The following is a 111,004-nucleotide window of genomic DNA, read 5'->3' as shown; positions in this document are numbered from 1 at the left end:
GGACGTGAGGGCGTCGTAGAACGCCAGGCGTTCGATCTCCTGGGCTGCGCGCTTGCGGTCGGTGATGTCGCGGGCCACGCCGAGCAGGCCCGTGGTGTTGCCGGCCAGGTCGCGGATGGGCGTGAGGATGGTCTCGAACCGGCCCTCGTAGCCGTCGTCGGCAAACACCAGCGTGTCCTCGATGACCAGCGGCTGCCAGGCCTGCAGGGCCTGCCGGTCGTGGCGACTGAAGTGCGCGGCGGCGGCAGGCAGCAGCAGGTCGGCGTCGGTGCGGCCCAGAATCTCGCGCTCGCTGCGCCCCATGAAGCGCTCGAACACCGGGTTGCAGGCCTGGTACACGCCCTGGGTGTTTTTCAGGAACACCATGTCCGGCATGGCCTTGAGCAGGCTGCTGAGCAGGGCTTTTTGCTGCAAGGCCTCGGCCTGTGCGTTCTTGAGTGCGGTCAGGTCATAGGCAAACAGCACGATGGAGCCGATGGAGCCATCGGCGGTGCGCTCGGGCACCAGGGTGGTGTGGCGAAAGCGCACCTCGCCATCGGGCCGGTCGATGCGGTTTTCAAACACCACCGTTTCGCCGCGGATGGCGCGCTCGAAATACGGTGCCATACGTTCCATGAGCGCCGGGGCGATGACCTCGGGCACGCGCTTTCCGATGATCTGATCGACTTCGGTATCCACCCACTGGGCCTGGGTCTGGTTGACGTAGAGGATCTCCAGGCCCAGCCCCAGCCGCGCCACGGCACCAGGCAGGTGGCGCAGCACGCCGGCCAGCTGGGTTTCGTAGGCACGGGCGGCGGCCTCGGCGCGAATCTGGCCGGTGATGTCGGTCAGCAGGCCGTCCCAGATCACCCTGTCCTCACCCAGCCTGCGCGGCGTGGCTGACAATCGGATCCAGCGCAACTCGCCGTCGGTGCGGTGGATGCGAAACTGCGTTTCCACCGTCTCCAGCGTGTGGTAGGAATGGTCCACCGACGCCTTGTAGGCAGGGAAGTCTTCCGGGTCGATCAGTCGGTAGAAGGCGCCAAAATCGGCCAGCAACTGCGCTGCCGTGAGCCCCGTCAAGCGCTCGATGCCCTCGCCCATGTAGGCAAAGTGGCGTCGCGCATCAGGCTCGCGCACGCTCTGGAACAGCACGCTGCCGGGCAGGTTGCGCCCCAGGGAATGCAAGCGGGCTTCGGCCTCGTGCAGACGTGCCTGCAGTTCGGCAATGGATTCGGGGTCGGTATGGGGGCCGGACATGGAGGTGCAGGGTACTCAAAGGCAAAACTGGGGCCGACCTTGGCTGACTATCTGCCAGGGCACCACTGTAACGCGCCACAACGGTGCGACCATCGGCGGGAACCCTATCTTGCATACAACCTGCGCCAAGTCCAGCGACCAGCGCCGCCTACAATCGCGCCATGCGCGCCGTTCACACCCTGATGCTGCTGGCCTTGGCCAGCGCCCCCGCCCTTGCTCAAAATACCAGTCAAAATGCCAATCAAGGCAATACAGACGGACGCGAGCAGCTATCAAAACAAGAGCAACCCGCCAACCGCCTGAACCAGCGCACCGAGCGCATCCGCGTGGAAGACGGTGGCAGCCGCATCGACGAGCTGCGCGTGGGCGGGCAGACACAGAGCATCACCGTGCAGCCCAAGGTGGGCACCTTGCCCGAATACGAGGTGCAGTCCTCCGACGGCGTGCGCAACCGTCCGCGCAACGGCGCCGAGTCCACCACCGGCGCACGCGTGTGGAACGTGATGAAGTTCTGACCCCCCGCGCCCCAGGCCGTGCGCGCAGGGCGCGCATCCAGGCCCCGCCCGCATTCCCGCCAGTTTCCTGATTTTTCTCCCCACCGATGGCCGTATTCACCCAAGTCTCCGAAGCCGAGGCAGGCAAACTCCTGAAAGCGCTCCAACTGGGCTCGCTGCACGCCCTGCGCGGCATCGAGGGCGGCATCGAGAACACCAACTACTTCGTCACCTGTGACGCGGGCGAGTTCGTGCTCACGCTGTTCGAGCGCCTGACCGCCGAGCAACTGCCGTTTTACCTGCACCTGATGAAGCACCTGGCGCACAAGGGCATCCCCGTGCCCGACCCGCGCGCCAACGCGGCAGGCGACATCCTGCACACCGTGTGCGGCAAGCCCGCCGCCGTGGTCAACCGCCTGGCGGGCCGCAGCCAACTCGCCCCCCAGGCTGTGCACTGCGCCGCCGTGGGCGACATGCTGGCACGCATGCACCTGGCCGGGCGCGACTACGAACGCCAGCAGCCCAACCTGCGTGGCCTGCCCTGGTGGAACGAAACCGTACCCGTGGTACTGCCGCACATCGACGCGGAAGCAGCGGCACTGCTGCGCGCCGAGCTGGCCTACCAGAACCATGTGGCCGCCGGCAGCAGCTACGCCGCGCTGCCACGCGGCCCGGTGCACGCCGACCTGTTCCGCGACAACGTGATGTTCGAGGGCGAACAGCTCACGGGCTTCTTCGACTTCTACTTTGCCGGTGTGGACACTTGGCTGTTCGACCTGGCGGTGTGCCTGAACGACTGGTGCATCGACCTGCCGACGGGCCACCACGACGCGCCGCGTGCCCGCGCCCTGCTGGACGCCTACCAGGCCGTGCGCCCCCTGACAGCCGCCGAGCGCGAGCTGCTGCCCGCCATGGCGCGCGCTGGGGCGCTGCGTTTCTGGATCTCGCGCCTGTGGGACTTCTACCTGCCGCGCGAAGCCGCCATGCTCACACCGCACGACCCCACGCACTTTGAACGCGTACTGCGCGAACGGGTACAGCACCCCGTCACACTGACCCCAGCCTGAACGCTTTACCATCCCCGCATGAAATTGCGCATTGTTCCCGCCCGCACCGGCCTGGACTGGGTCAAGGGCGGCATCTTCGTCTTCAGGCGCCAGCCGCTGGCCATGGCGGCGCTGTTCTTCATGTCGATGGCGGCCATGTCCCTGCTGTCGCTGTTTCCGCTCATCGGCCCGGCGCTCGCGCTGGCGCTGCTGCCCTCGGTCACGCTGGCCATGATGGTGGCCTCGGCCGAAGCCATGCAGGGGCGCTTTCCCACGCCCGACGTGCTGCTGGTGGCCTTTCGCACCGGCAAGGAGCGGTTGCGCCACATGCTGCAACTGGGCGCGCTGTACGCCGTGGGGTTTTTGCTGGTGATCGGTCTGTCGGCCCTTGTCGATGGGGGCCAGTTCGCCCTGGTGTACCTGGGCCGCGCCGAGCTGACCGAGGACATCGTGCAAAGCAGCAGCTTCCAGGCGGCCATGTGGCTGTCCATGGTGCTGTACCTGCCCCTGTCGCTGCTGTTCTGGCATGCGCCAGGGCTGGTGCACTGGCACGGGGTGCCACCCGTCAAGAGCCTGTTCTTCAGCCTGGTGGCCTGCGTGCGCAATATGGGCGCTTTCGTGGTCTATGGGCTGGGTTGGCTGGGGGTGTTTGCCCTCGGCGGCCTGGTCACCAGCCTGCTGGCGGGTTTGCTGGGTGGCTCGCTGGGCGCGATCAGTGGCATCATGGTGGGGCTGGCGATGGTCATGGCCACCATGTTGTTTGGCTCCATCGTCTTCACGTTCCGAGACTGCTTCGAGCCCCCTGGGCGCAGCGCAGAAAGGCCTGACGATGAAGAACGCCCCGCACCCCCTCGCCCGCCCGGCGGGCCTGCCGAGCACGACTGACCCCGCAGCGCCCCGCCACGGACGCGCGCCGCTCCTACCCTACCTGCCCACCAACCTGCGCCGCCGCCTGCTGCAGGCCGCGCTGGCCGGGCCCGCGCTGCCCTGGTGGCATGGCGCCTGGGCGCAGGCCAGCGCCAGCCGCGTGGTGGAACTCCGCGGCGATGTGCGGCGCAACGGGCAAGCACTCACCGCCCAGGGCAGCGTGGCGGCGGGCGACCGCATCGACACTGGCCCAGGCGCCAGCGCCGTGTTCACCGTGGGCGACAGTGCCTACCTGGTGCGTGAGAACACCCGCCTGGAATTGCAGGGCGAGACCCCGCTGACCGTGCGCGTGCTGCGCCTGCTCAGCGGTGCCGTGGCCAGCGTGTGGAGCAAGGGCGCAGACCGGCAGCTCGTCACGCCCACGCTGACCGCTGGCATCCGCGGCACAGGCGTGTATGCCGAGGTGTGGGCGCAGCAGGACTTTCGCAGCTACTTCTGCAACTGCTACGGCAGCGTGGACCTGAATGCCGGTGGCGAGCAATTGCGCAGTGAGTCGGAGTACCACCAGTCCTTCTGGGCCGAAGCGCATCCGAAGGAGGGACGGCGGCTCCTCCCTGCCGAAGCCATCAACCACACCGACGAGGAAATGGAAATGCTGGCGGCCCTGGTCCAGCAACGCACGGCCTGGCAAATCACGGGCCGCAAGGGCAGCAGGGACGGCAGCGGCAAGCAAAGCCCCTATGGTGGCTACAGGACGCCCCAAACGCGCACCCCACCAGCACCACAACCGGCGCCCGAGCCCCACTACAGCCCCAATTGACAACGCCCTTGCAGGCCACAGCCTGCAAGGGCGCAAGAAGCGTGCAACGCACCTGCACACCGGCAGGTGCGACACGCTGTCAGCCGCGATCAGCTACCCACACGGCCGCCGTCGTTCTTGGTGATGACGATGGTGGCCGAGCGCGGACGCTTGCCCGCGCCGTAGCCTGCATTGGCGGGCCACTGGCTGGTGTACTTGGCCGGGTCGCCAATGTCGGCCATCTTGGTGCCTTCGCCGGGGTGCTGGATGTTGACGAACAGCGCCTTGCCGTCGGGCGTTTCGGCAATGCCGGTGATCTCGCAGTCCTTGGGGCCGACCAGGAAGCGCTTGAGCGTATCGGCCGTAGGCGCCTTGCCCACGTAGGTGTCCACCGCCAGGGTGCTGCCATCTGCCTTGGTGTAGTTCAGCGTCTTCTTGGCGCCGTCGCCCACCTTGCCGGGCAGGGCCGCCAGCATCATGCAGTTGGTCACATCGGTGTAGGCGCCGTCGTCGGTCTGCACCCACAGGATGCCCGTGGCGCGGCTGAAGGCCAGGCCGTCGGGGCTGGAGAAGTCCTGGTCGCCCGTCAGGCTGGAAAGGTTGACCTTGGAGCCATCGGCATCGGCCTGGGCGCCAAAGGCGTACACGTCCCAGGTGAAGCTGGTGGCGGCGGAGCCGGCGGCGCCTTCCTTCATGCGCACGATGTGGCCGTTGGGATTGCCCTTTTGCGCGCTGGTGCCCTTCATGTCGGTGTAGGCACGCGGGTTGGCGGCGTCGGGGGCCAACTGGCTGCTGCCGCTCGGGTCCACGCTGCGGTTGCTGTTGTTGGTCAGCGTGTAGTAGATCTCGCCATTGGCGGGGTTGACCGAGCACCACTCGGGGCGGTCCATCTTGGTGGCACCCACGGCGTCGGCGGCCAGGCGGGCATTCACGCACACGTCGGCCTGGTCGGCGAAGGCATAGCCTGCATAGCCCTTGATCTGGGCGTTGTTGATGTTCAGTTCCACCCACTCGCCCGTGCCGTCGGCCTTGAAGCGGGCCACGTAGAGCTTGCCGGAGTCCAGGTACTTGTCGCCCACGGCCAGGGCGTCGGCGGCAGTGGCGTCGGCAGCGCTCCAGGCGGCAGCGCTGACCCACTTGTAGATGTACTCGTTGCGCGCATCGTCACCCATGTACACGGCCAGCGGCTGGCCTGCCACGGCGTTGCCAAAGGCGGCGCTCTCGTGCGCAAAGCGGCCCAGGCCGGTGCGCTTCTTGGCCTTGCGGGCCTTGTTGTAGGGGTCGATCTCGACGATGAAGCCCTGGGCGTTCATCTCGTTGCGGTAGTCGTCGCTGCCGTCGGCGGAGGCGCCGGTCTTGCTGTTGTTCCAGCGCAGGTACTTGTCGTCGGCGCCGCCCGTCTCCCAGCCATGGCGCGATGCGGCCCCCTGCGGGCGACCGTAACGCTTGAGCGCGGTGACGCTCTTGTCGTTGCCGCGCGCGGCATCGTCGGTGGCGCTGCGGAAGAAGTAGCCGTTCCAGTTCTCCTCGCCCGTCAGCAGCGTGCCCCAGGGCGTCTTGCCGGTGCCGCAGTTGTTGAGCGTGCCGCGCGTGCGCGTGCCGTCGGTGGAATACTTGGTGACCATCAGCGCATTGCCGCGTGCGGGGCCAGACAGGTCGATGTCCGTCAGTGTGGTGATGCGGAAGTTGAAGGCCGAGTCCTGCACATAGGCCCATTTGCCTGCGGTCTTGCGCATTTCCACCACCGACACGCCGTGGATGGCCAGCTCCTTGTCCACCTCCGACGCGGGGCGCGGCAGCGTGCTGGTGCCGCCGTTGGCGTGCAGGAAGAAGGACGAGAGCTTCTCGTCGGTCGTCGCCTCGTGGTTCATGCCCAGCAGGCCACGGTCCACGGAGCTGTCGTTGCGCTTGCCGTCGGCGCCCAGGCCGAACCACTCCATGCCGTCGTGGTGGTCTCCGGCGCGCTTGTCGTAGTCGGTGTCGGTACCGTCGTTCTTGTACCCGGCCACACCAGCCTGCAGCGGATCACCCAGCGCATACACCACGCTGGCGGTGTAGCCCGCAGGAATCACCAGCTTGTCGGCCAGGCTCTTGCCCACGGCCGTGAAGCCCAACAGCTTCTCTGCGGGGACCACGGGGTCGTCGCTGCCTCCGCAGGCGCTCAGGCTGAAGGCGCCCAGCACGGCCGTGCCCGCCGTGGCCACGCCACCGCGCAGCAAGCCACGTCGCGACAGGCGTGCGCCCAGCACCGAGTCAAACGTGGGGTTGGCAGAGGTGTTGGAGTTCTCTTCGTCAAAGTCGTAGGCTTGCGTGGGTTCGCCGCGGTGGGTCATGGATCGTCCTCAGAGGGGTTGGTTGACAAACCCGCAGAGCGTAGGTAACGACCATGACGGCGCCATGAAGCAAGCGTGACGTATCCATGACAGCGCGCAGCGCCAGGCGATCAGGCCGTGGCGCCAGCGGCTAATCCACCACCGTGAGCTTGGCCACCGACAGCGCCAGCCACTTGGTGCCGTGGCGTGCAAAGGCGACCTGGGCACGGGCGTCGTCGCCCTGGCCTTCGATGGCCAGCACCTTGCCTTCGCCAAACTTGGTGTGAAACACGGCCAGGCCCACGCGCAGGCCGTGCGCCGGGGGCGCTTTCTGTACCGGTACGGGGGGGCTGGCAAAGGTTTCGGTTTTGAAGCCAAATTGGCCTCTAGCGCCCGTGGAATAAGCGTTATCAGCTCCTGTTTTAGGAGCAAAAGAACCAAAGCCCTGTTGCTTGGGCGTGATCCACTTGAGGCATTCCTCGGGCAGTTCGTCGAAGAAGCGGCTGCGCACGTTGTAGCGCGTCTGGCCATGCAGCAGCCGGGTTTGCGAGTGGCTGAGGTACAGGCGTTTGCGGGCGCGGGTGATGGCCACGTACATCAGGCGGCGCTCTTCTTCGAGGCCGTCGCGGTCTGAGGCGGCGTTGTCGTGCGGGAACAGGCCTTCTTCCAGCCCACCGATGAACACCGCGTCAAACTCCAGGCCCTTGCTGGCGTGCACGGTCATGAGCTGCACGGCGTCCTGCCCGGCCTGGGCCTGGTTGTCGCCCGCCTCCAGCGCGGCGTGCGTGAGGAAGGCCACCAGGGGCGAAAGGGTTTCGCCGGTGTCGGCGTCGATGATGCCGCCGGAGCCGGTGGGCTTGAGCGGCTCGTCCAGCACCGGCGCATTCGGGTCCAGCCCCTGGCTGGCCGGGCTTTGTGTGAGCGGCTGGCCGTGCTCGTCCAGCGGCAGGGCCACGGCATCGCGGCCAAAGCCTTCCTGCGTGACGAAGCTCTCGGCAGCGTTGACGAGTTCCTCCAGGTTCTCGATGCGGTCCTGGCCTTCGCGGTCGGTACGGAAGTGCGCGATCAGGCCACTGGATTCGAGCATCTGCTCGATGATGCTGCGCAGCGACAGGCCCTGGGTCTGTTCACGCAGCACGTCGATCAGCGCGACAAAGGCCTTGAAGTTGGTGCCCGCCTTGCCGGGCACGGCGCTCACGGCGTCGTGCAGCGAGCAGCCCGAGGCACGGGCCGCGTCCTGCAGCACCTCGATGCTGCGCGCGCCAATGCCGCGCGGCGGAAAGTTGACCACGCGCAGAAAGCTGGTGTCGTCGTTGGGGTTCTCCAGCAGGCGCAGGTAGGCCAGCGCGTGCTTGATTTCGGCGCGCTCAAAGAAGCGCAGGCCGCCGTACACGCGGTAGGGCACGGCGGCGTTGAAGAGGGCCGATTCGATGACCCGGCTTTGCGCGTTGCTGCGGTAGAGCACGGCAATCTCCTTGCGCTCCAGGCCGTCGCTCTTCACCAGTTGCCGGATCTCATCGACCATCCACTGCGCCTCGGCCAGGTCGGTGCTGGCCTCGTACACGCGCACGGGCTCGCCCGCGCCCTGCGTGGTGCGCAGGCTCTTGCCCAGGCGGCGGCAGTTGTGGCTGATGAGCTGGTTGGCCGAGTCGAGGATGTTGCTGTAGCTGCGGTAGTTCTGCTCCAGCTTGATCTGGTGCTGCACATCGAACTCGCGCACAAAGTCGGCCATGTTGCCCACGCGCGCACCGCGAAAGGCGTAAATGCTCTGGTCGTCATCGCCCACGGCCATGACGCTGGCGTGCGTGTGCAGCTGGCCATCGACCACGTCGCCCGCCATCTGCTTGAGCCACAGGTACTGCAGGCGGTTGGTGTCCTGGAACTCATCGACCAGGATGTGGCGAAAGCGCCGCTGGTAGTGCGCGCGCAGGGGGTCGTTGCCCTGCAGCAGCTCGTAGCTGCGCAGCATCAGCTCGCCGAAATCGACCACGCCTTCGCGCTGGCATTGGGCCTCGTACAGCTCGTACAGCTCGACCTTCTTGCGGCTGTCGCTGTCGTGCGCGGGCACGTCGCGCGGGCGCAGGCCTTCTTCCTTGCAGTTGGCGATGAAGTACTGCAGTTGCTTGGGTGGAAAACGCTCCTCATCCACGTTGAACTGCTTGCACAGGCGCTTGATGGCCGAGAGCTGGTCCTGCGTGTCCAGGATCTGGAAGGCCTGCGGAAGGCCCGCCGCCTGGTGGTGCGCGCGCAGCAGGCGGTTGCACAGGCCGTGGAAGGTGCCGATCCACATGCCGCGCACGTTGACCGGCAGCATGGCTGTGAGGCGGGCCACCATTTCCTTGGCCGCCTTGTTGGTGAAGGTGACAGCCAGCAGGCCACCGGGCGTGGCCTGGCCGGTCGAGAGCAGCCAGGCAATGCGCGTGGTGAGCACGCGCGTCTTTCCCGAGCCGGCCCCCGCCAGGATGAGCGCATGGCCCGCGGGCAAGGTGACGGCGGCCAGCTGTTCGGGGTTCAGGTGGGCCAGCAGGGGCTGGCTGGCAGCGGTGCCGCCAGGGTCTGCGCCAGCAGCGGTGTGCGCCGTGCGCGAAAACAGGTCTTGTGGGAACATCCGGCCATTGTAGAAAGGGCCTCTTCCATGCCTGCCTGGCTCTCCCATGCCCTGCCCGTGGGGTGGGCGCTATGCGCGCTGCCCCTGGCCGCGCAAACGCTGTGTTCCAGCACCGGGGCAACGCCCCCGCTGGCCTTGTTCGAGCGCTTCACCCGCGCCGATTGCCTGGCCTGCTGGCAGGACGCCACAACACCCGCGCCAGGGGCCAGCGCCCTGGTGCTGGACTGGATTGTTCCCGGCGCCCTGGGTGACGAAGCCCCCATGGCCGCCGCCGCAGTACCCGAGGCGCTGGACCGGTTGCAAATCCTGCAGCGGCCGCTGCCCCCGGAGCGCGACATACACACGGCGCCCATCGAGCCCTGGGCCGGGCTGCGGCTGCGTGTGGGCCGGGGCCCCGAAGTGAATGGCTATGTGGGTGCGACCCTGTCGCTGGAGTCCCGCTCCGCAGTGCAAGGCCCCTGGAGCTACCACCTGCTGCTGGTGCAGGCCGTGGCACAGGGCACCGAGGGATCCCCCATGCCACGCCATGTGGTGCGCAACGCCGTCCAGGGGCGCTGGACTGCGGACAACGCCCTGCCCACCTCCAGGCGCCCGCACTGGATCGAAGTGCGCCCCATGCGCCTGCCCGAAGGCGCCGACCCCGCCCTGTTCTACACCGTGGGCTGGGTGCAGGACCGCAGCGGCCGGATGGTGGTTGCCGCACGGTCGGTATGCCATTGAGTGCATCCGAACGCCGGGGCGGGTAGAATCAGTCACCGGGCCCAAGTTTCTTGTCGCCCGGTTTTTTGTGCCCGCGCACAGCGGGGTTCGGTGCAGGCTGCCACGCCTGTACCCGCACGACCGGTCTGCAAGCCAAGCGCCCCACGCCGCCCAAAATCCTTTGGCGGCGACCTTTTCAAAGGAGCTTGGAACCTCATGGAAATCTTCGACTACGACAACATCCTGCTGCTGCCGCGCAAGTGCCGCGTGGAGAGCCGCTCGGAATGCGACGCCAGTGTGCAATTCGGCCCGCGCCGCTTTCGGCTGCCGGTGGTGCCCGCCAACATGAAGACGGTGGTGGACGAGCGCATCTGCGCCTGGATGGCCGCCAACGACTACTTCTACGTGATGCACCGGTTCGATCTGGACAACGTGCAGTTTGTGCGCGACATGCACGCCCAGGGCTGCTATGCGTCGATCTCGCTGGGCGTGAAGGCACCCGACTACGCCACCGTGGACCGCCTCAAGGCCGAAGGTCTGGTGCCCGAATACATCACCATCGACATCGCCCACGGCCACGCCGACAGCGTCAAGGCCATGATCGGCTACCTCAAGCAGCACCTGCCGGCGTCGTTTGTGATTGCAGGCAACGTGGCCACGCCCGAGGCCGTGATCGACCTGGAGAACTGGGGCGCCGACGCCACCAAGGTGGGCGTGGGCCCGGGCAAGGTGTGCATCACCAAGCTCAAGACGGGCTTTGGCACCGGCGGCTGGCAACTCAGCGCGCTCAAGTGGTGCGCGCGCGTGGCCACCAAGCCCATCGTGGCCGACGGCGGCATCCGCAGCCATGGCGATATTGCCAAGAGCATCCGCTTTGGCGCCACCATGGTGATGATCGGCTCGCTGTTTGCAGGGCACGAGGAATCGCCCGGCAAGACCGTGGAAGTGGATGGCGAGCTGTTCAAGGAGTACTACGGCTCGGCCAGCGACTTCAACAAGGGCGAGTACAAGCATGTGGAAGGCAAGCGCATTCTGGAGCCGATCAAGGGCAAGCTCGCCAGCACGCTGATCGAGATGGAGCAGGACGTGCAAAGCTCCATCAGCTATGCCGGCGGCACCAAGCTCATGGACATCCGCAAGGTGAACTACGTGATCCTGGGCGGTGACAACGCGGGTGAACACCTGCTGATGTAAGCCCCGCTTTACACGGCATCAGACCCGTCAGCCTGTTGACAGGCAACTGACACCAGGTGACAGCGCCAGCTCAGCACTCCGCTGTATCCTCGAATCACCTCAAGGAGAAGCAATGAAAGTCGCTGTGTTGGGTATTGGGCTCATGGGCTACCGCATGACACAACGCCTGCTGGAAGCGGGGCACGAAGTCCATGTCTGGAACCGCACGCATGAGCGCGCCCTGCCGCTGGCAGACCTGGGGGCCACGGTCCACGCCAGCGCACCGCAGGCCGCCGCAGCCGCCGAATGCGTGATCACCATGCTGGAAAACGGCCCCGTGGTCGGCGAGGTGCTGTTCGACCTGGGCACGGCGCAGGCCATGGCAGCGGGCACGCTGGTGATCGACATGTCCTCCATCCGCCCCTCCGAGGCCCGCGACCATGCGGCCCGCCTGGGGGAGCGCGGTGTGGCGCATCTGGATGCGCCCGTTTCCGGCGGCACCGTGGGTGCAGAACAAGGTACGCTGGCCATCATGGCCGGAGGCCGCCTGCAAGACTACCAGCGCGCGCTGCCGCTGTTTTCCGCCCTGGGCCGCCCCACGCATGTGGGCCCACACGGTGCCGGGCAAATGGCCAAGCTGGCCAACCAGATGATCGTGGGCATCACCATCGGTGCCGTGGCCGAGGCCTTGCTGTTTGCCGCCAAGGGCGGCGCCGACATGGCCAAGGTGCGCGAAGCCATCCAGGGCGGATTTGCCGACAGCCGCATCCTGCAATTGCACGGCCAGCGCATGGTGGAGCGCGACTTCACCCCTCACGGACGTCTGAGCGTACAACTCAAGGACATGCGCAACGCCCTGGCCACCGCCCAGGAAATTGGCTTTGATGCGCCCATCACACAGTTGTTTGAAGCCCTCTACGCCGCAGGAGACGAGCACGGCCTGGGGGGGCTTGACCACAGCGGCCTGTTCGTGGAATTGGCCAGTCGCAACGCAATGCAATAAACAAAGCGTACTTTCTTTCACACCACCAAAAAATAGTGCATAATTGCGTTCTTCGTTGATTACGGCGAAACGCAGTGGGTTCTTAGCTCAGTTGGTAGAGCAGCGGACTCTTAATCCGTAGGTCGAGTGTTCGAGTCACTCAGGACCCACCACTCATTCAAGGGCTTGGCTTGCGCCAAGCCCTTTTGCATTGGGCCTTTGAACGACAATGCAACATTCGAAGTCCCCCGCTGGTCAGCACAACTCGATCCCATGAACCCCCAAGCCGATCAACTCTGGCGCGCCCCACGTTGGGCCCTGGCGATACTGCTGGCCGTGCTGGGCATGCTGGGGCCGTTTTCCATTGACACCTACCTGCCCGCCTTCACGGGCATTGCGCAGGCGTTGCAGGCCAGCCCGGTGCAGATGCAACAGACGCTCTCGGCGTATCTGTTCGGGTTTGCCTTCATGAATCTGTTCCACGGAGCACTGTCCGACAGCTTTGGGCGCAGGCCCGTGATTCTGTGGGGCATTGCCATGTTCACCGTGGCTTCCGCAGGCTGCGCGATGTCGCAGAGCATCGGACAGTTGGTGTTCTTCCGGGCACTGCAGGGTTTTTCCACAGGAGCGGGGATTGTCGTGTCGCGCGCGGTGATCCGGGACATGTTTCCGCCCTCACAGGCGCAGAAGGTCATGAGCCAGGTGACCATCTACTTTGGCGTGGCGCCAGCCGTGGCACCCATTGTGGGGGGGTGGCTTTACGTGCATGCGGGCTGGCACAGCATCTTCTGGTTCCTGACCGGTGTGGGCGTGCTGTTGTGGGTGGCCAATGCACGGCTGCTGCCCGAAACACTGCATGCAGACCACCGCCAGTCCTTCCATATCCGGCATTTGATGCAAGGGTATTGGCAGCTTGGCTCCAGCCCACGCTTTCTGTTGCTGGCGCTGGCCAGCGGGGTGCCGTTCAATGGCATGTTCCTGTACGTGCTGGCAGCACCAGCATTTCTGGGTACACACCTGGCACTTGCGCCCACGCAGTTCTTCTGGTTCTTTGTGCTCACCATCTCGGGCATCATGGCCGGGGCCTGGCTCAGCGGGCGCCTGGCCGGACGGATTGCACCCCAGCGGCAGATTCGCATGGGCTTTGTGGTGATGCTGGTGGTGTCGGTGCTGAACCTGCTGGCCAACCTGCTTCTGGTACCCCATGTGTCGTGGGCACTGATTCCGATTGCCGTGTTCGCCTTTGGCTGGGCACTGATGGTGCCCGTGGTCACGTTGCTGGTGCTGGACCTGCACCCCGAGCGGCGCGGGATGGCTTCTTCGCTTCAGGCCTGCATCGGTTCCGCTGCCAATGGGTTGGTGGCCGGGGTGGTCGTGCCGCTGGTGATGCACTCAACCCGGCTGCTGGCAGCGACTTCCCTGGCCATGATGGCCGTGGGCCTGGTGGCCTGGGTGCTGCTGCGCAGACGTTGGCCCGACACGGGCCAGCACATCACCGCGCATTGAGGCCGCGGCTCAGTTGATGGGTACCGGGCGGCGCCGGTTCAGCGCGTGCTCCTGGTAGAAGCGTTTCTTCTCCTGGTACATGCCCTGATCGGCGCGCTGCAAGGCTTCGTCGAGTTGATCGCCCGCATGGCAGGTGGCACGGCCCATGGCTAGGCTGAGAGGCTGGCCAGGATAGAACTGGTTGTTCATTTCCACCATTTGTTCGATGCGCTCCTGCGCCGCCACGGCGCCGCGCTCATCCACACCGCCCAGCAACACGATGAATTCATCCCCTCCCACACGAGCGGCGCAGTGGGCGGAGTCCACCGCCTTGGCCAGCACCTCGCCCGCGCGCCGCAGCATGGCATCGCCCACTGCATGGCCTTGCTCATCATTGATGATCTTGAGGCCGTTGAGGTCAATGGCAATGACGCTCAGCGGCCAGGGCCCCTTGCGCCGGAAACGGTTGAGCTCTTCCACATAGAACGCCCGGTTGCGCAACTGCGTGAGCACGTCGTGCTTGCCCAGGTATTCCAGGTAGGCCTCGGCCTGTTTGCGCGCCGTGATGTCCACCAAGGACAACAGCACCAAGCCCCAGTCGCCCTCGTGCCCCGCCATCACGGCAAACTGCATGTGGATGTACACCGTATCGCCCGACAGGGCGTAATTGATCACCTCGCGCTGCTGCACCAGCTTGCCGTCCCACAGGTCCTGCAACTGCTCGGCAAAGGAGTCGTGCATCTCACCACGGAACACGCGTGAGATCTGATTGAGCAATTCGGCCTTGCTCTGGGCACCGAACATCTGCAGCGTCTGCTGGTTCACGTCGATGACACGGATCTCCTTCATGCAGCGGGTAACGAATTCCGGATGCACCTTGATGAAGGTCTTGAAGTCGCGGATGCCCTGATGGCGCACCTCATCCATGAGGCGCTTGATGACACTGAAGTCCTCCACCCACAGCGACACAGGGGAATGCTCGAACAAACCGCGCGCATAGCGCTCGCTGCGCTGCAACTGGCCGGCCGCCTGGACCTGGGGCGTGACGTCTTCCAGCGACACCAGTACGCGGCTCCAGGTGTCTTCATGCCCCGGCAATATGCGGCCGCGAATGCGCACATCCAGCCTGCGGCGGTCCAGAGCGTAGTTCACGGTTTGGTTGGAAAACTCCAGCACCCCCGACCACAGCAATTCCAGCTCGTGTACAACCTGTTCATGCATGTCATCGCGGAACACCTGAGCCAGGTTGCTCAGAAGCTCTTCCTGGCTGTGCGCGGCAAACAGCTCCAGCGTGCGCTGATTGACGCGCAGCACCCGCAGGCTGGCGGTGCATTGGCGCAGCCGGTCCGGGTCTGCCGCGAGATGCTCCCTCAAATCCGTCACGCCTTGCGCGCGCCAGACATCGAACAACTGGCGCAGCGCGCTGTAGTCCTCCAGCCAGAGCGACACCGGCGCCAGCGCAAACATGTGTTCGAAATCGGCGCTCGACGAAACAGATGGAACCACGGTCATTGCCCTCCTGGGAGCTATTGTGCTGTGAGTCCAGGATAAGGGCGGTGCCCAGATGCAAAAAGACCCCGCGAGGAGGTCTTTTTGTACGGGGGAACCCTAAAGATCAGGGGCGTGCCGAGCGCTTGCGCGGTTCGTAGGGCGCAAAGGGTTTGCCTGCACCACCGGCCTTGGCATGGGCCGGGCGCTGCGGCGCAAACCCATCGGCGCGGCGGGGAGCCGGGCCACTGCGTTGCTGCAGATCACCAAAGCCGGGCTTGCGGCCATAGCCTTCGCCGTCACGGCGGGGCGCAGGGCCACCACGGCCATGGCGTGCGTCACGCTCATCACGGCCGCCAAAGCCACCTTGGGGGGCTGCACGTCGGTCGCCATAAGCATTGCCACGGCTGGGCGCGTTGCCAAAGCGGCGCTCGCCGCGACCACCACGGCCGGCAAAATCACCACCCTGGGGGGGGCGCTGCACAGGCTCCAGGCCCGGCACCACAGCGGTCTTGAGGCGCTGCCGGCTGTAGCCTTCGATGTCGAAGATCTTGCGACGGTCACGGAACTCGGCAAAGGTCACGGCCAGACCGTCACGGCCTGCACGGCCGGTGCGACCGATGCGGTGGGTGTAGTCCTCGGCCTTCATGGGCAGGCCGAAATTGAACACGTGGGTAATGGTGGGCACATCAATGCCGCGTGCGGCCACGTCGGTAGCCACCAGAATTTGCACCTGCCCGTTGCGCAGCGCCATCAGGCGGCGGTTGCGCAGGCCTTGGCTCAAGGCACCATGCAGTGCCACCGCCGAAAAGCCCGCTTGCTGCAGGTCGGCAGCCAGTTCGTCGCATTCGATCTGCGTGCTGGCAAACACGATGGCCTGGTTGATGGTCGTGTCGCGCAGCCAATGGTCGAGCAAACGGCGCTTGTGCTGAGGATTGTCGGCCCAGTAGAGCACCTGCTGGATGTTGGCGTGCTTTTCCTGGGGCGTGTCGATCTGCACCTTCTGCACGTTGCTGCCGCCGTCGTGCATCACGCGCATGGCGAGTTGCTGGATGCGCGGCGCAAAGGTGGCGCTGAACATCATGGTCTGCTTGCGTGCACTGGTCAGGTGGTTGATCTCGGCCAGATCGTCCGAGAAGCCCAGGTCCAGCATACGGTCGGCCTCGTCCACCACAAGGAACTGCACCTTGTCGAGCTGGATCTGCTGCGAGCGCTGCAGATCGAGCAGGCGCCCCGGCGTGGCCACCACGAGGTCGGCATTCTGCAGCTTGGCGATCTGCAACTGGTAAGGCATGCCGCCCACCACGTTGGCAATACGCAGGCCCTTGCAATGCTTGACCAGGTCAATAGCATCGTGCGCCACCTGCTGGGCGAGTTCACGCGTGGGGCACAGCACCAGTGCACCGGGAACGGCGGGCTGGAAGTTGCGCGGGTGTGTGGGGTTCTTGCGGCGGGCGCGCTTTGGGGGCGCTTCGCCGCGCGCAGCTGCCTCGGCGGCCAGGCGGTCGAATTCAGCACGCGCCTGGGCGTCGGCCTGGGCCTTCTGGTCGAGCAAGGTGTGCAGCACGGGCAGCAGGAACGCAGCCGTCTTGCCGCTGCCGGTCTGGCTGGAAACCATCAGGTCAATGTAGCGCCCGCCCTGGGCCTGTGCGCCCATGGCCAGCGGAACAGCCTTGCGCTGCACGGCGGTGGGCTGGGTATAGCCCAGGTCGGCCACGGCCTGCACCAGTTCGGGGGCCAGGCCCAGTTCAATGAAGCCGTTGGGTTCGGCGCTCACGCCCTGTGCCAGATCGGCGGTATCGGGGGTGGCAATGTCGGAAACAATGGAATCGGCAGGCGCAAAGTCGCCCAGCCCTTGGAGGGAGTCGGTCATGGTTTTCTCACACGAAAACGCCGCAGGCGCTTTCCTGCGGTGGCTTCGTTTGATGGTTACAAAACATCATCCATCAAACGAAACCTGGGGCCGCAGCGGTCGGCCCAGGCGGGCATTGTTTGCAAGGCGCCAGGCTATGGTTTGCGCTGGCGTGCAGGGCCCGGTGTGTGAAGGGAGATGCACAATTTGCCGCACTCAATGTGTGGCAAGCCTGCGATTATTGCACGAACTGGGGTTTTCCCGCAAGTAGTGGGTTATTCGTGTCCAGGCACCGCCAGAAAATGCTTGCGGTAGTGCACCAGTTCCTCAATGGATTCATGCACATCGGCCAACGCCGTGTGCTTCTGCGCCTTCTTGAAGCTGCTGTAGACATCGGGTTTCCAGCGCCTGGCCAGCTCCTTGAGGGTGCTGACATCCACGTTGCGGTAGTGAAAGAAGGCTTCCAGCTTGGGCATGTAGCGCGCCAGAAAACGGCGATCCTGCCCAATGCTGTTGCCACACAGCGGCACCTTGGCCTTGGGCACGTACTGCGCGAGGAAGGCAATGAGCTGTCTCTCGGCCTCTGCCTCGGTCAGCGTGGAGGCCTTGACCTTGTCGATCAGGCCGCTTCTGCCGTGCGTGCCTTTGTTCCAGGCGTCCATCTTGCCCAGCAGCTCGTCGGACTGGTGGATGACCAGCACCGGCCCTTCGATGCGCACATCCAGATGCGGACTGGTGACGACGACGGCGATCTCCAGGATGCGTTCGACTTCGGGGTTCAGGCCGGTCATTTCGCAGTCGAGCCAGACGAGGTTCTGGTCCGATTTGGCCAGCACGGGAGCAGCAGGGGCAAGGGTTTCAGACATGGGCGCGATTGTCGCCGATGGCCTACACTCGCGCCTCATGCCTGCAGACGCCCCCGTTTCTCTCTCTCCTTCGCTGGCCCTGACGCTGGCCTTTGTCGCGGCGCTGGTGGCCGGGCTGCTGCTCAAGCTGTGGCTGCAGTCGCGCCAGATCCGCCACGTCATGCGCCACCGCCATGCGGTGCCCGAAATCTTTGCCCAGCACGTGCCGCTGGCCGCACACCAGAAGGCCGCCGATTACACCGTGGCCAAGGCCCGCCTGGGCCTGGTGGAAATGGCGCTGGGCTCCGCCGTGCTGCTGGGCTGGACGTTGCTGGGCGGCCTGGACACCCTGCACCAGGCGCTGCTCGCCTGGCTGGGCGGCGGCATGGTGCAGCAACTGGCGCTGCTGGCGGCATTTGCCCTCATCAACGGCGTGATCGACCTGCCCCTGACGCTTTACCAGACCTTTGTGCTGGAGCAGCGCTATGGCTTCAACCAGATGACCTTGCGCCTGTGGTTGGCCGACCTGGCCAAGTCGCTGCTGCTGGGTGCGCTGATCGGGCTGCCGATCGCTGCGGCGGTGCTGTGGCTCATGGGCAGCGCGGGCGGCCTGTGGTGGCTGTGGGCCTGGGGCCTGTGGATGGGGTTCAACCTGCTGCTGATGGTGGTGTACCCCGTCTTCATTGCCCCGCTGTTCAACAAGTTTGAGCCACTGGCGGACGCGTCGCTCACGGCCCGCGTCACCGCACTGATGCAGCGCTGCGGCTTCCAGGCCAAGGGCCTGTTCGTGATGGATGGCAGCCGCCGCAGCGCCCATGCCAACGCTTACTTCACCGGGTTGGGCAGCGCCAAACGCGTGGTGTTTTTCGACACCCTGCTCAAGCAGCTCTCGCCCGCCGAGGTGGAAGCCGTACTGGCGCACGAGCTGGGGCACTTCCACCACCGCCACATCGTGCAACGCATGGTGATGATGTTTGTCCTGAGCCTGGCAGGCTTTGCGCTGCTGGGCTGGCTGTCGGCACAGCCCTGGTTCTACGCAGGCCTGGGTGTGCGCCCCAGCCTGGGGCTGCTGGTGCCCGGCGCTCCCAGCGCACCGCACGACGCGCTGGCGCTGCTGCTGTTCATGTTGGTGGTACCGGTGTTCACGGTGTTCCTCTCGCCCTTGTTTGCACAGCTCTCGCGCCGCCACGAGTTCCAGGCCGACGCCTACGCCATGGCGCAGGCCAGCGGCGCGGATCTGGCCTCGGCCCTGCTCAAGCTGTACGAGGACAATGCCTCCACGCTCACGCCCGACCCGCTGTTCGTGAAATTCCACTACTCGCACCCCCCCGCCAGCGAGCGGCTGGCGCGCATGCCCTCCCCCACTACCGCATGACATCCATGTTGAAGCAAAAAGACTGGTCCACGCAGGCGCGACGCGCGCTGACAGCTCCTGAATTGGTAGCAAAACTCGCTCAGATGGATGGCTGGCAACTGCATGGCGACGGTGCCGATGTGGCCATCACCAAAACCTTCCGGTTCGACGACTACCACGAGACCATGGCCTTTGTGAACGCAGTGGCCTTCATCGCCCACACGCAGGACCACCACCCCGACCTGTCCGTGCACTACAACCGTTGCGTGGTGCGCTTCAACACCCACGACGTGGGCGGCATCTCCGACACCGACATCGACTGCGCCCAGCGCGTGGATGCGCTGCTGACTGCCTGAAGGCCGCAGCGCCATGGCCACGCACAACGCACAACAAGAAGGCCTGGTGGTCGCCACCCATGGCCGCCACTGCGTGGTGGAAACCGGCGATGGTCAGCAACGCATCTGCCACCCGCGCGGCAAAAAAAGCCAGGCCGTGGTGGGCGACCGCGTGCGCTGGCAGGGAGCGGCACCGGGCCAGGGCGAGGAAGGCACCATCGAGAAGGTGCTGGAGCGGCGCAATCTGTTCTACCGCCAGGACGAGATCCGCACCAAGTCGTTTGCGGCCAACATCGACCAGGTGCTGATCCTGATCGCCGCCGAGCCGGTGTTTTCCGAAAGCCAGCTCGCACGCGCCCTCATTGCCGCCGAGGCCGCCCACATCCAGCCGCTGATTGCACTGAACAAGCGCGACCTCACCGAACCCTTCGCCCGCGCCTGGGAACGCCTGGCCCCCTACCGCCGCATGGGCGGCGCCCACCCCTATGAGGTGCTGGCACTGGGCCTGGCCCAGGCCGATGCCGCAGACCGCGCTACGCTGCAGCGCTGCCTGCAGGGCAAGGCCACTCTGGTGCTGGGGCCCTCGGGTTCGGGCAAGAGCACGCTGATCAACCTGCTGGTGCCCGGCGCGCAGGTGCAGACCGGGGAGATCTCCCAAGCACTCAATTCCGGCAAGCACACCACCACGGCCACGCGCTGGTACTGGGTGGACCGCACCAACGGCACGGCACTGATCGACTCGCCGGGTTTCCAGGAATTCGGCCTGCACCACATTGCGCCCACGCAACTGGCGGCCTGCATGCCCGACATTGCCGCCCACGCCAGCGACTGCCGCTTCTACAACTGCACGCATCTGCACGAGCCGGGCTGCGGGGTGATTTTTGCGGTCGAAAATGCCGAAAACGCCGACGGAATAAGCGCGAACCGCTACAAAATCTATAGCGACCTGTTTGCCGAACTATCACAGACGCGGTACTGACCCCAGCGCTGCCGCTTTCACCCCAGCAGGTTCGCCATGGTCAACAGGGCGAGCAGCAGCATCCACACCACCACCGAGCGCCACACCAGGCCCACCACGCTGCGCAGGTGGCCCACCTCGGCCTCTCGACCGGGGGTGCTTTCGCTTTCGCCGATGGCCGCATCCACCTGGAAGCCTTGGGTGGACAAGGGCTGCATGCGCGCCTTGAGCGCCTCGCCACCCAGGCGCACGTTGATGGCACCCGAGGTGGCCGCAAGGATCACACCGTCGTTGTCGTTGGGAAAGCGCTGCGCATGGAAGCGCCAGCCTTCGATGGCCTCCTCGAAGCTGCCCACCACGGCAAAGCACAGCGCCGTCAGGCGGGCAGGCACCCAGTCGATGGCGGTCCAGGCCTGGGCGGTGGCCTGGCGCAGTGCCGGGCTGGCGCGCTGCAGGGTTTCGTCCCCCCGGTCGGCCCAGTAGCGCGAGACGAACTCGGCCATGCGGTAGAGCACCGCACCCGTGGGGCCCAGGCCCAGCGCGGCCAGCACGGATGTCCAGGCCAGCACGCCAAACATGTGACGGTGCGCGGCCAGCACGGAATATTCGATGACATGGCGCACCACCTCGCTGCGCGGCAGGTCCCCCACATCCACCTGCTGCCAGTCGGCCAGACGCTCGCGGGCGCGGGCTTCGTCCCCCATTTCCAGCGCATCGCGGATGCCCGTGAAATGGTGGCTGAACTGGCGAAAGCCCAGGGTGATGTAAAGCACGGCAACGCTCCACAGTACCGCCACAGGCCAGCCCACCCACCACATCAGCGCCCAGTGCACAGTCAGCACGAAGAGGGGCGGCACCAGCACCGCCAGCCCCCAGGCCACCCAGCCGTGGTGCGGGCCGCCTGCGTCAAAGTTGCGGCTGACCGACAGTGCCCAGGCACGCAGGCCACCGTGGATCGGGTTGCTGCGTGCCAGCGGGCGCGCCTGCTCGATCAGCAAGGCAAACAGGATGGCGAAGAAACTCATGGCCCCGGATCATACCGGCCCCCTGCGACGGTCGGTCTTTGGTGCCAACGGGGTTCGATTTCTGCGCTGCTTCCTTTGACGCCACGCATCGGTCACGTCCCATAAACCATCACGCGCCAGGCCAGCGGCCACCGCGCAAGGGCCGCCCCGCCGCGCTGGTGGCGTCCCCCTGCCCGCAGCGCGCAGCGATGCGAGAGCGGGGGGAAGCCGCGCAGCGGCTCAGGGGGGTGCCCCCTTATCCACCTGCGCTCATGAACCGGTAAAAGTTGCGCAGCATGCCCGCCGTCGCGCCCCAAATGAAACGCTGGGTGCCTTCGTCGTCGTAGGGCATGGAAAACCATTCACGCCGCACGCCTTCCCAGACCACGGCGTGGCGCTGGTGGTGGGCGGGGTTGAGCAGAAAGGCCAGCGGCACCTCGAACACGGCCGCCACTTCGTAGGGGTTGGGCTGCAGCGTGAAGCCGGGCTGCACCAGCGCCACCACCGGCGTGATGATGAAGGCAGAACCCGTGCGGTAGATGGGCAGAGCGCCCAGCACCTCGACATAGCGGCGCTCCAGGCCCACTTCCTCGTGCGCCTCGCGCAATGCGGTGTCGGCCGGGCTGACGTCTTCCGGGTCGGCCTTGCCGCCGGGAAAGGCAATCTGCCCCGAATGCGTGGACAAGTGGGCCGTGCGTTCGGTGAGCAGCACCGTGGGCTGGTCGCGCTGCACGATGGGCACCAGCACGGCGGCATGGGCAGGTGCACGGTCGGAAAAGCGGCGCTCGGACGTCAGCTCAGGCTCCCAGACCGGAGGGGCGCCAAAGCGTGCACGCAGGGCCTGGGGCGTTTGCTGATGCACAGGCACGGGAGGCAGGTGGGCATCGATGCCCTCCACCGGAACGCTGCGCGGATCGAAGTCGGGCAAGCGCGCAGTGTCTGGTTGGCTGCGGGGGGAAGGCGTCGTGCTCATGCTCAGAGGATGTCACAAAACAAAAAGCCGCTGCGGGCAATTGCCAGCAGCGGCCTGTCAAACCAGCGTGAGGAGACCTTACGCGTTGGCTCCGTCCGTGGTCTTGACACGGGAAGGCAGCTTTTCCTTGATACGTGCAGACTTGCCGCTGCGGTCGCGCAGGTAGTACAGCTTGGCACGGCGCACATCGCCGCGACGCTTGACTTCGATCTTGGCGATCAGCGGGCTGTAGGTCTGGAAGGTACGTTCCACGCCTTCGCCGCTGGAGATCTTGCGCACGGTGAAAGCGCTGTTGATGCCGCGGTTGCGCTTGGCGATGACCACGCCTTCGTAGGCCTGCACGCGCTTGCGGTTGCCTTCAACGACGTTCACGCTGACGATGACGGTGTCGCCGGGGCTGAAGTCAGGAATGGTTTTACCGAGGCGGGCGATTTCTTCCGCTTCGAGGATCTGGATCAGGTTCATGCTTGCATCCTAACGATCTTGCCCGCGCCAGAATTGGCTTTGTCAGGACGGACCTGTGTGCCTTGCACCCTTGCAAGGCGGCCGGGTAGAGGATCGAAAAGCCTTTGATTATAACCGTTCGGCAAGATCATCCAAAACCCGCTGGTCCTGGGCGCTCAGGCGCCCTGCCGCTCGCGCTGCAGCGATCAGGTCGGGGCGGTGCTGGGCCGTCAACCGCAGGCGCTGCGCGCGGCGCCACAGTTCGATGTGGGCATGGTGGCCCGAGAGCAGTGCGCCAGGCACGCTGCGGCCTTCCCATACCTCGGGCCGGGTGTAGTGCGGGCAGTCGAGCAGGCCGTCGAGCTGCGGATTGAAGCTGTCGAGCTGGTGGCTGCCCTCGTCGCCCAGCACGCCGGGCTGCAGGCGCGCCACGGCGTCCAGCAGCGCCAGCGCAGCGATCTCGCCGCCCGAGAGCACGAAGTCGCCCAGGCTGATTTGCACATCCACCTCGGCATCGATGAAGCGCTGGTCTATGCCCTCGTAACGCCCGCACAGCAAAATGGCGCCGCTGCCGACGGACCACTGCGCCACCGCGCCATGGTCCAGGCGCTGGCCAATGGGCGAAAACAGCACCAGCGGCGCCCGTGTCGCGACCGCCTCGACACGATCGGCACGGATGGCGGCAAGGCAGCGTGCCAGCGGCTCGGCCATCATCACCATGCCGGGGCCACCGCCAAAGGGGCGGTCGTCCACGCGGCGGTAGTTGCCTTCGGCATGGTCGCGCGGGTTCCACAGGCGCACATCGACCTGGCCCGAAGCGAACGCACGGCGCGTCACGCCGCTGGCCATGAAAGGAGCGAACAGCTCGGGAAACAGGGTGATGATGTCAAAGCGCATGGGACCTTCAGTAGTCCGGCTGCCAGTCCACGGTGATGCGTCGGCCAGCCAGATCCACCTGATCCACAAAGGCAGCAACGAAGGGAATCATGCGCTCGATGGGCTTGTCGCCCTGTTCCTGCTGGAGCACCAGCACAGTCTGCGGGCCGGTGGAGAGCAGGTCGCGCACCTCGCCCAGGGAGACACCTTCACGGTTGATGACTTCCAGACCGATCAGATCGACCCAGTAGTACTCGCCGTCCTGCGCTGCCGGGAAATCCGTGCGCGAAAGAAAGATGCGCGCGCCGCGCAGCAGCTCGGCCGCGTTGCGGTCCGCCACGTTCTGGGCGTGGGCCACCACGCTGTCGGAATGCTCACGCACCTGGCGGATGTCCAGCATGGCCGTGCCGCTGAAGGTGCGCGCGCCCTTTTCCGAAGGCTGAAGGTACCAGCGCCGGGCCGCGAACAAGGCCTGTGGCTGTGCGCTGTGGGGCAGCACCTTGAACCAACCCTTGACGCCCCAGGCGTCCCCGATGCGCCCGACCTCGATGGCATCGGACGGGAGTTCTGTGGCGGCGAGAGGAAAGGCAGTGATCATGGCAAGGCAATGAAAAAAGGCGGGTTCCGTCAGTGGGGCACCGACGCAACCCGCCCTATCGGGACCGTGTGGACTCAGGCCAGTTTCTTGGCAGCCACCTTGATCAGGCGCTCCACGGCGGGAGACGGCTGGGCGCCCACGCCTTGCCAGTAGGCCAGGCGGTCCTGGGCCACGCGCAGGCCTTCTTCGGATTCCTTGGCCAGGGGGTTGTAGAAGCCCAGGCGCTCGATGAAGCGGCCATCACGGCGCTCGCGCTTGTCGGCCACGACGATGTGATAGAACGGACGGGCCTTGGCGCCGCCGCGGGAGAGTCGAATAACGACCATGATTTATCCTTCGGGTGGTGGGCCAGGCGCACAATGCCAGGCCACATGTATTCACAGCGTTTGAGACACGCGACATGGCCACCCGGCCAGCGACACGCTGCAAAGCCGCTGATTATATCTTCTTTACCCTTCATGCTACAGATCCGCCCGAGTCAGGACGGCGATATTGCCGCCATCACCACCATCTACGCCCACCATGTGCTGCACGGCACAGGCACATTCGAGATCGATCCCCCCACCGAAGCCGACATGGCCCAGCGCCGCGCCGATGTGCTGGCACGCGGTCTGCCCTGGCTGGTGGCCGAACGCGATGGCCAGGTGCTGGGCTTTGCCTATGCCAACTGGTTCAAACCCCGCCCGGCCTACCGCTTCACGGCCGAAGACTCCATCTACGTGGCCGATACCGCACGCGGCAGCGGCGTGGGCCGGGCACTGCTGCAGGCGCTGGTGGAGCAGGCACAGGCCGATGGTCTGCGCAAGCTCATCGCCGTGATTGGAGATTCGGCCAACGCAGGCTCCATCGGGCTGCACCGTGCCTTGGGCTTTACCGAGGTCGGCGTACTGCGTGCCATGGGCTGGAAGCATGGCGCCTGGCGCGACATCGTGCTGATGGAAAAACCCCTGGGCGCCGCAGACAGCATCGCACCCGAATAATGGGCCCATGAAAAGCAAAACCACGGCCGCATGGTTGGCCTTCGTTGGGGGGCCGCTGGGCCTGCACCGCTTCTATCTCCATGGATTCTGGGATCTGCCCGGCTGGCTGCTGCCGGTGCCTACGGCCCTGGGTCTGTACGGCATCGAGCGGGTGCAGCAGCATGGGCAGGACGACCACCTGAGCTGGCTGCTCATCCCCCTGCTGGGCTTTACCTTTGCGGGCTGCGCCCTGCGCGCCATTCTGTATGCGCTCACTCCACCCGAGCGCTGGAACGCCCGGTTCAACCCAGGGGCGGAATCAGACACCCCCGCAGGGCACACGCACTGGGGCACCATTGGTGCGATTGTGGCCTCCCTGATGGTGGGGACCGGGGTGCTGATGGCCAGCCTGGCGTTCAGCTTTCAGCGCTATTTCGAATACCAGATCGAGGAAGCGCGCAAAATATCCCAGCCGAGCCAAGCTCCCATAGAAAAATAGCACGCAGCGCTTGTATATCAAGCGCTGCGTGCTACTATTTTTATAGCAATCTCAGTAGAGCTGCAAACTCACCCAGTAAGCCACCGCGGCCACAAAGGCGCTGGCCGGAATCGTCAGAATCCAGGCCCAGACGATGTTGCCCGCCACACCCCAGCGCACGGCGCTGGCGCGCTGCGTGGAGCCCACACCCACGATCGCACCGGTGATGGTGTGCGTGGTGGACACCGGGATGCCCAGCATGGTGGCCAGAAACAGCGTCATGGCGCCCCCCGTTTCGGCGCAGAAGCCGCCCACGGGCTTGAGCTTGGTGATCTTCTGACCCATGGTCTTGACGATGCGCCAGCCACCAAACATGGTGCCCAGACCGATGGCGGCGTAGCACACCACAATGGTCCAGGTGGGCGGAGACGAATCGGTGGCAGAGGTATAGCCCGTGGCGATCAGCAGCAGCCAGATGATGCCGATGGTCTTTTGTGCATCATTGCCGCCATGGCCCAGGCTGTAGGCACCCGCCGAGAGCAGCTGCAGGCGGCGGAACCACTTGTCCACGCTGCTGGGGCGGGTGCGGCGGAACAGCCAGGCCACGGCCACCATCATCAGCGAGCCCAGCGTAAAGCCCAGCAGCGGCGAGACAAAGATGAAGGCCACAGTCTTGAGAATACCCTTGGCGATGAGTGCGCTGGCACCCGCCTTGGCAATGACTGCGCCCACGATGCCACCGATCAGCGCGTGCGAGGAACTGCTGGGAATGCCGTAATACCAGGTGATCACGTTCCAGGTGATGGCACCCACCAGCGCACCAAAGACCACATGCGTATCGACCACCCCAGGCTCGACGATGCCCTTGCCAATGGTCGCCGCCACACTGAGGTGAAAGACAAAGATGGCGATGAAGTTGAAAAACGCGGCGAACACCACGGCCTGACCGGGGCGCAACACGCCGGTCGAAACGACGGTGGCGATGGAGTTGGCCGCGTCGTGAAACCCGTTCATGAAGTCGAACACGACGGCCAGCGCCACCAGCAGCACCACGACCCACAGGGCAGTTTGTACGGTATCCATGGAAATGAACCGCTCGCGCCGGGGAATCAGGAATTTTCGAGGACGATGCCCTCGATCACGTTGGCCACATCCTCGCACTTGTCGGTGATGGTCTCGAGCAACTCGTAGATGGCCTTGAGCTTGATGAGTTCGCGCACGTCCTCTTCCTCCCGGAACAGCTTGCTCATGGCGCTGCGCAACACGCGGTCGGCATCACTCTCCAGCCGATCGATTTCTTCACAGGTCTTGAGGGCGGCCTCGGCAGTGGCCGGATCGGCCAGCTTGCTGAGCAGCTTGACGGCATCACGCAGGCGCTCGCAGCACTTGACGCTCAGCTCCGTCAGACGCGTGATTTCCTCCGTCATGTTGCGCACGTCGTAAAGGCTCATGGTCTCGGCCGAGTCCTGGATCAGGTCGGCCACATCGTCCATGGTGTTGATCAGCGAATGGATCTGCTCGCGGTCGATGGGCGTGATGAAGGTCTTGTGGATGGCACGGCTGACCTCCTGCGTCACACGGTCCGCAGAGCGCTCGGCGTTGTCCACGTCCTGGGCGTACTTGTCACGCAGGTGCGGTTCGTTGTAGTTGGAAACGAGCTGCGAAAACGCACGCGCCGCTTCGACGATGCGGTCAGCGTGCTGGTTGAACAATTCGAAGAAATTGCCTTCGCGTGGCAAGAGCTTGCCAAAAAGCATGGGAACTCCCGGTGGAACAGGTAATTTTTGAAGAAAATGTAACCAGATGGTGACAATTTCGTGAATCGGTCGAGTTTAACCGCTGTGGTGCACCACGCGGGTGCAGACCCTCCAGGCTATGACTTGCCTCAAGCACCCCGAAAAATGAAGTACACCGCCCCCACCATGCACAAGCCCGCCCAGAGGTAGTCCCATTTGAGGGGCTGGTTGAGGTAGAACACCGCAAAGGGGACAAACACCGTCAGGGTGATGACTTCCTGCAGGATCTTGAGCTGCCCGACGTTGAACTGGGTGTACCCGATGCGATTGGCCGGAACCTGCAACAGGTACTCGAACAGCGCAATACCCCAGCTCACCAGGGCCGCCACGTACCAGGGTGCCGTGGCCAGGTTCTTGAGATGCCCGTACCAGGCAAAGGTCATGAACACATTGCTGGCCACCAGCAGCAGAACGGTCTGCAGCGAAATGGGCAGGGACTGGAGCAGTGTCATCATGGCACAAATACCAATGAAAAAGGCCTGAATGGCAATACCATCAAGCGCTAGCAGCTATGAATAGTATAGCAATCAGGCCCTGTGCAGCGCAGCCCAGGCCCCTGCGGGTACTGGGTGCGTGCAAGCAAATCACTCGCCCAGGTAGGCGGCGCGCACCTTGGGGTCGCTCAGCAGCTCCTGGCCAGGACCGGTCATGGTGATCAGGCCGGACTCCATCACGTAGCCGCGGTCGGCGATGGCCAGCGCGCGGCTGGCGTTCTGCTCGACCAGCACGATGGTCACGCCCAGGGCGTACACGTCGCGCACCACCTCGAAGATCTTGTCCACCATGATGGGCGACAGGCCCATGGAGGGCTCGTCCAGCAGCAGCACCTTGGGCTGGCTCATCAGCGCGCGACCCATGGCCAGCATCTGCTGTTCGCCACCCGACATGGTGCCGGCCAGCTGGTCCTTGCGCTCGCGCAGGCGCGGGAAGATGGTGAACATCTTCTCGATGTCGGCCAGGATGCCGGCCTTGTCGCTGCGCGTGTAGGCGCCCATCTGCAGGTTCTCGGTGATGGTCATGCGCGCGAACACGCCGCGGCCTTCCGGCACCATCACGAGCCCCTTCTTGACCAGATCCCAGGCGCCCTTGCCCCGGATGCTCTCGCCCAGGTACTCGATGTCGCCGTCGTTCATCGGCAGCGTGCCGGTGATGGCCTTCATGGTGGTGGTCTTGCCGGCGCCGTTGGAGCCGATCAGCGACACCAGCTCGCCTTCGCGCACTTCAAAGTCCACGCCCTTGACGGCCTGGATACCGCCGTAGGCCACCTTCAGGCCCTTGACCTTCAGCAATACGTTCGTCTTTTCGGCCATGCTCAGTGTCCTCCGGTGCCCAGATAGGCCTCAATCACTTTTTCGTTCTTCTGCACATCGGCGGGCGTGCCTTCGGCGATCTGCTTGCCGTAGTCGAGCACCGTCACGCGGTCGCACAGGCCCATCACCAGCTTCACGTCATGTTCGATCAGCAGGATGGTGCGGTTGTCCTTGCGAATCTGGTCGATCAGCTCGCGCAGCTGCACTTTCTCGGTGGCATTCATGCCGGCAGCCGGCTCGTCCAGCGCGATGAGCTGCGGGTCGGTGGCCAAGGCGCGGGCGATTTCCAGGCGGCGCTGGTCGCCGTAGCTCAGCGTGCGCGCCTTGAAGTCGGCAAACTTGCCAATGCCCACGTAGTCCAGCAGCTCCTGCGCCCGACGGCGGATGGCGGCCTCTTCGTCCTTGAAACCCTTGGTGCGCAGGATGGCACCCAGCAGGCCCGAGCCCGTGCGAATGTGGCGCCCCACCATCACGTTCTCCAGCGCCGTCATATCGGCAAACAGGCGGATGTTCTGGAAGGTGCGGGCAATGCCCGCCTTGGCCACTTCGTGCACGGCCGTCGGCTCGTAGGGCTTGCCTGCCAGCTCAAAGGTGCCGCTGTCGGGCGTGTACAAGCCGGTGATCACGTTGAAGAATGTGGTCTTGCCCGCGCCGTTGGGACCGATCAGGCCATAGACCTGACCACGCTGGATGGTGATGCCCACGTCGGACAGGGCCTGCAAGCCGCCGAAGCGCTTGGAAATGCCGGCGACCTTCAGCACCACGTTGTTGTTTTGTTCTGCCATGTTCAAACTCTCTGCGCTGGGTTCAGGTCTTCTGCGTCAGGCTCTTGCCGTGCTCGGGTGCGGGCCACAGGCCACGCGGACGCAGCAGCATCACGATGATCATGGCCAGCGCGATGAGGAGCTGGCGCAGGATGGCGGCGTCCAGGCGGCCATCGGTCATGGCCTGCAGCGGACCAGCCACGTAGCGCAGCACTTCGGGCAGGGCCGACAGCAGCACGGCGCCCAGGATCACGCCCGGCAGGTGGCCGATACCGCCCAACACCACCATGGCGACGATCATCACGGATTCCATCAGACTGAAGGATTCGGGCGAGACGAAGCCCTGAAAGGCACCGAACATGGCACCCGACACACCACCGAACGAAGCGCCCATGGCAAAGGCCAGCAGCTTCATGTTGCGGGTGTTGATGCCCATGGCCTTGGCGGCGATTTCGTCCTCGCGGATGGCCATCCAGGCGCGGCCGATGCGCGAATCCTGCAGGCGGTAGCAGATCACGATGGAGATCAGCACCAGCGCCAGGAACAGGTAGTAATACAGCGTGACGGAGTTGATGTCGAACCCGAACAGCTCCAGGCGCTTGCCCAGGTCCAGGCCGAAAATCTGCACCGAGTCGATCTGGCCAATGCCCTTGGGGCCGTTGGTCAGGTTCACGGGGTGGTCCAGGTTGTTCAGGAAGATGCGGATGATCTCGCCGAAGCCCAGCGTCACGATGGCCAGGTAGTCACCACGCAGCTTGAGCGTGGGCGCCCCCAGCAAGGCCCCAAAGAACGCCGCCAACACCGCCGCCAGTGGTATCACCAGCCACAGTGAGGTATGAAGACCGTTGGGGAACATGGCCGCAAACGCGGCGAAATTGTCCGCCAGGTGGGGCGAAGCCATCAGGCCAAACAGGTAGGCGCCCACGGCGTAGAACGCCACATAGCCCAGGTCCAGCAGGCCGGCGTAGCCCACCACGATGTTCAGGCCCAGGGCCAGCAGCACATACAGCAGTGCGATGTCGGCGATGCGCACCCAGGCGTTGCCGAAGGATTGCAGGAGGAGCGGCAGCACCAGCAGTGCAATGCCACCCAGGATCCAGTTGACTTTGGTGTTCTTCATGGTGTGGTGCTCCTCAGGCGCGATCCGCCACACGCTCACCCAGCAGGCCCGAGGGGCGCAGCGTCAGGATGATGATGAGCACGATGAACGCGAAGATGTCGGTGTAGTGGCTGCCCAGCAGGCCGCCCGTCAGGGTGCCGATGTAGCCCGAGCCGATGGCTTCGATCAGGCCCAGAAGGATGCCGCCGACCACGGCACCGGCGAGGTTGCCGATACCACCGAACACGGCTGCCGTGAAGGCCTTCAGGCCTGGCAGGAAGCCCATGGTGTGCTGCGCCGTACCGTAGTTGGACGCATACATGATGCCGGCGATGGCGGCCAGAACGGCACCAATGATGAAGGTGGCCGAGATCACCATGTCGGGCTTGACGCCCATGAGCGCCGCCACACGGGGGTTTTCTGCCGTGGCGCGCATGGCGCGGCCCAGGTTGGTGTGATTGACCAAATACATCAGCGAGGCCAGGGCCACCGCCGTCACGCCCAGGATCAGCACCTGGGTGGGCGTGATGTAAGCGCCGCCGATCTCGAACGGGGTCGAGGACAGCAGCGTGGGATAAGGTTTGTAGTTGGGCTTCCAGATGATCATGGCCAGCGTCTGCAGCAGGATGGACATGCCGATGGCCGTGATCAGGGGAGCCAGGCGCGGACTGCTGCGCAAGGGCTTGTAGGCGACCTTCTCGATCGTGAAGTTCAGGGTTGCTGCCACCACACACGCGATGAGCGTGGCCAAGAGCAGGATGACCCAGCCAGGCGCTCCGGGCATGGCCCCTTGCATCAGGCCGATGCAGCTCCAGCTGGTCAGTGCACCGATCATGAGCACCTCGCCGTGGGCGAAGTTGATCAGTTGAATGATGCCGTACACCATGGTGTAGCCCAAGGCTATCAAGGCGTACATGCTGCCGAGAACCAGACCGTTGATGATCTGCTGCAGCAAAATTTCCATAACAGAAGTCCTTCGTTTGTGACGGGATCCCGGATTGGTGGCACCAGGATTGGTACAGCCTTTTGGGCCCGCCTGCCATCTAGCAAAAAACCCGCCGGAGATTCAGCCATGCGGGTTTGGTGGACGCGATTGTAGCGACTTGCATCAGAGCGGCCCTCCCCCCTCCCGGAGGGGTTTTCCCTTGGGTTGACGCCGTATCAGTCAGCTTCTGTCTGCATAAGAAATCGCGATATAACGCCGTTTTCAGGCTGCGCCCTTATTTCATGCCCGTCTCATTCTTGGGCAAATGCGTGACGTCAACGGCCGCTTGGGCATTTCGCTGACGCAACTCTTCGAGCTTGTCTGCAATGCGGATCTCCAGTCCGCGCTGCACCGGCTGATAGAAGCCAGGCGCAGCCATCCCCTCGGGCAGGTAGGTTTCGCCAGCGGCAAAGCCGCCTTCCTCGTCGTGCGCGTAGCGGTAGCCCTTGCCGTAGTCCAGCTGCTTCATGAGCTGGGTGGGCGCGTTGCGCAGGTGCATGGGCACGGGGCGCGTGCCGTCCTGCTTCACGAAGGCGCGGGCCGCGTTGTAGGCCTTGTAAACGGCGTTGGACTTGGGCGCCACGGCCAGATAGACCACGCATTCGGCCAGCGCCAGCTCGCCCTCGGGGCTGCCCAGGCGCTCGTACACCTCGGCGGCGTCCAGCGCCAGGCGCAGCGCGCGCGGGTCGGCCAGGCCGATGTCCTCGCTCGCCATGCGCACCAGGCGGCGCGCCATGTAGCGCGGGTCGGCGCCACCGTCGAGCATGCGCACCAGCCAGTACAGCGCGGCGTCGGGGTCGGAGCCGCGCACCGACTTGTGCAACGCGCTGATGGTGTCGTAGAACTGCTCGCCACCCTTGTCGTAGCGGCGCATTCGCTCACCCAGCACCTTGAGCACCCAGGCATCGGTGATCTCCACCAGCTGCTCCTGCGCCGCCGCCATCTCCAGCGTCTCCAGAGTGTTGAGCAGACGCCGCGCATCGCCATCGGCGTAGGCCACAAGGCGCTCGATCGCTTCACTTTCGATAGCACGCAGCGCTTGCTGTGACTGGGCCAGAGCCACAATTTGCTTCAAATCATCAGCCGACAAGGGCTGCAGCACATACACCGCCGCGCGTGACAGCAGGGCCGAGTTGACCTCGAACGAGGGGTTCTCGGTGGTCGCGCCGATGAAGGTGAACAGGCCGCTTTCGACATGCGGCAGGAAGGCGTCCTGCTGGCTCTTGTTGAAGCGGTGCACCTCATCGACGAAGACGAGGGTGCGCTGCTGCATCAGGCCGTCGCGCGCGTTTTCGGCCTGCTGCACGGCGTCGCGGATGTCCTTCACGCCGCCGAGCACCGCGCTGATGCTGATGAACTGCGCGTCGAACGCATCGGCCATGAGGCGCGCGATGGTGGTCTTGCCCACGCCCGGCGGGCCCCACAGGATGCAGCTGTGCGGCCGGCCCGACTCGAACGCCAAGCGCAGCGGCATGCCCGGCCCCAGCACATGCTGCTGGCCGATGACTTCGGAAAGCTGGCGCGGGCGCAGGCGCTCGGCCAGGGGCTGGTGGGGGGCAACGGACGGTTTCACGGTAACCACGATGGTAGCGGGCAAATGCCAGCCGACCGGGTCTGCCATGGCTCAGAATGCTCGCCACGGAGGTTCTCCCCATGGCAATCCGCATCGTTCAACTCGGCAGCCCACGCGCCCTCGACGAAGGCACCCGTATCGGCACCGTACGCCGCCCACCGCGCGGCGTGCCCAAGGAGCAGTTCGCCAAGCAGAACTGGTACGACGTCTGGTACCCCAACCTCGCGCCCAGCCCCGAGACCGTGAAACAGGCCCAGGCCGCCGCCACGCCCCAGGAATGGGCGGCCTTCGTGCGCAAGTACCGCGCCGAGATGGCCACGCCCGAGAACCGCCACACCCTGGCGCTGCTGGCCCGCATGTCGCAGGACGCAAACTTCTCCGTCGGCTGCTACTGCGAGGACGAGTCGCACTGCCACCGCTCGGTGCTGCGCGAACTGCTGGCCGAGGCCGGTGCCCAGATCACACCGTGATGCCGGGCGAGCTGCTCGGCACCCTGCTCACCCGCGTGCGGGCGTGCCAGCTCTGCGCCGCGCACCTGCCTTGTGGGCCGCGCCCGGTACTGCAGGCCCATGCCGAGGCGCGCATCCTGATCGCCGGCCAGGCGCCGGGCCGCAAGGTGCATGCCTCGGGCATTCCGTTCGACGATGCCAGCGGCGAGCGCCTGCGCGCCTGGCTGGGCATCGGGCGCGACACCTTCTACGACCCGCGCCAGGTGGCCATCCTGCCCATGGGCTTTTGCTACCCCGGCACGGGCCGCTCGGGCGACCTGCCGCCGCGACCCGAATGCGCCCCGGCCTGGCGCCAGCCCCTGCTGGACCATTTGCCACACCTGCGTCTGACGCTGGTGCTGGGCCAGCATGCGATGGCCTGGCATCTGCCGCAGCACCGTGGCCCGCTCACCGATGCCGTGCGCCAGTGGCGCGACTACGGCCCCACCCTGCTGGTGCTGCCACACCCCAGCCCGCGCAACAACGGCTGGCTGCGCCATAACGCCTGGTTCGAGGCCGAGCTGCTGCCCGAGCTGCGCGCGCGCGTGGCCCAGGCCCTGGCTTGAAATTGGCACCAGCACGTTTTGCGCGGCGCAGCTATGCTGTGCCGCTTCCCCTTCTGGATGCACCGCCATGTCCCTTGCCGCCAACGCCGTCGTCGCCCTGATCGGGCTGCTCCACGTTTACATCCTGGTGCTGGAGATGTTCCTCTGGGACAAGCCCGCCGGGCGGCGCGCCTTTGGCATGACGCAGGAAATGGCCACGGCCACCAAGACGCTTGCCGCCAACCAGGGGCTGTACAACGGCTTCCTGGCGGCTGGCCTGTTCTGGGGCCTGTGGCTGGGCGATGCAGGCCAGTCGGTGAAGGTGTTCTTCTTGCTCTGCGTATTGGCAGCAGGCCTGTACGGTGCGGCCACAGCCAGCCGCAAGATCCTGTTCATCCAAGCGGTGCCAGCGGCCATCGGACTAGGGCTGCTGGCGGCGGCTTGAGTTCTGCCTATTGCTTGAGCACGTCTGCCCCTGCCGGGGGCTTGAACTGGAAAGTGGCCGCCGGTAGCTGCGGGTTGGCCTGCAGCTTGGCAAAACGCAGGGTGGAGCGCTGGCCAAAGCTGTCGAGAATTTCCAGCACCGCCAACTGCCCATCACGAAAACCCACACGCACGTTCTGCAGCTGCCCTTCCTTGGCCTTGGGAACGGCCTGCACCCACTCCAAACCATCCTGAGCGGGCGCGGATTCGAGCGTGAAGTCCGCGCGCAGCGCCTGCAGGTCGGGCGCCGAGGCCAGCAGCGCCGCGGGCGTGCTGCCCAGGGCCTGGGCCTGCGGGCGCTGGGTGACCTGGTTCAGGTCCACGTCGTAAAACCAGAGCGTCTGGCCATCGGCCACGATGGTTTGCTCGAACGGCTTTTGATAGACAAAGCGAAAACGGCCCGGACGCTGGAACTCGAAACTGCCGCTGGAGGTCTTCTGGCGCGCAGCCTGCCCGTCCTTGGGCGGCGTGGTGACCACCTGCGTGAAATCGGCCCGCGCCGATTGCGTGGCCTTCATAAAATTTTCAAGGTCTTTCAGGCCATCAGCGCTTGCCCACTGGGCGCAAGTAGCTATCAAAACAGTAGCAAAAATACGTTTCATCCGGGCTCCGGGGGGTGAGCTACTCGTTGCGAGCGGGAACCAGCACTTCGCGCTGGCCGCTGGCGGTGAGGGCGCTGACCAAGCCCGCCTTCTCCATGTCTTCCAGCAGCCGCGCGGAGCGGTTGTAGCCGATGCGCAGCTTGCGCTGCACGTAGGAGATGCTGGCCTTGCGGTCCTTGAGCACCACCTCCACGGCCTGGTCGTACATGGGGTCTTTCTCGCCGTTCTCGCCCCCACCGTCCAGGGACAGATCACCCTCGCCGTCGATGGTTCCGCCTTCGAGCACGCCTTCGATGTAGTCGGGCTCGCCCTGTTCCTTGAGGTAGTGCACCACGCGGTGCACTTCATCGTCGCTCACGAAGGCGCCGTGCACCCGGATCGGCAGACCGGTGCCGCTGGCCATGTAGAGCATGTCGCCCATGCCCAGCAGCGCCTCGGCACCCATCTGGTCGAGGATGGTGCGGCTGTCGATCTTGGAGCCTACCGAGAACGCAATGCGCGTAGGGATGTTGGCCTTGATGAGGCCGGTAATCACGTCCACGCTGGGGCGCTGCGTGGCCAGGATGAGGTGTATTCCCGCCGCGCGCGCCTTCTGGGCCAGGCGGGCAATCAGCTCTTCGATCTTCTTGCCCACCACCATCATCAGGTCGGCCAGCTCGTCGATGACGACCACGATGTGCGGCAGGCGCTGCAACGGCTCGGGCTGCTCGGGCGTGAGACTGAAGGGGTTGGGGATGGATTCCTCGCGCGCCGCGGCCTCGTCGATCTTGGTGTTGTAGCCCGCCAGGTTGCGCACGCCCAGCTTGCTCATGAGCTTGTAGCGGCGCTCCATCTCGCCCACGCACCAGTTCAGGCCGTGCGCGGCCTGCTTCATGTCGGTGACCACGGGCGCGAGCAGGTGCGGAATGCCTTCGTACACCGACATTTCCAGCATCTTGGGGTCGATCATCAGCAGGCGCACATCCTTGGCCTCGGCCTTGTAGAGCAGCGACAGGATCATGGCGTTGATACCGACCGACTTGCCCGAGCCCGTGGTACCGGCCACCAGCACGTGCGGCATCTTGGCGAGGTCGGCCACCACGGGGTTGCCGACGATGTCCTTGCCCAGGCCCATGGTCAGCAGGCTCTTGGCCTCGTTGTACACCTGCGAGCCCAGGATTTCGCTGAGCTTGATGGTCTGGCGCTTGGCATTGGGCAGCTCCAGCGCCATGGTGGTCTTGCCCGGAATCGTCTCGACCACGCGGATGGACACCAGGCTCAAACTGCGCGCCAGGTCCTTGGCCAGGTTCACCACCTGCGAGCCCTTGACGCCCGTGGCAGGCTCGATCTCGTAGCGCGTGATCACCGGGCCGGGCATGGCGGCCACCACGGTCACTTCCACGCCAAAGTCCTTGAGCTTTTTCTCGATGAGGCGGCTGGTCATGCCCAGGGTTTCAGCAGAAACCACCTCCTTGTGCTGCGCGGCGCCGTCGAGCAGGTCCACCTGCGGCAGGCGGCTGTCGGGCATTTCGGAGAACAGGGGTTTCTGGCGTTCCTTGGCCACACGGGTGCTCTGGGGCACCTCGACCAACACCGGCTCGATGATCTGCACCGGCTGCGGGTGCTGCACCTCGATCTCCTGGCGCTCCTCAAACACCACTTCCTCGCGCTCGCGCGCAGCGCGCTTGCCCTCGGCCACATCACGCGCCAGCTCGCGCCGTGCGCGACCGGACTGCACCAAGGCCTCGATGCGCGCACCGAGCGCCTCGGCCAAGTGCCCCCACGAGAAGCCAAACACCAGCGCCACCGCAACCACCACCAGCGCAATACCCACCAGCCCCGAACCGGTAAAGCCCAGCCACTGCATGGAGACGGGCCCCAACCAGTATCCCAATAGCCCCCCGGCATGGCCCGGAAGTGCCGACTCAAAACGGTACAGGCGCGACCACTCCAGCGCCGTGCTGGCGCACAGCAGCAGCAGCAGCCCACCCCAGAAAAGCATGCGCCCCCACCAGGCGGGACGCTCTGGGGCCGGGCTGCGCGGCGCCTCGCCCGCGCGCATCCAGCGCGCCAGGGCTGCCAGCCAGGCATACACGGCCGCCACCACACCCCACCACACAGAGAAACCCAGCGCAAAGTAGCTGCCATCGGCCAGCCAGGCGCCCAACCGCCCCGCCCAGTTGTGCACTGCCCCGGCGCCCACCCCGGAGGTGGACCAGGCCGCATCCTGCGGCGAATAGCTCAGCAAGGCCAGCAGCCACAGCACCAGCGCCAGCAGGCCCAGCGCCAGACCCGCCTCCTGCCCCAGGCGGGGCACGGTGCGGGGGGGAGACTTGTCAGAGGAAGACGCGTTCAGGGTATTGAGCGAATAGGTCATAGGCGTGCGGGCGCAAGCTTACCGCATGCACCAGGGCCTCAAAACCGCTGCCGGTGCCGCTTCAACCCAGGGTTTGCAAGGGCGTGCACAGCAGCGTGGCGCCAGTGGGCAGGGTTTCGATGAAACCACGGTTTTCCAGGTCTTTCATGACGCGGCTGACCATTTCGCGCGAGGCGCCAATGGTTTTGGCCAGGTCCTGTCGGGAAATCTTGTTTTCAATGATTTGCTGGCCTTGGGCATTGGTATGGGCCTGCTCAATGAGCGCATGGGCTACGCGACCGTACACATCCAGCAGCGCCAGCGACTCGATCTTGCGGTCGGCCTGGCGCAGGCGCTTGACCAGGCCGCGCATCAGCACCACGCCCATGGACGCGTTCTCCAGCAGGCAACGGGTGAACTCCGCGCGCCCCAGCACCAGCACGTCGGTCTGCACCTCGGCGCGCACGGTGGCCGAATGGGGCTCGTTGTCGATCAGGCTCATTTCCCCCAGATAGTCGCCCTGCCCCAGGGTGGCCAGAATCACCTCGCGCCCCCGGCTGTCGGACGCCATGACGCGGGCGCGCCCGGTCAGCAGCAGAAACAGGGCATCAGACTTCTGGCCCTGCGCCACCAGCACCTCGCCACGCTTGTAGCGGCGCTTGACCACCGCTGAGCTCAGGGCCTCGGCCTGCGCCACCGTCAGCCGGGCAAACAAGGGTACCCTGCGCATAAGATCCAGGTTGGTCAACATTGCCATTGCAGCATCTCCTCAGATCGTGGGGCCGCTCATGGCAGCCACTGATTGTTTTCGTCAATGAACGTGACAGGCAGCGGGGCAGAGGGCAGGAGTCCGCACTTGGTTGATACTTATGCCCTTGACCTTCTTGTTGTGGCCCCGCACTTGCGCGCCACGAACGCACCAACCCGAGCTTTTACCATGTCCAACGCCTTGCACGCCAAAGTCCTGATTCTCGGCTCCGGCCCCGCCGGTTACACCGCCGCCATTTACGCCGCGCGCGCCAACCTGAACCCCGTGCTCATCACCGGCATGGCGCAGGGCGGACAGCTCACCACCACCACCGAGGTGGACAACTGGCCCGCCGACGTGCACGGCGTGCAGGGCCCGGCGCTGATGGAGCGCTTCCTGCAGCACGCCGAGCGCTTCAAGACACAGATCGTCTTCGACCACATCAACAAGGTCGATTTCAGCCAGCGTCCGTTCACGCTCACGGGCGACAGCGGCGTCTATACCTGTGACTCGCTCATCATCGCCACGGGCGCCTCGGCCAAATACCTGGGCCTGCCCTCGGAAGAAGCCTTCATGGGCAAGGGCGTGTCGGCCTGCGCCACCTGCGACGGTTTCTTTTACCGCAACCAGGAAGTCTGCGTGATCGGCGGCGGCAACACCGCCGTGGAGGAGGCGCTGTACCTCTCCAACATCGCCAACAAGGTCACGCTGGTGCACCGGCGCGACAAGTTCAAGGCCGAACCCATCCTGGTGGACCATCTGATGGAAAAGGTGGCCGCTGGCAAGATCGTGCTCAAGACCTTCTACACCCTGGACGAAGTGCTGGGCGACCAGACCGGCGTGACTGGCATCCGCATCAAGCACACGCAGAACGGCGCCACCGAGGACATTGCACTGCAAGGCTGCTTCATCGCCATCGGCCACGCGCCCAACACCGAGATCTTCCAGGGCCACCTGGAGCTGGAGAACGGCTACATCATCACCCAGGGCGGTCTCAAGGGGTTCGCCACCCAGACCTCGGTGCCCGGCATCTTTGCCGCCGGCGACGTGCAGGACCACGTGTACCGGCAGGCCATCACCAGCGCCGGTACGGGTTGCATGGCCGCACTCGACGCACAGCGCTTCCTCGAACAGCTGGGCTGAGCAGCCACGCCCAGCCAGCCAACGCGAGGGGCTGGCCATGGGTGATGCAAATGCGCTACAATGGCAGGCTTTGCTGCATCCATGGCTCGTGAGAGCTGCGGCAAATCGGGATACCGCCACCCTTTTCATGGCGAGGTGAGGCTGAAGCGAGACAGGCACCACAAGGGGCCTGTCGCCAGTAACAGCCGTTTATGTATCGGAGTGTCCACAATGGCACGCGTATGTGACGTCACGGGCAAGAAGCCCATGGTCGGGAACAATGTTTCCCACGCCAACAACAAAACCAAGCGCCGGTTCCTGCCGAACCTGCAATACCGTCGTTTCTGGGTCGAGAGCGAAAACCGTTGGGTGCGCCTGCGCGTTTCCAGCGCTGCCCTGCGCCTGATCGACAAGAACGGCATCGACTCCGTGCTCGCAGACCTGCGTGCACGTGGCCAGGCTTAAGGAGAAGCACCATGGCAAGCAAAGGCGGACGCGACAAGATCAAGCTGGTGTCCACGGCCGACACCGGTCACTTCTACACCACCACCAAGAACAAGAAGACCATGCCCGACAAGATGTCGATCATGAAATTCGACCCCAAGGCGCGCAAGCACGTGGAATACAAGGAAGCCAAGCTGAAGTAATTTGGCAAGGTTCCTGAACAAAAAAACCGCCCGGCTATGCCGGGCGGTTTTTTTTATGTCACACCGCAACGCCCCAAGGCGCTGCAGGGTCGTCAATTGATGTCGCGGCAGACGGTATAGGTCTGGTCTTCGCTGTAGGCCGCTGCAGCGCCACCAGGAACCACGTTGTTCGCCCCCTGGGTTGCGCGGAAAGAGCCATTGTCAGGACGACCATCGTCCAGTTGCACATCCAAGGCAGCAGCCGCTTTGCCAGGCACATTGCCCAAGCAAGCCATCACCCGCGCTGCAGAGCGGCCCTGCACAGCCACATTGGTTACACCCAGGCGTCCACCCCAAGCGTTTACAGGCATTGCGTTCGCTCCAGTATCACCTGGGTTTCCGGTGATAAAGCCAGAAGCGCGCAAATGTTGGAAAAATGCTGTCCCTTCTCCACCGCCCGTGAAGGTCTGCGCGGCGGTTATGGCCAGAATGCCGTTATTGTTTCCGGCAACAATGCCAGGCGTCGACCATTGCCCGCCACGCCCGGTTAAATTGGCGATAGGACCATCATCCCCTGGCAACTTGCGATATCGATCCAGATAGCTGTTGTACGCCGCCACAACGCCATTCATGTCATTGGCCGCGTTCTTCACGCGCCCGTTCTCGATCAGTTCCTGACCTTTGAGCACACCGCCCAACAGCAGGCCGATGATGACCAGAACAATGGCGATTTCCACCAGCGTGAAGCCGGACTGTGCCTGACGACCCGCGCGGCGCATGGGAAGTGATTGCATCGATGAATCTCCTGTAGAACAAACGGCAGGCAACCCCTATGGCCACCCATGTAACTTATTGTGCAGAGGCATCGGGATCCGCAACAGTCAAATTTCTTGACGCTTGGGCGACAGCGCACTTCGACGAGGCCAGCGGAACACGCAACACAAACACCACGCCCTGAGCTTCCTCGCAGGCCTGCAGGTCGCCCCCCGCGTCGCGCAGCGAGCGCCGCGCCTGGTACAGCCCCATGCCCGAGCCCGTGGGTGACTTGAGCGGCTCGAACGCTCTGCGCGGCCACGGTGTGGCCAGGCGCGGTGTGTGCAGGCGCGCTTGCAGCGCGCCCTCGTGCACCGTGCATTCGCAACGCAACGGTACACCCCCAAGGCGCGCACCACTGTCGCGTGCGAGGTTGGAAAAGATATTGTCCAGCGCACGCTCCAGGGCCAGGGCCTGGGCAGACTCCAGCACCAGTGGCGGCAGCCCACTGCCCTCGTCTGGGCCCATGTCGATGGCGATGGCCAGGCCCGCCAGTTCCGCAGCGTTGTGCAGCAAGTCCAGTGCCTGGACGGGCGGTTCGTCCTCGGCGGGAACCTGCGTTGGTGCCTCGGTCGCAGCCAGCAGCTTGTGGGCACGCGCCTGCAGCAGGGGCGCCTGGCGCTGCAGGCGCTGCGCCAAACGCGGGATCTGCTCAGGCGTGGCGGCACCAAACTCCTCGGCCAGCAGGCCCACCCATTGAGCGAGGTTGCGCATGTCGTGCTGCCAATACAACTGCACCTGCGCGCGCTGCGCCAGGGCCACGGCCACCGCCTGGGTGCGCTCGCGCATGCGCGAGAGCCAGGTTTGCGCAAACACGTCCAGCACGGCCAGCGCCAGCACACGCGCTTCGTCGGTGCGGGCCACGTCGGCCCAGCGCAGTTCGATCTGGCAGTCCGGCCCGGCGCTGAGCGTCTGGCGCGGCCAGTGCGCGGCCAAAGGCTGCCCCCATTGGCCGCGCACCGCGTCGCCAAACCACAGCCCCTCCCAGGCGATGCCCGCAATGCCCGAGCGCTCCAGAATGGGCCAGGCACGCTCGGGCCAGCGCAGCGGGTGCATGTCGGCGGGCAGGGCCAGCAGCTCGGCCAGGCAGCGGCGCATGCGCTGCCCGCGGTGCCACACAGCCCAGGCCGCCAGCAGCAGTACCAGCCCCAGGGCCACCAGCATCCAAGGCAGCGAGTTCATGCACCAGTTCCCGGATCGGTGTCTGGCGATGCCTGTCGCTGGATGCCAAATTTCTTCATGTGGTAGTAAAGCTGCTCCCGCTCCAGCCCCAGGGCACGGGCGGCGGCAGCCACGTTGAAGCCGTTGCTGCCCAGCACATGGCGGATGAGCTGCTCGGCCACCTGGTCGCTGGCCTCACGCACGCCCTCGGACAACTGGGCAGACACCGAGAGGTGCAGCCGCCCCTGGGCCCACAGTTCCTGCTGGCGCAGCGAGAACCATGCCGCACGCTCCAGCGCCTGGCGCAACACCGCCGCCGTCACGGGCTTGGTCAGAAAGTCGAAAGCCCCCGCGTGCACCGCCTGCTGGCCCACGGTCTTTTCATGCTGGCCGGTGAGCACGATGGCATGCAGCACCGGCCACCGCGCCACCAGTTGCGACAGCAGCAACAGGCCTTCGTCCGGACGGCTGGGAAGTGGCGGCAAGCCCATGTCCAGCAAAGCCACGCAGGCCTGGCCCTTAGGCACCCCGTGCTCCAACAACTGGAGCGCCTGGCTGCGATCATGCGCCACCAGCACCCGCCAGCCATCGTCCTGCAAGGACTGCGCCACCCAATCCGAGAGCACCGGATCGTCCTCGACCCAGAGCACAGGGCAGCGGCCCGGCACCTGCGCGGGTGGCAGTACGGGGGAAGCCTGCGGCTCAGTCATGGTCCCCCAGCAACGCTGCCACGGTAGGACCAATGGCCACCGTGAAGCCCACGAACAACAGCACAAAGCCACCAACCACACGCAGCAGCAGCCATTCGCTGGCGGTATCGGCCGACACGGCCAGGCTGGCATAGCCCGCCAGCAGCAGCAGAATGCCTACCACCTGCTGCCAGCGGCGACGCTGCTTGCGCGTGCGCAAGGCCCGGTGCAGACTGGCACGGGTGTAGGCTGAATCTTCAAAGTCCTGGGGCATGGGCGTTCAATGGCTGCAACCCATTACGGAGAAGGGCAGATGGCCAGCTGGCAGAAAAACACATTTGCCACGAAGAAGCGCGACGTACCCACAGGTTGCACCACCACCTCGTCGAACACCGTTCCCGGCGGTGTCAGCGCGAGGTTGGTCAGTTGAGGAACCAGCGGCATCGACGTATTGACAGTCACCGATTGAATCAGGCTGCCAAGCGTGGTCCCATTTTTCTTGAACGTGATGGAAACCGCCACAGTGGTGTTCGATATGCCCAGCAGACCCAAGGCAAAGCTCTGCGCTGTCTTGCCTGTACCCAAACGGAAGCGCAGGGATTCCGATGAATCCAGCGCCCGGTTGCTGGCGTTACCCGCGCCACACCCCGAACTGCACACTCCAAGGGCCTGGTAAGGGCCATCGGTGCTGATCTCTCCCCCCGTTGAGCTGATACGCACCGTGCCCAAATCAGTCGTCGGAAGATCAATGAACGTAAGGCCCGAGCCGTTACCTTTGGTATCGATGGCATTCGGATTTTCCAGCAGCTTTTTGATCACATCGCCGGTTACAGGCGGCGGCGGTGGCGGCGGTGGCGGCGGCACTGCCTCCGGCCAGTCTCTCGCCTCCCTGCCTGCCGCGTAGATAAGCTGGGAAATGGTCTCGAACAACAGCAAGTCGTCAAAATGCGCTGGCGCGCTCGCCGAATCGAGATCCACGACATTCTCATCGCGCTGGACAAAGGGCGGCACAGGTGCCGGAGGAACGGCCGGTGCCTGCGCATTGACAAGTTCATCCGCACTGGCAGGAACCGGAACACGCCCACCTCCAGGCAGCCACGCACCCTGGCCACTGGCGCCATGGCTGACCAACACCCATGCCATCTGCGTTTGGTTGACACCACCCACACGCACACCAAGACCCGGTCGGGTTGCAGGGTCGAGATAGGTACCCGCGCCAGGCCCGGGCAGCACATCATGGGCTGCTGTGCACTGAAAATTGGGCGCCGTCGGAGCAGCCGGTGAACTTTCCACCGTATCGCAGTCGGTCATGTCGGCCCCTCTGTCACGGGTCATGCCCGTGGGGCCGTCGTACACGCGGTAAGAAATTTTTCTTCCCCAGGCATCCAGGGCATCGTCGGCGCGCAACCCCAGACTCACCCAGGGCACCGTTCCATCGCGGTTGGTGCAAAGATCCACTGCTGTGGGCGGTACTGCCAGCCCAGCATCCAAAGCCCCGGCAGCCGGGCATGGCAAGCGCCCCTGGGTGGCCACAAAGGCATGCAGCGCTGCGCGAACGCGTTCCATGCGCACCTGGGTCTGTGTCACCCGTTCTTTGCGATCTTCTACCTGCTGCGCCATGCGAATGGCCAGCGTGGTTGCCGCCACCACCAGGAGCGTCACAATCATCGCAAGCGCAATACCGCCCAGTTGCCTGGATCGCCAGGACAGCGTGCAGAGTGGGGATGTTTGCATGGCCCTGTAGGGAATAACGTGGCGTCAGGGCGTCTTGCGGGGCCCCAGGCCCGCAGCCATGGCTACCGATATGACCGTGGGTCGCAACACGATGTCGTCGAAATATGCTGCGGGATTTTCTGCGTACTCGGCATCGATATAGAAATCACCAGGAGCTCCGGTACGCGGAGGAGACGCATTGAAGTTGAGGTTCTCCAAAGGTCCAGGACCGGGCCCATTGGCTGCATTCAGGTACACCCCTTCAGCAGTGTAGCCGCCGACCCTGTTGGCTCCATGGCTGATCAGCGCAAGAGCCGCTCCCGTCATCCCGGTTCGCGACGCCAGTTCAGGCGCCGCCCCAGGGTTGCAGGGATTGGCGTTGCACACCCGAAAACCACTGGCCTGCAAAAATGTCTGAATCTGTGGGGTCATCGTGGCCGGATCAAGACTGTGCATATCCATCCCTGCAGGGCGCGTCAATGCCGAAGCGGCCACCGTGGCGCCAGCCCAAACCCGGTAGGTGATCATGGTGTTCCAGGCGTCCATCGCATCACCCTGCGCCAACCCCAGAGTACGCCAAGGCACCACCCCATTGTCCAGGCCGGCGGCAGTGCAGGCGGCAGTCCCTGGGTGGGGTTGTTCCAAGCCTTGCTCTGGGTTGCCAGCCGCCAAAGCACCGTTCGCCGGACACGGCAAGCGACCATTGACCACCACAAACCGCACCATCGCCTGTTCCAGCGCTTCCAGCTTGGCACGGGTTTCCTTGCGGCGGTTGTTTTCCAGAAAGGTGTTGGTGGCGGGCAGAAAGACGGCGGCCAGCAGGCCCACGATGAGCAGCACCAGCGCCATCTCCACCAGCGAGAAGCCGCGCGCCCTGGCACCTTTCCGGGCCAGAGCCAAGGGGGTAGAGAGATTATTTGCTATCATTTTATAGCTTCTAGCGCTTATGAATAGGGCGCTGGAGTCCTATTTTTTACGTAAAGACCCTGGCGCCAGCACGTCGCTGAGCACGGCGCCGGTGTCGCTGACCTGCTGCCCAGGGCGCAGCACGATGTCGCTCTCGCCGCTCAGGCGCAGGCGCACTTCGCCATCACCGATGTGCACGGTGCGGCCCGCAAAGGGTTCGCCGTGCTGCAGCATCTGGCCGTTGATCCAGGCGGTGGCGTTCTTGCGGCCCAGGGCCAGGCCGTCCAATTGAAATACCGGGGGCGGTGCCTGCGGTGCCGACGCGGTGGGGGCTGTTGTCTGATCCATGCCGCTCGGTGGCGCTTTGCGCGCAGCCTCAATGCTGGCGCGCTGCTGCGGGGTGTAGAACACGCGCGGCCAGAGGCTGGCTGCTTCGGGGTCGCTGGGCTGCGGCACTGCACTGGCGGCGCTCGCCGGGCCCGCCAGCAGGCACCCCCATGCTGCCAGCAGGGCGGCAAGGCGATGGGGCGCTGGAGCAGGGGATGGCATGGCGGCGTACCTCAGGGTGGCCTACTTCGGGGCATTCTGGTCGGCACCAGAAAGCGGGTCAATGTGCAGAAAGTTGACACGGCAGCGCGCCGAAAGGCCCTCGGGCGTGGGTTGCTCGAACACGCAACCTGCCACACGCGAGACAAGGGCATGGCGCGATCGCAGTTGCTCCAGCACACGCAGCACCTCGATTTCGTGCACCCGTGCAAACTGCAGTTCCAGCACATGGCGCTGCACGCGCGCCTGGGCGGCTTCGGCCTGGGGCAGTTCCACCGCTTCGGGTGCGGCCAGGGTGAAGCTGGCCTGGCCCTGCAAATCCTGTTGCTGGAGGATGCGCAGCAGGTCCTCCACCCACACGGCGCGCGGCTCGCCACCCACCAACCCGGCAGCCACCATCCGCTGGTACTGGCGCAAGTGGTTTTGCACGTCGGCCTGCTCGGCGCGGGCTTCCTCAAGCTGACCTTGCGCAGCCTGTTGCGTGGCCTGCGCCTGTTGCCAGCCGGGAAAGAGGAAATGGCGCACGCCCCACAGGGCCAGCACGGCCACCAGAACAGCCGCCAAGACACCCGCCAAGGTCAAAACGGCGGGCCGCACCAGCGGAAAGACCACAGGCCAGAGTCGCTTCATGAGGGCTCTCCCACGGCAGCGGCATCGGCAGTGCGCAAGCCCAGGCACCAGCGCCAGGTATTAGCGGCAACATCCGCAGTGGTGTTCTGGCCCCCGGCCAATGCAGTGGCGCTTTCCAGGCGCACCGGGTCGATCTTCACCTGCCACTGCGGCCAGGCGCCGACCGACTGGCCCAGCGACTCGAGCAGCGCCTGGCGCTGGCGCGGCAGCAGGCCAGCGTCGGGGCGGATCTCGAACTGCCATTCCGTCTGCAGGGCCGCGTTGGCCGGTGCCACGGGCGTGGTCTCGGCGCCCGCTGGCTGAGCACCGGGGCAGGCCTGGGCGCGCAGGGCTTGTTCGGTGCGCACCAGCTGGGCCTGGGGGTGTGCCTGCAGCATCTGCCCCAGCATCCACAGCGGCTGCGCGGGATCCAGGCCCTGGTCCAGTTCCTGGCGCTGCACTTCCAGGGTCAGGCGCAGCAAAGGTACGTTGATCTGGCGCCGGGCGAGATCTTCGCGAAGGGTCTGTGTCTGGGCCTCCATGTCGGCTGCCTGCTGTACGCGGGCGCGGCTTTGCTCTGCGCCCCCCAGCAAAGCCTGGCCCTGCCACGCCAAGCCCGCCAGTCCGACCAGCAGCGCGACCACCGTGGCCACCCTGAGCCCCTGGCGCGCGCGCTGGGCCAGGTGGTGTCGGCGCAGGTCGGCTGCCGCCAGTTGACCCGGCGCTCGCTGGCCCGCCAACGCCAGCACCTCGGCCAGCAGGCTGGCAGCCTTGCGCGGTGCCAGAGCTGGCAGCAGCGGCAACCCCTGGTTCTGCAGGCTTGCACGCAGATCGGGTGCCGGGTCCATGGACAAGACCTGCGGCCTGGTGTCGCGCTCAATGATGCGGTTGTCTGCCAGGTATTTGAGCGTGAGCGCCACCTCGCGGGCCTGCAGATCCGGCTCGGTTTCCAGCAACAGGCGCGAGAACACGGGCACCCGGTTGTGCAGCAGCACCATGCGCATGCCATAGGGCAGGCACAGGCACAGCAACAGCCAGCCCTGGCGCGGCAGATGGGCCTGGCGCGTTGCCCAGTGGGCCATGAGGTAGCTCAGCGTCCAGACGCCCTCAACCGGGTGGCGCGCCTGTACCAGCGCATCGAGTTGCCCCATCAGCATCGGGGACGACACCCCCACCGCATGCAGCCCAAAGGGCTTGGGCAGCAGCGGCTGGGCCGAAGCGGGCTCCCAGCTTGCGTGCAGCGGCACATCGGGCAGCAGGGTCTGGTACTGCACCTGGATGAAGCTCTGCCGGTCGCCGCCCATGAGGCCCGGCACCTCGATGCGCACATGGGTTTCTTCGACCAGGTCGGCCACCACGCGCACCCCGACGGCTGCGCTGGGTGGCTCAGGCAGGGCCTGGCCCTGGGCATCGAGCCACTGCGCCTGCGCCGGGTTGACCAGCAGCAATTGGGTGCGAGAAGAAGAGCGCAGCGTCATGCCCGGATCTTGGAAATGGTGTCGTAAATGGGGCCCAGCACGGCCAGCATGATCCAGCCCAGGATCAAGCCCAGCACCACGGTGAGCACCGGCTCGATGAGCGCCTGCACGCGGCCGATGGATTCGTCGATGTCGCGCGTGAAGAAGTAGCTCACGTTGGCCAGCGCTTCATCGAGCGCACCCGTGGCTTCGCCCACGCGCAGCATGCGCACCACGAGCGAGGGAAAGAGGTTCTCCATGGCAAAGGCATCACTGATGGAGGTGCCATTGGCAATGCGCTCGCGCGCACGCGCCAGGGCGCGCTGCACGGGCAGGTTGCTGGTGATCTTTTCGCAGTAGCCCAGCGCCTCGATCACCGGGATGCCGGTGCGGTACATGAGCGCAAAGCTGTCCATCAGCCGCGCCAGGATGATTTTCTTGATGACCGGCCCCACCGCCGGAATGGCCAGCACCGCCTGGTGCAGCTTGAAGCGCAGTTGCTCATTGGCCCGCGCCACCAGCGCCACGCCCACCACCAGCGCCACCGGCGTGGGCAGGATGAGCCACCAGTAGCCCACAAAAGCCTCGGACAGCCAGATCAGCAATCGCGTCTGCAGCGGTATCTCCTGCCCCATGTTGCGGATGAAACTGACCAGCTGCGGCACCAGGTACACCATGAGGAACACCACCACACCCGAGATGGTGACGGTGACGAACGCCGGGTACATGAGCAGCTTCTTGGTCTGCGCCGCCAGCTCCGCCTGCCACTTGAGCGATCGCACCAATTCGCCCATCACCTCGGCCAGTTGGCCCGTGACCTCGCCCGAGCGCACCAGGTGCACCATCACGTCGGTGAAGATGCCAGGGTCCTGGGCCATGGCGTCGGCCAGGGTGCTGCCGTTCTGGATGCGGTCCATCAGACTGGCGGCCACCTGGCGCAGCTCCAGGCTGTCAGCGCCGTCGCGCAGGTCCTGCAGGGCACCAATCAGCGGCACCCCCGCGCGCAACAGCATCTGCATGTGGAACAGCAGGTTGATGAGTTCGCGCGCGGGCAGGCTGGCCAGGCGCAACGCACGGCGGCGCACCGTGGAAAAGCGGATCAGCGACAGGCCCGAGGCGCGCAGCTGCGCCTGCAGGTCGGCCTCGTGCAGGGCAGTGAGTTCGCCCTTGACGATTTCGCCGCCCTCGTTGATGGCGCGGTAGCGGTAGCGTGGCATGCGCGCTGTGCTCCGTCGTTACAGGCGCGTGGTCAGATCGACCACCCGGCCCACCTCTTCCACGGTGGTGATGCCTTCCAGCACGCGGCGCAGCCCGTCTTCGGCCATGGGCGCAAAACCATGCGCCATGGCGTGCGCGGTAAGTTCGCCCAAGGTAGCGTTGCGGGTGATCAGCTCGTCCAGCATGCTGTCCATGCGCAGCAGCTCCATGATGGCCAGCCGCCCCTTGTACCCCTGAAAGCCGCAGGCCTCGCAGCCGCCGTGGTGGGCACGGTACACCGTGCGCCCGACGGCGTGGGCACCGATAAGGCGGGCTTCGATGCTGCCCTCGGTGACCTGCACCTCCTCGCGGCAGTGCACGCACACACGCCGCACCAGGCGCTGGGCCACGATACCGATGATGTTACCCGCCATCACCTCGGGAGAAACGCCCAGGTCCTTGATACGCTGAAAGCTGCGCAGCGCCGAGTTGGTGTGCAGCGTGGAGAAAACCTGGTGGCCGGTCATGGCGGCGCGGAAGGCCATTTCGGCGGTGTCCTTGTCGCGCACCTCGCCCACCAGGATGATGTCCGGATCCTGGCGCATGAGCGAGCGCACGCCGTCGGAAAAGTCGATCTTGCTGCCGTCCGAGATGGAGGTCTGCCGGATGCGCGTGATGGGGTACTCGACCGGGTCCTCCAGCGTCATGATGTTGACGCTCTCGTCGTTCATGTGGCTGAGCACCGAATACAGCGTGGTCGTCTTGCCCGAGCCCGTGGGGCCGGTCACCAGAATGATGCCCTCGGGCCGCGCCAGCATCAGGTCAAGCAGGTAGTACTGGTCTTCCGTCAGTCCCAGCTTTCTGTATTCGACAATGCCGCGCTTGGCATCGAGCACGCGCAGCACGAAGTTCTCGCCGTGGATGGTGGGCTGCACTGCGGCGCGAAAGTCCACGCTGCGCCCGCCGATGGACAGCGACACCCGCCCGTCCTGCGGCGCACGGCTCTCGGCAATGTTCATGCCCGCCACCAGCTTGAGGCGCACCAGCATGGCGTTCCAGTAGCGGCCATGCAGCACGCGCACCTGGCGCAGCACGCCGTCGATGCGGTAGCGGATGCGCAGGAACTGGCCCTCGGGCTCGAAGTGGATGTCCGATGCGAGCTTGTGCACCCCATCGGACAGCAGCGCGTCCACCAGGCGCACCACCGGATGGCTGTAGCCGCCCTGCCCTTGCGAGAGCGAGGCCATGTCGAGCTGGCCGGTCTCGATCTCCTGGATGATGCCGTCGATGGACAGCTCATAGCCGTAGAACTGGTCGATGGCCGCCAGCACATCGGCCGCACTGGCCAGGCGCCACGCGATGGACACCCCCAGCCCCACGTGCGCCCTGATCTGGTCGCCCGCAATGATGTCATTGGGCTTGGGGCTGGCGAGCACGAGCTTCTGCACATCGGGCTGGTACGACACCGGAAACACCTGAAAGCGCAGCGCCATGGCCTTGGGCAGGCGCGCCAGTGCCTCGGGGTCGGCAAGCACCGTCTGCAACTGGATGGTCTGCTGGCCCAGCGTCTGGCCGAGGGCCTCGCGCATGGCCTCTTCGGTGACAAAGCCCAGGGCGATCAGGGCATCACCGAGCTGCTTACCGGTCTTGCGCTGCTCCAGCAGGGCGATCTGGATCTGGTCGGCCGACACCAGCCCCATGTGCTGGAGCCTGTCGCCCAGGCGCATGGGTGGCTGGCCTGTGGCCGGTGCGTTCGGCGCGGCAGCGGTCTGTGCATCGCTCATTGCGTCCACAGCTCCTGCAATTCGTCGATGCGCCGCTCCACGGCACGCACGGGCACGCCCGATGTCCCCGACGCCCCCTGTTGCAGCGCCTGGCGGTACATGCGCAAGGCCTCCTCGTAGCGCCGCGCCTGGTCAAGCGCCACGGCCAGGTTGTAGGCATAGGCCGCATGGCCGGGGGCGAGCGACTGCGCCAGCGTCAGCGGCCCCAGGGCCTCGGGCCAGCGCCCCTGGCGGCCCAGCAGGTTGCCCAGCGCGGCCTGCGCAGCCGCGTCGCGCGGGCGGGACTGTACCCATTCCTGCAGGCGGCTTTCTGCCGTGGCGGGGTCGGAATCGGACAGGATGGCCAGCATGCCGGTGCGTGCAGTGTCGTTGTCGGGCCAGATCTGCAGGCTGCGCTGGTAGGCGGCCCAGGCGGCCTCATGCTGGCGCTGGCGGTGCAGGGACACAGCCAGGCCCAAGGTAGCGTCAGGGTCGTCAGGGCGCTCGGCCAGCACCTGCTGGTACAGCGTCTGGGCCTTGGCCGCATCCCCCTGGCGCAGGGCGGCCCAGGCCGCCTGCAACTGCACCTGGGCCTGCGAGCGCACCAGTTGCGCCACAGCGGCGCTGGGGGCAGGGCCTGCCGGGGCTGCCGCCTCAGCGGCCACCTTGGTGGCAGCGCGGCGCCTTGGCTCGGGCGCAGGTGCCTCGGCAGCCTGCGGACCAGGCTCCGCCTGGTTGGGCGATGGGGGTACAGAGGCGGCCTGGGGCACCGGATCTGCGCGATCGACCCGTGGTGCGGTGGCCGGCTTCGCCGGTACCGAGGGCGCCGGGACTTGTGTGGCGGCGGGTGTCGCCAGCGGGGCGGCTGCAGGCACCGGCGCGGCGGCATCCACCTGAGCCACGGAAGGCACGGCTGCGTCAGCCGCGGCAGAGCCAGGCGCCTCGGGCGCTTCGGCCAGCGAGGCCGCCTCCATCGGCGCAGCCACTTCGCCCTGGGCACTGGCGGGTTCGGGGGCGGGGGATGGAGCCATGCCCGTGGGCATCAGCCCAGGGCGCTGCTGCGACATCCAGTACTGCCAGCCCAGCCAGGACAGCACCGCCAGCGCCATGCCGACGAGCAGCCCCCACACCATGCGACGCCCCCGCGCGCCCTTGGGTTGCGCTGGCGCCGCTGCGCCGACCATGGCCTGCGCCGCCTCGCGCGCCGCCATGGGCGCCTTGGCTGGGGCCGCAGCCAAGGCAGAGGCGGCACCAGTGGTCACAGTGGCAGTTGCAGCCGTACGCGCCAAGGCCTCAGGCGCAGCCTGGGGAGAAGGCACCGCAGGTGCGGGTTTGGTGGCCGCGGTAGGCTGCGCGGTGGCCTCGGTAGCCTCGGGGGAGGCGCTGGGAGCGGCGGGCTCCACCGCCTCGGCACGCTCTGGCGCCGGGGCCAGCGTCAACTCCAGCCCTGCAGGTGTAGCGGGCGCCGCTGGCTCCGTGGCGGGCGCCTGTGCGGCCACCGGCAACACAGCAGCAGGATCGACGGGTTCCAGCGCCAGGGGCTTGTTCTGGCTGCGCTGCAGGGCTTCGAGCAAGAGGCTCATGGGCGGCCTCCGGGCAGGGGCTCCGGCTCCACGGGCGCTGGCTTCATGCGCTCGGGCATGGGGCGCAGGGCTTCGCTGAGGTGCGGCTCAAAAGGCTGGTGATCTCCTGTGAGGCTGGCGCTCGATACCACCGTGGGCCGCAGGAAGATAACCAGCTCGCTCTTGCTGCTGGCCTTTTTCTTGTACTTGAACAACTCCCCCAGGCCCGGAACGCTGCCGATGCCAGGCGTCTGGTCCGTGGTGCCGGACACATCGTCGCGCATCAGGCCACCCAGCACGGCTGTATCGCCCGAGCGCACCTTGATGACAGACTCCATCTCGCGCGTCTGGATCTGCGGAATGCGGCTGCTGATTTCCGACACATTGATGCCGTCGTTGCGCGCCTGGGCCAGGTAGATGGGCACGGCCGGGTCGTCCACATAGCTGACCACCCGCGAAAGCGTGGGCCGCAGAATCAAGGTGACCTCGTCGCCCTCGCCCACCTGGGGCATGACGCTCATGACCAGCCCCACCGACACCGTGTTGGGCGTGGATGTGAGCGTGAACGTGGGCGCCGAACCGGCCGAGCCCGGCGTGTAATTGGCCGACAGCGTGAAATAGACCAGATCCTCGGTCACCTTGAGCAAGGCCGCCTGATTGTTGAGCGCGCTGATCTTGGGGCTGGAGAGCACCTTGGTGTTGCCGAAGGATTCGAGCAGGCGCAACGCCGTGAACAACTGCATGGTGCTGTTGGCGCCGATGCGGGTGTACTTGGGCGTGAAGTTGGTCATGCTGGGGATGACACCGCTGACCGGCACGCCCGAGGGCAGAACCGAACCCGCAGGGCCGACCTGCAGCAGGGGCAGGCCATTGCGCACCACGGTCCAGTTGATGCCCTGCTGGTACTCGTCAGACAGGTTGACCTCGACGATGGTGGCCTCGATCATCACCTGGCGGCCCGCGCTCTTCATGACGCGATCGATGAACTCGCGCACGCGCATGTGCTGGCGGTAGGTGGCGCGCACGGAGATGACGCCCGTTTCCGGGTTGGCGATCACGGAGGCCGACTCCCGGAACCGCGCGGGCGCCGGGGCGGGCGTCACCGGCGCCGCAGCCCCGGCAGGCGCCGAAGCTGCGGGCGCAGGCGCAGGCGCAGGTGCCGCTGCCGGTGCTGCAGCCTCTCCCCCCTCAGGAATGATCTTGTCGGTTTCGCGCAGCAGATCGCGGATGTTCTGGGTCAGCGTTTCCCAGAAGCGGTTGTGGGAGTTGTTGGTCAGTGTGCTGTTGGAGCTGTTGCCCGCACCGCCCCCGCTGCCACCGCGCGCAATGCTGGTGCTGGCACCGATCTCGCTGCGCGCCTCGCGCGCCACATTGAGGTAGTCCACCCGGTAGTGGCGCAGCACAGGCGCATCGGGCATGACGAACAGGTTGCGCCCCTCCATCTCGTAGCGCATGTTCACTTGCAGGGCGGCGCGGTCCAGGATTTCGGGCAGGGTCTGGTCGATGGCGTTCATGCTCACCGTGCCGGCCAGGTCAGGGTGCACGTCCAGATTCAGGCGCGCATCGCGCGCGATGGCGAACAGCAGGCTGCGGATGTCCACGTTGTGCACGCTGACGGAAAACACGTCGGCCTTGGCCCGCGCGGTGCTGGGCGGGGGCGGCAGCAGGGGCGCATCCACCAGCGCGGGGGGCTGTCCCTGCGCCGCAGCCTGGGGCCGCAGGTGGCCTGCCCCGGGCGCAGGTGCGTTGCTGGCGCAGGCCGTCAGGCCCAGAGCCAGCAGCAGTACCAAGGGTCGCAGACGTCCTGTGGAATTCAGGGGAGAAATCGGGTTTGCACACTTCATGACGGCACCCGTTCGGGGTAGGTTTCCTCGCGCACGCGCACCAGGGAGCGCGGCAAGGGTTTGTGGGTCTTCAGGGCGTCGGGCCATTTTTGCAGGTTTTGCACCGCCTGCGCACGGCTGGCGTAGCGCCCGGCATACACGGCCCACAGGCCCACCATCTTGGTTTTGTCCTTGTGGCCGGGGTAGGCACGGTCCTGCACCCACACCTCGGCACCGGCCTGTCGCGCCAGCTCCAGCAAGCGCAGTGCCCCGGCGGCGCTATCGGACAAGCCCGTCTGCAAGACCCAGAAATCCTGCGCCGGGTCGTCGAACACCGCGCGGGTTTGCAACACGGCCTCGCGCAGCGCGGGCGGCACATCGGCGTAGCGCTGCTCCAAGGTGTCCTGCAAAGGCTTGGGAATCGCTGCAGGGTCGGGCCGTTCGATCACGGCGGGCACGGTGGGCGACCCAAGGGCAGCGACCACCGAGGCCGCCCCAGCGGGAGCCACCGGTGCGGCGTCGGCAGGAAGCACCGGCGCGACCACGGGCGCCGCCACGGAGGCTGGACTCTGCGGCACCACGGGCGCAGGCGCCGACTGCACCGCTTGCGGAACCGCCGCGCTCCCCCCGCCTGCAGCGGGGGCACGCTGGCCCAGGCCGTAACCCACGGCCACCCCGGCCCCCAGGCCTGCACCCGCCAGGGCCAGCCAGAGCAAGGCACGGCGCCAGGGCACAGCGGCCGCGGGCGCCTTGCGACCGGCAGCGCCACCACCCTGGACTTCAGCGACGGCCATGCGCACATGCGCACGCTCGACCTGGCGCGCACCCTGGGCAAAGGCCGCCAGCAAGGCCTTGTCGGCCAACAGGTGGATGGCGCGGATGCGCCCGCCCGAGGCGTCGGTCAGTTCGCGCAGCGCGCGCGGCTCGAACAGCGCCCCGCCCTGCCAGCCCGCCCGGCGCAGGCGGTGCTCGATGTAGGCCGCCGCATCGGGGCCGTTCAGGGGTTGCAGCTCAAAGCGGTGCACCACCCGGTCACGCACCTGGCGCAGCTTGGGCAGGGCCAACAGCGTGTCCAGCTCGGGCTGGCCGAAGAGCACGATCTGCAGCAGCTTGTGCTGGGCCGTTTCCAGGTTGGACAGGAGCTTGATCTCCTCCAACGATTCGGGCGGCATGGCCTGCGCCTCGTCGATGAGCACCACCGCGCGCCGCCCCTGGGCGTGGCGCTGCAACAGAGCCTCCTGGATGGTCAGCACCAGGGGCTGACCCGCGACAGGGGGCTGCAGACCCCAATCGGCAATCAGGGATTGCAGGATTTCACGCGGACCGAACGAGGGGTTGGCCAGATAGACCAGATCGACCTGATCGCGCGGCAGGCGCTCGGCCAGCATGCGGCACAGCATGGTTTTGCCGCTGCCGACCTCCCCCACCACCACGACGATGCCGTCTTCATCGAGCACCGCGTGGTGCAAGGCATCCAGGATGGCACCGCGCGCCTGTCCCTCGAAAAAGAACTTTCCGTTTGGCGTGATGCCAAACGGCGCCTCACCCAAGCGGAAGTGTTCAAGGTAGAGGGAGGACAAGGCAAATTCTTTTCAGATCAATGGTTTATGCGCAATTCTTGAAAATGATAGTGCATTCAACCCAGGCACAGGTCGATATGTAACCCTTTGTTTGCCTTTGGTGTGGTGCGGACGCAAAAACAGTGTTATTTACGCTGCCAGACGGCAGCAAAGAAGCCGTCGGTCTGGTGGCGGTGCGGCCACAGGCGCACGAAGCGGCTGCCGGACTCGCCGCCGCTGCACAGGCTGGCGGCTTCGGGCACCTTGAGTTGGGCCAGCAGTTCGCCCGCATCCAGCGGCTCGAAATCGCGGTGGGCCTGGGTGAAAGCTTCGGCAATGGCCTCGTTTTCCTGCGGCAGCATGCTGCAGGTGGCATAGACCAGGCGCCCACCCGACTTGGGCAGGCGGGCGGCGCTCTCCAGGATGGCGGTCTGCTTGACCACCAGCTCCTCCAGCGCCTGGGGCGACTGGCGCCACTTGAGGTCGGGGTTGCGGCGCAGCGTGCCCAGGCCGGAACAGGGGGCATCGACCAGCACGCGGTCGATCTTGCCCGCCAGGCGCTTGACGCGCTCGTCGCGCTCATGCGCGATGGCCGCAGGGTGCACGTTGGACAGCCCGCTGCGCGCCAGCCGGGGCTTGAGCGCGTCGAGGCGGTGGGCCGAAACATCAAACGCGTACAAGCGCCCGGTGCTGCGCATGGTGGCGCCGATGGCCAGGGTCTTGCCCCCGGCACCGGCGCAGAAGTCCACCACCATTTCGCCGCGCTTGGCGTCCAGCAGCAGGGCCAGGAGCTGCGAGCCTTCGTCCTGTACCTCGATGGCGCCACGCTCGAACGCGGGCAGCTTGGTCAGCGCGGGTTTGCCCTGCACGCGCAGGCCCCAGGGAGAATATGGTGTTGCTACGGTTTTGATAGCTGCTTGCGCAAGCTCCTTCTGCACCAGCTCGCGTTTTTCCTTCAAAACGTTGACGCGCAGGTCCAGCGGAGCGCTGGTGGACAAGGCCTGCACCATGGGCCAGAACTCCGCGCCCAGCTGTGCCTTGAGCGGCTCCACCAGCCATTCGGGCAGGTTGTGGCGGTGGCGCTCCATCAGGTCGTCCTGGGAGATCGCATCGCACTGGTCCAGCCACTGCTTTTCGCGCTCGTTCAGCGCGGACTTGAGGAAGTCACGCGGCCCGTGCTGGGCCTGCGGGTTGCTGCGGCGCGCCTCTTCGTCCTGCCAGTGGGCAAAGCCCAGGATGGCCAGGCGCCGCTCCTTGGGGCCGCTGCCCGAGGGCGCCAGGTGGTCGAACAGCAGCTTTTTGCGCAGCACGGCATAGGCCGTTTCGGCCAGGGCGGCGCGCTCGCGCGGGCCGAGTTGGCGGTGGTCGCGAAAAAAGCGGGACACCACGGCGTCGGCCGGGTGTTCCAGGGTCAGGGTCAGGCGCACCAGTTCGGCGCAGGCTTGCAAAAGGGCGTTGGGATGCATGGGTGGGATTGTCCCACCCTTGGGGCTGAGCAGGTCAGCGCACGAACACGGGCTCGGCAGCGTGGCGCTTCAGTTCTTCGGGCGAGCTGGCTTCGTCGGCGTCCATCACCAGCATGGGGCCGGGCATGGAGAGGCTGTTTTCCAGCCGGTGGCACAGCGCCAGGCCTTCGTCGGGCTCCAGGCCGGGCATTTCCACGAACAGCAGGTAGGCCCGGCGCCGGGGAAATTCGCGCAACTGCTTGCGCACCAGCCAGGCGCGCGCCACGTTGCGGTAGCGGGCGAGCTGGGTGGTGAGTTCGGTCTGCTCGAAGGGGCTGAGGTCGTGCCGCACCGCACGGGCAAAGAGCGAGGCGGCCGAGAGCTCCTCCCAGGCGCGGTCCTCGGCCTCCTGGGCGCGCTCCAGGCGTTTGCGCCATTGCTTGTAGGCGGCAGCGTCGTGCTCCATGCCGGGGCGCGAAGTTTCCAGTTCGGCCAGCGCCGTGCGCGCCGCCCACCAGCGGCTGTCACCGTCGCCATCCCAAAGCTGCTCCAGACACTGGAGCTTGCCCTGGCGGTCTTCGTCGGGCAGGCTTTGCACCAGCCCGCGCAGGGCTCCCGCATGCCCTGGGCTGCGCTGCAGCGCCAGTGCGTACAGGGGCTGCACCGGCGCGCGTGGATCAAGGTGGCGTGAGAGGCGCGCCAGTTCCACCATTTCGTCGGCATTGCTCTGGGCCTGTTGGGCCGTGAGCTTTTGCACCCGCTCGCGCACCTGCGCCAGCCAGGCGTGGTGCTGTTTCCATTCGGTGGCATGGTCGCGGCACCATTGCTTGTCGAAATGGGCGATCCAACGCTTGGCGTCGTCACCCAGCAGTTCCATGGCGCTGCCGCCCGACCATTCGGGCAGGATGGGCGGAGCCTCCAGCGACTCAAGCCGGTCGCGCAGGCCGGGGTGGGTGTCGTCCACGTTGCTCAGGCGCTTGAGGGCCTGGCGCAGTGCATCATTGGCAAAAGCCGGCTCGGGCATACGCGCCAGGCGCTTGCGCAGCGAGCGGTACGGCCCCACAGGCACCGGGTGGTCGGCGGCCTTGCTCCAGTGGCGCTCCCAGAAATGGCGCTCCATCCAGGTGCCGCGCACCTCGATCTCGATGAGTGCGGCAGCGGCCACCTCACGACCCACCAGGCGCCCGGCGATGCGGTCGGCCTCGTACTCATCCTGGCGCGCCAGCGCAAAGCTGCGCGCCGCAAAACGTGGCAGGTACCAGCGCATGAAGGCGTTGGACGCTGCGGCCACGATGTTGCCATCGTCACCCAACCCCTGGTGCATGCGCATCCAGGCCATGCGGGTGCGGTAAATCCAGGCGGCAAAGCGGCCGTGGTCGCCGCGCAGGTGGCCGTATTCGTGGCCCAGCACGGCCAGAAAGCGCTGGCGATCGAGCGCCATCAGCAGCGGCAGGCCGATGGTCAGGTGGTTGACCGCGCCGCCCAGCAGGCCGTAGCGCGGCTGCTGGCGGATGCAGGCATTGAACTCGTCGTTGAGGTACACGTGGTGGATGTGCGGGCCCTTGATCTTGCGGCGGATGCGCTCCAGGGCCTCGAACAGGGCAGGCGCCTCCACGGCCGTGATTTCGACACCATCGGGCGCATCGCTGCGCAGCCACAGCGCCTGCAGGCTGGTCCACAGCAGCGTCAGACCGCTGATGAGCACCATCACGAACACCAACTTGAAACGCCCCGCCAGCAAGGGCGGCACCGCCCAGGCCACCATGCCCAGCGCCAACACCAGGCAACCCAGCACCCAGGCGTAGCCCAGCGCCGCAAAGGCCGCCACGCTGCGGCGGTAAGCGCTGCTGTTTTCGGCGCTGGCGATTTCGCTCATGCGCACCATGTGAACGAAATCGGCCTGGTCCATGCGGCAGCCCTCTCCAGTGGATTCGATATGGTCAGCCCGCGATGGTACCGGGGCCCGGCGGCACTTCAGTCCACCGCAGCAGGGCGGACGGCCAAATAGTGCCAAAAACCAACGCTACCGCGCACACCCACTGCGCAAGTAGCTACATTTTTGATAGCAATTGAGCCACCGCCCGCGGGTACACCACATGCTCCTGCGTGAGCACCCGGGCGGCCAGGCTGGCGGCGGTATCGGCGGGCAGCACGGGCACCACGGCCTGGTCCAGGATGGGGCCCACGTCCAGCTCGGCGGTGACCTGGTGCACCGTGCAGCCCGCAAACTTGCAGCCCGCGTCGATGGCCCGCTGATGCGTGTGCAGGCCGGTAAAGGCGGGCAACAGCGAGGGGTGGATGTTGATCAGCCGCCCGGCGTAGTGCGCCACAAAGCCCGGCGTGAGGATGCGCATGAAGCCCGCCAGCACCACCAGCGCCGGGTCATGGCGGTCGATGCGCTCGGCCAGCGCGGTGTCGAAGGCTTCGCGGGTGGCAAAGCGCTTGTGGTCCAGCACCTCGGTGGCAATGCCCTGCGCCTGGGCAAAGGCCAGCCCCGCCGCATCGGCCTTGTTGGACACCACAGCCGCCACGCGGGCGCCCAGGCGCTTGTCCCACTGCTGCTGCTGCGCCGTGCGCACCATGGCCGCCATGTTGGAGCCGCCGCCAGAGATCAGAATCACGATGTTCTTCATTTGCCGTGATTATCCAGGAGCCCCTCCACCATGCCTTTCGACCCCGCCACCCACCCCCTGACCGCCCTGGAAGCCCGCGTGCTCGCCACGCTGATGGAAAAGGCCCGCACCGTGCCCGACAGCTACCCGCTCACGCTGAACGCCGTGGTCACCGGCTGCAACCAGAAGACCGCCCGCGAACCCGTAATGCAGGTGAGCGATGCCCAGGCGCAAGAGGCGCTGGACAGCCTGCGCCAGCGCTCGCTGGTGTTTGAAACCAGCGGCGGGCGCGCCACGCGCTACGAACACAATTTTCAGCGCGTGGTGGGCGTGCCCGACCAGGCCGCCGCACTGCTGGGCCTGCTGATGCTGCGCGGGCCGCAGACGGCGGGCGAGCTGCGCATCAACACCGAACGCTGGCACCGCTTTGCCGACATTTCCTCGGTCGAGGCCTTTCTGGACGAGCTGCGCGAGCGCAGCGCCGACAAGGGCGGCCCGCTGGTCGTGCTGCTGCCGCGCGCCCCCGGCGCGCGCGAGCCCCGCTGGGCGCACCTGCTGTGCGGGCCGGTGGACCTCTGCGCCCTTGCCGCCGCAGCCCCCGCCAGCACCAGCGAGCCCGATACCGCGCTGCAAGAGCGCGTGCAGGCGCTGGAGGCCGAAGTGGCCGCGCTGAAGGACACCGTTGCCCGGCTCTGCGCGGCACAGAACCTGCCGACATAGGAGCCTGCGTCCGGGATGTCTCCATTTGGACAGTGCAAAAACGAACGCCCGTGCTACAAATGCGACTTCTCAGGAGACACACCCTATGGATCTCGCATTCACCCCCGAAGAGCAGGCGTTCCGTGACGAAGTCCGCGCCTGGGTTCGCAGCAACCTCCCCCCGGAGATTTCGCACAAAGTCCACAACGCCCTGCGCCTGACGCGGGACGATCTGCAGGGCTGGGCCAAGATCCTGGGCAAGAAGGGCTGGCTGGCCTCCGGCTGGCCCCAGCAATTTGGCGGCCCCGGCTGGACGGCCGTGCAAAAGCACCTGTTTGAAGAAGAATGCGCGCTGGCCGGTGCGCCGCGCGTTGTGCCCTTCGGCCCCGTGATGGTGGCACCCGTCATCATGGCCTACGGCACGCCCGAGCAGCAGCAGCGCTTCCTGCCCGGCATCGCCAGCGGCGAGGTGTGGTGGAGCCAGGGCTACTCGGAGCCCGGCTCGGGCTCGGACCTGGCCTCGGTCAAGACGCGCGCCGAGCGCGTGGGCAACAAGTACATCGTCAACGGCCAGAAGACCTGGACCACGCTGGGCCAGTACGGCGAGTGGATCTTCTGCCTGGTGCGCACCAGCAACGAGGGCAAGCCGCAGACGGGCATCAGCTTCCTGCTGATCGACATGAAGTCGCCCGGCGTGACCGTGCGCCCGATCAAGCTGCTCGACGGCGAGTGCGAAGTCAACGAGGTGTTCTTCGACAACGTCGAAGTGCCTGCCGAGAACCTGATCGGCGAGGAGAACAAGGGCTGGACCTACGCCAAGCACCTGCTCAGCCATGAGCGCACCAACATCGCCGACGTGAACCGCGCCAAGCGCGAGCTCGAACGCCTCAAGCGCATCGCCAAGGCCGAGGGCCTGTGGGACGACCAGCGTTTCCGCGACCAGATCGCCCTGCTCGAAGTGGATGTGGTGGCCCTGGAAATGCTGGTGCTGCGCGTGCTCTCGGCCGAGAAGAGCGGCAAGAACTCGCTGGACATCGCGGGCCTGCTCAAGATCAAGGGCAGCGAGATCCAGCAGCGCTATGCCGAACTGATGATGCTGGCGGCCGGCCCCTTTGCCCTGCCCTTCATCGAGGAGGCCATGGAAGCCGGCTGGCAAGGCGACTTCCCGGGCGGCAGCGTGGCCCACGCACCGCTGGCCTCCACCTACTTCAACATGCGCAAGACCACCATCTACGGCGGCTCGAACGAAGTGCAACGCAATATCGTGGCTCAAACGGTTCTGGGCTGAGGAGACAAGAACATGGATTTCGATTTTTCTGACGACCAGCAGCAACTGCGCGACGCCGTGCGCAAGTGGGTGGACAAGGGCTACGCCTTCGAGCGCCGCCGCGGCATCGTCGCCGCCGGCGGTTTCGACCGCGCCGCCTATGGTGAGCTGGCCGAGTTGGGCCTCACGGCCCTGACGGTGCCTGAACAGCACGACGGCATGGGCCAGGGCGCCATCGACGCCATGGTGGCCATGGAAGAGCTGGGCCGTGGCATGGTGCTCGAACCCCTGGCGCACACCTTCATCGCCATCAGCGTGCTCTCCCGCTACGCGCCCGCCGACGTGCAGGCCGCCTGGCTGCCGCGCATCGCCAGCGGCGAAGCCCTGGTGGTGCTGGCCCACCAGGAGCGCAAGGCCCGCTACCGCCTCGACGTTTGCGATGCAAAAGCGGCTGCAACGCCCACCGGATATGCGCTGACAGCTACCAAAAGCATAGTCCCCGCCGGCGACCAAGCCGACGCCTTCCTCGTGCCCGCGCAATTGGACGGCCAGATCGCGCTGTTCTTGGTCGAACGCGCGGCCTCCGGCGTCACCACGAGCGGCTACAGCACCCAGGACGGCAGCCGCGCCGCCGAGGTCCAGCTGGCCAACGCCGCCGCCACACTGGTCACCAAGGACGGCCTGGCCGCCCTGGAACTGGCCGTGGACACCGGCATCGCCGCCACCTGCGCCGAAGCCGTGGGCGTGATGGACCAGACCGTGGCCCTGACCGTGGACTACATGAACCAGCGCAAGCAGTTCGGCGTGGCCATCGCCAGCTTCCAGGCCCTGCGCCACCGCGTGGCCGACATGAAGATGCAGCTCGAACTGGCCCGCTCGATGAGCTACTACGCCAGCCTCAAGCTCGGCGCCCCCGCCCCCGAACGCCGCGCCGCCCTGGCCCGCGCCAAGGTGCAGCTGGGCCAGTCCATGCGCTTCGTGGGCCAGCAGTCGGTGCAGCTGCACGGCGGCATCGGCGTGACCGACGAATACATCGGCAGCCACTACTTCAAGAAGCTCACGCAGCTGGAAATGACCTTCGGCGACACGCTGCACCACCTGGGCGAGGTGTCGGCGCGCATGCAGGAGACGGCCGGGGTGTTTGCCTGACGCCCCATCACGCGCGGCACGGGGTCCTGCCTCGTGCCGCCATCGCACGGCGACCGCAGCACGGAAGGCGGTACCCGATGCGGGATAATCATCGGTTTCGTGCCCCCGAATTGCTTGCACGGTTATCTAACTACCCGCATCCGTTCGCAATCCACTTCTTCCCCATGAGCGCCACAGCGACCGACCCCAATCTGAAACACTTGCACACTGCCCGCGAGCAGATCGCCAAGGGCGACCTCAAAGCAGCGGCACAGACGCTAAACCAAGCCAACAAGCAATCACCTCGGGATCCTCGGGTCTTCCTGTTGTCTGCACTCATGGCGGAGAAATCGGGCAACATCAATGGTGCATTTGATGCCCTCAGGCACTCCTTGACCATAGCCCCGGACTGGGCCCCTGGTCAGCTAGAACTGGCTCTTCTGCATGCGCGCAGAAACCAGTTTCCTCAGGCCATCGAAATAGCAGAAAAAGTAGCCCGCCAAGAACCGAAGAATCCACTGGTTCTGGCGGGTGCAGTGGACATCGCGCATCGCGCAGGCGATCTTGAAATGGCTGTGCGCCATCTGCGCAGGGGTTTGGAACTGATGCCTGGTGATGTCACCCTGCGCCGCACACTGGCCCGCGACCTGGGCAGCATGGGGCAACACGACCAAGCCATTGCCCTCTGGAACGGCCTGATCGAGGAAAACCCATCCGATGAGCAAGCCCTGCTCGGAAGACTACAAGCCCGGATCGCTAGCGGTCACCCCGAACAAGGCATCGCTGATGCCTCTCGGCTATTGGAAGCTGCACCCCATGACCCGGTTTATTCCTACTTTTCCGACCTAGCCCATGGCAAGACTCCGCTGCACCAGCCCGTCGAGCTAAGCCGGGGGCTATTCGATGGGCTAGCCGACATGTACGACATGCGCATGGTGCATGGGCTCAAATACCAGCTTCCCCGACAGGTGGCAGAGAAAATCACGGCACTCTATCCCGACAAGAACCTCAACATTCTTGACCTAGGCTGTGGAACAGGATTGCTAGGCGTTTTTCTTGGCGAGATCGACGGTTTCCTGATTGGCGTGGATATTTCACGCAAGATGATCGAGCAAGCAGCGCGCCATGGCGTCTATGCCCGCTTCCACACCGTGAACCTGCTGGACGCACTGAAAGAAACGCCTGATGCAATCTACCAGGTAATAACTGCGCTAGATGTCTTCATCTATGCTGGTGACCTGACCCAAGCCATTCCCGACGCATACCGCATCCTGACACCGGGAGGCCATTTGATGTTCTCCTGCGAAGCCGCTACCGAAAACGGCCCGGATCTGGTCCTGCAATCCAGCGACCGCTACGCCCACAAGCGCAGCCATGTCGAAGCACTATGCAAGAGCGCCGGCTTTGCATCGATGGAAGTGCAGGACACCGTGCTGCGTCTTGAAAACAATGCCCCGATCAACGGTTTTTTGGTTATTGCACGCAAGGCTGCCTAACCACACCACTTCGCCGCCCACAGCGTCATTTACTGCATGGAATCAGCCCGTGCCCATTGCGGGCACGGGCTTTTTTTTACCCGGCTGTGCGAGGAACGCCGGACAGCGCCACACCCAGCCTCCGCTCAAGCCAGCAACCGCGACGACTTGGGCACATGCGCCATCAGGAATTCCATTTGGTCGGCCAGGATGCGGCGGTTGCGCAGGATGAAGTCTTCCCACAGACTGGGCACGTAGGGCGCGTACAGCAGCGGCATGTGGGCCTGCTCGGGCGTGCGCGGGCCCTTGCGGTGGTTGCAGGGGCGGCAGGCGGTAACCACGTTCATCCAGTGGTCCTGCCCGTTCCGTGCAAAGGGCACGATGTGCTCGCGCGTGAGGTCTTCCTCGTGGAAATGGCCGCCGCAGTAGGCGCACACATTGCGGTCACGGGCATACAGCTTGGCGTTGGTGAGGCTGGGGTGCAGGTCGAAGGGGTTGATGGCGGGCACGCCCTTGGTGCCGATGATGCTGTTGACGGCTATGACCGACTGGCGCCCCGTGAGCGCGTTGTGACCGCCGTGAAAAACGGCAATCTCACCACCGGACTCCCAGCGCACTTCCCCTGCGGCATAGTGGATCACCGCCTGTTCCAGCGAGATCCACGACTGGGGCAAGCCCTGGGCAGAGAGCTTCAAGACCTTCACGACACGCCTCCTCGAACAACAAAGCCAACAAGGAATGGATGCAGATGTCAGGTGCCAGACCTGCGCGCGCTCGGGCGGCTGGAACGGCTGCGTCACAATATACGCTCATTTCAAGTCAAATCGATGTCCTGCGCCGAAGGGCTGTGCGCCAGGCGCTACCAAAAAGATACCGCTCCATGAAGATTTTCCGAGGACTGCGCCATCCGGACATCGCTCCCGCCTGTGCGCTCACGATCGGTAATTTCGACGGCGTGCACCGTGGGCACCAGGCGATGATTGCGCTGCTCAATGGCGAAGCGGCCCAGCGCGGCGTGCCCAGTTGCGCACTCACCTTCGAGCCGCACCCGCGCGACTATTTCGCCGAGACCCAGAAAAAGCCCGAACTGGCCCCAGCCCGCATCGGCACACTGCGCGACAAACTCTCGGAGCTGGCGCGCTATGGGGTGCAGCAGGCCGTGGTGCTGCCCTTCGATGCCCGGCTGGCCTCGCAGTCGCCGCAAGCCTTCATCGACGAGGTGCTGGTGCGCGGCCTGGGCGCGCGCTATGTGCTGGTGGGCGACGATTTCCGCTTCGGCAAGCAGCGCGCGGGCGACTACGCCATGCTCGACGCCGCCGGCCAGGCCCAGGGCTTTGACGTGGCGCGCATGATGAGCTACGAGGTGCACGGCCTGCGCGTCTCCAGCTCCGAGGTGCGTGCGGCGCTGGGTACCGGACGCATGGAGGACGCAGCGCAACTGCTCGGCCGCCCCTACGCCATTTCGGGCCACGTGGTGCACGGGCGCAAACTCGGGCGCCACCTGGGCGCCAGCGGGGACAGCGCGGGCGATGGCTTTCGCACCCTCAACCTGCGCTTTGCGCACTGGAAGCCCGCCGCCAGCGGCATCTTCGCCGTCCTGGTGCACGGTCTGTCGGAGCATCCGCTGCCCGGCGTGGCCAACCTGGGCATCCGCCCCTCGCTGGACCCGAACGACGTCAACGGCGGCCGCGTGCTGCTCGAGACCCATTGCCTGGAGTGGCCAGAGCACCTGGGCGCCGAAGGGGCCTACGGTAAAATCATCCGCGTGGAACTGCTGCACAAACTGCACGACGAACTCCGGTACGACAGCCTCGATGCCCTCACCCAAGGCATTGCGAAGGACTGTGCCGATGCGCGCGCCTGGTTCGCCGCCCACGCCGAAACCCGCCGCCAGACCACGCGCGACCGAATTTGACGCGTTGGCACCGCCCGCCGCCTTTCGACAGGCTCTGGCAGGCACATCGCCAACACCCTGCCCCGCTTGCCGGGCCGCACCTGGCCCAGGCCCAGAGCTTGTCGAGTCCAGAAACCCCCTTTCGCCATGTCCGACGCCAACACCCCCGACTACCGCAGCACCCTGAACCTGCCCGACACGCCCTTCCCCATGCGCGGAGACCTGCCCAAGCGCGAGCCCGGCTGGGTGAAGGAATGGGACGAAAAAGGCATCTACAAGAAGCTGCGCGACGCCCGCTGCGGCGCGCCCAAGTTCATCCTGCACGACGGCCCGCCTTACGCCAACGGCCAGATCCACATCGGCCACGCGGTGAACAAGATCCTCAAGGACATGATCACCAAGGCGCGCCAGCTCGAAGGCTTCGACGCGCTCTACGTGCCCGGCTGGGACTGCCACGGCCTGCCGATCGAAAACGCCATCGAAAAGCTCCACGGCCGCAATCTGCCTCGCGACGAGATGCAGGCCAAGGGCCGCGCCTTCGCCACCGAGCAGATCGCCCAGCAGATGGAGGACTTCAAGCGTCTGGGCGTGCTCGGCGAATGGGACAACCCCTACAAGACCATGAACTACGCCAGCGAGGCGGGCGAGCTGCGCGCCTTGAAGCGCGTGATGGAGCGCGGCTACGTGTACCGCGGCCTCAAGCCCGTGTACTGGTGCTTCGACTGCGGCTCCTCGCTGGCTGAGTTCGAGATCGAGTACCAGGACAAGAAGAGCCAGACGCTGGACGTTGCCTTCAAGGCGCACGACCCGGCCAGGCTCGCCGCCGCCTTCGGCCTGGCCGCGCTGGAGAAGGACGCCTTCGCCGTCATCTGGACCACCACCGCCTGGACCATCCCCGCCAACCAGGCGCTCAACCTCAACCCCGAGCTGCCCTACGCGCTGGTGGACACCGAGCGCGGCCTGTTCGTCATGGCCGCCACGCTGGTCGATGACTGCATGGCGCGCTGGGGCCTGCAAGGCCAGGTGCTGGCCGTGGCCCAAGGCGAGAAGCTCGCGGGCATCGCGTTCGAGCACCCGCTGCACGACGTGCACGAGGGCTACCGCCGCCTCTCGCCCGTGTACCTGGCCGACTACGCCACGGCCAGCGACGGCACGGGTATCGTGCACTCCTCGCCCGCCTACGGCGTGGAAGACTTCAACTCCTGCGTGGCGCACGGTGTGAAGTACGACGACATCCTCAACCCCGTACTGGGCAACGGCCGCTACGACGAGTCGCTGGCCCTGTTCGGCGGCATGAACATCTGGAAGGCCTGCCCCGTCATCATCGAGACGCTGCAGGCCGCCGGCCGCCTGATGGGCACCACCACCATCACGCACAGCTACCCGCACTGCTGGCGCCACAAGACGCCCGTGATCTACCGCGCCGCCGCTCAATGGTTCGTGCGCATGGACGAGGGCGAGGGCGTGTTCACCAAGGACAAGGCCCCCGGCACGCTGCGCCAGACGGCCCTGGCCGCCATCGAGCAGACGAGCTTCTACCCCGAAAACGGCAAGGCCCGCCTGCGCGACATGATCGCCGGCCGGCCCGACTGGTGCATCTCGCGCCAGCGCAGCTGGGGCGTGCCCCTGCCCTTCTTCCTGCACAAGGATTCGGGCGAGCTGCACCCGCGCACCATGGAGATCATGGACCAGGCGGCCACCATCGTCGAGCAGGGCGGCATCGAGGCCTGGAGCCGCGTGACGCCCGAGGAAATCCTGGGCGCTGAAGATGCGCAGCACTACACCAAGAGCACCGACATCCTGGAGGTGTGGTTCGACTCCGGCTCCACGTTCTGGCACGTGATGCGCGGCACGCACGCCGGCATGCACCACGACAGCGGCCCCGAGGCCGACCTCTACCTTGAAGGCCACGACCAGCACCGCGGCTGGTTCCACAGCTCGCTGCTGCTGGCCAGCGCCATCTTCGGCCGCGCGCCCTACCGCGGCCTGCTCACGCACGGCTTCACGGTGGACGGCCAGGGCAAGAAGATGAGCAAATCGCTCGGCAACACGGTCTCGCCGCAGGAGGTGAGCGGCAAGCTGGGCGCCGAGATCATCCGCCTGTGGTGTGCCGCCACCGACTACTCGGGCGACCTGGCCATCGACGACAAGATCCTGGCGCGCGTGGTGGACGCCTACCGCCGCATCCGCAACACGCTGCGCTTCCTGCTGGCCAACGTGAGCGATTTCGACCCGGCCCGGGACGCCGTGCCCTTCGAGCAGATGCTGGAGATCGACCGCTACGCGCTCACGCGCGCCGCGCAGTTCCAGCAGGAGGTGCTGGCGCACTATCGTGGCTACGAATTCCACCCCGTGGTCGCCAAGCTGCAGCTCTACTGCTCGGAAGACCTGGGAGGCTTCTACCTCGACGTGCTCAAGGACCGCCTCTACACCACCGCCCCCAAGAGCCTGGCACGCCGCAGCGCCCAGACCGCGCTGCACCAGATCACGCACGCCATGCTGCGCTGGATGGCGCCCTTCCTCTCGTTCACGGCCGAGGAGGCATGGAAGGTGTTCGGCAGCTCCGAATCCATCTTCCTTGAAACCTACCAGACCCTGCCCTCGGGCGACGAGGGCCTGGCCGCCAAGTGGGAGCGCCTGCGTGCCATCCGCGACCTGGTGAACAAGGAAATCGAAGGCGTGCGCGCCGCGGGCCAGGTGGGTGCATCGCTGCAGGCCTGCGTGGAGCTGACAGCCCCGCCCGAAGACCATGCGCTGCTTGCCAGCCTGGGCGAGGACCTGAAGTTCGTGTTCATCACATCTACTATCAAATTGATAGCTGGTAGCGCAATGAATATAAGCATTAAAGCCAGTTCTGACCAAAAATGCGAGCGCTGCTGGCATTACCGTGCCGACGTGGGCCAGGACGCCGCCCACCCCACGCTGTGCGGCCGCTGCACCAGCAACCTGTACGGCGCCGGTGAACACCGGACCTGCGCCTGAGCATGGCGCGCGCTGCTTCGGGCGCCCGCGCCAGCCTGTGGCCCTGGCTGGCATGGGCGCTGCTCATCCTGATCGCTGACCAGTTCACCAAGACGCTGATTCTGGGCTACTACCAACTGGGTGACAGCACCTATGTCACCAGCTTCTTCAACATCGTGCGCGCGCACAACACGGGCGCGGCCTTTTCCTTTCTGGCCAACGCCGGTGGATGGCAGCGCTGGTTCTTCACTGGGATTGGCGTGGCAGCGACGCTGTTCATCGTGTGGCAGTTGCGCCAGCACCCGGACCAAAAGCTGTTCGCCTTCTCGCTCGCCAGCATCCTGGGCGGCGCGGTGGGCAACGTGGTGGACCGGTTACTCCACGGCTACGTGGTCGATTTCCTCGACTTCCACTGGAGCTTTCTGTCGGGCATGTTCCACGGCGGGCATTTCCCAGCCTTCAACATTGCCGATGCTGGGATCAGCGTAGGCGCGGCCTGCCTGATCCTGGACGAGCTGCTGCGGGTAAGAAAGACGTAACAACCCCCTGTGGCGCTGCGCGCCTTCCCCCTTCTCTCGGCTATCGCCGGGAAGGGGGACGCCACCAGCGCGGCGGGGCGGCCCTTGCGCGGTGGCTGCTGGCCTGGGCCGCGCCTGTTTACACGCTCTAAATGGCGTTCAAGGGCCAGCGTGGCTTGACGTCGAAGGCATAGTCGCGGTTGGCCTGCTGCTGGCCCGACTGCAGGCGCATGGCCGCAGCCAGGGCGATCATGGCGCCGTTGTCGGTGCACAGGTGCAGTTCAGGGTAGTGCACACGCACGCGGCGCTTGGCGCAGGCCGCGTCGAGCTGCTCGCGCAGCAGGCGGTTGGCGCCCACGCCCCCAGCCACCACGATACGTTGCAGGCCGGTTTCCTGCAGCGCCGTGAGCGACTTCTTCACCAGCACATCGACGATGGCCGCCTGCGTGCTCGCGGCCAGGTCGGCCTTGCGCGCCTCCAGATCGTCGCCGAGCTTGCGCGCCTGCGTCAGTACCGCCGTCTTCAGCCCGGCAAACGAAAAATCGAGGTTGCCGCTGTGCAGCAGCGGGCGCGGCAACTTGAAAGCCGCCGGGTCGCCCTGCAGCGCCAGGCGCGAGAGCGCCGGGCCGCCGGGGTAGCCCAGGCCCATGAGCTTGGCAGACTTGTCAAAGGCCTCGCCCGCCGCGTCGTCAATGGTTTCGCCCAGCAACTCGTAGCGGCCCACGCCATCCACCCGCATGAGCTGCGTGTGACCGCCCGATACGAGCAGGGCGACAAAGGGAAACTCCGGCGGATCGGCGCTCAGGAAGGGCGAGAGCAAATGCCCCTCCAGGTGGTGCACGCCCAGCACGGGCTTGCCCAGGGCCATACCCAACGCACAGGCCACGCCCGCCCCCACCAGCAGCGCCCCGGCCAGGCCCGGGCCGCGGGTATAGGCCACCACATCCACCTCGGCCAGGCTGCGCCCGGCCTCGTTCAAAACGCCCGTGGTGAGCGGCAGCACGCGCCGGATGTGGTCGCGGCTGGCCAGTTCCGGCACCACGCCGCCATAGGCCTGGTGCATCTCGATCTGGCTGTGCAAGGCATGCGCCAGCAATGCGGGCACCCCGCTGCCCTGCGACTGCACCAGCGCCACGCCGGTTTCGTCGCACGAAGATTCGATGCCCAGCACCAACAGGTTTTTTTGCACTTCCATGGTGGGCGCAAGTGTAGGGCTTGCGCCCGACCCTTCAGAAGGCATCGGGTTGGTTCACCCCGCCTCAGTGCTGCGACAAAGCCTTTTGTCCTGCGCCCGCGAGCGCCGCAGGCGCCATGGACTGTGCGGAGGCCACGGACACTGCGGGAGCCGCACGCCGCATCTCACTGCCCTGCTGGAGTCGGAACGTGGCGGCCAGGTGCGCCAGATTGCGCGCCTGTTCCTGCAGCGCGCTGGATGCGGCCGAGGTCTCTTCCACCAGTGCGGCGTTTTGCTGGGTCACCCCATCAAGGTGTGCCACGGCCTGGTTGATCTGGCCCAGCCCCATGGACTGCTCGCGGCTGGCGGAGGCGATCTCGTCCACGATGTCGGCCACGCGTTGAATACCGCTGACGATCTCCTGCATGGTCGCGCCCGCCTGGGCGACCTGCCCGCTGCCGACCTCGACCTTGGCCACCGAGTCGGAAATCAGCGTCTTGACCTCCTTGGCCGCCTCGGCGCTGCGCTGCGCCAGGCTGCGCACCTCGCTGGCCACCACAGCAAAGCCCCGGCCCTGCTCGCCCGCGCGGGCCGCCTCCACGGCGGCATTGAGCGCCAGGATGTTGGTCTGGAAGGCAATGCCGTCGATCACGCCGATGATGTCCACGATCTTGCGCGAGGACGTGTTGATCGCCTCCATGGTGTCCACCACCTGTGCCACCACCGTGCCACCGCGCTGGGCCACGCCTGTGGCCGATGCGGCCAGCTTGCTGGCCTGCGCCGCGCTGTCGGCATTCTGCTGCACGGTGCCCGAGAGCTGCTCCGTGGCCGACGCCGTCTGCTCCAGTGCACTGGCCTGTTGCTCAGTGCGCGACGCAAGATCGCGCGTCCCTTGCGCCACATGCGTGGAAGCGCCCGCGATGGTGTCGGCACCACCATGCACCTGCGCGATCACATGGTGCAGGTTGCTACGCATGGTTTCCATCTGGGTCAGCATGGCACCGATTTCATCCTTGCCTTCGGAGGCTATGCGCTGCGTCAGATCGCTGGCGGCAATGGCCGCCGCAGCCGTATTGGCGGTGCGAAAGCCCGTGGCCAGGCGCGCCAGCAGCAGCACGCCCATGGCCGAGGCAGGCAGGCCCAGCAAGAGGATGGCGAGCGCAAAGACCAGCAGGCCGATTTCGTAGCGTTGCTGCGCGGCCTTGTAGGCGGCATCTGCCAGGTGAACCTGGTGATCGCGGAACCCCGCCAAGGACTTGACCAAGGTCTCACCTTCCGTGCGTCCCGCAGCCAGGAAACCGGCCATGATGTCTGGGCTGAAATTCCCCTTTTCGATCGCAGCGACCACGGCACCGAGCTTCTCGGTCCAGGCCTTGCGATGCACACGCGCGGCATCGAGCAGGCGCTTCTCGTCGGGGTCCGCAATGCCTTGATCCATGGCCTTGAACAGGTCGTCGGCCTTGGCGCGATTGGCTGCAATCGCCTCCAGGTGCATGTGGGTGGGGTGTCCGTGGATGCTGGCCAGCACACTCTCCGGGGCATGCTGAAACGCCAGCAGCACCTGCAGGCGGTTCTGCACAGTGATGTCGATGGCCTGGTCGGCCAGCAAAGCCCGGTACATGGCCTCATCGTGCAAGGTCTTGAGGCTGTCGCGCGCCGAAGACAAGCCCCAGAGGCTCACCCCGATGATCGCGGCCAGGGAAAGCCAGAAAAAGCACAGCACGATGACGAAACGTTGGGTGATCCTCAGGTTGTTCAGCATAGAAAAAATACTTCCAATGGGCAGAAGCTATTGGACAACAACACTCCGTACATCAACTTACACATTTCCGAGCACGCCACTGGGCATTTTTTGATGGCCTCTTGAAAAACCGCCTTTGGCACGCATGGGACAATCACGCCCCATGACTCCGGAACAGTACGTTCAGCAAAAGGCCGCAGCTTCGGGCAGCAGCTTCTATTACGCCTTCCTGTTCCTGCCCCGGCCCCGGCGCGAGGCCATCACAGCGTTTTACGCCTTTTGCCGCGAAGTGGACGACGTGGTCGATGAGGTCTCGGACCCTGGCGTGGCCCACCGCAAGCTGGCCTGGTGGCAGGGCGAGGTGGCCCAGGCCTTCAAGGGACAACCCACGCACCCGGTCACGCAAGCGCTGATGCGCCATGCGGGCGCCTACCAGATCGAGCCGCGCCACTTGCTGGGAGTGATCGAGGGCTGCCAGATGGACCTGGAACAAAGCCGCTACCTCGACTACCTCGGCTTGCAACGCTATTGCCACCTGGTGGCCGGTGTGGTGGGTGAGGTGGCGGCGCGCATTTTTGGCCAGACGCAGGAAGCCACCACGCAGTACGCCCACACGCTGGGGCAGGCCTTGCAGCTCACCAACATCATCCGCGACGTGGGCGAAGACGCCATGCGCGGGCGCATCTACCTGCCCGTCAACGAGTTGCAGCAGTTCGACGTCAAGGCCCACGAAGTCCTCAAGCGCGAGTATTCCGAGCGCTTTGTGGCACTCATGCGCTTTCAGGCCGAGCGTGCGCACCGCCTGTACGACCAGGCACTGGCCCTGCTGCCCGCCGCCGATCGGCGCGCGCAGAAGCCTGGGCTGATGATGGCCAGCATCTACCGCACGCTGCTGCGCGAGATCGAGCACGAGAACTTCCAGGTGCTGCACCAGCGCATCAGCCTCACGCCGCTGCGCAAGTTCTGGCTCGCGTGGAAGATGCAGGCCCTGGGCCGCATGTAGTCAGGGCCGACCCCATGCACATCGCCATTTTGGGCGCGGGCTGGGCCGGCCTGGCCGCCGCACTGGAACTGACCCAGGCCGGACACCAGGCCACCGTCTTCGAAGCCGCGCGCACCGTGGGCGGCCGGGCGCGGGCGCTGCCCGTGCCGCTGCCCGATGGCCGCACGCTGGTGCTGGACAACGGCCAGCACATCCTCATCGGCGCCTACTCCGAAACGCTGCGCTGCATGCGCCAGGTGGGCGTGGATGAGCAAGCCGCGTTGCTGCGCCTGCCCCTGGCGCTGCGCTTTCCCGACGGCAGCGGCCTGCAGTTGCCCGATGCGCCCGCCCCTTGGAACGCCCTGCGCGGCATTGCCGCCGCACGCGGCTGGCGCTGGGCCGACCGATGGGCACTGCTGCGCACGGCCCATGCCTGGCAACGCAGCGGCTTTGCCTGCGAGGCCCAGGACACCGTGGCCGACCTGTGCCATGCCCTGCCCCAGGGCCTGAAGGACAGCTTCATCGACCCGCTGTGCGTGGCCGCACTCAACACCCCGGCGGACCAGGCCAGCGGCCAGGTTTTCCTGCGAGTGTTGCAGGACAGCCTGTTTGGCGGACGCGGCAGCAGCGACCTGCTGCTGCCGCGCCAGGATCTGGGCCAGGTGTTTCCGCAGGCGGCGCTGGAATGGCTGCAAGCCCACGGCGCACTGGTGCGCCTGGGCCAGCGCGTGCAATCGCTCGGCGCTGCACCCCAGGGCAGCGGTTGGTTGGTCGATGGCGTACCCTTTGACGCCGTGCTGCTGGCCACCCCCAGCACCGAAGCGGCGCGCCTGGTCTCGCAATGCGCGCACACCGCACCCTATGCCTGGACCGTTGCGCTGTGCGACTGGGCCGCCAATGCCCAGGCCCTGCGCTTCGAGGCCATCACCACCGTCTATCTGCAGGCCGTACCCGGCACAGGGGGGCGCACCCTGCCCCTGCCCATGCTGGCTTTGCGCAGCAGCCCACAGGCACCTGCGCAGTTTGTCTTTGACCGGGGCATGCTGGGCGGCCCCAGCGGCCTGCTCGCCTTTGTGGCCAGCGCCAGCCAGGGCGAGCGTGAGCACATCACCCAGCAGGTGCTGGCGCAGGCACGCACGCAGCTGGGCCTGGTGCAGGCAGAGCCCGTGCAGACCGTGGTGGAAAAACGCGCCACCTTTGCCTGCACACCGGGTTTGCAGCGCCCGACGGCCCAGGTCGCCCCGGGCCTGTGGGCCTGCGGCGACTATGTGCAGGGGCCCTACCCGGCAACGCTGGAGGGTGCGGTACGCAGCGGGATGGAGGCGGTGCGCGGCCTGCTGGCACCGGCCTGAACCCGCCTGCGCGCAGGCGTCAGACGCTCAGTGGTCGTCCGCCGGACCGTGGGACTTGCTCAACAGCCGGTCGGTGAGCGCGATGGCCAGGGCGCTGAGCAGGAACACCACGTGGATGATGGTCTGCCACATCAGCACCTTGACGTCATAGTTGGCGGCGTTGATGAAGGTCTTGAGCAAATGGATCGAACTGATGCCGATGATGGCCGTGGCCAGCTTGACCTTGAGTACCGAGGCGTTGACGTGGCTGAGCCACTCGGGCTGGTCGGGGTGGTCTTCCAGGTGCAGGCGGCTCACAAAGGTTTCGTAGCCGCCCACGATGACCATGATGAGCAGGTTGGAGATCATCACCACATCGATCAGCGCCAGCACCACCAGCATGATGATGGTCTCGTTCAGCGCCGTGATCTGCACATCGGTCTTGTAGCCAATGCTGGTGATCAGCGCCTGCAGCGCCTTCTCGTTGCCAAAGGCCGCCTCCAGCAGGTGCACCAGCTCCACCCAGAAGTGGAACACGTACACCGCCTGTGCCGCGATCAGGCCCAGGTACAGGGGCAACTGCAGCCAGCGGCTGGCAAAAATCAGGGAAGGCAGGGGGCGCATGGCTGCGCTCTCGCGGCGGTCTGAGGTCATGGCAAGGGGAGTGGGAAAAGGGTCGCAGATTGTAGAAGACACCGCCGCCGCCTGCCCACCCGCCAACCAACCGCCCCGCAGGGCGTAGCCATTTACATATCAAAAATGGCTACAGCGCCCATGGATAAAGCGCAGGTAGCTATATTTTTAATAGCAAATTCAGAAACTCTCCCAATCGTCGTCCTTGGGTGCCGCCGAACGGGCCGGTGCGGGCGCTGCCGCAATGCGCTGCGGCGCTGGCGCTGCGGGGGCCTTGGCGGACTTGGCTGCACCGGGCAGTGCCGACTTGGCCCGCGCAGGTGCCGCAGCCGCCTTGGGACTGGCGGGCGCTGGCGCGGAAGGACGGGCAGGTGCTGCCGGACGGTGCGCCGCCAGGGCACCCACGTTGAACACCGACACCACCTCGCTCAGGCGCTGAGCCTGGTCGCGCAGCGAAGTGGCGGCGGCGGTCGATTGCTCGACCAGCGCGGCGTTCTGCTGCGTCATCTGGTCCAGGTGGGTGACAGCCTGGTTGACCTGGGCAATGCCGTCGCGCTGCTCGGTGGACGACGCGGTGATCTCGCCGATCAGGTCGCTCACACGCTGCACGCTGGCCACGATCTCGTCCATGCTTTGACCCGCCTCGGCCACCTGCTGGGAGCCGGTCTCCACGTTCTCGACCGAGGCGTTGATGAGCTGCTTGATCTCCTTGGCAGCCTCGGCGCTGCGGCCAGCCAGGGATCGCACCTCGCTGGCCACCACGGCAAAGCCCCGTCCCTGCTCGCCCGCACGCGCGGCTTCCACGGCGGCGTTGAGCGCCAGGATGTTGGTCTGGAAGGCGATGCCGTCGATCACGCTGATGATGTCGGAGATCTTGCGCGAGCTGTGTGTGATCTGCTCCATGCTGGCCACCACCTGGCCCACCACCTGCCCGCCGCGCGTGGCAGCCTGCGCGGCATTGGCGGCCAACTGATTGGCCTGGCGCGCGGTGTCGGCCGACTGGGTGACCGTGGCGGTCAGCTCTTCCATGCTGGCCGCCGTTTGCTCCAGATTGGAAGCCGTTTGCTCGGTGCGCGCCGACAGATCCTGGTTGCCGGTCGCGATTTCGGACGAGGCCAGCGACACGGCCTCCACCCCCGTGCGTACTTCACCCACCACGCCGCGCAAGCGGTCTGCCATGCGCGAGAGGGCGCGCAGCATGTGGCCGAATTCGTCCTTGCGTTCGGAGCGCAGCTCCTGGGTCAGATCGCCAGCGGCGATTGCATCGATCATCGCGCTCGCCTGGTCCAGCGGCACGGTGATGGAACGCACCAATTTCCAGGCCAGGGACAGAACCACCGCCATCAGCAGTGCCGAGGCCATCAGCCCTTCGACGGCATAGCGCGTGCGGCGGCCCTGGGCTTCGGCCACAACCACTTCGCGGCGCTTTTGCAACACATCGACAAAGGCCTCCTGCGCCTTGAGGTACTTGGCCACCAGCGGCGTCAGTTCATCATCGGCAAAGCGCTGCGTCTCCACCGCATCGCCCGCGCCCTTGAGTTCCCAGGTCTTGGCCGTGGCCGCCAGCACGGCCTTGCGCTCGGCCAGCACCTGGTCCAGCACCGCCTTCTCCTGGGGGTCGGTGGTCTGGGCAACGATGCGCTCCTGGACCTTGTTGATGGCGCCAATGATCTCCTTGACCTTGGCGTCGAACTGTTGTGCCAGCACCGCGTCGGTGGTGACCGCTGCGCCCATCAGCATGTTCACCGCCGTCTCGGTGGCGCCGCGCCAGCGCACGGCCTCGGTGACGCGGCCTTCGATGGCGATCACTTCGTCAATGGCCTGCGCCATGGAACTGTTGGCACGGTATTGCTGGAAGCCCGAAATCACCAGCATGATGACCATGAGCACCAAAAACATGCCCCACAGCTTGCGGGACACACGGATATTGTCGAGTTGCATGGTTCTCTCCGAAAGCACAGGGCGGCTGTCGCGCCCCTGTTCGTAGATTACGCCAGCCAAGGCCCCGCACAGCACCTGCGCAGGCAAGGACAAACCCGTAGAATGGACTGGTGACCCATACCTACTCCAACCCCGACCTGCACTGCCACAGCACTGTTTCCGATGGCACGCTGGAGCCTGAGGTCGTGGCGGCCAGGGCGCGGGCCAATGGGGTGGATTTGTGGGCCCTGACAGACCACGACGAGGTGGGCGGCCTGCAGCGTGCCGCCGCTGCCGCCAAGGCGCAAGGCCTGGCTTTTTTGACAGGGGCAGAGATCTCGGTCACCTTTGCCAACACCACGGTACACATCGTGGGCCTGGGCTTTGACGCCAGCGACGAACGCCTGGTGCAGGGCCTGCGCCAGACCCGCGGCGGGCGCGGCGAACGCGCCCAGGAAATGGCAGCCCAACTGGCCCAGGTGGGCATTCCCGGTGCCTACGAGGGCGCGCTGCGCTACGTGGGCAACCCGGAGCTGATCTCGCGCACGCACTTTGCGCGCTTTCTGGTCGAGCAGCGCGTGTGCCGGGACACGGGCGAAGTGTTCCGTCGCTTCCTCACCGAAGGCAAGCCCGGCTTCGTGCCGCACCGCTGGGCCCGCCTGGGCGACGCGGTGCGCTGGATCTGCGACGCAGGCGGTGTGGCCATCATCGCCCACCCCGCCCGCTACAGCCTGAGCGCCAACGAAGAGTTTGCGCTGTTCTCCGAATTTCGCCAGCACGGCGGCCAGGGCGTGGAGGTGGTCACCGGCAGCCACACCACGGCCGAATGCGCCACCTATGCCGGCATGGCGCGTGAGTTCGGCCTGGCGGCCTCGCGCGGCAGTGACTTCCACAGCCCCGACGAATCCCACACCGACCTGGGCACGCTGCCACCACTGCCGGGCGATCTCACCCCCGTGTGGGATTTGCTGGCAGACCGCATCCAACACGCCTGACCCATGGCCCAGTATTTCGAAGTCCATCCCGAGAATCCACAGCCGCGCCTGCTCAAGCAGGCCGCAGCCCTGTTGCACAAGGGCGGCGTGCTGGCCGTGCCCACCGATTCGAGCTACGCGCTGGTGTGCCACCTGGACGACAAGAACGCCGCCGACCAGTTGCGCCGCATCCGGCAGGTGGACGACAAGCACCACCTGACGCTGCTGTGCCGCGACCTGTCGGAGCTGGCCAGCTACGCGCGCGTGGACAACCGGCAGTTCCGCCTGCTCAAGCTGGCCACACCGGGGGCCTACACCTTCATCCTCGAAGCCACCAAGGAAGTGCCGCGCCGCGTGAGCCACCCCTCGCGCAAGACCATCGGCCTGCGCGTGCCCGAGCACAAGACACTGCAGGAACTGCTGGCCCTGCATGGCGCGCCGCTGCTGGCCACCACGCTGATCCCGCCCGGCGAGAGCGAGCCGCTGAACGACGCCCACGGCATCCGCGAGCAGTTCGAGCATGCGCTGGCTGCCGTGGTTGATGCGGGGGCCTGCCCGTCCGAGCCCACCACGGTGATCGACCTCACCCCCATGGGCGCGGGCGACGAGCCCGAGGTGGTGCGCGAAGGGCGCGGCAGCCTGCAGGCCCTGGGCCTGTGATCGCCCCACGGCGTGGGCGGCCCCGCGCGTCTGAGACAATCGCGCGGTGGACCCTTCCAATCTCATCCAAACCGTTCTGATCTACGCCCTTCCGGTGCTGTTTGCCATCACCGTGCACGAGGCGGCCCATGGCTATGCGGCGCGCCACTTTGGCGACAACACCGCCTACATGATGGGGCGCATCACGCTCAACCCCATCAAGCACATCGACCCCGTGGGCACCATCCTGATGCCGCTGCTGCTGTACTTCGCCACCTCGGGCGCCTTCCTGTTCGGTTACGCCAAGCCAGTGCCGGTCAACTTTGGCAACCTGCGCAAGCCCAAGCAGCACATGGTGTGGGTGGCGCTGGCGGGGCCAGCGTCCAACTTTGTGCAGGCGGTGCTGTGGGCCGTGTTCCTGGTGCTTCTCGTGGGCCTGGACATCGACGAGCGCTTCTTCCTTGAAATGGCGCGCGCCGGGGTGCTGGTCAACCTGGTGATGTGGGCGTTCAACCTGTTCCCGCTGCCACCGCTGGACGGCGGGCGCATTCTGGTGGGGCTGCTGCCCTGGAAGCAAGCGCACCTGGTGTCGCGCATCGAACCCTGGGGCTTCTTCATCGTCATGGGTCTCGTGATTGCAGGCGTGGTAGGCAGCCTGTGGCTGCGCCCGCTGATGAACCTGGGCTACGGCATCATCAATCTGCTGCTCATCCCCATCACCGCATTGATGCGCTGAGCCTGTTTTTTCCTCCCTCCTGCTGACTTCGTCCCCATGAGCACCACGCGTTTTCTCACCGGCATCACCACCACGGGCACTCCCCACCTGGGCAACTACGTGGGCTCCATTCGCCCCTCGGTCCAGGCGAGCCTGCGGCCCGGCGTGCAGAGCTTCTACTTCCTGGCCGACTACCACGCGCTCATCAAGTGTGAAGACCCAGTGCGCATCCAGCGCTCCACGCTGGAGATCGCGGCCAGCTGGCTCGCTGCGGGCCTGGACCCGGAGAAGGTGGTTTTCTACCGCCAGTCCGATATTCCGGAAATCCCCGAACTGACCTGGCTGCTGACCTGCGTGACCGGCAAAGGCCTGCTCAACCGCGCCCACGCCTACAAGGCAGCGCAGGACAAGAACCAGGCGGCCGGGCGCGAGCCGGACGACGGCGTGACCGCGGGCCTGTTCATGTACCCCGTGCTCATGGGCGCCGACATCCTGATGTTCAAGGCACACAAGGTGCCCGTGGGGCGCGACCAGGTGCAGCACATCGAGATGGCGCGCGACATGGGCGCCAGCTTCAACCACCTCTACGGCGAGCACTTCGTGCTGCCCGAAGCGGTGATCGACGAGCACGTGGCCACCCTGCCCGGCCTGGACGGCCGCAAGATGAGCAAGAGCTACGACAACACCATCCCGCTGTTCTGCAGCCGGGAGCAGTTGCGCAAGCTCATCCAGGGCATCGTGACCGACTCGCGCGCGCCGGGCGAACCCAAGGACACCGAAGGCTCGGCCCTGTTCCAGATCTACCAGGCTTTTGCCACCCCCGAGCAGACCGAGGCCCTGCGCCAGGCCTACGCCGCAGGCATTGCCTGGGGCGATGCCAAACAGCAGTTGTTCGAGCATGTGGACGGCATCGTGGCCCCCCTGCGCGAACGCTACGAGGCGCTGATCCAGGACCCTGCCCGCATCGAAGCCACGCTGCTGGCTGGCGCCCAGCGCGCCCGCGAGATGGCCACCCCCTTCCTGCGCGAACTGCGTGCCGCCGTGGGCCTGCGCAGCCTGGCCCAGGGCAGCAGCAACGCCAAGACCGCGAAGGCCGCCAAGACCGCACTGCCCGCCTTCAAGCAGTACCGCGAAAAGGACGGCAAGTTCTACTTCAAGCTCGTGGCGGCCGACGGTCGCCTGCTGCTGCAAAGCACCGGCTTCGACGCCCCCAAGGACGCCGGGCAGGCCATCGCGTTGCTGCAACGCGAGGGGCTGGGTGCTTTGGCAGAGCGCTGCACACTGACCGAAGGCGCGGCGCAGGCAGAGGTACAGGCCGCGCTCCAGGCCCTGGCCGAGGCCGCAGTGGCCAAGGAATAGCTATTATTTTGATAGCGCATTACGCTTATTTCATAAGCGCTGCAGGCCAAAAACACCATTAATCCATACGGTAGCGCAGGCTGACCCACAGCGCGGGCCGCACGGTGCCGTGCACCGGCGTTTGCAAGGTACCGGTCCAGGCCCAGCGGCGGTCTGCCGATTCGCGGAACAGCACCAGGTTGAGGTTCCAGCCTGCCCCCAGCGGCGACTGGGCCGCCTGGTCGGCAAAGCGCGAGCCCCGGTACACCAGGGACGCCAGGCTCAGGTCGCGCCCGCCGTGGCGCCAGGCATGGGCCAGTACCGCCGTGTGGCGGGGCACGCCAGGCAGCGGCAGGCCGGCGTAGGCCGCACCGGTGTTGCGCGAACGGGCCCAGGTGTAGCTGGCCAGCACGCTGCGGCGCGGCACCCACACGTGGTTGACCGCCACCCCCATCTGCTGCAGGCTGCCCTGCCCGAAAAAGGGGTTGCCGTTGTAGGCATCGATCGCAATCTGGCCCGAGGCCGACACCGGCGCCAGCACATCCGCGCGGTCAGACACTGCCACGCCCATGCCGGGGATGAGCACGCGCCCATCCGGCCCCTGGGGGTTGACGATGTGCTGGCTGCTGGCCATGGCCCAGGCGAAGGTGCGCGGGTCGATCTCCCAGTCCCATTGCAGGGCACGTTTGCGTGCCAGGCTGCCCATGCGCTGGTACTGGTGGTCTGCGGCAATCGCGCCCACGGCGACTGGCGCCAGGGTGTGCGTGGCGGGTGCGTGCACGTTCTCGATGTAGGCTGCATGCAGTGCCCGGCCCGGCCCCATGTGGTACGACACGCCCACGCGGGGCCGCAGCTTGCGGGCGTACCCGGCCTCGGTGATGGCGGGCGGCAGCAGGTCGGCGCCGTCGATCTGGCGGTAGTAGCGGCTGGCGCTGCGCACCTGCAGGTGCGGCCAGTAGGCACCGGCCTGCCAGGTCCAGGCGCCCTGGCGCCATTCGGTATCGACCCAGGGCATGTCAAATGCCACACGGGTGCTGGCCTCGGACGCCTCCCAGGGCAAGCCTGGGTCGTACAGGCCGTTGCGCGCCTGCGCCCGTGCATATTCCCAGCCCAGGCTCCAGCGCTGCCCGGGCCACTGCACCACATGGCGCAGCATCGCGCCTTCCAGACGATCGACCAGACGCGAATCCTGCGGCCCCCAGTCCACCAGGTCCAGGCTGCGGGCATTGCTGTTGCGCGCATGGTGCAGCTTGAACCAGGTCTGCGCATCGGCAGACCAGCGCCAGGAGCCCCCCAGGTCGGTGCGCGTGGACGTGCCACGGGCCACGCCGTCAAAGCGGGCCGTGCCCAGGTCCAGCCCGCCGGGATAGCCTGAACGGTCGCTGCCTTGGTTGTGCACCGCAAAAAGGCCCAGACGGTCCACCGGCCGCGCCCCCCAGGCCAGATCCACCATGGGCGCCGTCAGCCAGTACGAGCCCGAAGCGCCGCGCGGCCACAGGCGCAGCCCATTGGCACGCACCAGCCAGGCCATGGGCATGGGTGCAGCGCCCAGGCCCCGCAGCACGCCATCGGCAGCCAAAGAGGTCTGCCGCGCATCGCGCCCGGCGCTGGCCACCACCACGGCTTCGGTGCCCAGCGTGCGCAGCACAGGCACCTGGCGCTCGCCCATGCCAAAGGCCAGAGGGTCGGCCAGGTAGCCCTGCATGAGCTCGGAGTTGCGGCTGAAGTCGCTTTCGTAGCGGTTGGCCATGAAGAAATGGCTGCCCGCCCACAGTGGGTAGTACGACTGCTGCGCGTAGGCACGCGCCCAGTGCTCTAGCCCGAAATCGCCCAAAGCTTTGCCCAGGTTGGCCGAGCCCTGGGCGTCGCTGGCCAGCGGGTTGAGCGATTTGAGATAGGGCAGGCGACCCAGGGCCTCGCGCGCGGCAGCGATGGCGGCTTCGGGCTCGCCGCCGTCGTTGCGCAGGATGGATTCCACCTGCCAGGGCAGGGGGTCTTTGGGGTCGGACAGCCGCGCGCGCTCCAGGGAATCAAAGGCTGCAGCCTGCCCACCCAACCGGTGTTCGGCCACCGCAAGCCAGACATGGGCCTGGGCGTAGCGCGGTTCGATCACCAGCGCCTTGAGCAGCAAGGTGCGCGCGCCTTCGGGGTCGCCCTGCTGCAGGGCCCACAGGCCGGCACCGGCCAGGCTCACGTAATCGTCGCCCGCCAGCGCCAGGGCGGCGTCGAACCCGGCCCGCGCTTGCGGCAGGCGCAGGGCCTCGGTGGCGGCAGTGGCCTGGGCACCCCGGTAGGCGGGGTTGTCGGGCGCCAGCTCCACCGCTCGCGCCAGGGCCATGCGGGCGGCGTGCAGGTCGCCGCGTTCCTGCAGCGCGCGGCCCAGTCCCCATTGCGCGGCCGCCTGGGTGGCCGCAGTCTGAGCGCGACCCACAGCCTCGCGGTACAAGGCCAGGGCCGCGTCGCCTTGGCCCTGGAGCCTGTGCCAGCCGGCATCTGCCAGCAACAGCTCTGGCGCCTGCGGTGCCGTGGGGCGCGTGGCATCGATCCAGGCACGCGCCTCGGCGCCACGGTCCAGCACCAGCAGCAGTTCTGCCCTGCGCGCAGCCGTGCGCGGGTCCTGCGTACGCTGCCAGGCCTGCGCCAGGCGCGCCTGTGCGGCATCGACCTGGCCGTCGGCCAATTCCAGGTCGGCCAGGGCGAGTGCGACCGCAGCGCCCCCTTCGCCCTGCGCAGCAAGCGCCAGCAAGCGCTCGCGTGCCTGGCCCCATTGCCCTGCCTGCACCAGCGCACGCACATCGGCCAGCGGCGCGCTGAGGCCGGGGCGCTGGAACTCCTCCCAGCGCGTGGGGTCTGCCGGGTAGGCCGCCACCCATTGCACGCGCTGGCGCGGCTGCACCAGCAGGCGCTTGACGGGCGCCTGGCCCGGCACCACCACGCCTTGTTCGGCAGGGCCCAGCTCCACGCGGCCCTGCTCGTTGGACAGTTCCACCCGCCCCGAGAGCACGGTGAGCGTGGTGCGCCCGCCCTGTTCCACCTCCACATCCCAGTCGGTCCCGCGCACCACGGCAGTGGCGGCTGGGGTGCGCAGTTGCAGGCTGGCGGGGGTCTTCTTGGTGCGTGCCCACAGGCGTCCAGCCATCAGTTCCAGCAAGGTGCGCTCAGGACGGGACTCGCACAGGCGCACCTGGGCCTGGGCCGCCATGCGGATCTGCGTACGGTCTGCCAACAGCAGCGCAGCGGACGACAGGGCCAGGGTGCGCACATCGGCCCCGCCGCCCAGGTGTTGCGACAGCACTGCGGCCTGCCAGGGTGCGGCCTCACCCGCCCGGGTCTGCCCTTGCCCCGACAGCGCCACCACCTGGGCCGCAGGCACGCCGGGCTCCCCCGCCGCGCCCGCACATTGCGCCACCGCCTGGGCGGCACCCCAGCAGCCCGCACCCAGCACACAAAGAGCTCTCCAAGAGGGGATCGCTGACCACATGGCGGCACTCCTTCCACATCACACTTTGTCCAACGGCGTCGGGGGCAGGGGCTGGCCGCCCTGGCCTGAGTGCTCGGCCTCCTGCAGCCTGTGCTTCCAGCGCTCGGCCTGCGCCCGCCAGGGGGCTGCCCCCTGGCCTCCGTGTGCGCGCCAAGCGGCGCAGCACTCCTGGGCCTGCGCCCATTGTCCCGACTGCACGGCCTGGCGCAAGCCCTGGGCGATGTCGGCCAGTGCCGCATCGTCGCAGGGCGTGTACACATCGATGCCGGCGCTGCGGCCCGCCAGGCGCACGGTGTCGAGCCACAGCAGGGGCTGCGTCCATCCCGCAGCGCGGGCGGCATCGCGCAGCGCACCCGATAGCAGAATGGGGGTTCCCAGGGCCTTATTGGCGCCTTCCAGCCGGGATGCGGTGTTGACCGCATCGCCCACGGCGGTGTAGGTGAAGCGCGCCTGCGATCCCAGATGGCCCACGGCCGCCTCTCCCGTGTGCAGGCCGATGCGCAGCTGCACCTGTGCAAACGGGGTTCCCCGCCACAGCGCGCGCAGCTCCTGCATGGCGGTCTGCATGTCCAGCGCGCAAGCCAGCGCATTGCGGGCATGCGCGGCGTCAGGCAGGGGCGCGTTCCAGAACGCCATGACTGCATCGCCAATGAATTTGTCCAGCGTTCCGCCATGGCGATGCACGCAGTCGGTCATGCGGGAGAAATAGGCGTCCAGCGCATCGGCCACCTGCTGCACCGGCATGGCCTCGCTGGCCTGTGTGAAGCCCGCCAGGTCGGCAAACAGCAGGCTCAGTTCACGCCGTTCGCTGCGTGTGTGCTGAAAGCCGGAATGCACCAGTTGATCGACCACCGGCACGGGCAGGTACTGTGCAAATTCGCGGCGCAGCGCTTCGCGGCCCTGGCGCTCCTGCCAATAGCTGCTGGCAGCGCCCACGTTCAGATGCAGGGCCAGCATGGCCAGGGTGGGCAGCGCTGTCCACCACATGCCCGCCAGGTAGGCCACGCCACTGCCCAGGACAGCCGCACCGGCCAGCACCAGGCTCCACAGCGCCGCGCTGCGTCCTCGCCAAACGCGGGTGTGCAACGCCAGCGCCAGCAGCACCAGCAGGGCCTGGAGCCAAGGCCCTGCGGGCGGCGCAGGCACCACCCAGTCCCCCGCCAGCGCATTGGCCAGCGCCGTGGCGTGCAGGCGCACCCCTGCCTGCGTGCCCTCGCCCAGCACATGCAGCGGGGTGCGCAAGCGGTCCACGCCGTCAACAGGCGTGTCCTGCCCCACCAGCACAATCTTCCCGCGCAAGGCACCGGGCGGCAGGGCCTGCGCGGCATCCAACGCCTGGACGTAGTGCACGGTGGGCACGGCCGCCTCGGGGGCGTAGTGGCGCAGCAAGGCTCCGGGTGGTGGCGCGCGCACCTTGCGGCCTGCGGCCTGCGCCAGCACACGCCAGAAGGCATCGTCCGCGTCCGGCAGGCGCCGCACCACCCCATCTGCGTCCACCGGCATGGCCACGTTGCCGTGGCGGGCGCCAGCAAAGATGGACTCCACGCGCTGGCGGTACTGCTGCAACTGGGTGCTTTGCACGTCCACGTCGATGCTGGCCAGCACCACCGGCAGGCTGCCCTGCAACGCCTGTGCCAGCACGGCATCGTCCTGCGGCGTCTGTGGGGCGCTGAACAACAGGTCCCAGCCCACAGCGGCCACCCCCTGCCCGGCCAGGGCCTGGAGCATGCGCGCATGCAGGTGGCGCGGCAGGGGCGGCGCCAAGCCCAGGCTGCTGAGGCTGGCCTCGTCGATGGCGACCACCACGACGCCCACGGGCGGGTGGGCAGGCGCCGAGAAGCCGGCGAGCAAGTCGTGCTCCAGGCGCTGCAAAGGCGCCCACAGCGGCGACACCCACAGCAGTGCCAGCAGCACCAGGCTGCCCAGCACACGCGGCACCCACAGGCGCCAGGCAAGGGAAGCTGCGTCCATGCCAACACACTCCTGCGCAGCGCGGCGCGGTGTACCCCGGCCCGGCGACCGGGAGGCTGTCAAGACTGTAGACGAGTTCGCGCCAGACCAACAGCCCCCGCCACCTGGGGAATGCGAGGCCCCCTGCTGCCGATCGCTCGCCATAGACTACCCCAAGCTATTCCTTCCCGTGCCATGCATTTACTTCGTCGGTCCTTGCTGTGCTTCGTGTCTGCGCTGACCAGCACCAACGTACTTTCTGGCGACGGCACGGTGAAAGAGGCCCGCAGCCCCACCCGCTGGACCAATTCCCTGGGCATGGTGTTCGTGCGCATCCCGGCGGGCAGTTTCTGGATGGGCAGTGCGGAACCGCCCGAGCGTCTGGCGCGCGACTATCCCCAGTTGGAGCCGCAGCGCTTTTCCAAGCTGGGCGACGAAGCCCCAGTGCACCACGTGCGCATCACCCGCGCCTTCTGGCTGGGCCAGCACGAGGTGACGGTGGGGCAGTTCCGGCGCTTTATTGAGGCCTCGGGCCATGTGCCGCAGTCGGTGGCCGATGGCACCGGGGGCTATGGCTACAACCCTACCTACGACCCCGCCACCACCGCGCGTGGCGATGCTTTCGAGGGCCGCCTGCCGCGCTACTCCTGGCGCGACCCCGGCTTTGCCCAGACCGACGAGCACCCGGTGGTGAACGTGACCTGGCACGACGCGCAGGCGCTGGCCGCCTGGCTCAGCCGCACCGAAGGCCAGCGCTACCGCCTGCCCACCGAGGCCGAATGGGAATACGCCTGCCGGGCCGGCACCCGCACCCGCTACCCCCATGGCGACGACCCGCAGACGCTGGTGCAGCACGCCAACCTGTTCGACCAGGACGCGGCCCCCTACTGGCCGCGCTGGAGCCAGCACGCCCTGACAGGCAGCGACGGGCACGCCTTCACCGCGCCGGTGGGCAGCCATGCACCCAACGCCTGGGGGGTGCAGGACATGCTGGGCAATGTGTGGGAATGGGTGTCTGACTGGCATGGTGACGATTACTACGCCCACTCCCCACGCAAGGACCCCCAAGGCCCGGCACAGGGCACGGTGCGCGTGCGCCGGGGCGGCTCCTGGCACACCTGGCCCTTCTATGCGCGCTGCAGCTTTCGCAACTGGAACGACCCGGACACGCGCTACACGCTGGTAGGCATCCGGCTGGTGCGCGAATGACGCCGCCGCCGGCCGACCCACTGTCAAGCCTTTGACACCCAGCGCACGCGCCAGGCGGCGACAATCGCCCCATGCCCTGGGATCTTGCGCAACCTTACACCCTTGACCTCACCCCGCAGACCGGTGACATCGATGGACTGAACCACACCAACAACGCCGTGTACGTGCAGTGGTGCGAACGCATCGGCTGGGCGCATTCCGAAGCGTTGGGCCTGAACCTGGCCGACTACCACCGGCTGGACCGCGCCATGGTCATCCGCCAGGCCCACTACGACTACCTGCTGCCCTCGCTGCTGGGCGAGCCGCTGGTGCTGGGCACCTGGATCACGGCCAGCGACGGCAAGCTCACCATGGAGCGGCGCTTTCAGTTGGTGCGCGCCAGCGACAAGGCCACCATCCTGCGCGGCCACTGGCACCTGGTGTGTGTGGAGCTCACCAGCGGCAAGCCCCGGCGCATGCCCGAGGCGTTTTGCAGCATCTATCTGCCAGCGCTCACTGCGGCCTGAAGCGGCGCCCACCCTCACTGCCGCTGGGGTTTGTCACGGCCCTGCCATGCCGGGGCGCTCCAATCACGGGCAACGGAGAACAACCCGATGCTCAAGGAACAAGCGGTGGCCTCGCTAGGCCAGTCCTCGCTGCTCATGCCTGCGTGGATCAAGGCGGCCCTGGCTGCCAATGACCGACTCAAGCTCTACCTGACCCTGCTGCAGTCCGCAGCCCAGCGCGCCAGCGCCCCCGAACACACCGAGGGCGGCTGGGAGGCCGAACTCGCGCGCTCGCTGCTGCGCGACGCCCCCTGGGTGCAGGACATGCTGCAGGGCGCCTACTTCGACGACGAGCTGCTCGTGCTGCCGCACCTGGACGATCTGCTGCGCGCGCTGTCTGCCGACCTGTCCACCATGGCGCGCCCGGTGTGCGATACCGGGCCGGGCAGTGCACCCCCCCTGGCCCAGCGTCGCGACGCCTGGCTGCAGCGCCTGCACGCCCTGGCCGACGACGAAGGCCTGCCGCGCAGCGTGCTGGCCGAACTGACCCACGGCGACCACCAGCGCGGCGACAGCCTGCACCTGCTGGTGATGGACCTGCACAAGCAGCTCAACACCCTGTCGGGCACGCTGGCCACCGAGGACGTGGACGGCGCCCACACCTGGCAGTTGCCCGCGAGCGACCTGCCGCTGATCCGTGCCTTCATGCGCGGCCTGCACCGCACGGCAGAGCTGAAGTTCTCGCACCCTGGGCTGGACACCGCCGCCACACGCGACGGCGAGCGCCTGCTGATCCAGAACGACATCGGCACCAACGACGTGCATGTGCTGGTCATCGAGGTGTGCGGTCTGGAGGTGTCGCTCACCTATTCCGACCTGCACCCTGGGCGCTTTGGCTTTTTCCGGCAGATGCTGGAAGCACAGGGCTTTGCCTGGCAGGTGTTCGACCCGCGCGTGTCCGACGGACTTAACAGCGGCAAGCCCTACCTCGTGGGCCAGGCCCGCCTGGGCGCCGCCGACACGGCCACCTTGCAAACTGCGCTGGAGCAGTTGGCCTCGCGCATCGTTTTCGTGATCGACTGGAACCGCGCGCGCAAGCGGCTGCAGCACTTTGTGGGCAAGCCCCAGGCGCACGCACTGCTGGCGCAGGCCGCACGCAACGACTGGGGCCACATGGCCTGGCTTATCGCCGGGGCCGAGCGACTGGTGTACAACGCCATGCAGGCGGTGGACAGCGAGGCTTTCCGCGTGGGCGACCGGCTCGACGACGTGCTGGGCGAACAGGCCGCCAGCCAGTACCTGCTGGAGCTGCTGCGCCTGTCCAGCCTGCTGCTGCGCCAGCAGCAACCCCTGTCGCTGGTGGCCGACGAGGCCCGGCTACTGCTGGGCCGAATGCTGCGCCAGCGCAGCTTTGAATTCGACCTGCTGGCCGAACACGCTGCCTACATCCACGCCCTGGCCGAAGGCCTGTGCCAGGCCCTGGAATCCCCCGGCGACGCCGAGCAGACCCAGGCCCAGGTGCTGCGCGCCAAGAACTGGGAGCGCCAGGCCGACCACCTGCTGATGGACGCGCGCCAGCGCGCCGAGCGGCGCGAGCGCTGGCGCCCGGTGGTGGACTGCCTGGGCAAGGCCGATGACGTGGCCGATGCGCTGGAAGAAGCCACCTTCATGCACTCGCTCACGCTCACGCCGCCCTGCCCCGGACTGCCCCTCGCCGTGCGCGCGGCGCTGTGCCAGCTCGCCGCCACCACGCTGTGCGCCATCCAGGATCTCGTCAAGGCCATTGAAATTGCGCGCCAGGCCGTGCACCAGACCGACGGCAGCGACAGCGACCTGTTCCTGCAAACCCTGTGGCGCATGCTGCGTGCCGAACGCCAGTGCGACGACCTGCTGCGCCAGGCGCGTACCACCATGGTGCGCCACTTGCACGATGCGCCAGTGGCCTTCACCCTGGCCAGCGAACTGGCCTCCACCCTGGAAAACGCCACCGACCACCTGCTGCGCGCGGGCTACGCAATGCGCGAAATGGTGCTGAACAAAACCGGAGCCGCCGCATGAAGCCCCAGACCACCCTGCCCCGGCACCTGTACCTGGTGCGCACCCCGGCCCGTACCGACCTGCACAAGCCCTCACCCGACACCATGGGTGGCAAGGGTTTCAACCTGCAGCGCATGGCCGAGGCCGGGCTCAACGTGCCCGCCGCGCTGGTCATCGGTACGCACTACAGCCACGCCCCACAAGACTGCCTGCTGCCCGTGTTCTCCATGGGCCTGCCCGCGCTCGAAGAAAGCACCGGCCTGCTGTTTGGCGACGAACGCAACCCGCTGATCCTGTCGGTGCGATCCGGCGCGCCGGTGTCCATGCCCGGCATGCTCGAAACCCTGCTCAACATCGGCCTGAGCAACCACACCCTGCCCGGCCTGGTGCGCCAGACCGGCAACCCGCGCATGGCCTGGGACGCCTACCGCCGCCTGGTGGCCAGCTATGGCGAAGTCGTGGCAGGCCTGCCCGCCGCGCTGTTCGAGGACGAGATCGCCCGCGTCACCCAGGGCCGGGACGAGCGCCTGCTGGACTTTGCCCAACTGCGCCAGCTCACGCGCAGCTTTCTGGCCCTGTACGCCACCGCTGTCGGGCGCCCCTTCCCGCAGGACGCGCACGAGCAGCTCAGTGGCGCCATCGGCGCCGTGTTTGCGTCGTGGAACGCCGACAAGGCCCAGGAGTACCGCCGCATCCACGACATCGACCCGGACATGGGCACGGCCGTCATCCTGCAGCGCATGGTGTTTGGCAATGCGGGCGGCCATTCGGGCGCGGGCGTGGGCTTCACGCGCGACCCCAGCACGGGCGAGCCGCGCCTGTGGGTGGACTTTCTGGCCAACGCACAGGGCGAAGACGTGGTCAGCGGGCGGCGCAACGCCCACGGCCACGACACCCTGGCTAGCGTGGCCCCGCAGGCGTGGCAGCAACTGCAAGCCGCGGCCCAGGTGCTGGAGCGCGACTTTCTGGACATGCAGGACTTCGAGTTCACCGTACAGGACGGCGTGCTGCACATGCTGCAAACCCGCGCAGGCAAACGCACCGCATTGGCCGCCGCCCGCATTGCACTGGACCTGCACGACGAGGGCTGGATTCCCACCCACGAAGCCCAGCGCCGCACCCAGACCCTGGAGCCCGAGCAACTGGGCACCTGGCGCATGGTGGCCGAAGACGGCCAGGCCAGCACGCTGCAGCCCCTGGCCACCGCGGTACCGGCCTGCACCGGGGTGGTCAGCGGCGCCATTGCGCTGGACACCGATGCCGTGCGCGCCCTGGTGGCCCAGGGCAAGGCCGCCGTGCTGGTGCGCCAGGACGCCGAAACCAGCGACATCGCCGCGCTGCAGGCCGCGCAAGGCCTGCTGACACAGCGCGGCGCACGCACCTCGCACGCGGCCGTGGTGGCGCGCCAATTGGGCAAGACCTGCCTGGTGGGCTGCAACGCCCTGCAAATCGACCTGGGCACACGCAGCCTGCGCCTTGGCAGCCAGACGCTGCACGAGGGCGACGCCCTCACCCTGGACGGCAACGACGGCGCCGTGTACGCAGGCCAGGCGCGCATTGCCCTGGTGCCCGACACCGCACTGCAGGCCCGGCTGCACACCTTGCGCGCCCAGGGGCACAAAAAGCACCATTGAACTGTCAGTGAACGCGGGCCTGAGGGTTCAGGTGCCTGCATCCGGGCGGTGCTGCCGCGCGGCATCCATGATCTGCCGAAGACCAGGAAACAGGGTATCGCGCTGCCAGGCCTGCATGTGCTTACCGAAGGCCTGGCCCAGGCGGTGATCGATGGCTTTGGCCTGGCTCCTGTCGGCAGAGGTTTCGATGGCGATGGCTCTTGCCATCTCATCCTCGCCGAGGGCCTTGGTCAGTTGTGCCATCAGCTGGGGCATATAGGCCTCCACCGACACAGCGTTGCGCAGGCCTTCGGCGAAGCGGCTTCGGCGCTCGCGGCGATCGGGAAACCGGCCGACAGCATCGTCATAGCGCTCAATCGCACGCAGCTTGATGGCCAGCAATTGACGCTGCCATGACTTCATTTCTGTCACATCCAGCAGGCGCCTGGCTGCGGTCTCATGGGCATTGGCAGGCTTCCAGGCTGCAGGAGGCGCCGCCAACGGCGCAGACGTGTCCATGGTTTCGGCGAGTCCTGTGTTGGTGAATGCCTGGATGTCCCGCCGCGCACGGTCCAGCAGGGCAAATTCCACCTCGTCCAGTGCGGGGCGCAAGCGCTGCTCCAGCCACTGGCCGTCGGCCGACTCCTGGAACGTGCGCAAGACTGCCACATCGGCCGCGGAAGCAGCCTCCAGATACGACCGCACCACCAGACCCTGAAGTTCTCCAGGCCAGGCAAAGCGTTCCAGCATGTAGTCGCGCAGCTGCAAGCCCAGGCGTTCGCGCACTTGCGGCTTGAGGTCTGACCAGGCCCGAGAGTTGACCGCAAGCTGCATCTGCCCTTCAAAGGTCTGGCGCAGCCCTGCCAACCGTTCGGGCCAGTTCTGCAGAGCCACGAGCGCCTGCACCGCCTCGGGGCTGGGTCGTGCAGAGGCCTGTTTTGCCGAGGTCGAAACACCAGGCACCGGGCTCTGGGCCAGTGCGGGACGGATGGCCACCCATGCGGCCAGCGCAAGCGCCACCATGGCCATCCCAAGGGCCGCGCGCCGGGCCTGCGGTGGTTGAGAAAGAGAAGATGGGGGCATGTGGACTCCTGTGATGACCGCGCTGCGCCATGGCGGGAAGCCCATGCCGCAGGCAGGCATCTCCACCTCTGCCTGAGCGCAGTTGTGCAGGTCTGTGTTGTGACGGGGCGAGCCTATCGCAAATCCGCAGGCGCACATGCAACCATCGGTAAATCCAACCGCCATACCCCCGGGGTGCTGAGGTAAGCTGGTCGTTTGCGCAGGCCGCAGGCGCGGCACTGCTTGTCTTGGTCTTCCACAGGAGCACCCCCATGCCTTTGCGTCCCTTCCGTACCTGGTCCCTCCTTCCCGTGGGCGCGTTGATGCTGCTGGCGGGCTGCGCCGCAACGCCCCCTGCCACCGGCCCCACAGGTGCACCACGCGGCGACCTGTGCAATGCCCAGGCTGCTCAGTCGTTTGTGGGCCAGAACAGCACGGCCAAGGTGGTGGAGGCAGCGCGTGTGAAATCCGGTGCGCTGATGGCGCGCATCCTGCGCCCGGGCCAGATGGTGACCAAGGAATACAACGCCCAGCGCCTGAACCTGGAAGTGGACGCTAACGGTCGCATCGTGGCCGCACGTTGTTGGTGATGCCCCCCTGTCGCCCGCAGTGCTTGGGCTTTTTCAGGGCGCCATTTGCGGCTACAGAAACAGTTCCTGCAGGTCGCTCAGAAAATCAAAGCCCCGGGGCGTGGGCTTGACGCGGCCCAGGTCGCGCTGAACCAGGCCCTTGCGTTCGGCCTCTTGCAAAGGGGCCTCGATGGCAGTGAGGGCCAGGCCGGTGCGCTCGACAAAGTCCTGCAGCGCAAAGCCGCTGCGCAGGCGCAGGGCGTTGAGCATGAACTCAAACGGCAGGTCGCCACGGCGCACCTCGTTGTCCTGCGCCAGGGCCTGGCCTGCGAGCGCCTGGTCCATGTAGCGCTGTGGATCGCGAAAGCGCACCTGGCGCACCACGCGGTGGGCAAAGCTGAGCTTGCTGTGCGCGCCCGCGCCAATGCCAAGGTAGTCGCCAAATTCCCAGTAGTTGGTGTTGTGCTGGCACTGGTGGCTGCTGCGTGCGTAGGCGGACACCTCGTAGCGCTCCAGCCCGGCCTGCGCGGTGTGCTCGGTGATGTGGTCGAGCATGGCGTAGGCCTCGTCGTCCGGCGGCACGGTGGGTGGATGCTTGGCGAACCAGGTGTTGGGCTCGATGGTCAGGTGGTACACCGACAGGTGCGGCGGCGCCAGGGCCAGCGCGGTGCGCAGGTCGGCGTCCAGCTCGGGCAGCGTCTGGCCGGGCAGCGCGTACATGAGGTCGAGGTTGAAGGTCTCGAAGGCCTGCTGCGCCTCCTCCACCGCCGCAATGGCCTGGGCACGGTCGTGCACGCGGCCCAGGGCCTGCAGGTGCCGGTCGTTGAAGCTCTGCACACCCACCGACAGGCGCGTGACGCCCGCAGCGCGGAAGGCACGGAAGCGGTCTTTCTCGAAGGTGCCGGGGTTGGCCTCCAGCGTCACTTCGCAGCCCGCCGCCAGCGGCAGGCGCGCGCGGATGTCGGCCAGCAGGCGGTCGATAGACGCGGGCGCAAACAGGCTGGGCGTGCCGCCACCAATGAAGACGCTGTGCACCTGGCGCCCCCACACCAGCGGCAGCGCGGCTTCCAGGTCGGCGCACAGGGCGTCCAGGTAGCGCTGCTCGGGCAGGGCCTCGCCGCCCTGGTGGGCGTGCGAATTGAAATCGCAGTAAGGGCACTTGCGCAGGCACCAGGGGATGTGCACGTACAGCGACAGCGGCGGCAGGCTGCTGAGCTGTAGCAGCCCTGGGCGCATGTAGTGCTGGATGTCGCGCTGCGGCGCGGGCTGCGCCTCGTCAGCGGCAGAAACAATCGGGATGCTCATGGTGATATCAAAACCATAGCTGCTGGCGCTTGTCTGTATTGGGTTTCATTATGAAAATTATCTGAAACACCCAAATGGAAAGCGCTGGCAGCTCACATTTTTGAAGCATCCGGCAACCAGCGCTCGCGCATCAGCGCCAGCATCTGCTGCGCCGCGCGGCCCCGGTGACTGTTCGCGTTCTTCACTTCAGGGGGCAGCTCGGCGAAGGTCTGGCCGAATTCGGGGATGAACATCACCGGGTCGAAACCAAAGCCGTGGCTGCCGCGCCGCTCGGGCGCGATCTCGCCCACCACGCGGCCCACGGCAATCAATGGCTCGGGGTCCTGCGGGCTGCGCACGGCCACCAGGGTGCTGACCATGGCGGCGCGGCGGTTGGCCTGGCCCTGCATCTGTTCCAGCAGGGCGCGCACGTTGTTGTCGTCGCCCTTCTCGTAGCCAAACTGGGTGGCGTAGTAGGCCGTGTCCACGCCCGGCAAGCCGCCAAAGGCGTCCACGCACAGGCCGGCGTCGTCGGCCAGGGCCGGCAGGCCGGTGTGTGCGCTGGCAAAGCGCGCCTTGGCCAGGGCGTTCTCGACAAAGGTGCGGTGCGGCTCCTCGGCCTCGCCCACGCCGAGGTCGGCCTGGCGCACCAGCTCCACGCCCAGGGGGGCCAGCATGGCCTGCAGTTCTGCGAGCTTGCCGCGGTTGTTGGATGCCAATACGATTTTCATAACAAATCAGCCTCTAGCGCTTGCCCAGAAAGCGCGACTAGCTATTATTTTTGCAGTGCTTCCTGCTGCATCTGCATCAGTTCGCCAATGCCTTTTTCGGCCAGCAGCAGGAGCTGGTCCATCTCGCGGCGCGTGAAGGCCACGCCCTCGGCCGTGCCCTGCACTTCCACGAAGTGTCCGGCACCGGTCATGACCACGTTCATGTCGGTGTCACAGGCCACGTCCTCCACGTATTCGAGGTCGAGCACGGGCGTGCCCTGCACGATGCCCACCGAGATGGCGGCCACGGGTTCGCGGATGGGCGAGGTGGCGATCTTGCCGCTGGCGAGCAGCGTGTTCACCGCGTCCTGCGCGGCCACCCAGGCGCCGGTGATGGCAGCGGTGCGCGTGCCGCCGTCGGCCTGGATCACGTCGCAGTCGAGCACGATGCTGCGCTCGCCCAGGAGCTTGAGGTCGAACACGGCGCGCAGCGAGCGGCCGATGAGGCGCTGGATTTCCTGCGTGCGGCCGCTCTGCTTGCCGCGCGCGGCCTCGCGGTCGCTGCGGCTGTGCGTGGCGCGCGGCAGCATGCCGTATTCGGCCGTGACCCAGCCCTCGCCACTGCCGCGCTTGTGCGGCGGCACCTTCTCTTCCACCGAGGCGGTGCACAGCACCTTGGTATTGCCGAACTCGACGAGCACCGAGCCCTCGGCATGCATGGTGTAGCGGCGGGTGATGCGCACGGGGCGCAACTGGTCGGCGGCACGGCCGCTGGTGCGAACGAAAGAAGTCATGTGGGAAACGTCAAAAAATGGCGCTACGTGCAGCGCCCAGGTTGCAAGCTATTCACCGCCTATTGCGCCGCGCGCGGCCCAGGCCAGCGACCGCCGCGCAAGGGCCGCCAGCCTTCCCATGTACAGGCGCTGGCGGTGTCCCCTTCCCCGCGCGCAGCGCGAGAGGAGGGGGAAGGCGCGCAGCGACACAGGGGGAGGTTCACGCTTTCTTCGCGGCCGAAGTGCGCCGGATGGCTTCGTTGATCTCGGCGATGGAGCGCTCGATGGCTTCGTCGTCCAGGTCATCGACCAGCGCGTCCAGCGGCCCGGCCTGGATGGTGGAGGCGAACACGTCATCGCCAATGCTCTCGGTGGACACGCCCTGGGTGGACTCGAACGCGTCGGGCGTCTCCCACTCCATGGCCACCACGGTCACGTTGTCACTGCTGTCACCGGCCTTGCGCAAGGCCTGCTCGACCAGTTCCGGCACGGACTGGGACACCGAGTCGGCGCCCAGTTGGCGGGAGATGTCCTCATCGCTGAGCGTGCCCCACAGGCCGTCGGAGCACAGCAGCAGGCGGTCGCCCTGCTCCAGCAACACCGGGCCGGTCATGTCATAAATGGGTTTGGTGGGCGAACCCAGGCAGGTGAACAGCACGTTGCGGTTGATGCGCTCCAGCGCCACCGGCACGTTGCGCAGTTCCATGTAAGAGTGGTCGCGCGTGCGCGTGAGCAACTGGCCCGAGCGCACCATGTACAGGCGCGAGTCGCCACAGTGAATCCAGTGGGCATTGCCCGCCTGCACCACGGCCACCACCAGTGTGGTGCGGGGCGAGTCGATCATGCCCTTGTCGCTGGCGTAGCGCAGGATCTGGTGGTGCGCGGCCAGGAGCGAGGCCGACAGAAACTCCTGCACATCGGGCAACTGCGGCCGCGCCTGGCGCTGGAACATCGAGGCCACGGTCTGCAGCGCGATCTGCGCAGCCACCTCGCCCTCGGGGTGGCCACCCATGCCGTCGGCCAGAACGAACAGGCCGGACTCACGCGTGTAGCAGTAGCCCATGCGGTCTTCGTTCTTCTCGCGGCCGCCACGGCGGCTGATCTGGAATACAGAGAATTTCATTTGGGCTTGGCCCCTACGGCCGCGGGGGCGGTTGCCTTCTGGACGGTTTTCTTGGTGTCGGTGACCAGATTGTCAATCTGCAGTCGCATTTTTTCGGCCACGGTGAGCTTGGTATAGCGGCGCTCACCCTCGCGGGCCAGCTCTTTCTGCAAGGCAAATACCGACTGCGGACGCGAGAGCGGATCGAGGGCCATGCACCACTCCACCACCTCGATCAGGTTGTCGGAGTACACGCCGCGCAGCTTGGCCAACGCCAGCGACAGGCGATCCTTTTCCTGGCGCTGCGGCGCCTCGTTGGGCGGATAGCCCTGCATGCAGGCATATATGCAGGCGCCCAGGGCGTAGATGTCGGTCCAGGGCCCCATGGAGGCGTCGCGCCGGTACATCTCGGGTGCGGCAAAGCCAGGGGTGTACATGGGGCGGATGAAGTTGCCCTCTTTGGACAGCACCTCGCGCGCAGCGCCAAAGTCGATCATCACGGCCTTGTTGTCGTCGGTGATGAAGATGTTGGCCGGCTTGATGTCCAGGTGCAGCATCTTGTGCTGGTGCACGATGCGCATGCCACGCAGCACTTCGTCGAACAGCGAGCGAATGGTGGATTCGCGGAAGACCTTCTGGCCCTTGAGATCGCGCGCCGTGATGATGTAGTCCTGCAGGGTGGCGCCCTCCAGGTAGTTCATCACCATGTACACGGTTTCGTTCTCGCGGAAGAAATTGAGCACGCTCACCACCGAGGCGTGCGAGATCTGCGCCAGCGCCCGGCCTTCTTCAAAAAAGCTCTTGAGCCCCAGGCGGTACAGCGAGAGCTTCTCGGGCTGCACCTTGGGAAGCAATTCCCCCGGAGCGCGGGTGGCCAGCGAGGATGGAAGGTATTCCTTGATCGCCACCTGCTGGCCTTCGCTGTCCTCGGCCAGATAGACCACGCCGAAACCGCCGGCAGACAACCGGCGAATCACGCGGTACCCACCAATGACGGTATCGGGCGGCAACGGGGCCGGTTTGATTTTTGACATATTCTGCGAAGAAGATTCAGGCATCCGGCAGAACCCGGATAATCACGGGAATCGCAAGCCACCATCAGAAGTCCGATGCCAGTTTACAGCATGACCGGATACGCCAGCGCACAGGCCGCTGGCGCCGCCACAGCCCCTGCTACCGAGGGTCGCGCGGCGTCCACACGCCGTCTGGGACTGGAGATCCGGTCGGTCAACAGCCGATTTCTGGACCTGGCTTTCCGCCTGCCCGACGAGCTGCGCGCCCTCGAACCCTCCCTGCGCAGCCTGCTGACCAGCCAGATCAAGCGCGGCAAGGTGGAAGTGCGCGCCACCCTGGAAAGCACCGACACCACCAGCGTGCCCGACCCTTCGCCACGCCTGTTGCAACGCCTGAACGCTGCGCAGGACACCATCCGTTCCTGGTTGCCCCAAGCCACACCCCTGTCGGTGGCCGATGTGCTGCGGCTGTCAGTGCACTCGGGGCCTGCGGAAGAAGACTGGAGCCCCACGGCCATGGAACTGGCAGAGCAAGCCCTGGCCGCGTTGCTGGAGGCTCGCGCCCAGGAAGGCGCACGCCTGGCAACCATGCTCCAAGGCCACCTGGCACAGCTGCGCAGCCTGGCCCAGCAGGCAGTGCCGCTGGTGCCCAAACTCGTGGAACAACAGCGCCAACGCTTTCTGGAGCGCTGGAAAGAGGCCATGGGCCTGACCGAAGGCTCCAGTGCATCCCCCGAAGCGGCCCAGGAGCGCGCCCTGTCCGAGGCCACGGCCTTTGCCATCCGGATCGACGTGGCCGAGGAAGTCACCCGGCTGCAGTCCCACCTGGACGAAATCGAGCGCCTGCTGAAAAAGGGCGGCGACATCGGCAAACGCCTGGATTTCCTCATACAGGAGTTGCACCGCGAGGCCAACACCCTGGGCTCCAAATCGGCGGCGCTGGAACTCACCCGCATCAGTGTCGATATGAAAGTGCTGATCGAGCAGATGCGCGAGCAGGTTCAGAACATCGAATAACGCTTTTAATTTGATAGCGCCTGGCGCTTGTCTGTTATGGAATATCCGGGAAATCTATTTGTTGTTGCTGCCCCCAGCGGGGCAGGCAAATCCAGCCTCGTGAAGGCCTTGATGGAACTCGATTCCCAGGTACGCGCCTCGGTGTCGCACACCACGCGCGCCCCCCGAGGGCAGGAAAAGCACGGCCGCGAGTACTACTTCGCCTCCGACGCCGAATTCGACGCCATGGTTGCCTCCGACGCCTTTGTGGAATGGGCCCATGTGCACGGTCGGCGCTATGGCACGTCCAAAAAGGCCATCGAAGAGCGCATTGCCCAGGGCAACGACGTGATCCTGGAAATCGACTACCAGGGCGCACTCCAGGTCAAACAGACCTTTGCCAATGCCGTGCTGATCTTCATCCTGCCGCCCAGTTGGGAAGAACTGCGCTCGCGCCTGGAGCGCCGCGGAGAAGACTCTGCCGAAGTCATCGAACTGCGCCTCAAGAATGCCGCCGAGGAAATGGCCCAGGTGCACAAATTCGACTTCGTTATAATCAACGAGCTATTTGAGCGCGCGCTTTTCGACATGAAAGCCATCGTCCACGCACAACGCCTCAAGTACGCGGCCCAGCGCCGCGCCCGTGCCCAGACCTTCGAATCGCTCAACATTTCCTGATTTTCCGGAGTACCCCATGGCCCGCATCACCGTCGAAGACTGCCTGGAGCAGATTCCCAACCGTTTTCAGCTCGTTCTGGCTGCGACCTACCGCGCCCGCATGCTGAGCCATGGCCACGCACCGCGTATCGAGAGCCGCAACAAGCCTGGCGTGACCGCACTGCGCGAAATCGCGGCGGGCAAGGTCGGGCTGGAAATGCTCAAAAAAGTGCCGGGCTGATCTCCCCCTGGCACCTGCCAAGCACCGCAATGCGGTGCTTTTTTTATGGATCAGGGCCATAGAAGCATTTGCGCGCAGGGTTGCAAGCAACCGCGCTACATTAAAGGAATGGAAATGCAGGCCAGTCCCTCTGTCAATGCCATGCCAGCCGGCGCCCCGCCCAGGGCCGCAGCGAATGCCGCAGCGGCCAGCTTTGCTGCGCTCACGGACAGCCTGGACTACCTGGACAACGCCAGCATCGAGCAGGTGCGCCAGGCCTACCGCTTCGCTGACGAGGCCCACCTGGGCCAACTGCGCAAGAACGGCGAGCCTTACATCACCCATCCCATCGCCGTGGCTGCGCAGTGTGCCACCTGGAAACTCGATGCCCAGGCCCTGATGGCCGCCTTGCTGCACGACGCCATGGAAGACTGTGGCGTCACCAAGATGGATCTGATCGAGCGCTTTGGTGCACCCGTGGCAGAACTGGTCGATGGCCTCACCAAGCTCGACAAGCTGGAATTCGACACACGCGAGGAAAACCAGGCCGAATCCTTCCGCAAGATGCTCCTGGCCATGGCGCGCGATGTGCGTGTCATCCTCATCAAACTGGCCGACCGCTCGCACAACATGCGAACGCTGTCGGACATGCCGCGCAGCAAATGGCGACGCATCTCCTCGGAAACCCTGGAGATCTACGCCCCGATTGCCCACCGGCTGGGCCTGAACCAAACCTATCGTGAGCTGCAGGACCTGTCCTTCCGCCACCTGCACCCCTGGCGCTACGCCACCCTGGCCAAGGCCGTGGGCAAGGCGCGCAACCGCAGGCGTGACCTGGTGCAGAAAGTGCAGACCGATGTCGATGCTGCCTTCTCACGCCTGGGCATGCCGGTGCGCCTGGCCGGGCGCGAAAAGACCCTTTACGCCATCTACCAGAAGATGGTGCTCAAGCACCTGAGCTTTGCCCAGGTGACCGACATCTATGGCTTCCGGGTGATCGTACCCTCGGTGACCGACTGCTACACCGCCCTGGGCGTGCTGCACCAGATGTACAAGCCGGTGCCCGGCAAGTTCAAGGATCACATTGCCATCCCCAAACTCAACGGCTACCAGTCGCTGCACACCACGCTGGTGGGCCCCTCGGGAGTGAACGTCGAGTTCCAGATGCGCACCGAGGAAATGCACCTCGTGGCCGAAGCGGGCGTGGCCGCCCACTGGCTCTACAAGGCCCAGGATGCCGACGGCGCTGCCGCAGAGCGCCTGGGCACCAAGTGGTTGCAGTCCCTGCTGGACATCCAGAACGAAACCCGCGACGCAGCCGAGTTCTGGGACCACGTCAAGGTGGACCTGTTTCCCGATGCGGTGTACGTCTTCACCCCCAAGAGCCAGATCATGGCCTTGCCCCGGGGCGCCACGGCGGTGGACTTTGCCTTTGCCATCCACAGCAATGTGGGCAGCCACACAGCAGGTGCACGCATCAACAACGAGCAGGTGCCGCTGCGCACCGAGCTCAAGAACGGCGATGTGGTGGAGATCATCACCGACCCCGCCGCCACGCCCAACCCCGCCTGGCTGGGCTTTGTGCGCACGGGCCGTGCCCGATCCAAGATCCGGCACCACCTCAAGACACTGGCCCAGACCGAATCTGAAAACCTGGGCGAAAAGTTGCTGACCCAGGCCCTGCGCTCTGAAGGCATGCAGCAACTGCCGTCCCAGGACGACGGCCACCAGCAGATCTGGGAACGGTTGCTGCGTTTTACCGGCAACCGCACCCGCAGCGAGTTGCTGACCGATATCGGCCTGGGCAAACGCATTGCCAGCATCGTCGCCAAACGACTGGTGGTGCTGATGACCGAACACGGCCACAAACCCGATGCGCTGCTGATGACCCGGGAGCGCTACACCTCGCACGAAACCGTCTCGCAAGGCGGCGTCACGCTGGACGGTAGCGAAGGCGCATCGGTGCAATACGCTGCCTGCTGCCGTCCGGTGCCTGGTGAACCGATCATGGGCTACCTGGGGCGCGGCGAAGGGCTGGTGGTGCACTCCAGCCAATGCGCCGTGGCCCAGCGCCTGCAGCACAAGGACAGCGAGCGCTTCATCGCTGTGGATTGGTCCGAAGAACCCACCCGACCCTTTGAAGCACGCATCGTCGTCACGGCACGCAACGGCAAAGGCACCCTGGCACGCATTGCCGCCAATCTGGCACGCTCGGAGGCGGACATCACCCATGTGGACATGGACGAACAAACGGCCATGGACACCATAGACCTGCGCTTCAGCATTGCCGTGCACGACCTCCAGCATCTGGAAACCGCGCTGCGCAATCTGCGCCGCACCGCAGACGTGCTGCGTGCAGTGCGCGCCATGCCCCAGCAATGATGCGCCACTGACCGCGCCTCAGCCAGGCTGCGGGTAGCGCACTTCCACCACCTCCAACTGACGCACGCCCGAGGGCGTGGGCAAGGCCACCTCATCACCCACTCGGGCCTTGAGCAGAGCGCGCGCCACCGGCGCCACCCAGCTCACCTGCCCCTGGCTGCTGTCGGCTTCGTCGATGCCCATGATAGTGATGCAGCGCTCCTCGCCCAGGTCATCCACATAGCGCACCGTGGCGCCAAAAAAGACCTGGTCGCTGCCAGAATGCAGCGACGGATCGACCACCTCAGCAATCTCCAGCCGCTTGGTCAGAAAACGGATGCGGCGATCAATCTCGCGCAACCGCTTCTTGCCGTACAGATAGTCGCCGTTCTCTGACCGATCCCCATTGCTGGCTGCCCAATGCACCACCTCGACCACACGGGGGCGTTCCTCGTCCATCAGCTGCAGCAGCTCGGCGCGCAGACGGGCATAGCCCTGGGGCGTGATGTAGTTCTTGCCCCCGGCGGGGATCGGCGGCAATGCCGGGCCGTCGTCCTCGTCGGGGTCGGTTTCCTTGGTGAAAGCCTTGCTCATGGTGATGACAATAGTGGCCCTGGGAAGAGACCAAAGGAAAAAGCCCTGAGTCTTTTCAGACTCAGGGCTTACCTGTTGGTGCGGCTGGCAGGAATCGAACCCACGACCCCTTGGTTCGTAGCCAAGTACTCTATCCAGCTGAGCTACAGCCGCTAAGCCTTGCATTGTAGCACGAATTTTCAGAGTTTCTGCAAATCTGTGCTGGCGGAGAGGGAGGGATTCGAACCCTCGGTAGTGTTACCACTACGCCTGATTTCGAGTCAGGTACATTCGACCACTCTGCCACCTCTCCTGGCGGGCAAGCTTTAGATTGTAGCAGGATTTTTACGGCACCAACCGTTCAACCCCGCCTAAATACGGGCGCAGCACTTCGGGCACCGTCACGCTGCCGTCGGCCTGCTGGTAGTTCTCCAGCACGGCCACCAATGTGCGGCCTACGGCCAGGCCAGAACCGTTGAGCGTGTGCACGAGTTCGTTCTTGCCTTGCGCGTTCTTGAAGCGAGCCTGCAGGCGGCGTGCCTGGAAGGCCTCGCAATTGCTCACCGAACTGATCTCGCGGTAGGTGTTCTGCGCGGGCAGCCAGACCTCCAGGTCGTAGGTCTTGGCCGAGCCAAAGCCCATGTCGCCGGTGCACAGGGCCATCACGCGGTAGGGCAAGCCCAGTTGCTGCAGCACGGTCTCGGCGTGGCGGGTCATTTCTTCCAGCGCCTCGTAGCTCTTGTCGGGGTGCGTGATCTGCACCATTTCGACCTTGTCGAACTGGTGCTGGCGGATCATGCCGCGCGTGTCTCGACCGTAGCTGCCAGCCTCGGAGCGGAAGCACGGCGTGTGCGCCGTCAGCTTGATGGGCAGGTCGGACTCTTGCAGCACCACGTCGCGCACGAAGTTGGTCAGCGGCACCTCGCTGGTGGGAATGAGGTAGAGCGCGGCGTTGTCCGGCACGGGCTCGCCGTCCTGGCCGCCCTTCTTGGCGGCGAACAGATCGCCCTCGAACTTGGGCAACTGGCCCGTGCCCTTGAGCGAGTCGGCGTTGACGGCGTAGGGCACGTAGCACTCGGTGTAGCCGTGCTGCTGGGTCTGCAGGTCGAGCATGAACTGGCTCAGGGCGCGGTGCAGGCGCGCGATCGGGCCCTTCATCACGGTGAAGCGCGAGCCCGAGAGCTTGACGCCCATGTCGAAGTCCAGCCCCAGTGGGGTGCCCACGTCCACATGGTCCTTCACCTCGAAGTCGAAGGCGCGCGGCTGCCCCCAGCGGCGCACTTCCACGTTGCCGTGCTCGTCGGCGCCCACGGGAACGCTCTCGTGCGGCAGGTTGGGCACGGCCAGGAGCAGAGTTTGCAGCTCGGCCTGGATCTGGTCCAGGCGGGCGGCGGACTGCTCCAGTTCGACCTTGGAGGCGGCCACCTGGGCCTTGGCGGCCTCTGCGCCCTCCTTGTCGCCCTTGCCCATGAGCATACCGATCTGCTTGGAGAGCTGGTTGCGCTGGGCCTGCAGCTCCTCGGTGCGGGTCTGCAGGGTCTTGCGCTCGGCTTCCAGGGCCTGGAAGACCTCGACGTTGAGGAAGGGCTGGGGATTTTTGCGGGTTTGCAGGCGCTCGACGGTGGTGCCGAGGTCTTTGCGCAGGAGAAGAATATCTAGCATGGTGCGATTTTAGATGGCCCCACTGCGGAAGCTGCGGGCCTTGCCGATAACATGTGCAGTCCCATCCCGCATCCAGGGGTGGCAGGAGGCTGCCATGTTTTTTGTGTTTGGCCCATCGGGACAGATGTACCGGGGTGGCCCCGAGAACCTTGCGCGCATCACATCGGCACGGCGGGTCAACCGCCCCCAGGCGCTGCGCACGCGCGGAACCGACGAGGCGCCACCCTTCTCATTGGAATCCCTGCTGCCTGGCGGCGCGCACCCAAGCGGCGCCGCCGAAACCGCGGGCGCCACAGCGCCCACCGGCAGCGCCAACCTGCGCGCACACGACGCAGTGAGTGCCTATGCACAGACCGGCCACCCCACACCGGCCACGCGCCAGCCCCTCTCGCGCGTGCGCGACGTGATGACGCCGCGCAGCCTGACGGTGCAGCCCGATACCATCGTCAACCACGCTTGGCAGCAACTCGCCGAACATGGTGTGGCACAGGCGCCCGTCGTGGATGCCCTGGGCCGAGTGATCGGTCTGCTGGTGCGTGCCGACATGGCGCCGCTGGACCTGCTGCCCGAGCCGGGCCACATCCAGGCCACCATCGCGCTGGCCCGGCGGCCCGTGTCTGCCGTGATGGTGAGCCCCGTGCCCACCGTGGCGCCCGACACCGATGTGCGCCGTCTGGCCTCGGTGCTGCTGGACACCGGGCTGCCCGGCCTGCCCGTGACAGACGAAGCGGGCATTCCGGTGGGCTTTGTGTCGCGCACCGACATCCTGCGCGCCGTGGCGGCAGATCCACCACTCGACCTGTGGAGTTGATAAGGGAGCGCCCCCTCAACCAGTGCGAGCAGATCGCCTGCAAATTCAATAAAAAAACGGGCTCCAAGGCCCGTTTTGCTTGCGCAAACAGCTATCAAATTGATAGCAAATTATTCGCCGTCGTCCGCCGCCTGCCCGGCACCATCGAGCTTGAGCCCCTTGGGCAGCGGGAACTTGAGCGTTTCCTCAATACCGCTGAGCTTGCGCACCGACACGGCACCAAGGGCCTTGATGCGCTCGATCACCTGCTGCACCAGCACCTCCGGCGCAGAAGCCCCCGCCGTCAGCCCCACGCGGGCGATGCCGCTGAACCACTCGGCACGCAGCTCGTCCGCAGAATCCACCATGTAGCTGGTGGTGCCCATGCGCTGCGCCAGTTCGCGCAGGCGGTTGCTGTTGGAGCTGGTGGGGCTGCCCACCACGATGACCAAGTCCACCTGCGGGCTCAGCAGCTTGACCGCGTCCTGGCGGTTCTGCGTGGCGTAGCAGATGTCCTGCTGCTTGGGCTCGCGCACCTTGGGGAAACGCGCACGCACGGCGGCCGTGATCTCTGCGGCGTCGTCCACGCTCAAGGTGGTCTGTGTGACCACGGCCAGCTTTTCGGTTTGCGCAGGCTGCACGCGTGCCACGTCGTCCACGTCTTCCACCAGGTGGATGCCGCCGTCGAGCTGGCCCAGCGTGCCCTCCACCTCGGGGTGGCCCTTGTGGCCGATCATGATGAACTCGTAGCCCTCCTGGGCGAGCTTGGCCACCTCCACATGCACCTTGGACACCAGCGGGCAGGTGGCGTCGAAGATATGGAAGCCGCGCGCGCGGGCTTCTTCCTGCACCGCCTTGCTCACGCCGTGGGCGCTGAAGATCAGCGTGGCGCCGGGCGGTACGTCGGACAGCTCCTCGATGAAGATCGCGCCCTTGGCCTTGAGGTCGTTCACCACGTAGGTGTTGTGCACGATTTCATGGCGCACGTAGATCGGCGCGCCAAACTTGGCCAGCGCACGCTCGACGATCTCGATGGCCCGGTCCACCCCCGCGCAGAAACCGCGCGGTTCAGCCAGAAGCACCTCCTGGGGATGGTTCATAGCACCCCGATCACGTGCACTTCGAAGGTCACGGGCTGCCCCGCCAGCGGGTGGTTGAAGTCGATGAGCAGCGCATCCTGGCTGTCGGCGTTGCCCACCTGCACCACCACGCCCGCGTAGGAGCCCGAGCCGTCGGGCGTGGCAAATTCCACCGCCTCGCCGACGTGGTACTGCTCGTCGGGGTCGCCCAGGGTGTCCAGCAGCTTGCGCGATACCCACTGCTGCATGGCCGGGTTGCGCTCGCCAAAGGCCTCACCCTGCGCCAGCTCGAAGCTGGTGCGCGTGCCCTCTTCCAGGCCCAGCAGGCGCTGCTCCAGCACGGGTGAAAGCTCGCTGTTGCCCAGCGTGAGCGTGGCGGGTTTGTCTTCGAAAGTGTTGATGACGTCGCCCTCAGGGCCCGCCAGACGGTAATGCAGGGTCAGGAAAGAACCCGGTTGAACAGTTGCCATGGATGCCTCGATAAACTGGCGCCATTTTACGTTTCGGCGTTTACACCCCCGTCTCCATGCCGCTCAAAGACCTTCCTGCCGACGCGCAGCCGCGCGAAAAGCTCCTGGCGCGCGGGCCCGCCGCGCTGGCCGATGCGGAGTTGCTGGCCATCCTGCTGCGCACCGGCATCGTGGGCAAAGGCGTGCTGCAACTGGCGCAAGAGCTGCTGGAGCCCCCCACACAAGACCCCACCAGTGGCCAGCCCACGGGCGGCTTTGGCGGCATCGCCGGGCTGCTGCACGCCAGTGCCGCCGACCTGGAACGCATCAAGGGCCTGGGTCCGGCCAAGCGCGCTGAACTCGTGGCCGTGCTGGAACTGGCGCGCCGCGCGCTGGCCCAGCAACTGCGCGAGCGCGAGGTGTTCGACTCGCCCCAGGCCGTCAAGCACTACCTGCAACTGCACCTGGCCGCCAAGGGGCACGAGGTGTTTGCCGTGCTGTTTCTCGACAGCCAGCACCGCCTGCTGGCCATGGAAGAGCTGTTCCGCGGCACGCTCACGCAGACCAGCGTGTACCCGCGCGAGGTGGTGCTGCGCGCCCTGCACCACCAGGCCGCCGCCGTGGTGCTGGCGCACAACCACCCCAGTGGCAGCGTGCAGCCCAGCCGTGCCGACGAAGCACTCACCCAGACCCTCAAGGCTGCGCTGGCCCTGGTGGACGTGCGCGTGCTCGACCATGTGATCGTGGCGCCAGGCCAGGCCTTGTCGATGGCCGAGAAAGGCCTGGTGTAACGTGAGCCTGCCCGGCCACACCGCCTTGCGCCTGGCGCTGGAGCGCGCCCGTGCGCCCAAGGACGCCCCGGCACCCGCCGCCGCCCCGGCTGCGGCAACCGCCAGTACACCGGTGGCGCCACCCCGGCCAGCCCCCACGCCGCGCCCTCCCCCACCCGCCCCCAGCGCACAGGCCAACCCGGCGCCCCGTCAGGCCCGCCGCAGCAGCGCCCCCAAGCCCCGCCGCGCGAGCGTGCGCATCACCGACCTGCAGGACCTGGCCGCCGTGGCCCGCCACCTGCACGAGGAAAAGAGCCGCAGGGAGGCCGAAGAAAAGGCCCAGCGCGAGGCCGCCGCCCGGCGCGAGGCCGAGCGCCACCTCTTCAGCCATGCGGTGGGGCCCATCACCCGGCTGCGCGAGCGCAACCTCGCCCTGCCGCGCCGCCCGCTGCCGCCTCCCCTGCCGGTGCAGCACCAGCTGGACGAGCAGCGCGCGCTGCAGGAGTCGATCAGCGACGACTTCGATGTGAGCACCCTGCTCGATACCGACGACCAGCTCAGCTTCCGCCGCCCCGGCATCGGTGTGGAGGTGACGCAGCGCTTGCGCGCCGGGCACTGGAGCATCCAGCGCCAGCTCGACCTGCACGGACTGCGCGTGGACGAGGCGCGCCTGGCCCTGGGCGAATTCATCCGCACCGCCCACAAGAACGGCGTGCGCTGCGTGCGCGTGGTGCATGGCAAGGGCCTGGGCTCGCCCGGCAAAAGCCCTGTGCTCAAGAGCCGCGTGCAGCGCTGGCTGGTGCAGAAGCACGAGGTGCTGGCCTTCGTGCAGGCACGGCCGGTGGATGGCGGCGCGGGGGCGATGCTGGTGCTTTTGCAGCCGGTGGGCCTGCGTCAGAGATAGGGCTCCACCAATGCGTGGTGTCGCCGTTCATCCATTCCCCGCCGCTGCTCCAGCGCCAGCGCATGCCGCGAGGCTGGAAGCAGGTACACCAGCGGGCGGTGCTCGTCCGAGAGTTCGATCCGCACCGACAGGCCTGTCGTCTTGCGGTAGGCCTTGAGTTCATTGGCCAGCACGCCGTGCTGGGGCAGCACGGTGGCGGCGCCTTCGGTGTCGAAACAGCGCAGGCACAGGTCGTGCGTCGCCCGGTCCACCTCCACCCACACGCCCCAGCCGAAGTAGTCGTCGCGGTAGGTGAAAGGCACGGGCAGCACGCAGCGGATGAAGTGGCGCGTGTCGTCCAGGGTGCAGAAGTCTTGGTTGTAGCGGGCGCGGCGGTAGCGCTCCAGGTAGCCCAGCGCGAACACGGCGTCGGGCAGGCCACAGCCGATGTCGGTCAGGAGCTCGTCGTGCCACTCACCGCAATGGGTGCAGCGGTAGCCAGGGCGGGCGCTTGTCTTGCGGGTTTGGGACTTGGCCATGGTGCTCCCAGGTGCTTGGTTGCCAGGCGCGTATCTTGTCCCAGCAGGATTATTGAAGAAAAAAGGCCTCCAACGCCCGTCCATACTGCGCAAGCAGCTATTGATTCAATAGCAAACTTACAACCCCTTGTTGCGCATCCAATCGGCGGTGTTGAAGAAGCTCGCCTTCAGCCGCGTGCGCGATTCCTCGGGCGTGGCGCATTCGGCCATGGCCTGGTCCATGCAGGCGACCCACTGGTCGCGCTCTTTCACACCGATGGCAAACGGCATGTGGCGCGCGCGCAGGCGCGGGTGGCCAAAGCGGCTCTGGTAATGGTCCGGCCCGCCGAGCCAGCCGCAGAGAAACCAGAACAGCTTGTCACGCGATTCATCCAGCGTGCTGCCATGCGTGGCGCGCAGCGCGGCGTAGCCGGGCTCCAGGTCCATGAGGTCGTAAAAGCGGTCCACCAGGGCGCGCACGGCGGGCTCGCCGCCGATGCGTTCAAATGGCGACTCTTGGACAGGCAAGTCTTCAGAATTCATATCAAAAACAGGCTGTAGCGCAATACCATATTGCGCGAACAGCTATAAAAATAATAGCATCATTCAGTCGCCCGCCGCAGGGTGTCCACCACCGGGCGGCGCAGCACCTCGCGCAGCCCCCACCAGCCAGCCAGCAGGGCCAGCACGGCGCCAACCAGGCCGCCGGCCAGGGGCACCAGGGGGGACGCCGTCCAGGTGAACTCAAAGGCGTAGCGCGCCAGCGCCCAGCCCACGGCCACGGCCACGGAGCTGGCCAGCACCCCGGCCAGCAGACCCACGCCCGCCAGTTCGGCCCGCTGCACCTGGCCCAACAGGCTGGCGCGGGCGCCCAGGGCGCGCATGATGGCGTATTCGCGGGCGCGTTCTTCGCGCGTGGCAGTCACGGCGGCAAACAGCACCACCAGCCCAGCGGCCAGGGTGAAACCGAACAAAAATTCCACCGCACGCACCACCTGGTCGAGCACGGTCTGCACCTGCGTGAGCGTGGCGCCCATGTCCACGTTGGTGATGTTGGGGAATTGGCGTACCAGGGCGTTGTCAAAGCCCGCCTGCTCAGGGGCGCGGTAGGCCGCCAGGTAGGTGAGCGGCGCATCGGGCACCTGCGCCACAGGGAACATCACGAAGAAG

At 66.3% G+C, this 111,004-nt stretch carries 104 protein-coding genes and 3 tRNA genes (1 of these 107 only partly in view); 45 read left to right on the top strand and 62 right to left on the bottom strand.

The window, feature by feature from the left end; all coding sequences use genetic code 11:
* A partial coding sequence (locus MJ602_RS12410; protein ID WP_243021079.1) for a PAS domain-containing protein occupies positions 1 to 1,239 on the bottom strand: 1,239 nt, incomplete at its 3' end.
* A gap of 161 nt (positions 1,240 to 1,400) precedes the next feature.
* On the opposite strand from MJ602_RS12410, the gene MJ602_RS12405 reads away from it, so the two are divergent.
* From MJ602_RS12405 to MJ602_RS12390, 4 genes are all read left to right on the top strand, one after another.
* Entirely contained in the window at positions 1,401 to 1,754 is a 354-nt protein-coding gene (locus MJ602_RS12405) for a hypothetical protein (RefSeq protein WP_162016830.1), read from the top strand.
* Between the two features lie 86 nt (positions 1,755 to 1,840).
* A complete protein-coding gene (locus tag MJ602_RS12400; protein ID WP_243021078.1) occupies positions 1,841 to 2,800 on the top strand; it encodes a homoserine kinase in 960 nt (319 codons plus the stop codon).
* Between the two features lie 18 nt (positions 2,801 to 2,818).
* The gene (locus MJ602_RS12395; RefSeq protein WP_243021077.1) at positions 2,819 to 3,664 is read left to right on the top strand and encodes a BPSS1780 family membrane protein; all 846 of its coding nucleotides are present in this window, start codon (positions 2,819 to 2,821) and stop codon (positions 3,662 to 3,664) included.
* Complete coding sequence (locus tag MJ602_RS12390; RefSeq protein ID WP_243021076.1) at positions 3,609 to 4,466, top strand: FecR family protein; 858 nt, start codon at positions 3,609 to 3,611, stop codon at positions 4,464 to 4,466. The genes MJ602_RS12395 and MJ602_RS12390 overlap by 56 nt, the downstream gene beginning before the upstream one ends.
* An 89-nt stretch (positions 4,467 to 4,555) precedes the next feature.
* On the opposite strand, the gene MJ602_RS12385 is transcribed toward MJ602_RS12390, so the two are convergent.
* Both MJ602_RS12385 and MJ602_RS12380 read right to left on the bottom strand, forming a co-directional pair.
* Entirely contained in the window at positions 4,556 to 6,778 is a 2,223-nt protein-coding gene (locus MJ602_RS12385) for a PhoX family protein (RefSeq protein ID WP_243021075.1), read from the bottom strand.
* 130 nt (positions 6,779 to 6,908) lie between these two features.
* Entirely contained in the window at positions 6,909 to 9,365 is a 2,457-nt protein-coding gene (locus MJ602_RS12380; RefSeq protein ID WP_243021074.1) for a UvrD-helicase domain-containing protein, read from the bottom strand.
* A 27-nt stretch (positions 9,366 to 9,392) separates the two neighbouring features.
* Between MJ602_RS12380 and MJ602_RS12375 the strand changes: the two genes are divergently transcribed.
* From MJ602_RS12375 to MJ602_RS12355, 5 genes are all read left to right on the top strand, one after another.
* Positions 9,393 to 10,085 (top strand): hypothetical protein, encoded by a 693-nt coding sequence (locus MJ602_RS12375; protein ID WP_243021073.1) that lies wholly within the window; start codon positions 9,393 to 9,395, stop codon positions 10,083 to 10,085.
* 195 nt (positions 10,086 to 10,280) lie between these two features.
* Positions 10,281 to 11,258: a GMP reductase gene (locus MJ602_RS12370; RefSeq protein WP_162016836.1), complete on the top strand. Its 978-nt coding sequence runs from the start codon at positions 10,281 to 10,283 to the stop codon at positions 11,256 to 11,258.
* A 112-nt stretch (positions 11,259 to 11,370) separates the two neighbouring features.
* Positions 11,371 to 12,240, top strand: coding sequence for an NAD(P)-dependent oxidoreductase (locus MJ602_RS12365; RefSeq protein WP_162016837.1), 870 nt, complete (start codon positions 11,371 to 11,373; stop codon positions 12,238 to 12,240).
* Positions 12,241 to 12,316: 76 nt separating this feature from the next.
* Positions 12,317 to 12,392: transfer RNA gene (locus MJ602_RS12360), tRNA-Lys, on the top strand.
* Between the two features lie 100 nt (positions 12,393 to 12,492).
* On the top strand, positions 12,493 to 13,725 hold the full coding sequence (locus MJ602_RS12355; protein ID WP_243021072.1) for a multidrug effflux MFS transporter: 1,233 nt from the start codon (positions 12,493 to 12,495) through the stop codon (positions 13,723 to 13,725).
* Positions 13,726 to 13,734: 9 nt separating this feature from the next.
* On the opposite strand, the gene MJ602_RS12350 is transcribed toward MJ602_RS12355, so the two are convergent.
* From MJ602_RS12350 to orn, 3 genes are all read right to left on the bottom strand, one after another.
* The gene (locus MJ602_RS12350; RefSeq protein WP_279236202.1) at positions 13,735 to 15,216 is read right to left on the bottom strand and encodes a sensor domain-containing diguanylate cyclase; all 1,482 of its coding nucleotides are present in this window, start codon (positions 15,214 to 15,216) and stop codon (positions 13,735 to 13,737) included.
* 103 nt (positions 15,217 to 15,319) lie between these two features.
* Positions 15,320 to 17,065, bottom strand: a complete 1,746-nt coding sequence (locus tag MJ602_RS12345; RefSeq protein ID WP_243021071.1) for a DEAD/DEAH box helicase — start codon at positions 17,063 to 17,065, stop codon at positions 15,320 to 15,322.
* Between the two features lie 254 nt (positions 17,066 to 17,319).
* The gene (gene orn / locus MJ602_RS12340; protein WP_243021070.1) at positions 17,320 to 17,910 is read right to left on the bottom strand and encodes an oligoribonuclease; all 591 of its coding nucleotides are present in this window, start codon (positions 17,908 to 17,910) and stop codon (positions 17,320 to 17,322) included.
* 37 nt (positions 17,911 to 17,947) lie between these two features.
* Here orn and MJ602_RS12335 point away from each other — a divergent pair, with 37 nt between their 5' ends.
* From MJ602_RS12335 to rsgA, 3 genes are read left to right on the top strand one after another with little or no spacing between them, the layout of a single operon-like run.
* On the top strand, positions 17,948 to 19,264 hold the full coding sequence (locus MJ602_RS12335) for a M48 family metallopeptidase (RefSeq protein ID WP_242455369.1): 1,317 nt from the start codon (positions 17,948 to 17,950) through the stop codon (positions 19,262 to 19,264).
* Positions 19,261 to 19,599, top strand: coding sequence for a 4a-hydroxytetrahydrobiopterin dehydratase (locus MJ602_RS12330; RefSeq protein WP_162016842.1), 339 nt, complete (start codon positions 19,261 to 19,263; stop codon positions 19,597 to 19,599). Before MJ602_RS12335 ends, MJ602_RS12330 begins: the two co-directional genes overlap by 4 nt.
* 13 nt (positions 19,600 to 19,612) lie before the next feature.
* A complete protein-coding gene (gene rsgA / locus MJ602_RS12325) occupies positions 19,613 to 20,557 on the top strand; it encodes a ribosome small subunit-dependent GTPase A (protein WP_243021069.1) in 945 nt (314 codons plus the stop codon).
* A 17-nt stretch (positions 20,558 to 20,574) separates the two neighbouring features.
* Here the strand turns inward: rsgA and MJ602_RS12320 are convergent, their stop codons facing one another.
* The 6 genes from MJ602_RS12320 to rpsP all read right to left on the bottom strand — a co-directional run bounded on the left by MJ602_RS12320 (position 20,575) and on the right by rpsP (position 24,757).
* Complete coding sequence (locus MJ602_RS12320) at positions 20,575 to 21,561, bottom strand: CobD/CbiB family protein (RefSeq protein ID WP_243021068.1); 987 nt, start codon at positions 21,559 to 21,561, stop codon at positions 20,575 to 20,577.
* A 235-nt stretch (positions 21,562 to 21,796) separates the two neighbouring features.
* Complete coding sequence (locus MJ602_RS12315) at positions 21,797 to 22,513, bottom strand: CoA pyrophosphatase (RefSeq protein WP_243021067.1); 717 nt, start codon at positions 22,511 to 22,513, stop codon at positions 21,797 to 21,799.
* A gap of 78 nt (positions 22,514 to 22,591) precedes the next feature.
* On the bottom strand, positions 22,592 to 22,978 hold the full coding sequence (rplS, locus tag MJ602_RS12310) for a 50S ribosomal protein L19 (RefSeq protein ID WP_162016846.1): 387 nt from the start codon (positions 22,976 to 22,978) through the stop codon (positions 22,592 to 22,594).
* 108 nt (positions 22,979 to 23,086) lie between these two features.
* Entirely contained in the window at positions 23,087 to 23,854 is a 768-nt protein-coding gene (gene trmD / locus MJ602_RS12305; protein ID WP_243021066.1) for a tRNA (guanosine(37)-N1)-methyltransferase TrmD, read from the bottom strand.
* 7 nt (positions 23,855 to 23,861) lie between these two features.
* Positions 23,862 to 24,431, bottom strand: a complete 570-nt coding sequence (gene rimM / locus MJ602_RS12300) for a ribosome maturation factor RimM (protein WP_243021065.1) — start codon at positions 24,429 to 24,431, stop codon at positions 23,862 to 23,864.
* 74 nt (positions 24,432 to 24,505) lie between these two features.
* Positions 24,506 to 24,757, bottom strand: a complete 252-nt coding sequence (gene rpsP, locus MJ602_RS12295) for a 30S ribosomal protein S16 (protein WP_162016849.1) — start codon at positions 24,755 to 24,757, stop codon at positions 24,506 to 24,508.
* Positions 24,758 to 24,889: 132 nt separating this feature from the next.
* Between rpsP and MJ602_RS12290 the strand changes: the two genes are divergently transcribed.
* Positions 24,890 to 25,411, top strand: coding sequence for a GNAT family N-acetyltransferase (locus tag MJ602_RS12290; protein WP_243021064.1), 522 nt, complete (start codon positions 24,890 to 24,892; stop codon positions 25,409 to 25,411).
* A 7-nt stretch (positions 25,412 to 25,418) separates the two neighbouring features.
* On the top strand, positions 25,419 to 25,889 hold the full coding sequence (locus MJ602_RS12285; RefSeq protein WP_243021063.1) for a TM2 domain-containing protein: 471 nt from the start codon (positions 25,419 to 25,421) through the stop codon (positions 25,887 to 25,889).
* Between the two features lie 51 nt (positions 25,890 to 25,940).
* Here the strand turns inward: MJ602_RS12285 and MJ602_RS12280 are convergent, their stop codons facing one another.
* From MJ602_RS12280 to MJ602_RS12245, 8 genes are all read right to left on the bottom strand, one after another.
* Complete coding sequence (locus MJ602_RS12280; RefSeq protein WP_243021062.1) at positions 25,941 to 26,951, bottom strand: inorganic phosphate transporter; 1,011 nt, start codon at positions 26,949 to 26,951, stop codon at positions 25,941 to 25,943.
* A gap of 26 nt (positions 26,952 to 26,977) precedes the next feature.
* The gene (locus tag MJ602_RS12275; RefSeq protein ID WP_243021061.1) at positions 26,978 to 27,625 is read right to left on the bottom strand and encodes a DUF47 domain-containing protein; all 648 of its coding nucleotides are present in this window, start codon (positions 27,623 to 27,625) and stop codon (positions 26,978 to 26,980) included.
* Positions 27,626 to 27,753: 128 nt separating this feature from the next.
* On the bottom strand, positions 27,754 to 28,116 hold the full coding sequence (locus MJ602_RS12270; RefSeq protein ID WP_162018112.1) for a DMT family protein: 363 nt from the start codon (positions 28,114 to 28,116) through the stop codon (positions 27,754 to 27,756).
* 132 nt (positions 28,117 to 28,248) lie between these two features.
* Positions 28,249 to 28,974, bottom strand: a complete 726-nt coding sequence (locus MJ602_RS12265) for an ABC transporter ATP-binding protein (RefSeq protein WP_243021060.1) — start codon at positions 28,972 to 28,974, stop codon at positions 28,249 to 28,251.
* A gap of 2 nt (positions 28,975 to 28,976) precedes the next feature.
* Entirely contained in the window at positions 28,977 to 29,759 is a 783-nt protein-coding gene (locus tag MJ602_RS12260; RefSeq protein WP_243021059.1) for an ABC transporter ATP-binding protein, read from the bottom strand.
* A 22-nt stretch (positions 29,760 to 29,781) separates the two neighbouring features.
* A complete protein-coding gene (locus tag MJ602_RS12255; protein ID WP_243021058.1) occupies positions 29,782 to 30,858 on the bottom strand; it encodes an ABC transporter permease subunit in 1,077 nt (358 codons plus the stop codon).
* Between the two features lie 13 nt (positions 30,859 to 30,871).
* Positions 30,872 to 31,801, bottom strand: a complete 930-nt coding sequence (locus MJ602_RS12250; RefSeq protein WP_162016857.1) for a branched-chain amino acid ABC transporter permease — start codon at positions 31,799 to 31,801, stop codon at positions 30,872 to 30,874.
* A gap of 256 nt (positions 31,802 to 32,057) precedes the next feature.
* Positions 32,058 to 33,443 carry a replication-associated recombination protein A gene (locus MJ602_RS12245; protein WP_243021057.1) on the bottom strand — a complete coding sequence of 462 codons (1,386 nt, stop codon included), beginning with the start codon at positions 33,441 to 33,443 and terminating at the stop codon, positions 32,058 to 32,060.
* A gap of 32 nt (positions 33,444 to 33,475) precedes the next feature.
* Here MJ602_RS12245 and MJ602_RS12240 point away from each other — a divergent pair, with 32 nt between their 5' ends.
* From MJ602_RS12240 to MJ602_RS12230, 3 genes are all read left to right on the top strand, one after another.
* Entirely contained in the window at positions 33,476 to 33,865 is a 390-nt protein-coding gene (locus MJ602_RS12240; protein ID WP_243021056.1) for a DUF488 domain-containing protein, read from the top strand.
* Positions 33,865 to 34,449, top strand: a complete 585-nt coding sequence (locus tag MJ602_RS12235; protein ID WP_243021087.1) for a uracil-DNA glycosylase family protein — start codon at positions 33,865 to 33,867, stop codon at positions 34,447 to 34,449. The genes MJ602_RS12240 and MJ602_RS12235 overlap by 1 nt, the downstream gene beginning before the upstream one ends.
* A gap of 67 nt (positions 34,450 to 34,516) precedes the next feature.
* A complete protein-coding gene (locus MJ602_RS12230; RefSeq protein ID WP_243021055.1) occupies positions 34,517 to 34,873 on the top strand; it encodes a DUF1304 domain-containing protein in 357 nt (118 codons plus the stop codon).
* A gap of 7 nt (positions 34,874 to 34,880) precedes the next feature.
* Here MJ602_RS12230 and lolA read toward each other — a convergent pair whose 3' ends face one another.
* From lolA to MJ602_RS12210, 3 genes are all read right to left on the bottom strand, one after another.
* Positions 34,881 to 35,513 carry an outer membrane lipoprotein periplasmic chaperone LolA gene (gene lolA, locus MJ602_RS12225; protein WP_243021054.1) on the bottom strand — a complete coding sequence of 211 codons (633 nt, stop codon included), beginning with the start codon at positions 35,511 to 35,513 and terminating at the stop codon, positions 34,881 to 34,883.
* A 19-nt stretch (positions 35,514 to 35,532) separates the two neighbouring features.
* Positions 35,533 to 37,869: a DNA translocase FtsK gene (locus MJ602_RS16755; RefSeq protein ID WP_279236201.1), complete on the bottom strand. Its 2,337-nt coding sequence runs from the start codon at positions 37,867 to 37,869 to the stop codon at positions 35,533 to 35,535.
* A 61-nt stretch (positions 37,870 to 37,930) separates the two neighbouring features.
* Positions 37,931 to 38,605: a Crp/Fnr family transcriptional regulator gene (locus MJ602_RS12210; protein ID WP_162016862.1), complete on the bottom strand. Its 675-nt coding sequence runs from the start codon at positions 38,603 to 38,605 to the stop codon at positions 37,931 to 37,933.
* 180 nt (positions 38,606 to 38,785) lie between these two features.
* Here MJ602_RS12210 and trxB point away from each other — a divergent pair, with 180 nt between their 5' ends.
* The 3 genes from trxB to rpmG all read left to right on the top strand — a co-directional run bounded on the left by trxB (position 38,786) and on the right by rpmG (position 40,365).
* Complete coding sequence (gene trxB / locus MJ602_RS12205) at positions 38,786 to 39,739, top strand: thioredoxin-disulfide reductase (RefSeq protein ID WP_243021053.1); 954 nt, start codon at positions 38,786 to 38,788, stop codon at positions 39,737 to 39,739.
* A 210-nt stretch (positions 39,740 to 39,949) separates the two neighbouring features.
* On the top strand, positions 39,950 to 40,183 hold the full coding sequence (rpmB, locus tag MJ602_RS12200) for a 50S ribosomal protein L28 (RefSeq protein ID WP_005797187.1): 234 nt from the start codon (positions 39,950 to 39,952) through the stop codon (positions 40,181 to 40,183).
* An 11-nt stretch (positions 40,184 to 40,194) separates the two neighbouring features.
* Positions 40,195 to 40,365, top strand: coding sequence for a 50S ribosomal protein L33 (rpmG, locus tag MJ602_RS12195; RefSeq protein ID WP_162016864.1), 171 nt, complete (start codon positions 40,195 to 40,197; stop codon positions 40,363 to 40,365).
* Between the two features lie 92 nt (positions 40,366 to 40,457).
* On the opposite strand, the gene MJ602_RS12190 is transcribed toward rpmG, so the two are convergent.
* From MJ602_RS12190 to purN, 17 genes are all read right to left on the bottom strand, one after another.
* Entirely contained in the window at positions 40,458 to 41,138 is a 681-nt protein-coding gene (locus MJ602_RS12190; protein ID WP_243021052.1) for a prepilin-type N-terminal cleavage/methylation domain-containing protein, read from the bottom strand.
* A 55-nt stretch (positions 41,139 to 41,193) separates the two neighbouring features.
* Positions 41,194 to 42,339 carry a histidine kinase gene (locus MJ602_RS12185; protein ID WP_243021051.1) on the bottom strand — a complete coding sequence of 382 codons (1,146 nt, stop codon included), beginning with the start codon at positions 42,337 to 42,339 and terminating at the stop codon, positions 41,194 to 41,196.
* Positions 42,336 to 43,028 carry a response regulator gene (locus MJ602_RS12180; protein ID WP_243021050.1) on the bottom strand — a complete coding sequence of 231 codons (693 nt, stop codon included), beginning with the start codon at positions 43,026 to 43,028 and terminating at the stop codon, positions 42,336 to 42,338. The genes MJ602_RS12185 and MJ602_RS12180 overlap by 4 nt, the downstream gene beginning before the upstream one ends.
* Positions 43,021 to 43,281 (bottom strand): hypothetical protein, encoded by a 261-nt coding sequence (locus tag MJ602_RS12175; RefSeq protein ID WP_243021049.1) that lies wholly within the window; start codon positions 43,279 to 43,281, stop codon positions 43,021 to 43,023. The genes MJ602_RS12180 and MJ602_RS12175 overlap by 8 nt, the downstream gene beginning before the upstream one ends.
* Before the next feature lie 23 nt (positions 43,282 to 43,304).
* Positions 43,305 to 44,741, bottom strand: a complete 1,437-nt coding sequence (locus MJ602_RS12170; RefSeq protein ID WP_243021048.1) for a hypothetical protein — start codon at positions 44,739 to 44,741, stop codon at positions 43,305 to 43,307.
* A 24-nt stretch (positions 44,742 to 44,765) separates the two neighbouring features.
* A complete protein-coding gene (locus tag MJ602_RS12165) occupies positions 44,766 to 45,647 on the bottom strand; it encodes a type II secretion system protein (protein WP_243021047.1) in 882 nt (293 codons plus the stop codon).
* 39 nt (positions 45,648 to 45,686) lie between these two features.
* A complete protein-coding gene (locus MJ602_RS12160; protein ID WP_243021046.1) occupies positions 45,687 to 46,175 on the bottom strand; it encodes a hypothetical protein in 489 nt (162 codons plus the stop codon).
* A 21-nt stretch (positions 46,176 to 46,196) separates the two neighbouring features.
* The gene (locus MJ602_RS12155; RefSeq protein WP_243021045.1) at positions 46,197 to 46,802 is read right to left on the bottom strand and encodes a hypothetical protein; all 606 of its coding nucleotides are present in this window, start codon (positions 46,800 to 46,802) and stop codon (positions 46,197 to 46,199) included.
* Complete coding sequence (locus tag MJ602_RS12150) at positions 46,799 to 48,259, bottom strand: hypothetical protein (protein ID WP_243021044.1); 1,461 nt, start codon at positions 48,257 to 48,259, stop codon at positions 46,799 to 46,801. The genes MJ602_RS12155 and MJ602_RS12150 overlap by 4 nt, the downstream gene beginning before the upstream one ends.
* Positions 48,256 to 49,455: a type II secretion system F family protein gene (locus tag MJ602_RS12145; protein WP_243021043.1), complete on the bottom strand. Its 1,200-nt coding sequence runs from the start codon at positions 49,453 to 49,455 to the stop codon at positions 48,256 to 48,258. Before MJ602_RS12145 ends, MJ602_RS12150 begins: the two co-directional genes overlap by 4 nt.
* Before the next feature lie 18 nt (positions 49,456 to 49,473).
* Positions 49,474 to 51,219 carry a GspE/PulE family protein gene (locus tag MJ602_RS12140; protein ID WP_243021042.1) on the bottom strand — a complete coding sequence of 582 codons (1,746 nt, stop codon included), beginning with the start codon at positions 51,217 to 51,219 and terminating at the stop codon, positions 49,474 to 49,476.
* Positions 51,216 to 52,781 (bottom strand): tetratricopeptide repeat protein, encoded by a 1,566-nt coding sequence (locus MJ602_RS12135; RefSeq protein WP_243021041.1) that lies wholly within the window; start codon positions 52,779 to 52,781, stop codon positions 51,216 to 51,218. The genes MJ602_RS12140 and MJ602_RS12135 overlap by 4 nt, the downstream gene beginning before the upstream one ends.
* Complete coding sequence (locus MJ602_RS12130) at positions 52,778 to 54,550, bottom strand: type II secretion system protein GspD (RefSeq protein WP_197905011.1); 1,773 nt, start codon at positions 54,548 to 54,550, stop codon at positions 52,778 to 52,780. The genes MJ602_RS12135 and MJ602_RS12130 overlap by 4 nt, the downstream gene beginning before the upstream one ends.
* 50 nt (positions 54,551 to 54,600) lie before the next feature.
* On the bottom strand, positions 54,601 to 56,163 hold the full coding sequence (locus MJ602_RS12125; RefSeq protein WP_243021040.1) for an AAA family ATPase: 1,563 nt from the start codon (positions 56,161 to 56,163) through the stop codon (positions 54,601 to 54,603).
* Between the two features lie 125 nt (positions 56,164 to 56,288).
* Positions 56,289 to 57,608, bottom strand: a complete 1,320-nt coding sequence (locus tag MJ602_RS12120; RefSeq protein WP_243021039.1) for an RsmB/NOP family class I SAM-dependent RNA methyltransferase — start codon at positions 57,606 to 57,608, stop codon at positions 56,289 to 56,291.
* Positions 57,609 to 57,642: 34 nt separating this feature from the next.
* Positions 57,643 to 59,496: a M48 family metallopeptidase gene (locus MJ602_RS12115; RefSeq protein ID WP_243021038.1), complete on the bottom strand. Its 1,854-nt coding sequence runs from the start codon at positions 59,494 to 59,496 to the stop codon at positions 57,643 to 57,645.
* Between the two features lie 142 nt (positions 59,497 to 59,638).
* Positions 59,639 to 60,220: a phosphoribosylglycinamide formyltransferase gene (gene purN, locus MJ602_RS12110; protein WP_243021037.1), complete on the bottom strand. Its 582-nt coding sequence runs from the start codon at positions 60,218 to 60,220 to the stop codon at positions 59,639 to 59,641.
* A 30-nt stretch (positions 60,221 to 60,250) separates the two neighbouring features.
* Here purN and MJ602_RS12105 point away from each other — a divergent pair, with 30 nt between their 5' ends.
* The 4 genes from MJ602_RS12105 to MJ602_RS12090 all read left to right on the top strand — a co-directional run bounded on the left by MJ602_RS12105 (position 60,251) and on the right by MJ602_RS12090 (position 64,789).
* A complete protein-coding gene (locus MJ602_RS12105) occupies positions 60,251 to 60,919 on the top strand; it encodes a YceH family protein (RefSeq protein WP_243021036.1) in 669 nt (222 codons plus the stop codon).
* An 85-nt stretch (positions 60,920 to 61,004) separates the two neighbouring features.
* Positions 61,005 to 62,186: an acyl-CoA dehydrogenase family protein gene (locus MJ602_RS12100; protein WP_162016881.1), complete on the top strand. Its 1,182-nt coding sequence runs from the start codon at positions 61,005 to 61,007 to the stop codon at positions 62,184 to 62,186.
* A 12-nt stretch (positions 62,187 to 62,198) separates the two neighbouring features.
* Positions 62,199 to 63,314 carry an acyl-CoA dehydrogenase family protein gene (locus MJ602_RS12095; RefSeq protein WP_243021035.1) on the top strand — a complete coding sequence of 372 codons (1,116 nt, stop codon included), beginning with the start codon at positions 62,199 to 62,201 and terminating at the stop codon, positions 63,312 to 63,314.
* Positions 63,315 to 63,478: 164 nt separating this feature from the next.
* Positions 63,479 to 64,789, top strand: a complete 1,311-nt coding sequence (locus tag MJ602_RS12090) for a tetratricopeptide repeat protein (RefSeq protein ID WP_243021034.1) — start codon at positions 63,479 to 63,481, stop codon at positions 64,787 to 64,789.
* Between the two features lie 125 nt (positions 64,790 to 64,914).
* Here MJ602_RS12090 and MJ602_RS12085 read toward each other — a convergent pair whose 3' ends face one another.
* A complete protein-coding gene (locus MJ602_RS12085; RefSeq protein ID WP_243021033.1) occupies positions 64,915 to 65,472 on the bottom strand; it encodes an HNH endonuclease in 558 nt (185 codons plus the stop codon).
* Positions 65,473 to 65,648: 176 nt separating this feature from the next.
* Here MJ602_RS12085 and MJ602_RS12080 point away from each other — a divergent pair, with 176 nt between their 5' ends.
* The 3 genes from MJ602_RS12080 (at position 65,649) to lspA (ending at position 70,162) form a co-directional block, all read left to right on the top strand.
* A complete protein-coding gene (locus MJ602_RS12080; protein ID WP_162016884.1) occupies positions 65,649 to 66,683 on the top strand; it encodes a bifunctional riboflavin kinase/FAD synthetase in 1,035 nt (344 codons plus the stop codon).
* A gap of 126 nt (positions 66,684 to 66,809) precedes the next feature.
* Positions 66,810 to 69,644: an isoleucine--tRNA ligase gene (gene ileS / locus MJ602_RS12075; protein WP_243021032.1), complete on the top strand. Its 2,835-nt coding sequence runs from the start codon at positions 66,810 to 66,812 to the stop codon at positions 69,642 to 69,644.
* Between the two features lie 2 nt (positions 69,645 to 69,646).
* A complete protein-coding gene (gene lspA, locus MJ602_RS12070; RefSeq protein ID WP_243021031.1) occupies positions 69,647 to 70,162 on the top strand; it encodes a signal peptidase II in 516 nt (171 codons plus the stop codon).
* A gap of 127 nt (positions 70,163 to 70,289) precedes the next feature.
* Here the strand turns inward: lspA and tsaD are convergent, their stop codons facing one another.
* Together tsaD and MJ602_RS12060 are read right to left on the bottom strand one after the other, a co-directional pair.
* Positions 70,290 to 71,336, bottom strand: coding sequence for a tRNA (adenosine(37)-N6)-threonylcarbamoyltransferase complex transferase subunit TsaD (gene tsaD / locus MJ602_RS12065; RefSeq protein ID WP_279236199.1), 1,047 nt, complete (start codon positions 71,334 to 71,336; stop codon positions 70,290 to 70,292).
* 64 nt (positions 71,337 to 71,400) lie between these two features.
* On the bottom strand, positions 71,401 to 73,077 hold the full coding sequence (locus MJ602_RS12060; protein ID WP_243021030.1) for a methyl-accepting chemotaxis protein: 1,677 nt from the start codon (positions 73,075 to 73,077) through the stop codon (positions 71,401 to 71,403).
* A 142-nt stretch (positions 73,078 to 73,219) separates the two neighbouring features.
* On the opposite strand from MJ602_RS12060, the gene hpnD reads away from it, so the two are divergent.
* Both hpnD and hpnE read left to right on the top strand, forming a co-directional pair.
* Positions 73,220 to 74,059 carry a presqualene diphosphate synthase HpnD gene (hpnD, locus tag MJ602_RS12055; RefSeq protein WP_059400354.1) on the top strand — a complete coding sequence of 280 codons (840 nt, stop codon included), beginning with the start codon at positions 73,220 to 73,222 and terminating at the stop codon, positions 74,057 to 74,059.
* 14 nt (positions 74,060 to 74,073) lie between these two features.
* Positions 74,074 to 75,390 (top strand): hydroxysqualene dehydroxylase HpnE, encoded by a 1,317-nt coding sequence (hpnE, locus tag MJ602_RS12050; RefSeq protein WP_243021029.1) that lies wholly within the window; start codon positions 74,074 to 74,076, stop codon positions 75,388 to 75,390.
* 27 nt (positions 75,391 to 75,417) lie between these two features.
* On the opposite strand, the gene MJ602_RS12045 is transcribed toward hpnE, so the two are convergent.
* Positions 75,418 to 76,023 (bottom strand): TIGR00645 family protein, encoded by a 606-nt coding sequence (locus MJ602_RS12045; protein ID WP_059400356.1) that lies wholly within the window; start codon positions 76,021 to 76,023, stop codon positions 75,418 to 75,420.
* Positions 76,024 to 76,182: 159 nt separating this feature from the next.
* Positions 76,183 to 77,943: a methyl-accepting chemotaxis protein gene (locus MJ602_RS12040; RefSeq protein ID WP_243021028.1), complete on the bottom strand. Its 1,761-nt coding sequence runs from the start codon at positions 77,941 to 77,943 to the stop codon at positions 76,183 to 76,185.
* Positions 77,944 to 78,053: 110 nt separating this feature from the next.
* Between MJ602_RS12040 and MJ602_RS12035 the strand changes: the two genes are divergently transcribed.
* The 4 genes from MJ602_RS12035 to MJ602_RS12020 are packed head-to-tail and all read left to right on the top strand — an operon-like array spanning position 78,054 to position 81,609.
* Positions 78,054 to 78,917 (top strand): 3',5'-nucleoside bisphosphate phosphatase, encoded by an 864-nt coding sequence (locus MJ602_RS12035; RefSeq protein WP_162016891.1) that lies wholly within the window; start codon positions 78,054 to 78,056, stop codon positions 78,915 to 78,917.
* A gap of 3 nt (positions 78,918 to 78,920) precedes the next feature.
* Positions 78,921 to 79,556 (top strand): L-threonylcarbamoyladenylate synthase, encoded by a 636-nt coding sequence (locus tag MJ602_RS12030; RefSeq protein WP_243021027.1) that lies wholly within the window; start codon positions 78,921 to 78,923, stop codon positions 79,554 to 79,556.
* Positions 79,557 to 79,602: 46 nt separating this feature from the next.
* A complete protein-coding gene (locus MJ602_RS12025) occupies positions 79,603 to 80,271 on the top strand; it encodes a zinc metalloprotease (RefSeq protein WP_162016893.1) in 669 nt (222 codons plus the stop codon).
* A gap of 36 nt (positions 80,272 to 80,307) precedes the next feature.
* A complete protein-coding gene (locus MJ602_RS12020; protein WP_243021026.1) occupies positions 80,308 to 81,609 on the top strand; it encodes a tryptophan--tRNA ligase in 1,302 nt (433 codons plus the stop codon).
* Positions 81,610 to 81,667: 58 nt separating this feature from the next.
* Here MJ602_RS12020 and MJ602_RS12015 read toward each other — a convergent pair whose 3' ends face one another.
* Positions 81,668 to 85,033 carry a FecR domain-containing protein gene (locus MJ602_RS12015; protein WP_243021025.1) on the bottom strand — a complete coding sequence of 1,122 codons (3,366 nt, stop codon included), beginning with the start codon at positions 85,031 to 85,033 and terminating at the stop codon, positions 81,668 to 81,670.
* A gap of 54 nt (positions 85,034 to 85,087) precedes the next feature.
* Positions 85,088 to 87,040 carry an adenylate/guanylate cyclase domain-containing protein gene (locus MJ602_RS12010; protein WP_243021024.1) on the bottom strand — a complete coding sequence of 651 codons (1,953 nt, stop codon included), beginning with the start codon at positions 87,038 to 87,040 and terminating at the stop codon, positions 85,088 to 85,090.
* A gap of 297 nt (positions 87,041 to 87,337) precedes the next feature.
* Between MJ602_RS12010 and MJ602_RS12005 the strand changes: the two genes are divergently transcribed.
* The 4 genes from MJ602_RS12005 to MJ602_RS11990 all read left to right on the top strand — a co-directional run bounded on the left by MJ602_RS12005 (position 87,338) and on the right by MJ602_RS11990 (position 92,384).
* Complete coding sequence (locus tag MJ602_RS12005; RefSeq protein WP_243021084.1) at positions 87,338 to 88,228, top strand: formylglycine-generating enzyme family protein; 891 nt, start codon at positions 87,338 to 87,340, stop codon at positions 88,226 to 88,228.
* Between the two features lie 71 nt (positions 88,229 to 88,299).
* On the top strand, positions 88,300 to 88,734 hold the full coding sequence (locus MJ602_RS12000) for an acyl-CoA thioesterase (protein ID WP_243021023.1): 435 nt from the start codon (positions 88,300 to 88,302) through the stop codon (positions 88,732 to 88,734).
* 87 nt (positions 88,735 to 88,821) lie between these two features.
* The gene (locus MJ602_RS11995) at positions 88,822 to 90,771 is read left to right on the top strand and encodes a phosphate transport regulator (protein ID WP_243021022.1); all 1,950 of its coding nucleotides are present in this window, start codon (positions 88,822 to 88,824) and stop codon (positions 90,769 to 90,771) included.
* Positions 90,768 to 92,384 (top strand): PEP/pyruvate-binding domain-containing protein, encoded by a 1,617-nt coding sequence (locus tag MJ602_RS11990; RefSeq protein ID WP_243021021.1) that lies wholly within the window; start codon positions 90,768 to 90,770, stop codon positions 92,382 to 92,384. The genes MJ602_RS11995 and MJ602_RS11990 overlap by 4 nt, the downstream gene beginning before the upstream one ends.
* Before the next feature lie 27 nt (positions 92,385 to 92,411).
* On the opposite strand, the gene MJ602_RS11985 is transcribed toward MJ602_RS11990, so the two are convergent.
* Complete coding sequence (locus MJ602_RS11985; protein ID WP_243021020.1) at positions 92,412 to 93,446, bottom strand: hypothetical protein; 1,035 nt, start codon at positions 93,444 to 93,446, stop codon at positions 92,412 to 92,414.
* Between the two features lie 251 nt (positions 93,447 to 93,697).
* On the opposite strand from MJ602_RS11985, the gene MJ602_RS11980 reads away from it, so the two are divergent.
* The gene (locus MJ602_RS11980) at positions 93,698 to 94,015 is read left to right on the top strand and encodes an I78 family peptidase inhibitor (RefSeq protein ID WP_423246708.1); all 318 of its coding nucleotides are present in this window, start codon (positions 93,698 to 93,700) and stop codon (positions 94,013 to 94,015) included.
* A gap of 51 nt (positions 94,016 to 94,066) precedes the next feature.
* On the opposite strand, the gene hemW is transcribed toward MJ602_RS11980, so the two are convergent.
* The 5 genes from hemW to MJ602_RS11955 all read right to left on the bottom strand — a co-directional run bounded on the left by hemW (position 94,067) and on the right by MJ602_RS11955 (position 98,897).
* Positions 94,067 to 95,299 carry a radical SAM family heme chaperone HemW gene (gene hemW / locus MJ602_RS11975; RefSeq protein ID WP_243021019.1) on the bottom strand — a complete coding sequence of 411 codons (1,233 nt, stop codon included), beginning with the start codon at positions 95,297 to 95,299 and terminating at the stop codon, positions 94,067 to 94,069.
* A 92-nt stretch (positions 95,300 to 95,391) separates the two neighbouring features.
* Positions 95,392 to 96,009, bottom strand: a complete 618-nt coding sequence (gene rdgB / locus MJ602_RS11970) for an RdgB/HAM1 family non-canonical purine NTP pyrophosphatase (protein ID WP_243021018.1) — start codon at positions 96,007 to 96,009, stop codon at positions 95,392 to 95,394.
* A gap of 44 nt (positions 96,010 to 96,053) precedes the next feature.
* Positions 96,054 to 96,782 (bottom strand): ribonuclease PH, encoded by a 729-nt coding sequence (gene rph / locus MJ602_RS11965; RefSeq protein WP_243021017.1) that lies wholly within the window; start codon positions 96,780 to 96,782, stop codon positions 96,054 to 96,056.
* Between the two features lie 199 nt (positions 96,783 to 96,981).
* Entirely contained in the window at positions 96,982 to 97,884 is a 903-nt protein-coding gene (locus tag MJ602_RS11960; RefSeq protein WP_162016903.1) for a PP2C family protein-serine/threonine phosphatase, read from the bottom strand.
* Positions 97,881 to 98,897: a serine/threonine protein kinase gene (locus tag MJ602_RS11955; protein ID WP_162016904.1), complete on the bottom strand. Its 1,017-nt coding sequence runs from the start codon at positions 98,895 to 98,897 to the stop codon at positions 97,881 to 97,883. Before MJ602_RS11955 ends, MJ602_RS11960 begins: the two co-directional genes overlap by 4 nt.
* Positions 98,898 to 98,972: 75 nt before the next feature.
* On the opposite strand from MJ602_RS11955, the gene MJ602_RS11950 reads away from it, so the two are divergent.
* From MJ602_RS11950 to MJ602_RS11935, 4 genes are all read left to right on the top strand, one after another.
* On the top strand, positions 98,973 to 99,893 hold the full coding sequence (locus MJ602_RS11950) for a YicC/YloC family endoribonuclease (RefSeq protein ID WP_243021016.1): 921 nt from the start codon (positions 98,973 to 98,975) through the stop codon (positions 99,891 to 99,893).
* Between the two features lie 36 nt (positions 99,894 to 99,929).
* On the top strand, positions 99,930 to 100,550 hold the full coding sequence (gmk, locus tag MJ602_RS11945; RefSeq protein WP_243021015.1) for a guanylate kinase: 621 nt from the start codon (positions 99,930 to 99,932) through the stop codon (positions 100,548 to 100,550).
* 16 nt (positions 100,551 to 100,566) lie between these two features.
* Complete coding sequence (gene rpoZ / locus MJ602_RS11940) at positions 100,567 to 100,770, top strand: DNA-directed RNA polymerase subunit omega (protein WP_162017009.1); 204 nt, start codon at positions 100,567 to 100,569, stop codon at positions 100,768 to 100,770.
* A gap of 141 nt (positions 100,771 to 100,911) precedes the next feature.
* Positions 100,912 to 103,131 carry a RelA/SpoT family protein gene (locus MJ602_RS11935; protein ID WP_242455384.1) on the top strand — a complete coding sequence of 740 codons (2,220 nt, stop codon included), beginning with the start codon at positions 100,912 to 100,914 and terminating at the stop codon, positions 103,129 to 103,131.
* 18 nt (positions 103,132 to 103,149) lie between these two features.
* On the opposite strand, the gene greB is transcribed toward MJ602_RS11935, so the two are convergent.
* From greB to serS, 4 genes are all read right to left on the bottom strand, one after another.
* A complete protein-coding gene (gene greB, locus MJ602_RS11930; RefSeq protein WP_243021014.1) occupies positions 103,150 to 103,704 on the bottom strand; it encodes a transcription elongation factor GreB in 555 nt (184 codons plus the stop codon).
* A 76-nt stretch (positions 103,705 to 103,780) separates the two neighbouring features.
* Positions 103,781 to 103,857 (bottom strand) — tRNA-Arg (locus MJ602_RS11925).
* A gap of 49 nt (positions 103,858 to 103,906) precedes the next feature.
* Positions 103,907 to 103,996 (bottom strand) — tRNA-Ser (locus tag MJ602_RS11920).
* A gap of 32 nt (positions 103,997 to 104,028) precedes the next feature.
* Positions 104,029 to 105,345 carry a serine--tRNA ligase gene (gene serS / locus MJ602_RS11915; RefSeq protein ID WP_243021013.1) on the bottom strand — a complete coding sequence of 439 codons (1,317 nt, stop codon included), beginning with the start codon at positions 105,343 to 105,345 and terminating at the stop codon, positions 104,029 to 104,031.
* A 94-nt stretch (positions 105,346 to 105,439) separates the two neighbouring features.
* Between serS and MJ602_RS11910 the strand changes: the two genes are divergently transcribed.
* A complete protein-coding gene (locus MJ602_RS11910) occupies positions 105,440 to 106,156 on the top strand; it encodes a CBS domain-containing protein (protein WP_162017013.1) in 717 nt (238 codons plus the stop codon).
* A 110-nt stretch (positions 106,157 to 106,266) separates the two neighbouring features.
* On the opposite strand, the gene ispH is transcribed toward MJ602_RS11910, so the two are convergent.
* The gene (gene ispH / locus MJ602_RS11905; protein WP_243021012.1) at positions 106,267 to 107,235 is read right to left on the bottom strand and encodes a 4-hydroxy-3-methylbut-2-enyl diphosphate reductase; all 969 of its coding nucleotides are present in this window, start codon (positions 107,233 to 107,235) and stop codon (positions 106,267 to 106,269) included.
* Entirely contained in the window at positions 107,232 to 107,684 is a 453-nt protein-coding gene (locus MJ602_RS11900; RefSeq protein ID WP_243021011.1) for an FKBP-type peptidyl-prolyl cis-trans isomerase, read from the bottom strand. Before MJ602_RS11900 ends, ispH begins: the two co-directional genes overlap by 4 nt.
* A gap of 56 nt (positions 107,685 to 107,740) precedes the next feature.
* On the opposite strand from MJ602_RS11900, the gene radC reads away from it, so the two are divergent.
* Both radC and MJ602_RS11890 read left to right on the top strand, forming a co-directional pair.
* Positions 107,741 to 108,454, top strand: a complete 714-nt coding sequence (gene radC / locus MJ602_RS11895; RefSeq protein WP_162017016.1) for a RadC family protein — start codon at positions 107,741 to 107,743, stop codon at positions 108,452 to 108,454.
* 232 nt (positions 108,455 to 108,686) lie between these two features.
* Positions 108,687 to 109,337 carry a Smr/MutS family protein gene (locus tag MJ602_RS11890; RefSeq protein ID WP_423246709.1) on the top strand — a complete coding sequence of 217 codons (651 nt, stop codon included), beginning with the start codon at positions 108,687 to 108,689 and terminating at the stop codon, positions 109,335 to 109,337.
* Here the strand turns inward: MJ602_RS11890 and MJ602_RS11885 are convergent.
* From MJ602_RS11885 to MJ602_RS11875, 3 genes are all read right to left on the bottom strand, one after another.
* Entirely contained in the window at positions 109,328 to 109,855 is a 528-nt protein-coding gene (locus MJ602_RS11885) for a DUF2199 domain-containing protein (RefSeq protein ID WP_243021010.1), read from the bottom strand. The two genes, MJ602_RS11890 and MJ602_RS11885, sit on opposite strands and share 10 nt — an antisense overlap.
* A gap of 117 nt (positions 109,856 to 109,972) precedes the next feature.
* Positions 109,973 to 110,377 (bottom strand): group II truncated hemoglobin, encoded by a 405-nt coding sequence (locus MJ602_RS11880; protein ID WP_243021009.1) that lies wholly within the window; start codon positions 110,375 to 110,377, stop codon positions 109,973 to 109,975.
* A gap of 59 nt (positions 110,378 to 110,436) precedes the next feature.
* On the bottom strand, positions 110,437 to 111,004 hold the 3' end of the coding sequence (locus tag MJ602_RS11875; protein ID WP_243021008.1) for an ABC transporter permease. The gene runs 1,952 nt beyond the window's last position; 568 of the gene's 2,520 nt are visible here — the last part of the coding sequence; its start codon lies beyond the right edge, outside the window; its stop codon occupies positions 110,437 to 110,439.

It is taken from the genome of Simplicispira sedimenti, from assembly GCF_022760965.1.
Classification (GTDB): Bacteria; Pseudomonadota; Gammaproteobacteria; order Burkholderiales; family Burkholderiaceae_C; genus Simplicispira; species Simplicispira sedimenti.
This window is presented reverse-complemented; position numbering and strand designations above follow the sequence as displayed.

What these genes read in the sequence shown, in the direction of transcription:
- MJ602_RS12405 (WP_162016830.1), top strand. Translation starts at nt 1,401, where the DNA reads ATGCGCGCCGTTCACACCCTGATGCTGCTGGCCTTGGCCAGCGCCCCC.
- MJ602_RS12400 (WP_243021078.1), top strand. Translation starts at nt 1,841, where the DNA reads ATGGCCGTATTCACCCAAGTCTCCGAAGCCGAGGCAGGCAAACTCCTG.
- MJ602_RS12395 (WP_243021077.1), top strand. Translation starts at nt 2,819, where the DNA reads ATGAAATTGCGCATTGTTCCCGCCCGCACCGGCCTGGACTGGGTCAAG.
- MJ602_RS12390 (WP_243021076.1), top strand. Translation starts at nt 3,609, where the DNA reads ATGAAGAACGCCCCGCACCCCCTCGCCCGCCCGGCGGGCCTGCCGAGC.
- MJ602_RS12385 (WP_243021075.1), bottom strand. Translation starts at nt 6,778, where the DNA reads ATGACCCACCGCGGCGAACCCACGCAAGCCTACGACTTTGACGAAGAG.
- MJ602_RS12380 (WP_243021074.1), bottom strand. Translation starts at nt 9,365, where the DNA reads ATGTTCCCACAAGACCTGTTTTCGCGCACGGCGCACACCGCTGCTGGC.
- MJ602_RS12375 (WP_243021073.1), top strand. Translation starts at nt 9,393, where the DNA reads ATGCCTGCCTGGCTCTCCCATGCCCTGCCCGTGGGGTGGGCGCTATGC.
- MJ602_RS12370 (WP_162016836.1), top strand. Translation starts at nt 10,281, where the DNA reads ATGGAAATCTTCGACTACGACAACATCCTGCTGCTGCCGCGCAAGTGC.
- MJ602_RS12365 (WP_162016837.1), top strand. Translation starts at nt 11,371, where the DNA reads ATGAAAGTCGCTGTGTTGGGTATTGGGCTCATGGGCTACCGCATGACA.
- MJ602_RS12355 (WP_243021072.1), top strand. Translation starts at nt 12,493, where the DNA reads ATGAACCCCCAAGCCGATCAACTCTGGCGCGCCCCACGTTGGGCCCTG.
- MJ602_RS12350 (WP_279236202.1), bottom strand. Translation starts at nt 15,216, where the DNA reads ATGACCGTGGTTCCATCTGTTTCGTCGAGCGCCGATTTCGAACACATG.
- MJ602_RS12345 (WP_243021071.1), bottom strand. Translation starts at nt 17,065, where the DNA reads ATGACCGACTCCCTCCAAGGGCTGGGCGACTTTGCGCCTGCCGATTCC.
- orn (WP_243021070.1), bottom strand. Translation starts at nt 17,910, where the DNA reads ATGTCTGAAACCCTTGCCCCTGCTGCTCCCGTGCTGGCCAAATCGGAC.
- MJ602_RS12335 (WP_242455369.1), top strand. Translation starts at nt 17,948, where the DNA reads ATGCCTGCAGACGCCCCCGTTTCTCTCTCTCCTTCGCTGGCCCTGACG.
- MJ602_RS12330 (WP_162016842.1), top strand. Translation starts at nt 19,261, where the DNA reads ATGACATCCATGTTGAAGCAAAAAGACTGGTCCACGCAGGCGCGACGC.
- rsgA (WP_243021069.1), top strand. Translation starts at nt 19,613, where the DNA reads ATGGCCACGCACAACGCACAACAAGAAGGCCTGGTGGTCGCCACCCAT.
- MJ602_RS12320 (WP_243021068.1), bottom strand. Translation starts at nt 21,561, where the DNA reads ATGAGTTTCTTCGCCATCCTGTTTGCCTTGCTGATCGAGCAGGCGCGC.
- MJ602_RS12315 (WP_243021067.1), bottom strand. Translation starts at nt 22,513, where the DNA reads ATGAGCACGACGCCTTCCCCCCGCAGCCAACCAGACACTGCGCGCTTG.
- rplS (WP_162016846.1), bottom strand. Translation starts at nt 22,978, where the DNA reads ATGAACCTGATCCAGATCCTCGAAGCGGAAGAAATCGCCCGCCTCGGT.
- trmD (WP_243021066.1), bottom strand. Translation starts at nt 23,854, where the DNA reads ATGCGCTTTGACATCATCACCCTGTTTCCCGAGCTGTTCGCTCCTTTC.
- rimM (WP_243021065.1), bottom strand. Translation starts at nt 24,431, where the DNA reads ATGATCACTGCCTTTCCTCTCGCCGCCACAGAACTCCCGTCCGATGCC.
- rpsP (WP_162016849.1), bottom strand. Translation starts at nt 24,757, where the DNA reads ATGGTCGTTATTCGACTCTCCCGCGGCGGCGCCAAGGCCCGTCCGTTC.
- MJ602_RS12290 (WP_243021064.1), top strand. Translation starts at nt 24,890, where the DNA reads ATGCTACAGATCCGCCCGAGTCAGGACGGCGATATTGCCGCCATCACC.
- MJ602_RS12285 (WP_243021063.1), top strand. Translation starts at nt 25,419, where the DNA reads ATGAAAAGCAAAACCACGGCCGCATGGTTGGCCTTCGTTGGGGGGCCG.
- MJ602_RS12280 (WP_243021062.1), bottom strand. Translation starts at nt 26,951, where the DNA reads ATGGATACCGTACAAACTGCCCTGTGGGTCGTGGTGCTGCTGGTGGCG.
- MJ602_RS12275 (WP_243021061.1), bottom strand. Translation starts at nt 27,625, where the DNA reads ATGCTTTTTGGCAAGCTCTTGCCACGCGAAGGCAATTTCTTCGAATTG.
- MJ602_RS12270 (WP_162018112.1), bottom strand. Translation starts at nt 28,116, where the DNA reads ATGACACTGCTCCAGTCCCTGCCCATTTCGCTGCAGACCGTTCTGCTG.
- MJ602_RS12265 (WP_243021060.1), bottom strand. Translation starts at nt 28,974, where the DNA reads ATGGCCGAAAAGACGAACGTATTGCTGAAGGTCAAGGGCCTGAAGGTG.
- MJ602_RS12260 (WP_243021059.1), bottom strand. Translation starts at nt 29,759, where the DNA reads ATGGCAGAACAAAACAACAACGTGGTGCTGAAGGTCGCCGGCATTTCC.
- MJ602_RS12255 (WP_243021058.1), bottom strand. Translation starts at nt 30,858, where the DNA reads ATGAAGAACACCAAAGTCAACTGGATCCTGGGTGGCATTGCACTGCTG.
- MJ602_RS12250 (WP_162016857.1), bottom strand. Translation starts at nt 31,801, where the DNA reads ATGGAAATTTTGCTGCAGCAGATCATCAACGGTCTGGTTCTCGGCAGC.
- MJ602_RS12245 (WP_243021057.1), bottom strand. Translation starts at nt 33,443, where the DNA reads ATGGCAGACCCGGTCGGCTGGCATTTGCCCGCTACCATCGTGGTTACC.
- MJ602_RS12240 (WP_243021056.1), top strand. Translation starts at nt 33,476, where the DNA reads ATGGCAATCCGCATCGTTCAACTCGGCAGCCCACGCGCCCTCGACGAA.
- MJ602_RS12235 (WP_243021087.1), top strand. Translation starts at nt 33,865, where the DNA reads ATGCCGGGCGAGCTGCTCGGCACCCTGCTCACCCGCGTGCGGGCGTGC.
- MJ602_RS12230 (WP_243021055.1), top strand. Translation starts at nt 34,517, where the DNA reads ATGTCCCTTGCCGCCAACGCCGTCGTCGCCCTGATCGGGCTGCTCCAC.
- lolA (WP_243021054.1), bottom strand. Translation starts at nt 35,513, where the DNA reads ATGAAACGTATTTTTGCTACTGTTTTGATAGCTACTTGCGCCCAGTGG.
- MJ602_RS16755 (WP_279236201.1), bottom strand. Translation starts at nt 37,869, where the DNA reads ATGACCTATTCGCTCAATACCCTGAACGCGTCTTCCTCTGACAAGTCT.
- MJ602_RS12210 (WP_162016862.1), bottom strand. Translation starts at nt 38,605, where the DNA reads ATGGCAATGTTGACCAACCTGGATCTTATGCGCAGGGTACCCTTGTTT.
- trxB (WP_243021053.1), top strand. Translation starts at nt 38,786, where the DNA reads ATGTCCAACGCCTTGCACGCCAAAGTCCTGATTCTCGGCTCCGGCCCC.
- rpmB (WP_005797187.1), top strand. Translation starts at nt 39,950, where the DNA reads ATGGCACGCGTATGTGACGTCACGGGCAAGAAGCCCATGGTCGGGAAC.
- rpmG (WP_162016864.1), top strand. Translation starts at nt 40,195, where the DNA reads ATGGCAAGCAAAGGCGGACGCGACAAGATCAAGCTGGTGTCCACGGCC.
- MJ602_RS12190 (WP_243021052.1), bottom strand. Translation starts at nt 41,138, where the DNA reads ATGCAATCACTTCCCATGCGCCGCGCGGGTCGTCAGGCACAGTCCGGC.
- MJ602_RS12185 (WP_243021051.1), bottom strand. Translation starts at nt 42,339, where the DNA reads ATGAACTCGCTGCCTTGGATGCTGGTGGCCCTGGGGCTGGTACTGCTG.
- MJ602_RS12180 (WP_243021050.1), bottom strand. Translation starts at nt 43,028, where the DNA reads ATGACTGAGCCGCAGGCTTCCCCCGTACTGCCACCCGCGCAGGTGCCG.
- MJ602_RS12175 (WP_243021049.1), bottom strand. Translation starts at nt 43,281, where the DNA reads ATGCCCCAGGACTTTGAAGATTCAGCCTACACCCGTGCCAGTCTGCAC.
- MJ602_RS12170 (WP_243021048.1), bottom strand. Translation starts at nt 44,741, where the DNA reads ATGCAAACATCCCCACTCTGCACGCTGTCCTGGCGATCCAGGCAACTG.
- MJ602_RS12165 (WP_243021047.1), bottom strand. Translation starts at nt 45,647, where the DNA reads ATGATAGCAAATAATCTCTCTACCCCCTTGGCTCTGGCCCGGAAAGGT.
- MJ602_RS12160 (WP_243021046.1), bottom strand. Translation starts at nt 46,175, where the DNA reads ATGCCATCCCCTGCTCCAGCGCCCCATCGCCTTGCCGCCCTGCTGGCA.
- MJ602_RS12155 (WP_243021045.1), bottom strand. Translation starts at nt 46,802, where the DNA reads ATGAAGCGACTCTGGCCTGTGGTCTTTCCGCTGGTGCGGCCCGCCGTT.
- MJ602_RS12150 (WP_243021044.1), bottom strand. Translation starts at nt 48,259, where the DNA reads ATGACGCTGCGCTCTTCTTCTCGCACCCAATTGCTGCTGGTCAACCCG.
- MJ602_RS12145 (WP_243021043.1), bottom strand. Translation starts at nt 49,455, where the DNA reads ATGCCACGCTACCGCTACCGCGCCATCAACGAGGGCGGCGAAATCGTC.
- MJ602_RS12140 (WP_243021042.1), bottom strand. Translation starts at nt 51,219, where the DNA reads ATGAGCGATGCACAGACCGCTGCCGCGCCGAACGCACCGGCCACAGGC.
- MJ602_RS12135 (WP_243021041.1), bottom strand. Translation starts at nt 52,781, where the DNA reads ATGAGCCTCTTGCTCGAAGCCCTGCAGCGCAGCCAGAACAAGCCCCTG.
- MJ602_RS12120 (WP_243021039.1), bottom strand. Translation starts at nt 57,608, where the DNA reads ATGCATCCCAACGCCCTTTTGCAAGCCTGCGCCGAACTGGTGCGCCTG.
- MJ602_RS12115 (WP_243021038.1), bottom strand. Translation starts at nt 59,496, where the DNA reads ATGGACCAGGCCGATTTCGTTCACATGGTGCGCATGAGCGAAATCGCC.
- purN (WP_243021037.1), bottom strand. Translation starts at nt 60,220, where the DNA reads ATGAAGAACATCGTGATTCTGATCTCTGGCGGCGGCTCCAACATGGCG.
- MJ602_RS12105 (WP_243021036.1), top strand. Translation starts at nt 60,251, where the DNA reads ATGCCTTTCGACCCCGCCACCCACCCCCTGACCGCCCTGGAAGCCCGC.
- MJ602_RS12100 (WP_162016881.1), top strand. Translation starts at nt 61,005, where the DNA reads ATGGATCTCGCATTCACCCCCGAAGAGCAGGCGTTCCGTGACGAAGTC.
- MJ602_RS12095 (WP_243021035.1), top strand. Translation starts at nt 62,199, where the DNA reads ATGGATTTCGATTTTTCTGACGACCAGCAGCAACTGCGCGACGCCGTG.
- MJ602_RS12090 (WP_243021034.1), top strand. Translation starts at nt 63,479, where the DNA reads ATGAGCGCCACAGCGACCGACCCCAATCTGAAACACTTGCACACTGCC.
- MJ602_RS12080 (WP_162016884.1), top strand. Translation starts at nt 65,649, where the DNA reads ATGAAGATTTTCCGAGGACTGCGCCATCCGGACATCGCTCCCGCCTGT.
- ileS (WP_243021032.1), top strand. Translation starts at nt 66,810, where the DNA reads ATGTCCGACGCCAACACCCCCGACTACCGCAGCACCCTGAACCTGCCC.
- lspA (WP_243021031.1), top strand. Translation starts at nt 69,647, where the DNA reads ATGGCGCGCGCTGCTTCGGGCGCCCGCGCCAGCCTGTGGCCCTGGCTG.
- tsaD (WP_279236199.1), bottom strand. Translation starts at nt 71,336, where the DNA reads ATGGAAGTGCAAAAAAACCTGTTGGTGCTGGGCATCGAATCTTCGTGC.
- MJ602_RS12060 (WP_243021030.1), bottom strand. Translation starts at nt 73,077, where the DNA reads ATGCTGAACAACCTGAGGATCACCCAACGTTTCGTCATCGTGCTGTGC.
- hpnD (WP_059400354.1), top strand. Translation starts at nt 73,220, where the DNA reads ATGACTCCGGAACAGTACGTTCAGCAAAAGGCCGCAGCTTCGGGCAGC.
- hpnE (WP_243021029.1), top strand. Translation starts at nt 74,074, where the DNA reads ATGCACATCGCCATTTTGGGCGCGGGCTGGGCCGGCCTGGCCGCCGCA.
- MJ602_RS12045 (WP_059400356.1), bottom strand. Translation starts at nt 76,023, where the DNA reads ATGACCTCAGACCGCCGCGAGAGCGCAGCCATGCGCCCCCTGCCTTCC.
- MJ602_RS12040 (WP_243021028.1), bottom strand. Translation starts at nt 77,943, where the DNA reads ATGCAACTCGACAATATCCGTGTGTCCCGCAAGCTGTGGGGCATGTTT.
- MJ602_RS12030 (WP_243021027.1), top strand. Translation starts at nt 78,921, where the DNA reads ATGGCCCAGTATTTCGAAGTCCATCCCGAGAATCCACAGCCGCGCCTG.
- MJ602_RS12020 (WP_243021026.1), top strand. Translation starts at nt 80,308, where the DNA reads ATGAGCACCACGCGTTTTCTCACCGGCATCACCACCACGGGCACTCCC.
- MJ602_RS12010 (WP_243021024.1), bottom strand. Translation starts at nt 87,040, where the DNA reads ATGGACGCAGCTTCCCTTGCCTGGCGCCTGTGGGTGCCGCGTGTGCTG.
- MJ602_RS12005 (WP_243021084.1), top strand. Translation starts at nt 87,338, where the DNA reads ATGGTGTTCGTGCGCATCCCGGCGGGCAGTTTCTGGATGGGCAGTGCG.
- MJ602_RS12000 (WP_243021023.1), top strand. Translation starts at nt 88,300, where the DNA reads ATGCCCTGGGATCTTGCGCAACCTTACACCCTTGACCTCACCCCGCAG.
- MJ602_RS11995 (WP_243021022.1), top strand. Translation starts at nt 88,822, where the DNA reads ATGCTCAAGGAACAAGCGGTGGCCTCGCTAGGCCAGTCCTCGCTGCTC.
- MJ602_RS11990 (WP_243021021.1), top strand. Translation starts at nt 90,768, where the DNA reads ATGAAGCCCCAGACCACCCTGCCCCGGCACCTGTACCTGGTGCGCACC.
- MJ602_RS11985 (WP_243021020.1), bottom strand. Translation starts at nt 93,446, where the DNA reads ATGCCCCCATCTTCTCTTTCTCAACCACCGCAGGCCCGGCGCGCGGCC.
- MJ602_RS11980 (WP_423246708.1), top strand. Translation starts at nt 93,698, where the DNA reads ATGCCTTTGCGTCCCTTCCGTACCTGGTCCCTCCTTCCCGTGGGCGCG.
- hemW (WP_243021019.1), bottom strand. Translation starts at nt 95,299, where the DNA reads ATGAGCATCCCGATTGTTTCTGCCGCTGACGAGGCGCAGCCCGCGCCG.
- rdgB (WP_243021018.1), bottom strand. Translation starts at nt 96,009, where the DNA reads ATGAAAATCGTATTGGCATCCAACAACCGCGGCAAGCTCGCAGAACTG.
- rph (WP_243021017.1), bottom strand. Translation starts at nt 96,782, where the DNA reads ATGACTTCTTTCGTTCGCACCAGCGGCCGTGCCGCCGACCAGTTGCGC.
- MJ602_RS11960 (WP_162016903.1), bottom strand. Translation starts at nt 97,884, where the DNA reads ATGAAATTCTCTGTATTCCAGATCAGCCGCCGTGGCGGCCGCGAGAAG.
- MJ602_RS11955 (WP_162016904.1), bottom strand. Translation starts at nt 98,897, where the DNA reads ATGTCAAAAATCAAACCGGCCCCGTTGCCGCCCGATACCGTCATTGGT.
- MJ602_RS11950 (WP_243021016.1), top strand. Translation starts at nt 98,973, where the DNA reads ATGCCAGTTTACAGCATGACCGGATACGCCAGCGCACAGGCCGCTGGC.
- gmk (WP_243021015.1), top strand. Translation starts at nt 99,930, where the DNA reads ATGGAATATCCGGGAAATCTATTTGTTGTTGCTGCCCCCAGCGGGGCA.
- rpoZ (WP_162017009.1), top strand. Translation starts at nt 100,567, where the DNA reads ATGGCCCGCATCACCGTCGAAGACTGCCTGGAGCAGATTCCCAACCGT.
- MJ602_RS11935 (WP_242455384.1), top strand. Translation starts at nt 100,912, where the DNA reads ATGCCAGCCGGCGCCCCGCCCAGGGCCGCAGCGAATGCCGCAGCGGCC.
- greB (WP_243021014.1), bottom strand. Translation starts at nt 103,704, where the DNA reads ATGAGCAAGGCTTTCACCAAGGAAACCGACCCCGACGAGGACGACGGC.
- serS (WP_243021013.1), bottom strand. Translation starts at nt 105,345, where the DNA reads ATGCTAGATATTCTTCTCCTGCGCAAAGACCTCGGCACCACCGTCGAG.
- MJ602_RS11910 (WP_162017013.1), top strand. Translation starts at nt 105,440, where the DNA reads ATGTTTTTTGTGTTTGGCCCATCGGGACAGATGTACCGGGGTGGCCCC.
- ispH (WP_243021012.1), bottom strand. Translation starts at nt 107,235, where the DNA reads ATGAACCATCCCCAGGAGGTGCTTCTGGCTGAACCGCGCGGTTTCTGC.
- MJ602_RS11900 (WP_243021011.1), bottom strand. Translation starts at nt 107,684, where the DNA reads ATGGCAACTGTTCAACCGGGTTCTTTCCTGACCCTGCATTACCGTCTG.
- radC (WP_162017016.1), top strand. Translation starts at nt 107,741, where the DNA reads ATGCCGCTCAAAGACCTTCCTGCCGACGCGCAGCCGCGCGAAAAGCTC.
- MJ602_RS11885 (WP_243021010.1), bottom strand. Translation starts at nt 109,855, where the DNA reads ATGGCCAAGTCCCAAACCCGCAAGACAAGCGCCCGCCCTGGCTACCGC.
- MJ602_RS11880 (WP_243021009.1), bottom strand. Translation starts at nt 110,377, where the DNA reads ATGAATTCTGAAGACTTGCCTGTCCAAGAGTCGCCATTTGAACGCATC.